The 114,570-nt window shown below is 65.4% G+C and carries 103 protein-coding genes, 2 tRNA genes and 1 pseudogene (2 of these 106 only partly in view); 50 read left to right on the forward strand and 56 right to left on the reverse strand.

Annotated elements, in window-relative coordinates; translation table 11 throughout:
- The 9 genes from rsfS to FFI87_RS11955 all read left to right on the forward strand — a co-directional run.
- Nucleotides 1-154, forward strand: the 3' end of a protein-coding gene (gene rsfS / locus FFI87_RS11915) for a ribosome silencing factor (protein ID WP_105786950.1). 287 nt of this gene lie to the left of the window's left edge; the window shows 154 of its 441 coding nt (coding positions 288-441); the start codon falls outside the window, past its left edge; the stop codon is at nt 152-154.
- A 19-nt stretch (nt 155-173) separates the two neighbouring features.
- On the forward strand, nt 174-644 hold the full coding sequence (gene rlmH / locus FFI87_RS11920) for a 23S rRNA (pseudouridine(1915)-N(3))-methyltransferase RlmH (RefSeq protein ID WP_006761054.1): 471 nt from the start codon (nt 174-176) through the stop codon (nt 642-644).
- Between the two features lie 50 nt (nt 645-694).
- Nucleotides 695-1,327, forward strand: coding sequence for a Maf family protein (locus FFI87_RS11925; RefSeq protein ID WP_012364349.1), 633 nt, complete (start codon nt 695-697; stop codon nt 1,325-1,327).
- An 8-nt stretch (nt 1,328-1,335) separates the two neighbouring features.
- Nucleotides 1,336-2,805, forward strand: a complete 1,470-nt coding sequence (gene rng, locus FFI87_RS11930; protein ID WP_006752221.1) for a ribonuclease G — start codon at nt 1,336-1,338, stop codon at nt 2,803-2,805.
- A gap of 121 nt (nt 2,806-2,926) precedes the next feature.
- Nucleotides 2,927-3,262, forward strand: coding sequence for a YggL family protein (locus FFI87_RS11935; protein ID WP_006752222.1), 336 nt, complete (start codon nt 2,927-2,929; stop codon nt 3,260-3,262).
- Between the two features lie 460 nt (nt 3,263-3,722).
- Nucleotides 3,723-4,901 (forward strand): collagen-like triple helix repeat-containing protein, encoded by a 1,179-nt coding sequence (locus FFI87_RS11940; protein ID WP_138847391.1) that lies wholly within the window; start codon nt 3,723-3,725, stop codon nt 4,899-4,901.
- A 269-nt stretch (nt 4,902-5,170) separates the two neighbouring features.
- Nucleotides 5,171-6,136, forward strand: coding sequence for a PRC-barrel domain-containing protein (locus FFI87_RS11945; protein WP_138847390.1), 966 nt, complete (start codon nt 5,171-5,173; stop codon nt 6,134-6,136).
- A complete protein-coding gene (locus FFI87_RS11950) occupies nt 6,133-7,392 on the forward strand; it encodes an MFS transporter (protein ID WP_105830725.1) in 1,260 nt (419 codons plus the stop codon). Before FFI87_RS11945 ends, FFI87_RS11950 begins: the two co-directional genes overlap by 4 nt.
- A 25-nt stretch (nt 7,393-7,417) precedes the next feature.
- Nucleotides 7,418-7,984 (forward strand): FUSC family protein, encoded by a 567-nt coding sequence (locus tag FFI87_RS11955; protein WP_011657529.1) that lies wholly within the window; start codon nt 7,418-7,420, stop codon nt 7,982-7,984.
- 53 nt (nt 7,985-8,037) lie between these two features.
- On the opposite strand, the gene FFI87_RS11960 is transcribed toward FFI87_RS11955, so the two are convergent.
- Nucleotides 8,038-8,418, reverse strand: a complete 381-nt coding sequence (locus tag FFI87_RS11960) for an RcnB family protein (protein WP_006752228.1) — start codon at nt 8,416-8,418, stop codon at nt 8,038-8,040.
- Between the two features lie 96 nt (nt 8,419-8,514).
- A complete protein-coding gene (msbA, locus tag FFI87_RS11965) occupies nt 8,515-10,266 on the reverse strand; it encodes a lipid A export permease/ATP-binding protein MsbA (RefSeq protein WP_006752229.1) in 1,752 nt (583 codons plus the stop codon).
- 223 nt (nt 10,267-10,489) lie between these two features.
- On the opposite strand from msbA, the gene FFI87_RS11970 reads away from it, so the two are divergent.
- The 3 genes from FFI87_RS11970 (at nt 10,490) to FFI87_RS11980 (ending at nt 13,646) form a co-directional block, all read left to right on the forward strand.
- Nucleotides 10,490-11,242 carry a glycosyltransferase family 2 protein gene (locus tag FFI87_RS11970; protein ID WP_012364356.1) on the forward strand — a complete coding sequence of 251 codons (753 nt, stop codon included), beginning with the start codon at nt 10,490-10,492 and terminating at the stop codon, nt 11,240-11,242.
- A gap of 144 nt (nt 11,243-11,386) precedes the next feature.
- Nucleotides 11,387-12,229, forward strand: coding sequence for a glycosyltransferase family 2 protein (locus FFI87_RS11975; RefSeq protein ID WP_138847389.1), 843 nt, complete (start codon nt 11,387-11,389; stop codon nt 12,227-12,229).
- A 136-nt stretch (nt 12,230-12,365) separates the two neighbouring features.
- Nucleotides 12,366-13,646: an O-antigen ligase family protein gene (locus FFI87_RS11980; protein ID WP_138847388.1), complete on the forward strand. Its 1,281-nt coding sequence runs from the start codon at nt 12,366-12,368 to the stop codon at nt 13,644-13,646.
- Between the two features lie 174 nt (nt 13,647-13,820).
- On the opposite strand, the gene FFI87_RS11985 is transcribed toward FFI87_RS11980, so the two are convergent.
- The 3 genes from FFI87_RS11985 to dnaE all read right to left on the reverse strand — a co-directional run bounded on the left by FFI87_RS11985 (nt 13,821) and on the right by dnaE (nt 20,287).
- A complete protein-coding gene (locus tag FFI87_RS11985) occupies nt 13,821-14,999 on the reverse strand; it encodes a glycosyltransferase family 9 protein (RefSeq protein WP_138847387.1) in 1,179 nt (392 codons plus the stop codon).
- Nucleotides 15,000-15,337: 338 nt separating this feature from the next.
- Entirely contained in the window at nt 15,338-16,432 is a 1,095-nt protein-coding gene (locus tag FFI87_RS11990; protein WP_138847386.1) for a glycosyltransferase family 9 protein, read from the reverse strand.
- A gap of 321 nt (nt 16,433-16,753) precedes the next feature.
- A complete protein-coding gene (dnaE, locus tag FFI87_RS11995; protein WP_041489839.1) occupies nt 16,754-20,287 on the reverse strand; it encodes a DNA polymerase III subunit alpha in 3,534 nt (1,177 codons plus the stop codon).
- 222 nt (nt 20,288-20,509) lie between these two features.
- On the opposite strand from dnaE, the gene FFI87_RS12000 reads away from it, so the two are divergent.
- Together FFI87_RS12000 and gluQRS are read left to right on the forward strand one after the other, a co-directional pair.
- Entirely contained in the window at nt 20,510-21,364 is an 855-nt protein-coding gene (locus FFI87_RS12000) for a sulfurtransferase (protein ID WP_138847385.1), read from the forward strand.
- A 22-nt stretch (nt 21,365-21,386) separates the two neighbouring features.
- Nucleotides 21,387-22,271 carry a tRNA glutamyl-Q(34) synthetase GluQRS gene (gluQRS, locus tag FFI87_RS12005; RefSeq protein WP_138847384.1) on the forward strand — a complete coding sequence of 295 codons (885 nt, stop codon included), beginning with the start codon at nt 21,387-21,389 and terminating at the stop codon, nt 22,269-22,271.
- 78 nt (nt 22,272-22,349) lie between these two features.
- On the opposite strand, the gene FFI87_RS12010 is transcribed toward gluQRS, so the two are convergent.
- The 4 genes from FFI87_RS12010 to purT all read right to left on the reverse strand — a co-directional run bounded on the left by FFI87_RS12010 (nt 22,350) and on the right by purT (nt 26,240).
- Nucleotides 22,350-23,885: a DEAD/DEAH box helicase gene (locus FFI87_RS12010; RefSeq protein ID WP_138847383.1), complete on the reverse strand. Its 1,536-nt coding sequence runs from the start codon at nt 23,883-23,885 to the stop codon at nt 22,350-22,352.
- A 444-nt stretch (nt 23,886-24,329) separates the two neighbouring features.
- Nucleotides 24,330-24,713 (reverse strand): MliC family protein, encoded by a 384-nt coding sequence (locus tag FFI87_RS12020; RefSeq protein ID WP_006753765.1) that lies wholly within the window; start codon nt 24,711-24,713, stop codon nt 24,330-24,332.
- 99 nt (nt 24,714-24,812) lie between these two features.
- Nucleotides 24,813-25,007: a DUF6726 family protein gene (locus FFI87_RS12025; protein WP_138847382.1), complete on the reverse strand. Its 195-nt coding sequence runs from the start codon at nt 25,005-25,007 to the stop codon at nt 24,813-24,815.
- 18 nt (nt 25,008-25,025) lie between these two features.
- Nucleotides 25,026-26,240, reverse strand: a complete 1,215-nt coding sequence (purT, locus tag FFI87_RS12030) for a formate-dependent phosphoribosylglycinamide formyltransferase (protein ID WP_006753763.1) — start codon at nt 26,238-26,240, stop codon at nt 25,026-25,028.
- A 216-nt stretch (nt 26,241-26,456) separates the two neighbouring features.
- Between purT and FFI87_RS12035 the strand changes: the two genes are divergently transcribed.
- Nucleotides 26,457-27,002, forward strand: coding sequence for an META domain-containing protein (locus tag FFI87_RS12035; protein ID WP_006753762.1), 546 nt, complete (start codon nt 26,457-26,459; stop codon nt 27,000-27,002).
- A 179-nt stretch (nt 27,003-27,181) separates the two neighbouring features.
- A complete protein-coding gene (locus FFI87_RS12040) occupies nt 27,182-32,068 on the forward strand; it encodes a DNA translocase FtsK (RefSeq protein WP_138847381.1) in 4,887 nt (1,628 codons plus the stop codon).
- A 100-nt stretch (nt 32,069-32,168) separates the two neighbouring features.
- Here FFI87_RS12040 and FFI87_RS12045 read toward each other — a convergent pair whose 3' ends face one another.
- Nucleotides 32,169-33,416 (reverse strand): lactonase family protein, encoded by a 1,248-nt coding sequence (locus tag FFI87_RS12045; protein ID WP_006754755.1) that lies wholly within the window; start codon nt 33,414-33,416, stop codon nt 32,169-32,171.
- 166 nt (nt 33,417-33,582) lie between these two features.
- Between FFI87_RS12045 and FFI87_RS12055 the strand changes: the two genes are divergently transcribed.
- The gene (locus FFI87_RS12055; RefSeq protein WP_012364369.1) at nt 33,583-35,412 is read left to right on the forward strand and encodes a glycoside hydrolase family 15 protein; all 1,830 of its coding nucleotides are present in this window, start codon (nt 33,583-33,585) and stop codon (nt 35,410-35,412) included.
- A 211-nt stretch (nt 35,413-35,623) separates the two neighbouring features.
- Complete coding sequence (locus tag FFI87_RS12060) at nt 35,624-37,105, forward strand: polyhydroxyalkanoate depolymerase (RefSeq protein WP_012364370.1); 1,482 nt, start codon at nt 35,624-35,626, stop codon at nt 37,103-37,105.
- A gap of 103 nt (nt 37,106-37,208) precedes the next feature.
- Here FFI87_RS12060 and FFI87_RS12065 read toward each other — a convergent pair whose 3' ends face one another.
- A complete protein-coding gene (locus tag FFI87_RS12065; RefSeq protein WP_011657546.1) occupies nt 37,209-37,841 on the reverse strand; it encodes a TetR family transcriptional regulator in 633 nt (210 codons plus the stop codon).
- A 155-nt stretch (nt 37,842-37,996) separates the two neighbouring features.
- On the opposite strand from FFI87_RS12065, the gene rsxB reads away from it, so the two are divergent.
- Nucleotides 37,997-39,022: an electron transport complex subunit RsxB gene (gene rsxB / locus FFI87_RS12070; RefSeq protein WP_186381725.1), complete on the forward strand. Its 1,026-nt coding sequence runs from the start codon at nt 37,997-37,999 to the stop codon at nt 39,020-39,022.
- A complete protein-coding gene (gene nth, locus FFI87_RS12075) occupies nt 39,019-39,663 on the forward strand; it encodes an endonuclease III (RefSeq protein ID WP_138847380.1) in 645 nt (214 codons plus the stop codon). The genes rsxB and nth overlap by 4 nt, the downstream gene beginning before the upstream one ends.
- Before the next feature lie 78 nt (nt 39,664-39,741).
- Here the strand turns inward: nth and FFI87_RS12080 are convergent, their stop codons facing one another.
- Complete coding sequence (locus FFI87_RS12080) at nt 39,742-40,671, reverse strand: DMT family transporter (RefSeq protein WP_012364374.1); 930 nt, start codon at nt 40,669-40,671, stop codon at nt 39,742-39,744.
- Nucleotides 40,672-40,930: 259 nt separating this feature from the next.
- On the opposite strand from FFI87_RS12080, the gene FFI87_RS12085 reads away from it, so the two are divergent.
- Nucleotides 40,931-41,398, forward strand: a complete 468-nt coding sequence (locus FFI87_RS12085) for a DUF1841 family protein (RefSeq protein WP_390886344.1) — start codon at nt 40,931-40,933, stop codon at nt 41,396-41,398.
- Nucleotides 41,399-41,470: 72 nt separating this feature from the next.
- Here the strand turns inward: FFI87_RS12085 and FFI87_RS12090 are convergent, their stop codons facing one another.
- Together FFI87_RS12090 and FFI87_RS12095 are read right to left on the reverse strand one after the other, a co-directional pair.
- A complete protein-coding gene (locus FFI87_RS12090) occupies nt 41,471-41,830 on the reverse strand; it encodes a c-type cytochrome (RefSeq protein WP_126228269.1) in 360 nt (119 codons plus the stop codon).
- Between the two features lie 40 nt (nt 41,831-41,870).
- Nucleotides 41,871-42,230 carry a c-type cytochrome gene (locus FFI87_RS12095; protein ID WP_006754446.1) on the reverse strand — a complete coding sequence of 120 codons (360 nt, stop codon included), beginning with the start codon at nt 42,228-42,230 and terminating at the stop codon, nt 41,871-41,873.
- A gap of 244 nt (nt 42,231-42,474) precedes the next feature.
- Between FFI87_RS12095 and FFI87_RS12100 the strand changes: the two genes are divergently transcribed.
- The 5 genes from FFI87_RS12100 (at nt 42,475) to FFI87_RS12120 (ending at nt 47,604) form a co-directional block, all read left to right on the forward strand.
- Nucleotides 42,475-43,317: an AAA family ATPase gene (locus tag FFI87_RS12100; protein ID WP_012364377.1), complete on the forward strand. Its 843-nt coding sequence runs from the start codon at nt 42,475-42,477 to the stop codon at nt 43,315-43,317.
- Between the two features lie 21 nt (nt 43,318-43,338).
- Nucleotides 43,339-44,514: a vWA domain-containing protein gene (locus FFI87_RS12105; RefSeq protein WP_138847379.1), complete on the forward strand. Its 1,176-nt coding sequence runs from the start codon at nt 43,339-43,341 to the stop codon at nt 44,512-44,514.
- Between the two features lie 56 nt (nt 44,515-44,570).
- Nucleotides 44,571-45,782: a benzoate/H(+) symporter BenE family transporter gene (locus FFI87_RS12110; RefSeq protein WP_006761213.1), complete on the forward strand. Its 1,212-nt coding sequence runs from the start codon at nt 44,571-44,573 to the stop codon at nt 45,780-45,782.
- A 167-nt stretch (nt 45,783-45,949) separates the two neighbouring features.
- On the forward strand, nt 45,950-46,903 hold the full coding sequence (gene tal, locus FFI87_RS12115; RefSeq protein ID WP_012364379.1) for a transaldolase: 954 nt from the start codon (nt 45,950-45,952) through the stop codon (nt 46,901-46,903).
- A 245-nt stretch (nt 46,904-47,148) separates the two neighbouring features.
- Nucleotides 47,149-47,604 carry a VOC family protein gene (locus FFI87_RS12120; RefSeq protein WP_138847378.1) on the forward strand — a complete coding sequence of 152 codons (456 nt, stop codon included), beginning with the start codon at nt 47,149-47,151 and terminating at the stop codon, nt 47,602-47,604.
- Between the two features lie 83 nt (nt 47,605-47,687).
- On the opposite strand, the gene mctP is transcribed toward FFI87_RS12120, so the two are convergent.
- The 3 genes from mctP to FFI87_RS12135 form a co-directional block, all read right to left on the reverse strand.
- Nucleotides 47,688-49,238, reverse strand: a complete 1,551-nt coding sequence (mctP, locus tag FFI87_RS12125) for a monocarboxylate uptake permease MctP (protein WP_012364381.1) — start codon at nt 49,236-49,238, stop codon at nt 47,688-47,690.
- Nucleotides 49,235-49,477, reverse strand: coding sequence for a DUF3311 domain-containing protein (locus tag FFI87_RS12130; protein ID WP_006754439.1), 243 nt, complete (start codon nt 49,475-49,477; stop codon nt 49,235-49,237). The genes mctP and FFI87_RS12130 overlap by 4 nt, the downstream gene beginning before the upstream one ends.
- Before the next feature lie 198 nt (nt 49,478-49,675).
- A complete protein-coding gene (locus tag FFI87_RS12135) occupies nt 49,676-50,593 on the reverse strand; it encodes a spermidine synthase (RefSeq protein WP_138847377.1) in 918 nt (305 codons plus the stop codon).
- Nucleotides 50,594-50,738: 145 nt separating this feature from the next.
- Here FFI87_RS12135 and FFI87_RS12140 point away from each other — a divergent pair, with 145 nt between their 5' ends.
- The 3 genes from FFI87_RS12140 to FFI87_RS12150 all read left to right on the forward strand — a co-directional run bounded on the left by FFI87_RS12140 (nt 50,739) and on the right by FFI87_RS12150 (nt 51,980).
- Complete coding sequence (locus FFI87_RS12140; RefSeq protein ID WP_138847376.1) at nt 50,739-50,993, forward strand: hypothetical protein; 255 nt, start codon at nt 50,739-50,741, stop codon at nt 50,991-50,993.
- Nucleotides 50,994-51,297: 304 nt separating this feature from the next.
- Complete coding sequence (locus FFI87_RS12145; protein WP_175739552.1) at nt 51,298-51,660, forward strand: type II toxin-antitoxin system RelE/ParE family toxin; 363 nt, start codon at nt 51,298-51,300, stop codon at nt 51,658-51,660.
- A complete protein-coding gene (locus FFI87_RS12150; protein WP_138847374.1) occupies nt 51,657-51,980 on the forward strand; it encodes a helix-turn-helix domain-containing protein in 324 nt (107 codons plus the stop codon). Before FFI87_RS12145 ends, FFI87_RS12150 begins: the two co-directional genes overlap by 4 nt.
- A 55-nt stretch (nt 51,981-52,035) precedes the next feature.
- On the opposite strand, the gene FFI87_RS12155 is transcribed toward FFI87_RS12150, so the two are convergent.
- The 12 genes and pseudogenes from FFI87_RS12155 to htpG all read right to left on the reverse strand — a co-directional run bounded on the left by FFI87_RS12155 (nt 52,036) and on the right by htpG (nt 63,957).
- The gene (locus tag FFI87_RS12155) at nt 52,036-52,461 is read right to left on the reverse strand and encodes a DNA-deoxyinosine glycosylase (RefSeq protein WP_261378228.1); all 426 of its coding nucleotides are present in this window, start codon (nt 52,459-52,461) and stop codon (nt 52,036-52,038) included.
- 98 nt (nt 52,462-52,559) lie between these two features.
- The gene (locus FFI87_RS12160; protein ID WP_222430035.1) at nt 52,560-53,285 is read right to left on the reverse strand and encodes a hypothetical protein; all 726 of its coding nucleotides are present in this window, start codon (nt 53,283-53,285) and stop codon (nt 52,560-52,562) included.
- A 344-nt stretch (nt 53,286-53,629) separates the two neighbouring features.
- Nucleotides 53,630-55,531 carry an endonuclease NucS domain-containing protein gene (locus tag FFI87_RS12165; protein WP_186381700.1) on the reverse strand — a complete coding sequence of 634 codons (1,902 nt, stop codon included), beginning with the start codon at nt 55,529-55,531 and terminating at the stop codon, nt 53,630-53,632.
- 378 nt (nt 55,532-55,909) lie between these two features.
- Nucleotides 55,910-56,890: a restriction endonuclease gene (locus tag FFI87_RS12170; protein WP_261378229.1), complete on the reverse strand. Its 981-nt coding sequence runs from the start codon at nt 56,888-56,890 to the stop codon at nt 55,910-55,912.
- A 144-nt stretch (nt 56,891-57,034) separates the two neighbouring features.
- Nucleotides 57,035-57,628, reverse strand: coding sequence for a tyrosine-type recombinase/integrase (locus tag FFI87_RS12175; protein WP_138847371.1), 594 nt, complete (start codon nt 57,626-57,628; stop codon nt 57,035-57,037).
- Between the two features lie 192 nt (nt 57,629-57,820).
- Nucleotides 57,821-59,158, reverse strand: a complete 1,338-nt coding sequence (locus FFI87_RS12180; RefSeq protein ID WP_138847370.1) for a hypothetical protein — start codon at nt 59,156-59,158, stop codon at nt 57,821-57,823.
- A gap of 486 nt (nt 59,159-59,644) precedes the next feature.
- A complete protein-coding gene (locus FFI87_RS12185) occupies nt 59,645-60,052 on the reverse strand; it encodes a hypothetical protein (RefSeq protein ID WP_138847369.1) in 408 nt (135 codons plus the stop codon).
- Between the two features lie 40 nt (nt 60,053-60,092).
- Entirely contained in the window at nt 60,093-60,635 is a 543-nt protein-coding gene (locus FFI87_RS12190) for a DNA-deoxyinosine glycosylase (RefSeq protein WP_138847368.1), read from the reverse strand.
- Nucleotides 60,604-61,191, reverse strand: coding sequence for a hypothetical protein (locus FFI87_RS12195; protein WP_138847367.1), 588 nt, complete (start codon nt 61,189-61,191; stop codon nt 60,604-60,606). Before FFI87_RS12195 ends, FFI87_RS12190 begins: the two co-directional genes overlap by 32 nt.
- A 167-nt stretch (nt 61,192-61,358) precedes the next feature.
- Nucleotides 61,359-61,517, reverse strand: a pseudogene (locus tag FFI87_RS12200) (DNA-deoxyinosine glycosylase); the annotation flags it as partial.
- Nucleotides 61,469-62,050 carry a chorismate--pyruvate lyase family protein gene (locus tag FFI87_RS12205; protein WP_138848469.1) on the reverse strand — a complete coding sequence of 194 codons (582 nt, stop codon included), beginning with the start codon at nt 62,048-62,050 and terminating at the stop codon, nt 61,469-61,471. The gene FFI87_RS12205 and the pseudogene FFI87_RS12200, both read right to left, overlap by 49 nt.
- Nucleotides 62,051-62,058: 8 nt before the next feature.
- Nucleotides 62,059-63,957 (reverse strand): molecular chaperone HtpG, encoded by a 1,899-nt coding sequence (gene htpG / locus FFI87_RS12210; protein ID WP_012364385.1) that lies wholly within the window; start codon nt 63,955-63,957, stop codon nt 62,059-62,061.
- 271 nt (nt 63,958-64,228) lie between these two features.
- On the opposite strand from htpG, the gene FFI87_RS12215 reads away from it, so the two are divergent.
- A complete protein-coding gene (locus tag FFI87_RS12215; RefSeq protein WP_138847366.1) occupies nt 64,229-64,450 on the forward strand; it encodes a hypothetical protein in 222 nt (73 codons plus the stop codon).
- The gene (locus FFI87_RS12220; RefSeq protein ID WP_138847365.1) at nt 64,438-64,836 is read left to right on the forward strand and encodes a hypothetical protein; all 399 of its coding nucleotides are present in this window, start codon (nt 64,438-64,440) and stop codon (nt 64,834-64,836) included. Before FFI87_RS12215 ends, FFI87_RS12220 begins: the two co-directional genes overlap by 13 nt.
- Nucleotides 64,837-64,949: 113 nt before the next feature.
- Here the strand turns inward: FFI87_RS12220 and FFI87_RS12225 are convergent, their stop codons facing one another.
- Nucleotides 64,950-66,416, reverse strand: a complete 1,467-nt coding sequence (locus FFI87_RS12225; RefSeq protein ID WP_138847364.1) for a PLP-dependent aminotransferase family protein — start codon at nt 66,414-66,416, stop codon at nt 64,950-64,952.
- A 231-nt stretch (nt 66,417-66,647) separates the two neighbouring features.
- Between FFI87_RS12225 and FFI87_RS12230 the strand changes: the two genes are divergently transcribed.
- The 7 genes from FFI87_RS12230 (at nt 66,648) to FFI87_RS12265 (ending at nt 75,049) form a co-directional block, all read left to right on the forward strand.
- Nucleotides 66,648-67,340: a VOC family protein gene (locus FFI87_RS12230; RefSeq protein WP_138847363.1), complete on the forward strand. Its 693-nt coding sequence runs from the start codon at nt 66,648-66,650 to the stop codon at nt 67,338-67,340.
- 64 nt (nt 67,341-67,404) lie between these two features.
- On the forward strand, nt 67,405-68,313 hold the full coding sequence (locus FFI87_RS12235; protein WP_138847362.1) for a DMT family transporter: 909 nt from the start codon (nt 67,405-67,407) through the stop codon (nt 68,311-68,313).
- 151 nt (nt 68,314-68,464) lie between these two features.
- Nucleotides 68,465-69,658 (forward strand): PLP-dependent aminotransferase family protein, encoded by a 1,194-nt coding sequence (locus FFI87_RS12240; RefSeq protein ID WP_138847361.1) that lies wholly within the window; start codon nt 68,465-68,467, stop codon nt 69,656-69,658.
- Between the two features lie 43 nt (nt 69,659-69,701).
- Nucleotides 69,702-70,160 carry a RidA family protein gene (locus tag FFI87_RS12245; RefSeq protein WP_006478174.1) on the forward strand — a complete coding sequence of 153 codons (459 nt, stop codon included), beginning with the start codon at nt 69,702-69,704 and terminating at the stop codon, nt 70,158-70,160.
- Between the two features lie 22 nt (nt 70,161-70,182).
- Nucleotides 70,183-71,064, forward strand: a complete 882-nt coding sequence (locus FFI87_RS12250) for a PhzF family phenazine biosynthesis protein (protein WP_138847360.1) — start codon at nt 70,183-70,185, stop codon at nt 71,062-71,064.
- A 228-nt stretch (nt 71,065-71,292) separates the two neighbouring features.
- A complete protein-coding gene (locus tag FFI87_RS12260; RefSeq protein WP_138847359.1) occupies nt 71,293-73,632 on the forward strand; it encodes an EAL domain-containing protein in 2,340 nt (779 codons plus the stop codon).
- 208 nt (nt 73,633-73,840) lie between these two features.
- Nucleotides 73,841-75,049, forward strand: coding sequence for a chromate transporter (locus FFI87_RS12265; RefSeq protein WP_138847358.1), 1,209 nt, complete (start codon nt 73,841-73,843; stop codon nt 75,047-75,049).
- Nucleotides 75,050-75,094: 45 nt separating this feature from the next.
- Here FFI87_RS12265 and FFI87_RS12270 read toward each other — a convergent pair whose 3' ends face one another.
- The gene (locus tag FFI87_RS12270) at nt 75,095-75,541 is read right to left on the reverse strand and encodes a multidrug/biocide efflux PACE transporter (protein WP_138847357.1); all 447 of its coding nucleotides are present in this window, start codon (nt 75,539-75,541) and stop codon (nt 75,095-75,097) included.
- A gap of 112 nt (nt 75,542-75,653) precedes the next feature.
- Here FFI87_RS12270 and FFI87_RS12275 point away from each other — a divergent pair, with 112 nt between their 5' ends.
- On the forward strand, nt 75,654-76,538 hold the full coding sequence (locus FFI87_RS12275) for a LysR family transcriptional regulator (RefSeq protein WP_138847356.1): 885 nt from the start codon (nt 75,654-75,656) through the stop codon (nt 76,536-76,538).
- Nucleotides 76,539-76,593: 55 nt separating this feature from the next.
- Here the strand turns inward: FFI87_RS12275 and FFI87_RS12280 are convergent, their stop codons facing one another.
- The 5 genes from FFI87_RS12280 to FFI87_RS12300 form a co-directional block, all read right to left on the reverse strand.
- Nucleotides 76,594-77,052 carry a CopD family protein gene (locus FFI87_RS12280; protein WP_012364396.1) on the reverse strand — a complete coding sequence of 153 codons (459 nt, stop codon included), beginning with the start codon at nt 77,050-77,052 and terminating at the stop codon, nt 76,594-76,596.
- Between the two features lie 245 nt (nt 77,053-77,297).
- Nucleotides 77,298-79,619, reverse strand: a complete 2,322-nt coding sequence (gene parC / locus FFI87_RS12285; protein WP_012364397.1) for a DNA topoisomerase IV subunit A — start codon at nt 79,617-79,619, stop codon at nt 77,298-77,300.
- Between the two features lie 61 nt (nt 79,620-79,680).
- Nucleotides 79,681-81,663, reverse strand: a complete 1,983-nt coding sequence (locus FFI87_RS12290) for a DNA topoisomerase IV subunit B (protein WP_138847355.1) — start codon at nt 81,661-81,663, stop codon at nt 79,681-79,683.
- Nucleotides 81,664-81,928: 265 nt separating this feature from the next.
- Nucleotides 81,929-83,914, reverse strand: coding sequence for an ATP-binding cassette domain-containing protein (locus FFI87_RS12295; RefSeq protein ID WP_175741639.1), 1,986 nt, complete (start codon nt 83,912-83,914; stop codon nt 81,929-81,931).
- Between the two features lie 197 nt (nt 83,915-84,111).
- Nucleotides 84,112-84,516 (reverse strand): DUF4399 domain-containing protein, encoded by a 405-nt coding sequence (locus FFI87_RS12300; RefSeq protein WP_138847354.1) that lies wholly within the window; start codon nt 84,514-84,516, stop codon nt 84,112-84,114.
- A gap of 197 nt (nt 84,517-84,713) precedes the next feature.
- Between FFI87_RS12300 and FFI87_RS12305 the strand changes: the two genes are divergently transcribed.
- From FFI87_RS12305 to FFI87_RS12320, 4 genes are all read left to right on the forward strand, one after another.
- Complete coding sequence (locus FFI87_RS12305; RefSeq protein WP_012364402.1) at nt 84,714-84,896, forward strand: rubredoxin; 183 nt, start codon at nt 84,714-84,716, stop codon at nt 84,894-84,896.
- Between the two features lie 166 nt (nt 84,897-85,062).
- Nucleotides 85,063-85,137 (forward strand) — tRNA-Arg (locus tag FFI87_RS12310).
- A gap of 634 nt (nt 85,138-85,771) precedes the next feature.
- Nucleotides 85,772-87,700: a hypothetical protein gene (locus FFI87_RS12315; RefSeq protein ID WP_138847353.1), complete on the forward strand. Its 1,929-nt coding sequence runs from the start codon at nt 85,772-85,774 to the stop codon at nt 87,698-87,700.
- Nucleotides 87,701-88,009: 309 nt separating this feature from the next.
- Nucleotides 88,010-88,086: transfer RNA gene (locus FFI87_RS12320), tRNA-Met, on the forward strand.
- Between the two features lie 293 nt (nt 88,087-88,379).
- Here the strand turns inward: FFI87_RS12320 and FFI87_RS12325 are convergent.
- From FFI87_RS12325 to FFI87_RS12375, 11 genes are all read right to left on the reverse strand, one after another.
- The gene (locus FFI87_RS12325; protein ID WP_138847352.1) at nt 88,380-90,701 is read right to left on the reverse strand and encodes a DUF7024 domain-containing protein; all 2,322 of its coding nucleotides are present in this window, start codon (nt 90,699-90,701) and stop codon (nt 88,380-88,382) included.
- 33 nt (nt 90,702-90,734) lie between these two features.
- Complete coding sequence (locus FFI87_RS12330) at nt 90,735-91,706, reverse strand: glycosyltransferase family 2 protein (RefSeq protein ID WP_105785299.1); 972 nt, start codon at nt 91,704-91,706, stop codon at nt 90,735-90,737.
- Nucleotides 91,703-92,104, reverse strand: coding sequence for a GtrA family protein (locus FFI87_RS12335; protein WP_012364406.1), 402 nt, complete (start codon nt 92,102-92,104; stop codon nt 91,703-91,705). Before FFI87_RS12335 ends, FFI87_RS12330 begins: the two co-directional genes overlap by 4 nt.
- Nucleotides 92,091-93,008: a transketolase family protein gene (locus FFI87_RS12340; RefSeq protein WP_138847351.1), complete on the reverse strand. Its 918-nt coding sequence runs from the start codon at nt 93,006-93,008 to the stop codon at nt 92,091-92,093. The genes FFI87_RS12335 and FFI87_RS12340 overlap by 14 nt, the downstream gene beginning before the upstream one ends.
- Nucleotides 93,005-93,811, reverse strand: coding sequence for a transketolase (locus FFI87_RS12345; protein WP_138847350.1), 807 nt, complete (start codon nt 93,809-93,811; stop codon nt 93,005-93,007). The genes FFI87_RS12340 and FFI87_RS12345 overlap by 4 nt, the downstream gene beginning before the upstream one ends.
- Complete coding sequence (locus FFI87_RS12350) at nt 93,808-94,863, reverse strand: NAD-dependent epimerase/dehydratase family protein (RefSeq protein ID WP_138847349.1); 1,056 nt, start codon at nt 94,861-94,863, stop codon at nt 93,808-93,810. Before FFI87_RS12350 ends, FFI87_RS12345 begins: the two co-directional genes overlap by 4 nt.
- A gap of 5 nt (nt 94,864-94,868) precedes the next feature.
- On the reverse strand, nt 94,869-96,188 hold the full coding sequence (gene rfbH, locus FFI87_RS12355; protein WP_138847348.1) for a lipopolysaccharide biosynthesis protein RfbH: 1,320 nt from the start codon (nt 96,186-96,188) through the stop codon (nt 94,869-94,871).
- 15 nt (nt 96,189-96,203) lie between these two features.
- The gene (gene rfbG, locus FFI87_RS12360) at nt 96,204-97,289 is read right to left on the reverse strand and encodes a CDP-glucose 4,6-dehydratase (RefSeq protein WP_244100820.1); all 1,086 of its coding nucleotides are present in this window, start codon (nt 97,287-97,289) and stop codon (nt 96,204-96,206) included.
- Complete coding sequence (gene rfbF / locus FFI87_RS12365) at nt 97,271-98,044, reverse strand: glucose-1-phosphate cytidylyltransferase (RefSeq protein ID WP_012364412.1); 774 nt, start codon at nt 98,042-98,044, stop codon at nt 97,271-97,273. Before rfbF ends, rfbG begins: the two co-directional genes overlap by 19 nt.
- A 614-nt stretch (nt 98,045-98,658) precedes the next feature.
- On the reverse strand, nt 98,659-99,837 hold the full coding sequence (locus FFI87_RS12370; protein WP_244108073.1) for a right-handed parallel beta-helix repeat-containing protein: 1,179 nt from the start codon (nt 99,835-99,837) through the stop codon (nt 98,659-98,661).
- Nucleotides 99,838-100,301: 464 nt separating this feature from the next.
- Nucleotides 100,302-101,042 (reverse strand): SDR family NAD(P)-dependent oxidoreductase, encoded by a 741-nt coding sequence (locus FFI87_RS12375; protein WP_012364414.1) that lies wholly within the window; start codon nt 101,040-101,042, stop codon nt 100,302-100,304.
- Between the two features lie 115 nt (nt 101,043-101,157).
- On the opposite strand from FFI87_RS12375, the gene FFI87_RS12380 reads away from it, so the two are divergent.
- Complete coding sequence (locus tag FFI87_RS12380) at nt 101,158-101,772, forward strand: TetR/AcrR family transcriptional regulator (protein WP_012364415.1); 615 nt, start codon at nt 101,158-101,160, stop codon at nt 101,770-101,772.
- A gap of 79 nt (nt 101,773-101,851) precedes the next feature.
- Here FFI87_RS12380 and eco read toward each other — a convergent pair whose 3' ends face one another.
- Complete coding sequence (gene eco / locus FFI87_RS12385) at nt 101,852-102,352, reverse strand: serine protease inhibitor ecotin (RefSeq protein ID WP_138847346.1); 501 nt, start codon at nt 102,350-102,352, stop codon at nt 101,852-101,854.
- Between the two features lie 144 nt (nt 102,353-102,496).
- Between eco and FFI87_RS12390 the strand changes: the two genes are divergently transcribed.
- A complete protein-coding gene (locus FFI87_RS12390; RefSeq protein ID WP_138847345.1) occupies nt 102,497-102,826 on the forward strand; it encodes a hypothetical protein in 330 nt (109 codons plus the stop codon).
- A 211-nt stretch (nt 102,827-103,037) separates the two neighbouring features.
- Here FFI87_RS12390 and FFI87_RS12395 read toward each other — a convergent pair whose 3' ends face one another.
- On the reverse strand, nt 103,038-103,439 hold the full coding sequence (locus FFI87_RS12395) for a hypothetical protein (RefSeq protein ID WP_012364418.1): 402 nt from the start codon (nt 103,437-103,439) through the stop codon (nt 103,038-103,040).
- 117 nt (nt 103,440-103,556) lie between these two features.
- Between FFI87_RS12395 and FFI87_RS12400 the strand changes: the two genes are divergently transcribed.
- Nucleotides 103,557-103,937, forward strand: coding sequence for a DUF5594 family protein (locus tag FFI87_RS12400; protein WP_012364419.1), 381 nt, complete (start codon nt 103,557-103,559; stop codon nt 103,935-103,937).
- 190 nt (nt 103,938-104,127) lie between these two features.
- A complete protein-coding gene (locus FFI87_RS12405; protein ID WP_011657612.1) occupies nt 104,128-105,495 on the forward strand; it encodes an MFS transporter in 1,368 nt (455 codons plus the stop codon).
- Between the two features lie 25 nt (nt 105,496-105,520).
- Here FFI87_RS12405 and FFI87_RS12410 read toward each other — a convergent pair whose 3' ends face one another.
- The 3 genes from FFI87_RS12410 to FFI87_RS12420 all read right to left on the reverse strand — a co-directional run bounded on the left by FFI87_RS12410 (nt 105,521) and on the right by FFI87_RS12420 (nt 107,864).
- Complete coding sequence (locus tag FFI87_RS12410; protein WP_138847344.1) at nt 105,521-106,102, reverse strand: AAA family ATPase; 582 nt, start codon at nt 106,100-106,102, stop codon at nt 105,521-105,523.
- Nucleotides 106,095-107,516, reverse strand: coding sequence for an alpha,alpha-trehalose-phosphate synthase (UDP-forming) (gene otsA / locus FFI87_RS12415; RefSeq protein ID WP_138847343.1), 1,422 nt, complete (start codon nt 107,514-107,516; stop codon nt 106,095-106,097). Before otsA ends, FFI87_RS12410 begins: the two co-directional genes overlap by 8 nt.
- A 150-nt stretch (nt 107,517-107,666) precedes the next feature.
- Nucleotides 107,667-107,864, reverse strand: a complete 198-nt coding sequence (locus FFI87_RS12420) for a hypothetical protein (RefSeq protein ID WP_006755290.1) — start codon at nt 107,862-107,864, stop codon at nt 107,667-107,669.
- A 287-nt stretch (nt 107,865-108,151) separates the two neighbouring features.
- Here FFI87_RS12420 and FFI87_RS12425 point away from each other — a divergent pair, with 287 nt between their 5' ends.
- Both FFI87_RS12425 and FFI87_RS12430 read left to right on the forward strand, forming a co-directional pair.
- Nucleotides 108,152-108,703 (forward strand): hypothetical protein, encoded by a 552-nt coding sequence (locus FFI87_RS12425; RefSeq protein WP_041489845.1) that lies wholly within the window; start codon nt 108,152-108,154, stop codon nt 108,701-108,703.
- Nucleotides 108,700-109,194: a hypothetical protein gene (locus FFI87_RS12430; RefSeq protein ID WP_012364423.1), complete on the forward strand. Its 495-nt coding sequence runs from the start codon at nt 108,700-108,702 to the stop codon at nt 109,192-109,194. The genes FFI87_RS12425 and FFI87_RS12430 overlap by 4 nt, the downstream gene beginning before the upstream one ends.
- Nucleotides 109,195-109,267: 73 nt before the next feature.
- On the opposite strand, the gene FFI87_RS12435 is transcribed toward FFI87_RS12430, so the two are convergent.
- Together FFI87_RS12435 and FFI87_RS12440 are read right to left on the reverse strand one after the other, a co-directional pair.
- On the reverse strand, nt 109,268-110,605 hold the full coding sequence (locus tag FFI87_RS12435) for an AAA-associated domain-containing protein (RefSeq protein ID WP_006755837.1): 1,338 nt from the start codon (nt 110,603-110,605) through the stop codon (nt 109,268-109,270).
- 22 nt (nt 110,606-110,627) lie between these two features.
- Nucleotides 110,628-112,385: an ABC transporter permease gene (locus FFI87_RS12440; protein WP_011657618.1), complete on the reverse strand. Its 1,758-nt coding sequence runs from the start codon at nt 112,383-112,385 to the stop codon at nt 110,628-110,630.
- Nucleotides 112,386-112,885: 500 nt separating this feature from the next.
- On the opposite strand from FFI87_RS12440, the gene FFI87_RS12445 reads away from it, so the two are divergent.
- Nucleotides 112,886-113,152: a hypothetical protein gene (locus FFI87_RS12445; protein WP_011657619.1), complete on the forward strand. Its 267-nt coding sequence runs from the start codon at nt 112,886-112,888 to the stop codon at nt 113,150-113,152.
- A gap of 34 nt (nt 113,153-113,186) precedes the next feature.
- Here FFI87_RS12445 and FFI87_RS12450 read toward each other — a convergent pair whose 3' ends face one another.
- Entirely contained in the window at nt 113,187-114,503 is a 1,317-nt protein-coding gene (locus FFI87_RS12450) for an ATP-binding protein (RefSeq protein WP_012364425.1), read from the reverse strand.
- Nucleotides 114,487-114,570, reverse strand: partial view of a response regulator gene (locus FFI87_RS12455; protein ID WP_012364426.1) — the 3' end only. Its footprint extends 642 nt past the window's final position; the window shows 84 of its 726 coding nt (coding positions 643-726); the start codon falls outside the window, past its right edge; its stop codon occupies nt 114,487-114,489. The genes FFI87_RS12450 and FFI87_RS12455 overlap by 17 nt, the downstream gene beginning before the upstream one ends.

The following is a 114,570-nucleotide window of genomic DNA, read 5'->3' on the forward strand; positions in this document are numbered from 1 at the left end:
GTATTACAACCTCGAGGAAATCTGGGGCGACAAGCCCGTGCGGATGAAGCTCGGCGGCGGCAAGGACGGTTTCGCGACGGCCAGCGAAGGCGAGGACGAAGACGAAGAAGCGCCCGCACGCCCGGCGCGCAAGACGGCGGCCCGCCGCCGCTGAGCCGCAGCGAGTCGTCCCGATGAAGCTTTTCATCCTCGCGGTCGGCCACAAGATGCCCGGCTGGATCGCGTCCGGCTTCGACGAATACACGAAGCGGATGCCGCCCGAGCTGCGCATCGAGCTGCGCGAGATCAAGCCCGAACTGCGTTCGGGCGGCCGCAGCGCGGAAAGCGTGATGGCGGCCGAGCGGCAGAAGATCGAGGCCGCGCTGCCGAAGGGCGCGCGCATCGTCGCGCTCGACGAGCGCGGCCGCGACTGGACCACCATGCAGCTCGCGCAGGCACTGCCCGCCTGGCAGCAGGACGGCCGTGACGTCGCGTTCGTGATCGGCGGCGCCGACGGGCTCGATCCGGAACTGAAAGCGCGCGCCGACGTGCTGCTGCGCATCTCGAGCATGACGCTGCCGCACGGGATGGTACGCGTGCTGCTTGCCGAACAGCTTTACCGGGCGTGGAGCATCACGCAGAATCATCCCTATCATCGCGCATGACGTGCCGTCCTCGGACGCGCGCCGCGCGCGCTCACCGAGATAACGACACCATGCCGTCCAGCACGTCCTCCGCCCTTTTCCCGCTCCTTTACCTCGCTTCACAAAGCCCACGCCGCCAGGAATTGCTGCAGCAGATCGGCGTGCGCTTCGAGCTGCTGCTGCCGCGCGCCGACGAGGACGCCGAGGCGCTCGAAGTCGAACTGCCCGGCGAAGCCCCCGACGCGTACGTGCGGCGCGTCACCGTCGCGAAGGCCGAGGCCGCGCGTGCACGCCTCGTCGCGAGCGGCAAGCCGGCCGCGCCGGTGCTCGTCGCCGATACGACGGTGACGATCGACGGCGCGATCCTCGGCAAGCCGGCCGATGCCGACGACGCGCTCGCGATGCTCACCCGCCTCGCGGGCCGCGAACACGAGGTGCTGACCGCGGTTGCCGTGATTGGCGCCGACGGCGAACTGCTGCCGCCCGCGCTGTCGCGCTCGTCGGTGCGCTTTTCGGCTGCACCGCGCGACGCCTTCGCGCGCTACGTCGAAACCGGCGAGCCGTTCGGCAAGGCGGGCGCGTATGCGATCCAGGGGCGCGCCGCCGAATTCATCGAGCGAATCGACGGTTCCCATTCGGGTATCATGGGTCTGCCCCTTTTTGAGACTGCCGCGTTGCTCCGCACCGCGCGCGTCGCCTTCTGAATCCCACCATGAACGAAGAAATCCTGATCAACCTCACGCCCCAGGAAACACGGGTCGCACTCGTCCAGCAAGGCGCGGTGCAGGAGCTTCACGTCGAGCGCACGCTGTCGCGCGGGCGGGTCGGCAACATCTACCTCGGCAAGGTCGTGCGCGTGCTGCCCGGCATGCAGTCGGCGTTCATCGACATCGGCCTGGAGCGCGCGGCGTTCCTGCACGTCGCGGACATCTGGCATCCGCGCCTCGCCGGCGAGCCGCAGTCGGGCGCGCCGCACCAGCCGATCGAGAAGATCGTGTTCGAAGGCCAGACGCTGATGGTCCAGGTGATCAAGGATCCGATCGGCACGAAGGGCGCGCGACTGTCGACGCAGGTCAGCATCGCGGGCCGCACGCTCGTGTATCTGCCGCAGGAGCCGCACATCGGCATCTCGCAGAAGATCGAGAGCGAAGCCGAGCGCGAGGCCGTGCGCGCACGCCTGACCGCCGTGATCCCGCCGGACGAGAAAGGCGGCTACATCGTGCGCACGATCGCCGAGGATGCGACCTCCGAGGAGCTGGCCGGCGACGTCACGTACCTGCGCAAGACCTGGGCGACGATCGTCGCGCAGGCGCAGCGGCTGCCGGCCACGAGCCTGCTGTACCAGGATCTCGACCTCGCGCAGCGCGTGCTGCGCGATTTCTCGAACGACGACACGACGCGCATCCAGGTCGATTCGCGCGAGACGTACCAGCGCCTCGCGGAATTCGCGGACGAGTTCACGCCGGCGGTGAGTCCGAAGCTGCATCACTACACCGGCGAGCGGCCGCTGTTCGACCTGTACAACATCGAGACGGAGATCCAGCGCGCGCTGTCGCGCCGCGTCGACCTGAAGTCGGGCGGCTACCTGATGATCGACCAGACCGAGGCGATGACGACGATCGACGTGAACACCGGCGGCTACGTCGGCGCACGCAACTTCGACGACACGATCTTCAAGACCAACCTCGAGGCCGCGCACACGATCGCGCGGCAATTGCGGCTGCGCAATCTCGGCGGGATCATCATCATCGACTTCATCGACATGGAGAACGCCGAGCATCGCGACGCGGTGCTGTCGGAGCTGAAGAAGGCACTGTCGCGCGACCGCACGCGCGTGACGGTCAACGGCTTCTCGCAGCTCGGGCTCGTCGAGATGACGCGCAAGCGCACGCGCGAATCGCTCGCGCACGTGCTGTGCGAGCCGTGCCCGACCTGCCAGGGCAAGGGCCAGGTGAAGACGTCGCGCACCGTGTGCTACGACATCCTGCGCGAGATCCTGCGCGAGTCGCGCCAGTTCAATCCGCGCGAATTCCGCGTGATCGCCGCGCAGCAGGTGATCGACCTGTTCCTCGACGAGGAGTCCCAGCATCTCGCGATGCTGATCGACTTCATCGGCAAGCCGGTGTCGCTGCAGGTCGAGTCGAACCTGAGCCAGGAGCAGTACGATATCGTGCTGATGTGACGCGCTGCCTGCCCGCCGCCGGCTTTGCCGCGCGGCGCCCCGACGCGGCCGCCCGGGCCGCTTGCGCATGCCGCGCCAGCGCCCGCCGCCGCCCTTTTTCTTTTCACGTACATCACACACCATGAGCCAACGCCACAACCGCCGCCAGCGCAAGAAACTCCACATCGCCGAATTCCAGGAACTCGCGTTCAACGCGACCGCGCAATACCGCAACGAGCTGTCCGACCTCGAGCGCGGCCAGTTGATCGATTCGTTCATCGATTTCGTCGAAGCGAACGGGCTGCTCACCGTCGCGTCCGCCGACGAAGGGATCGGCGCGTACGTGATCTCCGGCGCGCCGCGCGGCACGACCACCGACGCCGACCGCGAGAGCGTGCGTGCATGGCTGGCCGCACGGCCGGAGCTGACCGACGTCCAGGTCAGCGAATTCAGCGACGCGTGGTATCCGGACGCCTGACGCGCCGCTTGCTTCACCCGTCGCGCGGCGCCCGCGCCTGCCCCCGTCCGGGCGGACCGGGCCGGCGCCGCCGCTCCACCCGCACGTCTCCTCCCTTCCGCCCTTCTCCTCGCCTACCCATCACACGACGCGCCCCGTGTCGATCGTGATTAGCCCGATTCCGGCAGTGAATCGGACGCTTACTTCAATTTAACGATCATTAAAGGACGGCTCGCGCAGACGGTCCTACTCTGATCGTACGAATCCGGTGATTTCCGGCACGATCGGCAAGCAAGACGAAAGAATGCAAACGACTCGTCCTGCAAGCGCTCCGGATTCCGATTCAGGCGAAGACGCGACACGGCGACAGGTCAATCAGGGAGACAACAACGACGCGCCCGCCGCTTCACTTCCGCAGCGACCGCACGTCGGCGCACACGAAGGCCGCCTGATCCATTTCCATAATCGAGACGAGGAAGACATGAACGCGCCCACCACCCATCAAGCAGGACTCCGAATGATCATGATCGCGGCAGGCGTTGCGGCGCTGATGTCGCTGTCCGCGTGCGGCGGCTCCGGCTCGCTGAGCAAGGGCACCGGCGGCTCCGGGTCGGGGTCCGGCGACACGACGGCGTCGACCGGCGGCACCGCCAACGGTACGAGCGGCACGTCGGCGTCGAACGGTGGAACCGGCGGAACCGGCAGCACCGACGGCACCGGCAACGGTGCAAGCGGCACGTCGGCCAACGGCGTCGGCCAGACGCTCGCGGCGTCGAGCAACATCGTGACGGCCGGCGGCGGCGCCATCTCGGGCGTCGGCACGGCGATCGGGTCCCAAACGCTGCCCGGCACGAACCCCGCGACCACGCAGGGGCTCGGCGCCGTCGTGCAGGATGTCGGCGCGGCCGTCACGACGCTCGGCACCGGCCTCGGCTCGGGCCTCGGCCAGCTCGGCGCGTCGTCGAATCCGGTCGGCACGACGGTCGCGAGCACGGGCGGCGTGGTCACGGATCTCGGCCTGGCCGTCGCCGCGACGGGCGGTGTCGTGTCGAGCCTGGGGGCCAGCGGTTCCGCACTGGCGCCGCTTGCGCCCGTCACCTCACCCGTCGGCGGTGCCGTGACGATGCTCGGCAACACGATCGCGGGCGGCGGCGCGACGCTCGGCACGCAGCTGTCGACCGGCCCGGTCGCGCAGGTGACGGGCGCGGCCAGCTCGGCGATCACGCCGATCACGACGACGGTCGGCTCGCTCACGCAGACGGCCGCCGCCAGCACGCCGCTCGGCGCGCCGCTGACGAACCTCGTCACGACCGTCGGCAGCGGCGTCGCGAACGCCGGCACGACGATCGCGAAGACGGGCAACAATCCGGTCACGACGGGCGTCGGCAACGTCGTGACCGCGACCGGCAACACGGTCGCCACCGCCGGCACGGCGCTGCTGGGCGGCGGCGCGGCCGCGACGAATCCGCTCGCACCGGTGACGGGGCTCCTGTCGACCGGCGCACTCGGCGGCACGACGAGCGGCAGCAAACCGGCCGGTACGCTCACGTCGGCGGTCGGCGGCCTGACGGGCGGCAGCGGCACCGGCGTGCTGTCGAATACCGGCGGCGGCCTGCTCGCGCCGGTCACGACGACGCTGGGCACGCTGGTCAAAAAGTAACGTCACGCCGGCAGCCCCCTGCGGCGCCCGTACCGTCGTCGACGGTCGGGCGCCGCGTGCGTTATGGCCCCTCTACGCATCCGATGCCGCCCGCCCCGCGTTCGATCGCTACCCTTTCCCCGCCATTCCGCGCCCGATCCTGCGCAGAAATCGGTCCTGAAAGGAAGACACGTTAAACTCTCACCTCGCGAGGTGCGCCGCCCGCACCCGCCATCCATCGCCAGCCGCGCGCCTGGAGGCCCGGCCCCCGACCCATGGAGTGAGTGTCAATGAGCGGCGGACTCCCGTTTCCCGCATCCCGAATGTCGTTCCCGTCGTCGACGGTCTTCCTGGTGCTCGCAGCCGCCCTGCTGTCCGGCTGCGGTCTGCTGCCGACCCAGAATCCGCCCGCGCCGATCAGCGAGGCGCTCATCGAGCCCGTCGGGGAAACCGCCGGCGAGCCGCTGACGATGCCGCCCGTGCCTGCGCCGACGCACCCAGAGGAACCGGAAGCGCCGAAAAAGCCGCACCGCGAGGTGCCGCGGCCGAAGCCGGTGCAACGTGCCGAACCGCCGGCCCCGCCGCCTCCGCCGCCGCCCCCGCTCGTCGCGACCCGCCCGCTCGACCGCACCCAGATCCATGCGCTGCTCGACAGCGAAGTCGCGCGCCGCAACGGCAAGGTGATCGGCCGCGCGGTCGACATGGTGATCGACGCGAGCGGCAAGCCGCGCGAGATGATCGTCAACCTGCAGGGTTTCATGGGCATCGGCGACCGCAAGGTCATCTTCCCGTGGAACGTGTTCCGCTTCACGCCGGGCGGCAAGCAGGAGCCGATCGTGCTCGACGTGCCGTCGGGCGACCTGCCGCCTGCCGCGAGGCCGAAGGCCGTGCCGCTGTCGGGTTCGGCCGCGGCGTCGCCCGCCACGCGACTGCCGCTGCTCGACAGCGACGTCGAGCGCCCGAACGGCACGAAGATCGGGCGCGTCGTCGACGTGCTGATCGACCGCGCCGCGCAGCCGCAGGCCGTCGTGCTCGACCTCGGCGGCCTCGTCAATACCGACCGCCGTTCGATCGCCGCGAGCTGGGGCGCGCTGCGCTTCGTCACGCGTGACAAGGCACTGCGCCCGCAGCTCGATCTCAACGACGCACAGATCAAGGCGGCGCCGCCCTACGCGGCCGACAAGCCGATCGTCGCGGTCTACCCGCCCGTTGCCCCGGCACCGGCGCAGGCTTCCTCTGCGAGTGCGACCCGATGACGATCAAGCATTCCGTCACCGTACGTAGTCTGCGGTCCCTCGACTGGCTCAACTTTTTCGTTGCAAACGTTCAAACCGGGTTCGGTCCGTTCATCGCGTCCTACCTCGCGTCGCACAAGTGGACGCAGGGCGAGATCGGCATGGTGCTGTCGATCGGCACGATCAGCGCGATGGTCAGCCAGGTGCCGGGCGGCGCCGCCGTCGACGCGCTGAAGAACAAGAAAGGCGCGGCCGCGTGGGCGATCGTGGCCATCATCCTGTCCGCGGTGCTGCTCGCGTCGAGCCCGACGATCGTGCCGGTGATCGCGGCCGAAGTGTTCCACGGCTTCGCGAGCTGCATGCTCGTGCCGGCGATGGCCGCGATCTCGTTCTCGCTGGTCGGCCGCGCCGATCTCGGCGACCGGCTCGGCCGCAACGCGCGCTGGGCGTCGATCGGCAGCGCGGTCGCGGCTGGCCTGATGGGGCTCACCGGCGAGTATTTCTCCGCGCGTGCGGTGTTCTGGCTGACCGCGGTGCTGGCGTTGCCCGCGCTGTTCGCGCTCGCGATGATCCAGCCGACGCACGAAGTGATTCCACAGTCGTCGAAGCCCGACGATCACGACGAAGGCGAGCATCGCGAGACGCTGCTCGAGCTGCTGCGCGATCGCCGGATGCTGATCTTCGCGTCGTGCGTCGTGCTGTTCCACCTGTCGAACGCGGCGATGCTCAACCTCGCGGCCGGCGAAGTCACGGCCGGGATGGGCGAGAACGTGCAGCTCGTGATCGCCGCGTGCATCATCGTGCCGCAGGCGATCGTCGCGATGCTGTCGCCATGGGTCGGCCGCTCGTCGCAACGCTGGGGTCGAAGGCCGATCCTGCTGCTCGGCTTCTCCGCGCTACCAGTGCGCGCGCTGCTGTTCGCCGGCGTGAGCAGCCCGTACCTGCTCGTGCCGGTGCAGATGCTCGACGGCATCAGCGCGGCCGTGTTCGGCGTGATGCTGCCGCTGATCGCGGCCGACGTCGCGGGCGGCAAGGGCCGCTACAACCTGTGCATCGGGCTATTTGGACTTGCGGCGGGCATCGGCGCGACGCTCAGCACGGCCGTCGCCGGCTATGTCGCCGATCACTTCGGCAACACGACCAGCTTCTTCGGGCTCGCCGCGGCCGGCGCGCTCGCGGCGCTGCTGGTGTGGCTCGCGATGCCCGAAACGCGCGTCGACAACGGCGACGTGACCGCCGGCGAGCCGGCCGACGCGTCGCCCGAACAGGCGCACTGACGCCCCCGCTTCCTAGCACGACACGATGGATACGATCAGGACACTCAACGAAGCCCGCCAGCAGATCCAGCAGTCGATCTTCGATCTGTTCAAGGGGCTGACCTTCGGCGAACGGCTCACGCAGGGCGCGCTGATGGCGCTGCAGGCGGTCTGCGGCGCGTGCCTCGCATACACGATCGGCCGCGCGCTGCACACCGAACAGGCCGTCTGGGCGGCGGTCACCGCGATCGCCGTCACGCAGCACAACTACTCGGACACGATGTCGCTGTCGCGCGACCAGTTCATCGGCGCGATGATCGGCGGCCTGCTCGGCTTCGCGGGCGCGGCGCTCGGCGGCGACCGCCTCGTCGCCTATGCGCTCGCGGTCGCGCTCACCATCGTCAGCTGCTGGTGCCTGAACGTCGGCAGCGCCGCGCGGCTCGGCGGCGTGACCGCGACGATCGTGCTGCTGTTTCCGGGCAACGGCCCGCTATGGGACATTCCGCTGATGCGGCTCGGAGAAGTGGCGCTCGGCACCGTGTGCGCGCTGGCCGTGTGCTGGGCGATGTCGCTGATCGAGCGACGCTGGTTCCGCCGGGCGGCGGCAAAGTGACGCGGCGCCGGGCAACGCGCCCGGCAGCCGGATGAACGATCGGGAAAGAAACGTTACGGACCGACCCGCAGCACGATGCCCGAACCGATCTGCACGAGCAGGTAGTCGCCGCCGACGCCGACCCACTGATAGCCGCGCGGCGGCGCACTCAGGTGATAGCCGCGCCAGTCCTCGACCACGTACTGGCGATCGCGGAATTCGCCGGGAAGCCGGTCGCCCTTGTGCCACTCGCGATGCGGCTGGTCGGCCCAGCGCGGCGGCACGTCGTCCTCGTGGCGCATCTGGCCGGGCGGCATGTGCTTCGGGCCATGCCCGCGGTGCATGCCATGATTGCCGTGGTTGTCGTCGTTGCCATGACCCTGCGCCATGGCCGCGGGTGCCGCGAAACCCGCCACGATCAGCGCGGCCAGCATCGTCCCGTGCATCTTCTTCATTGTTCTTCCCTCCGAGTTGTCACGTCGAACCGGAAACAACGGTGCCTGCCCGATCAAGACTAGCACACCGACGTGACCCGGCGACGTGACCCGGCGTCACGCCGCCTGCTGCTGGTACTGGATCCGGTGGAGGTGCGCGTACAGCCCGCCGTGGCGCAGCAGTTCTTCGTGGCTGCCCTCTTCGACGATCTTGCCGGCTTCGAGCACGAGGATCCGGTCCGCACGCTCGATCGTCGACAGCCGGTGCGCGATCACGAGCGTCGTGCGCCCTTCCATCAGCCGCTCGAGCGCGGCCTGCACGTGGCGTTCGGATTCCGAATCGAGCGCGGAGGTCGCCTCGTCGAGGATCAGGATCGGTGCGTCCTTGTAGATCGCGCGCGCGATCGCGAGCCGCTGCCGCTGGCCGCCCGACAGACGCATCCCGTTGCCGCCGACCAGCGTGTCGAGCCCGTCGGGCATCGCGGCGACCGCGTCGGCCAGGTTCGCCGCCTCGAGTGCCGCCTGCACGCGTGCGCGATCGGGCGTCTGGCCGTACGCGACGTTCGCGGCGATCGTGTCGTTGAACAGCACGACGTCCTGGCTGACCATCGCCATCTGGCCGCGCAGCGCGTGGAGGTCGTAGTCGGCCACCGGCACGCCGTCGACCAGGATCGCGCCGCCCGTGGGATCGAAGAAGCGCGGCAGCAGGTTCACGAGGGTCGTCTTGCCGCTGCCCGACGGCCCCGCGAGCGCGATCATTTCGCCCGGCGCGACCTTGAACGAAATGCGGTCGAGCGTCGGCCGCTCGGAGGCGCCGTAGTCGAACGACACGCCGCGGAACTCGATCTCGCCGCGCGCATGCGGCAGCGCACGGCCGCCGCCCTGCGGCTCGCCCGGCTCGTCGATCAGCCCGAAGATCAGCTCGGCGGCCGTCATCCCGCGCTGCAGCGGCTGGTTCACGTCGATCAGGTGCTTGAGCGGCGAAATCACCAGCAGCATCGACGTGACGAACGCGACGAAGCCGCCGACCGTCGTCTGATCGTTGGTCGACTGCACGACCGCGATCGTGATCACGACCGCGAGCGCGATCGACGCGAGGAACTGCGTCAACGGTTGCGCGAGCCCGCCCGAGATCGTCATGCGCATCGCGTAGCCGCGCAGGCGCTTGCTCATCGCGGTGAAGCGGTCCATCTCGTACGTCTCGCCGTTGTGCACCTTGACGACCTTGTAGCCGCCGACCGTCTCCTCGACGATGTACGACAGCTCGTTGGTCAGCGTCTGGTGCTCGCGGTTCAGGCGGCGCAGGCGGCGGTTGATCTTGCTGACGAGCCAGCCGATGCCCGGCAGGATCACCGCGACGATCAGCGTGAGCCGCCAGTTCAGGTAGAACAGGTAGCCGAGCAGGAACATCACGGTCAGCGAGTCGCGCACGAGCGTGACCATCACGCCGGTCAGCACCGCCAGGATCTGGTTGACCTCGAACACGATCGCGTTGATCACCGTGCTCGCCGTCTCGCGCTGGAAGAACGACGCGCCCGTGTGCAGCATCCGCTGGAACATTTCGAGCCGCAGCTGCAGCAGGATGCGGTTCGATACGTAGTTGAGCAGGTAATTCGATGCGTACTGCGACACGCCGCGCACGAGCGCAAGGCCGATCACGGCCATCGGCACGTACCATTTCGCGCGGTCGCTGCCGTGCGAGCCGAAGCCGTGGTCGAGCAGCGGCTTGAGCAGCGCCGGAATTCCGGCTTCGGTGGCCGCGACGACGCCCATCGTGACAACGGCGAGCACCACGATGCCGATCAGCGGCCGGATGTACGGCCACAGGCGCTTGAGAACCGTGAACGGCGACGTGCCCGTGCCGTCCATCGGTTTGCGAAGAGTGTTCTGGGTTTCCAAGGCAATCCTTCTTGAGCCGCGACGCGGCGCCCGGGGCATGGCTGCCCGGGATTCGCCCAGTCCGGCGGTTGCCGAAAAAGGCCCAACATTATAGCTGTACCGCCCGCGCCGGCACGGCCGTTGCCGAAGCGGCCGCCGGCCGGTGCGCGGGTATACTGCCGCTCACCGTTTTCTCCGCCTTTTCGACGATTTCATGGCAGAACCCACCCTCGGCGTCGCCCTCATCGCCCTCAACGCGGCCGCGCGGCTCGCGCAGTGCCTCGACGCGCTGACCTTCGCCGACCACATCGTCGTGATCGACGGCGGCAGCACCGACGATACCGTCGCGATCGCCCGTGCACATGGCGCCCGCGTGATCGTCGAGCGCGACTGGCCGGGCTTCGGCCCGCAGAAGAACCGCGCGCTCGCCGCGCTCGACACCGACTGGATCCTGTCGCTCGACACCGACGAGGTGGTCAGCCCCGAACTCGCGCAGTCGATCCGTGCGGCCATCCGCGCGCCGGCCGCGCAAGTCTACGCGCTCGACCGGCTGTCGAGCTTCTGCGGCCAGTGGATCCGCCACAGCGGCTGGTATCCGGACTGGGTGCCGCGCCTGTTCCGGCGCGGCGCCGCACGCTTCTCCGACGACCTGGTGCACGAACGGCTCGTGTTCGACACGCCCGCGCAGCGGCTGGCGGGCAAGCTGATGCACTATTCGTACGAGGATTTCGAAACCGTCGTGCGCAAGCTCGATGCGTATTCGACGGCCGGCGCGCGCCAGCGCCGCGCGGCCGGCCAGCGCGGCGGCTTCGGCAAGGCGCTCGCGCGCGGCGCATGGGCGTTCGTGCGGACCTACGTGCTGCGGCGCGGGTTTCTCGACGGCCGCGCGGGCTTCATGATCGCCGTGTTCAACGCGGAAACGGTGTACTACCGCTTCCTGAAGCTCGGCCACGAGCCGGCCCGCTGAGCGCGGGCCGCCCGCCCCACCCCGACGACGCCGGCATGCGGCCGGCCCGGCGTTACAATGCCGGGCTGCCCGCATGCGATGCGCGCCCCAAGCGCGGCGCCGCGCCATGCGCCGCCGCCACGACGACCACCGAATCCGACCGCCATGTTCTCCATCATCATCCCGACCTGGAACAACCTGCCGTACCTCAAGCTCGTCGTCGACAGCCTGCGCCGTCATTCGGCGTACGACCACCAGATCATCGTGCACGTGAACGACGGCTCGGACGGCACGCTCGACTGGGTGCGCGGCGAAGGCATCGAGCACACCGCGTCGCCGACCAACATCGGCATCTGCCACGCGGTGAACCTAGCCGCCGCGCGCGCGACGCGCGACTACGTCGTCTACATGAACGACGACATGTACTGCTGCCCCGGCTGGGATGCGGCGCTCGTGCGGCGCATCGAGCAGATGCCGACCGACCTGTTCATGCTGTCCGGCACGATGGTCGAACCGGTCGACACGCGCAACCCGTGCGTCGTGGTCAGCAATTTCGGCCGCGACGCCGAGCAGTTCGACGCGGCCGGCCTCGTCGCGGCCACGCCGCGGCTCGCGCGCGCGGACTGGCTCGGCTCGACCTGGCCGCCGACGCTCGTGCACCGCGCCTGGTGGAACCGCATCGGCGGCTACAGCAGCGAGCTCTCGCCGGGGATGAGCAGCGACAACGACTTCTCGATGAAATTCTGGGACGCCGGCTGCCGGATCTTCCTCGGCGTCGGCGACAGCCTCGTCTATCACTTCCAGCAGAAGAGCACCGGCAAGATCGTCAAGAACGACGGCCGCCGCCAGTTCCTCAACAAATGGGGCATGACGCAGGCCACGTTCGACCGCTATTACCTGCATCGCGGCGAGCCGGCCGGCTCTCGGATCGCGCTCGACACGCCGACTGTCGACGGGCGCCTCAAGCGCGCGCTGCTGCGCTCGCGGATCAAGCGCGCATTCAGCTGATCCGGCCCCGGAAACCCCGCGGAAACGCGCGCCGCTTCGCGTATACTGCGCGCTTCGTCCCGGGCGCTGCCGCCGCGGGACGCGCGGCGCGCAGCACGGTGCCCGCATGCCGCATTCGTCCATTCGACAGGTTCCGATGCTTTCGTTTTCCGCTCCCGCCACGCGGCGCCTGACCGCCGCCCGCGCCTTCGCCGTCATCGCGCTCTGCATGGTGCCCGTCTCGACCGCGCTGACCAACGTGTTCTGCGGGCTGTTCGCCGCCGCGCTCGTGATCTCCCCCGAATTCTGGCGCGACCTGCGCTCGTTCATCACCGACCCGGCGGCGCTCGCCGCGCTGCTGATCCTCGCGGCGCTGACCGCGAGCGTCACCTATACCGTCGCGCCGCATCCGAAGGCGTGGAACTGGATCGGCAAGTACGACAAGCTGCTGCTGCTGCCGTTTGCGGTGCTCGCGTTCCGCCATTCGAACTGGGCGCCGATCGTGCGGCGCGCGTGGTTCGGCACGCTGTGCGTGATCCTGTTGCTGTCGACCACCAACTATCTCGGACTGACCGCGATCGGGCCCGCGCATGCGAGCGATCTGCCGCTGTCGCGCGCGTGGGTGTTCAAGAACCACATCGCGGCCGGCATGTTCGGCACGCTGCTGTTCTATCAGGCCGCCGACCTCGCGCTGTCGGCCCGTACCGCGCTGTCGCGCGCCGCGTATGGCGCCGTCGCCGCCTGGTCGTTGATCAACGTGTTCGTGATGCTGCAGGGGCGCACCGGGCAGGTCATCGCGCTGCTGCTGATCCTCGTCGTCGCGGTGCGTTTCGTGTTGCTGCTGCGCCGCCAGTCGGCACTGCGCGCAACCCTCGCCGCCGGAACGCTGGTGCTGGCCGGCGTCGCGCTGGTGGCTGCCGCGTGCACGATGCACAACGGCCGCCTCGTGAAGGTCGTCACGGAAGTCCAGCAGTATCGGCAGACCGATGCGGCCACGTCGACCGGGCTGCGTCTCGAGTGGTACAAGAAGGGGCTCGAGCTGTATCGCATGCGCCCCGTGATCGGCTATGGCGCGGGCGGTCTCGAATTCGAGTTCCAGAAGCTCACGGCAGGCAAGACGGCCGCCGAAGGCCAGCTCACGTCGAACCCGCATAACGAATACCTGCTGATGGCCGTGCAGCTCGGCACGCTCGGGGTCCTGCTGTTCGTGAACCTGATCGTGCAGATTGCACGCGGCAGCCGCGCGCTCGACCCGCGTTCGCAGCACTTGCTGCTCGCATGGCTCGCGATCTTCGCGATCGGCAGCCTCGCGAATTCGCTGCTGCTCGATTTCGCCGAAGGCCACCTGCTGGTGCTGCTCGCCGGCATCCTGCTCGGCTGCGCCGAGCGCGGCGAAGCGCTGCCGCGCGAGACGTCGGCGATCCGGCGCAGCGCGTAACGCAGCACGCGCGTGGCTGGTGTGCTGGCGAGCGGCGCATGTTGCCGCTCAGCTCGGCTCGTCTTCAATGGCGGCGCACGCCGCCGCCCGATGCGCGGCCGCAAGCCTTCGATGCGTGGCGCCGCGGTGCCACGCTCTACCCTTCAAATCAGGAAAACGTCTGGGGTTCGCGCGTCAGTCCGAGCGCGCGCGATGCAGCCGCGACGTGTCGATGACCGCATCGGCGGCGTTCGGCGGATTCAGCCCGAGCATCTCGGCCGCCGCCATCTTCACACGCTGCGTGCCGAGATTGACGAGGCAGTCGCTGTGGCTGTCCACATGGCGCTCGCAACCCTCCTGCCGGCACGGCACGCAATCGCCCTCACCCTGCAGCAGCCATACGTTGCCGTGCCGCGCGGACCCGCGCAGTGCCCATGGGTTTTCGGTCGGCGGCCAATGCTGCGGCCACGGCCCCCAGCGCACCGGGTCGGACGGACCGAACAGCGCGATCGTGTCGACGCCCGTCGCGGCCGCGACGTGCGTCGCGCCCGTATCGGGCCCGATGAACAGCCGCGCGCGCCGCACGAGTTCCGCGCTTTCGCCGAACGTGAGGCGGCCCACCAGGTTCAGCACGTCGCCGCCCGCCCCGGCCGCGACCTGTTCCGCGTACTCGCGCTCGCGATCGGCCGGGCCGCCCGACAGCGCGATCGCGAAGCCCTGCGCGCGCAGCCATTCGATCATTTCGATCCAGCCTTCGAGCCGCCATTGCTTGTAGCGAAACATCGGATACGGATGCAGCACGACGAGCGGCTTGCCGTCGCGGATGGCCGGCGACTCCGCGAGCCACGCGTCGAAACGCGCGCGCCGCGCGGGATCGTCGCCGATCCCCGGCGCGACGACCTCGGACACCGGCTCGATGCCGATCACCGGCGCGAGCGCGAGCGTGCTGACGACCGTATGCGCGGACTCGTGGTGATTGATCGCGATGCCGTTCAGCATCATCCGCGTGAGCCACGTGACGCGGTTCGGATCGACGAGGCCGACGCGCTTGCGCCCGGCGAACCAGCTATAGAAGCGCGGCCGGTCGGAGCTCAGTGCCGCGCACGCGAGATCGTAGCGGCGCCACATCGACAGCGCGTCGCGCAGCCGCTCCCGGAACCCGGCGCGCTGCGCGACGACGATCACGCGCCGCACGTCGGGGTTGTGCTCCAGCACGCCCTCGGTGCCGCGAAACACCAGCATGTCGATTTGCGCGTCGGGCCAGCGCGCCTTCAGCGAACGCACGAGCGGCGTCGTCAGCAGCACGTCGCCGATACGGCGCGGTGCTGCGACGAGGATGGTTCTGGGCGGGCGGGCGGAAGAAAACAGGGACACGACGATCGTTCCGTCTAGCAGGCTGGACAAGGCTCGCAATGTACAGGATTTTGCGGCGGCAGGCGTGGCGTCGGGCAGCGGGCTTCGAGCGGGGGCGGCACGTTCGGGCGGCGGGTGGTAGCCGGTGCTGCCGTTTCTGGCGACGCGGTAACGGCGGGTGGCGGGTGGCGAGCATGGGCGGCACGTTCGGGCGGCGGGTGGTAGCCGGTGCTGCCGTTTCTGGCGACGCGGTAACGGCGCGCCGCGCGCGGCGGTACCTGCGGCCACCGCGTCCCGTTGCGCCCCCGTTTGCTCCCGTTTCCTGCCGCTAGCCTGCCCCCGGCTCAGCGCCGGGCGCGCTACGAAACGATCGCACCGACCTCGGGCACGGCTAGCGTGACGTCCGGAAGCGGCAGCGCGCCGCCCGTCGCGTCGTCGGCCTGCCCTGCCTTCTCCAACAGATGCAGCACCGCGCGCTCTACCGCGTCGACGCCGATCGCGTCGACCGTCGCGCCGGCCCGCAGGATCATGTGCGGCACGCCGAGCGGATGCCAGCGCCGGTATTTCTCGGGACGGTCCTCGAACAGCGCGGCCACCGGCACGCCGAGCGCCGACGCGAGATGCACGGGCGCGCTGTCGGCCGACACGATCGCGTCGAGCAGGCTCGCGGCGGCCACCAGTTCGGCCACCGACGACGGCGCGACATGCCGGGCGTTCACATCCCGCCACGCGTCGCCGTCGGCGCCGGCGCCGGCCGACACCGCGGGATCGCGGAACACGATCACGTCGGCGAACGGTGCGAGCCGCCTGCCGAGATCGCACCACCGATCGGCCGGCCAGCGCCGCTCCGTCGCCTTGTTCGAGACGAACAGCCCGACGCGCGGCTTCGCGCGGGCCCCGAGCAGCCGATACCAGGTATCCAGCAGCGCGCGGTCCGGATGGACGGACAGCGCGAGACCGTCGAGATCGGTGCGGCCGAGTTCGGGCACGAGGCGGAATCCCGACAGCGCTTCATGGCACATCGGCCGCGACGCGACGTGTTCGGGCTTGCGATCGTCGAATTCGGAATCGGCATCGTGCCAGCGGCAATCCTTCACGCCGAGCTGCCGTGCCAACTGGATGCTGCTGCGATGCATGCCGCCGTTCGGCACGACCACGAGGTCGAACCGCAGGCGGCGCAGCCGACGCACGAGCCGCAGCCGGTCGAAGAACGCACGCATCCGCCCGGGGCGGTCGTTGCGCTCGCACTGACGGCTGTACACATACGTATGGACCGTGTGCACGTCTGGGTTGCCGTCCAGCGCGCTCGCGTTGTAGCGGTTCGCGACCACGTGCAGTTCCGCGTCCGGCCAGCGGCGTTTCAGCGCGCCGAGGAAAGCGGTCGTGCACAGCATGTCGCCCAGAAAATCAATCCGGATCACGATGATCCGCCGCTTCGGTGTCTCGTTGGCCATTGTTATCGCGTAACTGTCGATTTCTTATCGTCGCGCACCGACCGGCATCCTGACGTCCAGCGCCGTGCCGGCCTCCTCGCGTGGTCGCTCACGGCACCGCGCCGCATCGTGTGCGGCGCGCAACCGCCCCCGTTTTCAAGCGCGTATGTCGCCCGCCGGCCGCAGGATGGACCGCGGCCGGCGGCGAATCTGCATCGCGCGCGACGGATTGTATAGCGTCCTGATGACAGCCCCAAGCACCTGCCAAAATGAAAACGGCCCGCCGCACCGCACGAAGGCGATGCGACGGGCCGCGCAACCCGACCATCCGGCGGGACGCGCTCAGTACGTGATTTCGACGACGCTGCCGTCGAACGTCGCGCGCAGCTCCGCGAGCAGCGTGTCGCTCGGCTTCACGCGCCACGCGTCGCCGAGACGCATTTCGCCCTGCGCGCGCGCGTTGCTGTAGTGCACCTGCACCGCGAGCCCGTTCGGCAACGGTGCCTGCGGACGACGGCCGCCGTCGCGCCCGCCGCCACGCGGCACGGGCGCCTCGAATGCGGGGGCGGCCGCCGAATCGTCCTTCGACACATGCGGTTCGAGCACGCGGCGCAGCGCCGCCGCATCCGCATTGCCGTTCATCGTGAGCCGCACCGCCTGCGCGTAGCGGCTGCGCGCACGCTCGAGGTCCATCACCGTATCGGCCGTGAAGCGCAGACCGCCGGTGAACGCGTCGTTGCGCGCCTGCCCCTGCACGATCAGCAGTTCGTCTTCCTTGAACAGCGCCTTGTTCGCCTCGAACTGCTCGTTGAAGATCGTGATCTCGCACTGGCCCGAACCGTCGTCGAGCAACGCGATCAGCATCTTGCCGCGCTGGGTCATCTGCGTGCGCAGCGACGCGATGATGCCCGCGACGAGCTTGTCGCGCCCCTCCTTCAGATCGCCGATCTTCTGCCTCACGAACCGGCGCACTTCGTCGCGATACGCGTCGAACAGGTGGCCGGACAGGTAGAAGCCGAGCGCGCCCTTCTCTTCCTGCAGGCGGCGCTTGTCGTCCCACGCGGGCTCGTCGACGAGCGCATGCGCGTGCGGCGACTCGGCGCCCATGTCGAACAGGCCGGCCTGCATCGCGTTCGCCGCGGCCTGCTCGGCCGCTTCCATCGCGAGCGGCACCGACGCGAGCATCTGCGCGCGGTTCGCGTTCAGCGAATCGAATGCGCCGGCGCGGATCAGCGCCTCGACCGTGCGGCGATTGACGACGCGCCGGTCGATCCGCTCGCAGAAGTCGAACAGGTCGGTGAACGGCTTTTCCTCGCGCGCGCGCAGGATTTCCTCGATCGCGTTCTGGCCGCTGCCCTTCACCGCGCCCAGGCCGTAGCGGATCGTGCGCGAGCGCTTGCCGTCGGCTTCGCCGACCGGCTCGAAGCGGTAATGCGACTGGTTGATGTCCGGCGGCAGCACGACGAGGTTGTTCACGACGCAATCGTCGAACAGGATCTTCACCTTGTCGGTGTCGTCCATCGCGAGCGTCATGTTGGCCGCCATGAATTCGGCCGGATGGTGCGCCTTCAGCCACGCGGTGTAATACGCGAGCAATGCATAGGCCGCCGCGTGCGACTTGTTGAAGCCGTAGCCCGCGAACTTCTCCATCAAGTCGAAGATCTCGTCGGACTTCTCGCGCGTGAGGCCGTTCTTCGCCGCACCCTCGGCGAAGATCTCGCGGTGCTTGACCATCTCCTCGGGCTTCTTCTTGCCCATCGCGCGACGCAGCAAGTCGGCGCCGCCGAGCGAATAGCCGCCGATGATCTGCGCCATCTGCATCACCTGCTCCTGATAGACCATGATGCCGTAGGTCTCTTTCAGGACGGGTTCGACGCGCGGATCCGGATACTCGACCTTCTCGCGGCCGTGCTTACGTGCGCAAAAGCTCGGGATCAGGTCCATCGGGCCCGGACGGTACAACGACACGAGCGCGATGATGTCCTCGAAGCGGTCGGGCTGCGCGTCCTTCAGCATGCCCTGCATCCCGCGGCTTTCCAGCTGGAACACGGCGACCGTGTTGGCCTTCTTCAGGATCTGGAACGATGCAGGATCGTCGAGCGGCACCTGCGCGAGCGACCAGTCGGCCTTCGACGCATCGAGGCGGCGGATGTAGCGCTCGGCCCAGTCGAGGATCGTCAGCGTCGTGAGACCCAGAAAGTCGAACTTCACGAGGCCGACGGCTTCGACGTCGTCCTTGTCGTACTGGCTGACGACGCCGCCGTCGTCGCCCTGCGTGTACAGCGGGCAGAAATCGGTCAGCTTGCCGGGCGCGATCAGCACGCCGCCCGCGTGCATCCCGACGTTACGCGTCAGGCCCTCGACGCGCTGCGCGAGGTCGAGCAGCTGGTGCACTTCGTCCTCGTGGTCGTAGCGCTCCTGCAGTTGCGGCTCTTCCTTCATCGCGTCGGCGATCGTCACGTGCTTGCCCGGCTTGAACGGGATCAGCTTCGCGACGCCGTCGGTGAACATGTAGCCGAGATCGAGCACGCGGCCGATGTCGCGCACGGCCGCCTTCGCGGCCATCGTGCCGAAGGTGGCGATCTGCGACACGGCGTCCGCGCCATATTTTTCCTTCACGTACTGGATCACGCGATCGCGGCCGTGCTGGCAGAAGTCGATGTCGAAGTCGGGCATCGACACGCGTTCCGGATTCAGGAATCGCTCGAACAGCAGGTTGTAGCGCAGCGGATCCAGATCGGTGATGCCGAGCGCGTATGCGACCAGCGAGCCGGCGCCCGAGCCGCGGCCCGGGCCGACCGGCACGCCGTTGTTCTTCGCCCAGTTGATGAAGTCGGCAACGATCAGGAAGTAGCCCGGGAAGCCCATCTTCGTGATGGTCCCGCACTCGAATTCGAGCCGCTTGTAGTACGTGTCGCGCTGCGCGTCACGCTCGGCCGTATCCGGAAACAGCTGTTCGAGGCGCTTCTCGAGCCCTTCCTTCGACAGTTGGACCAGGTAGTCGTCGAGCGACATGCCGTCCGGCGTCGGGAACAGCGGCAGCTTCGGCTTGCCGAGCTCGAGCTTCAGGTTGCAGCGCTTCGCGATCTCGACCGTGTTCGCGACCGCCGAGGGAAGATCGGCGAACAGCGCGACCATCTCGTCCTGCGTGCGGAAGTACTGATCGGTCGTGAAGCGTTTCTGGCGCCGCGGATTCGCGAGCATGTCGCCTTCCGAGATGCACACGCGCGCTTCGTGCGCGGTGAAATCATCGTCGGTCATGAACTGCGTCGGATGCGTCGCGACGACCGGCAGACCGAGCGACGCGGCGAGCGTCGCGGCCTGCTGGATGTACGCCTCGGCGCCCGGCTGGCCGTAACGCTGCAGCTCGATGTAGAAGCCGCCCGGGAACACCTTCGCCCAGCGCTCGGCATGACGGCGCGCGGCTTCCTCGTTGCCGGCCGCGAACGCGAGCCCGATATCGCCCTGCTGCGCGCCCGACAGCGCGAGCAGCCCTTGCGACAGTTCGCCGTCGAGCCAGCTCGCGTCGAGCTCCGCGCGGCCGCGGTACTGGTTCGTGAGCCATGCCTTCGACAGCAGCTCGCACAGGTTCAGGTAGCCGACCTTGTCCTTCACCAGCAGCAGCAGGCGCGACGGTTTGTCGCGATCGTCCGGATTGGTGATCCAGACGTCGCAGCCGGCGATCGGCTTGATGCCCTTGCCGCGGGCTTCCTGGTAGAAACGGACGAGGCCGAATGCGTTGCCGAGATCGGTGAGGGCGAGCGCGCCCTGGCCGTCCGCGGCCGCCGCCTTGACGATGTCGTCGAGACGCACGATGCCGTCGGCAATCGAGAATTCGGAGTGAACGCGAAGATGGACGAAGCGGGGATCTGACATGGGCGTTATTGTAGCCGCGTCGTCGCGCAGGCTGCCCAAAAAATCCCCTCGCCCGGCCGTTCGGCCGATGCATGCGATGCTGGCCGAACGCTCAGGTGCCGGCGCATGCGCAGTTTGCGGGATAATACGGGTTTTCGAATCTTCGCCCCGGCTTCGCACCCTTTTTTGCGGGGCCGCCGTGCGCCCCGCCGCACGGCCGCGGCCGTTTCCCGTCGGACCATCATGACCATCGTCAACCTCGCCGCCTACCACTTCGTGTCGATCGACGCGACCGAGCAATGGCGCCCCCTCGTCACCGCCCGCTGCAACGAACTCGGCCTGCGCGGCACGATCCTGCTCGCGCCGGAAGGCATCAACCTGTTCATCGCCGGCCCGCGCGAAGCGACCGACGCGTTCATCGACTACATCCGCCACGATCCGCTGTTCGAAGGCAAGTTCGCGACGCTGCAGTTCAAGGAGAGCCTGTCCGACTCGCAGCCGTTCCGCCGGATGCTCGTGCGCCTGAAGCGCGAGATCATCACGATGAAGAAGCCCGCGATCAAGCCCGAGCTCGGCCGCGCGCCGTCGGTCGACGCGCGCACGCTGAAGGCGTGGCTCGACCGCGGCCACGACGACGCCGGCCGTCCGGTCGTGATGCTCGACACGCGCAATGCGTTCGAAGTGGACGTCGGCACGTTCGACGGCGCGCTCGACTACCGGATCGACAAGTTCAGCGAGTTCCCGGAAGTGATCGACGCGAACCGCGCCGATCTCGAGGGCCGGACGGTCGTGTCGTTCTGCACCGGCGGGATCCGCTGCGAGAAGGCGGCGATCCACATGAAGGAAATCGGCATCGACAACGTGTACCAGCTCGAGGGTGGGATCCTGAAGTATTTCGAGGAAGTCGGCGGCGCGCACTATCACGGCGACTGCTTCGTGTTCGACTACCGCACCGCGCTGAACCCGCAACTGCAGCCGACCGAGAACGTCACGTGCTTCGCGTGCCGCGCGGTCGTCACGCCAGAAGCGCAACAATCGCCGAGTTACGTGCCCGGCAAGTCGTGCCCGGCCTGCACGCAGGCAGCCAGCGCCGCGTAAGCGCGCGTTGCGCCGTGCCCCGATGAACGGCTACCGCGGCCGCTTCGCGCCGTCGCCCACCGGCCCGCTGCATTTCGGCTCGCTGGTCGGTGCGCTTGCGAGCTGGCTCGACGCGCGCGCGCACGGTGGCGCGTGGCTCGTGCGCATCGAGGACATCGACCGCCCGCGCACGGTGCCCGGTGCCGCCGACGACATCCTCGCAACGCTCGCGCATTTCGGCATGACGCCCGACGAGCCGCCCGTCTGGCAAAGCACGCGCGATGCCGAGTATGCGGCCGCGCTCGAACGGCTGGTCGCCGCCGGGCGCGTCTATCCGTGCGGCTGCACGCGCAAGGAAATCGCCGATTCGCTGCGCGCCGCGCACGAGCGCCACACGACGCTCGCGTATCCGGGCACCTGCCGCACCGGCCTGCACGGCAAGCCCGCGCGTGCGTGGCGCCTGCGCGTGCCGGACGGCGACGATGCGAACGTCACGTTCGACGACCGCTGGCAGCACACGCAAACGCAGAACCTCGCGACCGAAGTCGGCGATTTCGTGCTGAAGCGCGCGGACGGACAATGGGCGTATCAGCTCGCGGTCGTGGTCGACGATGCGGACGCCGGCATCACGCACGTCGTGCGCGGCGCCGACCTGCTCGATTCGACCGCACGCCAGATCTATCTGCAGCGCTGTCTCGGCGTGCCGACACCCGCCTATCTGCATGTGCCCGTCGTCGTCGATGCGAACGGCGAAAAGCTCAGCAAGCAGACGGGCGCGCTCGCGCTCGAACGCGACGATCCGCTGCCGGCGCTGCGGGCCGCCGCCGCGCATCTCGGCCTGGCGGTCGACTGCGATCCGTCGGGCGATACGATGGATGCGTTCTACGCGGCCGCGACCGACGCGTGGGCGCGTCGCTTCGCCCAATAAAAACGGGCACATGCTCATCGCATGCACCCGTTTCCGCGGCAGCGCTCGCGCGCCGCATCAACCGCTTGAACCGCCCGCTTACGCCGACGGCTTGCGCGGCATCCCGAAGCCGCCGAGCAGCGCGGCGACCTGACGCTTCGGCCCCTTCTTCTCGTGCTGCTGCGCGGACTGCGTCTCTTCCGGCTGCGTCGCCGGCACCGACGGTTCGTAGGGCTTCAGGAAGAAATCGTCGACCGGCGCCTCGTGGCGACGATGATGGCCGCTACGCTCGGACCCGCCCGAACGACGCGCCGACGCACCGCGATGCTCGTCGCGCTCGCGTCGGCCGCCGCGTTCACCGCCGCGTTCGCCGCCGCGCTCGTCGTGACGATGACGCGACGGCTTGTCGAGCGCGAGCGTCTGCACCTCGAGCGGACGCTTGATCAGCTTTTCGATATCGGCCAGCTGCTTGCGCTCGTTCGGGCTGCACAGCGACAGCGCGTCGCCCGTCGCGCCCGCGCGGCCCGTGCGGCCGATCCGGTGCACGTAGTCTTCCGCGTTGAACGGCAGGTCGAAGTTGATCACGGCCGGCAGTTCGGCGATGTCGAGACCGCGCGCGGCCACGTCGGTCGCGACCAGCGCCTCGATCTCGCCGCGCTTGAACGCGTCGAGCGCCTGCATCCGCTCGAGCTGCGACTTGTCGCCGTGGATCGCCGACGCGACCACGCCGTCGCGCTCGAGATTGCGCGCCAGCCGGCTCGCGCCGATCTTGCTGTTGCAGAACACGAGCACCTGCTTGAGCCCGCGATCGCGCAACAGCTGCACGACGGCTCCGTGCTTGTCGCCTTCGGCGACGTCGTAGACGATCTGCGTGACGTTCGCGTTGGTCGAGTTGCTGCGCGCGACCTCGATCGTCTGCGGGTTGCGCAGGTAGGTCGATGCGAGCTTCTTGATTTCGGGCGAGAAGGTGGCCGAGAACAGCAGCGTCTGGCGTTCCTTCGGCAGCAGGTTCAGGATGCGCTGCAGGTCGGGCAGGAAGCCCATGTCGAGCATCCGGTCGGCTTCGTCGAGCACGAGGATCTGGACCTGACCGAGGTTCGCCGTCTTTTGCTGCACGTGGTCGAGCAGGCGGCCCGGCGTCGCGATCAGGATCTCGACGCCGCGGCGCAGCTCGGCCATCTGCGGATTCATGTCGACGCCGCCGAACACGACCGCGCTGCGCAGCGACGTGTGCTTCGCATACGCGTGCACGTTCGCGGCGACCTGGTCGGCGAGTTCGCGGGTCGGCGTGAGGATCAGCGCGCGCACGGGGTGGCGCGCAGGGGACGCGCTCGTGCTGGCCTGCGGCAGCAGCCGCTGGATGATCGGCAGCGAGAAGCTCGCGGTCTTGCCGGTACCCGTTTGCGCGGCGCCCATGACGTCGCGCCCGGCGAGCACGACGGGAATGGCCTGCGCCTGGATCGGCGTCGGCGTCGTATAACCCTGCTCCGCAATGGCTTTCAGGATATCGGCGGCAAGGCCGAATTGATCGAAGGTTGCGTCGACTGGCTTGGCGACAGAATCGGACATGGTGGCGTTTCGCTCAAAAGGCGCGGCGGGGACATCGTGCGTCAGGCCCGCCGGGCCTGCGCTCATCACAATTCGGAAGTAGACGGAGCCGCGGCGCGCCGCGCGGCGCCGCTCTGGCGCTCGGGACCGGTTCGATTCGAACAACGGGCACCACAGGCCGTGCGGACTCCGTTCGGCGCGAATGCCGGCGGAAAGGGCCGTATTGTAGCACTGCGCGGCCATCTGTCCGTGACAACACAGCGAACGGCCATGGGCGGCGGTTCGCGGCGTGCGCCGGGAGGCCGGGCGCGGGCGATGTGGCGGGCGATCGGGCTATCCCGATCGGCCGATGGTTGCCATTCGGGGCCGGATCGCGGTCGTGTTGATCGGGAAAATCAGTGGGCAGCCGGCGAGGCCGGGGGCCGCCCGAGCTGCCGTCCGGTTCAGGAAGCGCCCCGGGCGGCCGAGCCGGGCGAGCCGGTCGCAGCGAGATCGGTTCAACCGCATCGCGTATCCGATCGCGCGCGGCACTCAGCCCTTCTTCTTTTTCTTCTTCTCGACCTGCATGCAGTCGCCCAGCAGCGGTGCCGCATTCTGGTCGGCGATCTCGTCGCGCAGCGTCCCTTCCCTGCCCTTCGTCCACCACGTATAGCGTCCGGCCTGGTAGCGCGCGCCCGACGCCGATACGGTATCGACGAACAGCAACTGCTGCCCGTTGACCGGCACCAGCGCGAAGCTCTGGCCGTTGGCCGCGCGCCAGTACGACACGCGTACCGGCTGCTTCAGGTTCGCGCACTGATAGATGGTCTGCTCGCGCGCATCGGCGTCGATCTCCTCGACGGTCAGTTGCGCGGCATGCGCGACGGAAACGGCGGAGCCGGCCAGCGCGAGCGCGGCGAAGGTTTGGCGAATCATGCAGATCCTTTCACGAGACGGGTGGAAGCGCGCCCTCGCGGCGCGCGCGGTTATCGTTGGTGATGGGTCGAGGGGCCGAGAGGACGAGGGCTCGGCCGCTCAGGGATCGATGACGTCGGCGCACGCGTCGGTCGGCGCGGCCGCGACATGGCCGACGAGCGGCACGATCTTCAACCCCGCCGATGCGATCCGGCACGGTGCGGCCGCGACGCCGCACCCCGCGAGACTCGCGACCAGCGCCAGCGCGGCGCCCAGCCTGCCGATTCGTCCGATCCACCGCCATGTCGATGCCATCGCGCGCGCCTCGTCTAGTCAGCGCGCCGACACGGGCCGCACGGCCGCCGCGGCACGCTTCGCGCGTTCGCGGGCTTCGTCGACGCTCGCGCCGGTCGCGAGGGCGACACCCATGCGCCGCTTCGCAAAGCTTTCCGGCTTGCCGAACAGGCGCAGGTCGGCGCCCGGCACGGCGAGCGCGTCGCGCACGCCCTCGAACGCGATGCCGCGCTCGTCGAGCCCCCCGTAGATCACCGCCGACGCGGCCGGCGAACCGAGCGTCGGATCGACCGGCAGCCCGAGAATCGCGCGCGCGTGCAGCTCGAACTCCGACTGGCGCTGCGACGCGAGCGTGACGAGGCCGGTGTCGTGCGGCCGCGGGCTCACCTCGGAGAACCAGACGTCGTCGCCGCGCACGAACAGCTCGACGCCGAACAATCCGCGCCCGCCGAGCGCCTCGGTCACCTTGTGCGCGATCTCGCGCGACTTTTCCAGCGCGAGCGCGCTCATCGGCTGCGGCTGCCACGATTCGACGTAGTCGCCCGCCACCTGCACGTGGCCGACCGGCTCGCAGAAGTAGGTGCGCGTCTCGAGCGTCGCCGGATCGATCGCGCGCACCGTCAGCTGCGTGATCTCGTATTCGAAATCGATGAAGCCCTCGACGATCACGCGGCCGTGGTTCACGCGGCCGCCCGCCATCGCGTAATCCCACGCGGGCTTCACGTCGGCTTCGGTCCGCACGACCGACTGCCCCTTGCCCGACGACGACATCACGGGCTTCACGACGCACGGCATGCCGATCTTCGCGACGGCCGCGCTGAATGCGTCGAACGAATCCGCGAAAGCGTACGGCGACGTCGCGAGCCCGAGCTCCTCGGCCGCGAGCCGGCGGATGCCTTCGCGGTTCATCGTGAGCTGCGTCGCGCGCGCGGTGGGGATCACCTCGGCCAGGCCGGCGGCCTCGATCGCGGCGAGCGCGTCGGTCGCGATCGCCTCGATCTCCGGCACGATCAGGTGCGGACGCTCGGCCTCGACGACCGCGCGCAGCGCAGCGGCGTCGGTCATGTCGATCACGTGCGCGCGATGCGCGACCTGGTGGCCCGGCGCGTCCGGATAGCGGTCGACCGCGACGACTTCGACGCCGAGCCGCTGCAACGCGATGATGACTTCCTTGCCGAGTTCGCCCGCGCCGAGCAGCATGACGCGCGTGGCCGAGGGAGAAAGCGGCGTACCGAGCCGCTGACCGATCTGCATGTGATTTCCCGCTGGTTCTGTTGGAGGACGAAAACGGCTTCGATGTTAACACGCGCACCCGCGCCCGTTTGGCCGGTTTCGTCGCGCCGCTGCCCCGCCGCGCGCGGCCCTCAGGCGGGATGCGAACGTTTTCATGCGCGAAGTGTCGGCTCGCCTCGTGCGGGGCGGGTGCGTTACTCTTACGCCTTGTTCAGAATCCGATGAGGAACGAGGCTCATGTCCCACTTGTCCGCCGCCGCACGCGCACGCACCGGTCTGCTTCGCCCGTTGCGAGCGCCGCTCTGCGCGTTGACGCTTGCCACGCTTCTCGCCGCCTGCGCGATGCCGACCCACCCCGATTCCGCCGCCCCCGCACCCGACCCGTACAACCCGGCCGCCGTCCAGCTGCTCGACGACACGAGCTGGGAGCTCACGAGCTGGCTGAACGCCGACGGCACGTCGCGCACGATTCCGCACGGCGACAACGGCGAGCCGATCAAGCTCGCGCTGTCCACCGAATCGGGTGTGCGGCGCGCCAGCGGCTTTTCGGGCTGCAACCGTTACATGGGCACCTATGCGCTCAAGAACGGCCTGCTGAGCTTCGGACCGCTCGCCGGCACGCGCATGGCGTGCCCGAACGCGCTCGGCGGCCAGCTCGAGCACGCTTACCTCGATGCGCTCGCGCACATCGAAAAGACCGGCGTGCAGATGCGCGAGCCGCAGCAACTGCAGATCGTGACCGAAGCCGGCGCGACGCTGACCTTCACGCGCCGGAGCCCCTGATGCAGCGCGCGGGCGAAGGCCGGCCGGCCGCCTTCGCCACGCGCGGAACCCGGACGCATACGTCCCGCGGCGTGGAAGCGCACCGCTGCCTTCATGCTGCATTAGAGTCCTGTTCGTCGGCCGGTTAAACTCGGCGGGTCGCGCACCGCGCTCCCGCCCTCTTCCTGTTTCATCAAAGCATGCACACGGTTGTCTTCGGCTGGTTCGGCATCTCCGCCGTCTGGTTCCTCCTTCTCTTCTGGCGTCTCGTTCAGGCGATGCTGCCCGGTGGCGGCGGCCTCGCCGGCCGCGGCTCGATTCGTCTGTGGCTGGGCTTCGCGGCCGTGTTCGTCGCGAGCTGCGCACTGACGAGCCCGTTGTCGGGCCCCGACACGAATGCGCTCGGCCACGCGTTCTCGAACGGCTTCGCGCACGTGCTCGGCCCGATCGGCACGCCGGTCGCGATGGTCGTGCTGTTCTTCGCGGGCCTGCCGTGGCTGACCGGCATCGGCTGGCGGCAGTTCGCCGCGTGGGTCGACACGTCGTTCGGCGTCAAGCTCGCGCGCGACGTCGACGACGACGATGTGCGCGGCGTCGCCGATCTGCCGCGCAGCGCGCTGCACCGTGACGACGACCTCGTGCAGCCGACGACCGCCCATACCGTCAACTCGATGGCGCCACGGCAGAACGGCCGGTATTCGCGCCCGACGGTGTGGAAACCCGATCCGCAGGCGCGGCCGACGCCGCGCAGCAAGCCAGCGCCGCGTCCGCTCGCGGAGCCGGTCGCGCCGTCGGGCTGGCTGAAGCCGACGCCGGCCAGCCGGATGCCGGCACCGCCCGCACTGGGCGCGGCGAGCGCAATGCCGCCCCCGACGACCGGCAGCACCGCCAGCCTCGCGCGCGCCGCCGCGAACGCACAAGTCCCGCGCCCCAGTCCGGCCCCGCTGCCGGCCGGGTTCGAGCCCGTTCGGCCGCAACCGACCGCCGCGCGACCGGCCACGGCCGCGCTGAAGCAGCCGGCCGCACCGCGCACCGCGGTCACGCCGCGTCCGGTCGGCGCGCCGCCGCGCACGCCGGCGCGACCGGTGACGGGCGCCGGCGCCGGTGCCGGCGGCCAGTCGCAGGATGCTGCGCGCCGCCGCCCCACACCACCGGCGCCGGCACGCGCGCCGCTCTATGCTTGGGTGCAACAGCCCGCGGAGCCGATCACGCCCGCGCCGAGCGTTCACGACACGCTGCGCTCCATCGAAGCCAGCACCGCGCAGTGGGCGGCGCTGGATGGCGTGCGCCCGACCGATGCGTCGCCGGCGACGGCCGCCGGAGCGACCGTGGCGACCGTGGCGACCGTGGCCGGCACGGTTGCTGCCGCGGGCAGCGTGGCCGCGGTGGCATCCTCGGCATCGGCTGCATCGATGACATCGACCGCATTGACCGGATCGATAGCATCGATGACATCGACGGCCGTACCGGCTGGCGTCGTTCAAGATGTGCGTCAGTTCGCACCTCACGACGCAGGCCGTCCGGATGCGCACGAAGCTGCGTCGGCATACGACGACAACGCACCGATCGTGCTGGATGCGTTCATGCCGGCCGAGCCGACCGTGCGCGCGCCTGCTGTTGATGCGGTTGATGCTATTGATACCGGCACCTCGACGTTCAGTGACGCCGCGCGACATGCCATGTCGGATTCCGCCGTCGACGCCGATGCGCCGACGCGTCATGCGGACGGCGAGCATCGGCATGATGTCGATGCCCCTGCCGCGCCGGCATTCGTTGCGCCGGTCGACTTTGCGCCGTGGGAAGACATCGTCAGCTCACCGGTTTCCGGACTCGGCGAATCACACCAGAGCCCGGTTGCCACGCCGCTGTCGGCCACGCGTGAGCCGTTGGCGGCACATGCGGCTGTCGAAGCGCCTGCGGCCGCCGTTACACCGACGGCAAACGATACGCGTTGCACCGTCGATGCGAAGGACACGGCCATGGCCGCCGGGATCGTCGGCCACTTCCGGCCGCAATCCGCGCCTGCTGCCGATACCGGCGTATCGGTCGAGGCGAAACAACACGCACACGCAAACCTGAACGACGTGAAGCCCGTCCAGCAGGTCGCGCCCAGCGCTCCCCTCCCCGCTTCGTCGATCGCGGCAACGCCGATGCGCACGCCCGCCGACGCAATGCCCGTCGCGGCAGCGACGACGGCGCCCTTTGCCGCGTCGAATGCCGCGCTGGCCGACACCGTTACGGGAACGGTCTGGAAGGCTCCGGAAAAGCCCACTGGCGAAACCGCGCCCTTGCCCGCAGACACGCAACGCGCAACACCTGCGTCTGCTGCGCCGACCTTTGCAAGCATTGAACCTGCTTCCGTCGATTCCGCTGCGCCCGCGTCGTGGTCGAAACCGCTGTCCGCTGAACCCTTCGCTGCCGCGCCGACAGCCCCGGTAGCCGGCACGCCGTCGCACATCGGCACCACGTCCGGTTCCGCAGTGCCGGCACCGGCGAACACGTCGAACAGCACGCCGCTCGCCGCCACGCCTTCGTTTGCCGGCATGACGAACACGGCCTCCGGTTCGCTGTCGCAACCGGGCGCGTCGGTCGCGGCGTCCGTCCCGACGTCCGCAGCGGGCGCTTCCAGCCCGACCACGGCGCCGTCTTCCGTATCCGCACCGTTCGCAGCGGCCGCGCCCTCTGCAACCTCTGCAACCTCTGCAACCTCTGCAACCTCTGCAACCTCTGCAACCTCTGCAATCTCTGCGACGCCCGCGACGGGCGCCTCGGGCATGCTCGCCGCGCCACCTGCCGCGACAGCGCCGACCGTGACGGCCTCCCCTGCACCTGCATCGACCGGCGCGTCCTTCAACGCAGCCGCCTCGCAACCGACGCCAAGCACGCCGGTGTCGCCTGCCGCCGCGTCGGGTAGCACATTTACCGCAACGTCGAGCGCGTCGGCCACGCCTTCGGCAGCACCGTCGAGCCGCATGCCCGACGCTTCGGCGATCGGTCAACCGTCCGTGTCGACTGCCACAGCGCAGACGGCAACCGGCAGCACCGCGCCCGTCGCTGCTGCTGACGTTGCCGCCTTCCCGGCATCGTCTTCCGGCACGCTCGCTCCGACGCCCCCGATCGCGGCCGCTTCGCCCACCGCCTTCGGCGGCACGCCTGCCTCGCCAAGCGGCGCGTTTGTCTCCGTCGCCGCAACCCCGACCGCGACGGCACCGGCCACGCCCCCGACTTCCGCGAGCCCGTCGGCGTCGACATTGCCGATCGCCTCCGTTCGGGGCGCGTCCTCCATCGACGCATCGACACCGACGCCACCGATCGCGCCCACCCCGGCGCCGCAGGCGCAGCCGTTCGCCGCCCCGCCGGCTCCTGCTGCTGCGCCGTCGAGCTGGGCGATGCCCGGCGCCGGCGCGACGCCCACGTCGACCGGCACCGCGATTCCGGCCGGCACAATCGCGCCGCTCCCGCCCGCAACGCTTCCCGCGGCCACCCTGCCGACTGCAGCCGAACCCGCCGCACTCGCAGAACCGAGCGCCCCGGCCCCGGACGCGCCCGCCGCACCCGAACGCCCGCCGCGTCCGAACGCATTCGAATTCCACGCGCCCGCGTCGTTCAACGTCGAACTGCCGACGCTCGATCTTCTCGAGCCCGCTTCCTTCGACGTCGAACCGATCACCGAGGAACATCTCGCGCAGACGGCCCAGGTGATCGAACAGCGCCTGCAGGAGTTCAAGGTGCCGGTGACGGTGGTCGGCGCATCGGCGGGCCCGGTGATCACCCGCTTCGAGATCGAACCCGCGCTCGGCGTGCGCGGCAGCCAGATCGTCGGCCTGATGAAGGACCTGTCGCGTGGCCTCGGCCTCACGTCGATCCGCGTCGTCGAGACGATTCCCGGCAAGACCTGCATGGGCCTCGAACTGCCGAACGCGAAACGCCAGATGATCCGCCTGTCGGAAATCCTCGAATCGCGCCAGTACCAGCACTCGACGTCGCAGCTGACGATCGCGATGGGCAAGGACATCACCGGCCACCCGGTCGTCACCGATCTCGCGAAGGCGCCGCACATGCTGGTCGCCGGCACGACGGGCTCCGGCAAGTCGGTCGCGATCAACGCGATGATCCTGTCGCTGCTGTACAAGGCGACGCCCGAGGACGTGCGGCTGATCATGATCGACCCGAAGATGCTCGAGCTGTCGGTCTACGAAGGCATCCCGCACCTGCTCGCGCCGGTCGTCACGGACATGAAGCTCGCGGCGAACGCGCTGAACTGGTGCGTCGGCGAAATGGAGAAGCGCTACCGGCTGATGTCGGCTGTCGGCGTGCGCAACCTCGCCGGCTTCAACCAGAAGATCCGCGACGCGGAAGCGAAGGAAAAGAAGATCGGCAACCCGTTCTCGCTGACGCCCGAAGATCCCGAGCCGCTGTCGAAGCTGCCGCTGATCGTCGTCGTGATCGACGAGCTGGCCGACCTGATGATGGTCGCCGGCAAGAAGATCGAGGAGCTGATCGCCCGTCTCGCGCAAAAGGCGCGCGCGGCCGGCATCCACCTGATCCTCGCGACGCAGCGCCCGTCCGTCGACGTGATCACCGGCCTCATCAAGGCCAACATTCCGACGCGCGTCGCGTTCCAGGTGTCGTCGAAGATCGACTCGCGCACGATCCTCGACCAGATGGGCGCCGAATCGCTGCTCGGCCAGGGCGACATGCTGTTCCTGCCGCCGGGCACCGGCTACCCACAGCGCGTGCACGGCGCGTTCGTCGCCGACGAGGAAGTGCACCGGATCGTCGAATATCTGAAGCAGTTCGGCGAGCCGCAGTACGAGGAAGGGATTCTCGACGGCCCGGCTGCCGACGGTGCGACGCAGGACTTGTTCGGCGACGCGCCGGATGCGGAAGCCGATCCGCTGTACGACGAAGCGGTCGCGTTCGTCGTGCGCACGCGGCGCGCGTCGATCTCGTCGGTGCAGCGCCAGCTGCGCATCGGCTACAACCGTGCCGCGCGCCTCGTCGAGCAGATGGAAGCGGCCGGACTCGTGTCGGCGATGGGCATCAACGGCAGCCGCGAGGTGCTCGTGCCGGCCGCTGCCGACTGAGCATGGCGGCCGCATGGCCGCCGTCGATCGATCCGGGCGCCCCGCGCAAGCGGCCGCCCGAAACGGAAAGGGCGCTGCCTCGGCAGCGCCGTTCGTGCATTTACTGCGCCACCGGCACCAGCTTGAAGTCGACCGGGCTGCCGAGCGCCACCTTCTGCGGATTCGCGCCGAGTTGCCCCGTTTCGACATCGCGGCTGAACACGTAGAACGTGTCGCTGTCCTGGTTGCCGACGATCAGCCACTTGCCGGTCGGATCGATCAGGAATTCACGCGGCGTCTTGCCGAGGCTCGACTGGCGGCCGACGGTCTTCAGTCGTCCATCCGTCCGGTTCACCGCATAGATCACGATCTCGTTCACGTCGCCGCGGTTGGTCACATACAGGAAGCGGCCGTCCGGAGACAGATGGATCGCGCCGCCGCCGACCTTGCCCTTGAAGCCCGGCACCGTCATCGGCAGCGTCTGGACCGGCGTCAGCTTGCCGTCGTGGTAGCCGAACACCTCGACCGATGCATTGAGTTCGCTCGTCACGTACGCGAACCGCCCATCGGCGCCGAACACCATGTGACGCGGGCCGGAGCCGGCCTTCACGGGCGTGTAGCGCGTGTCGGTCGGGCTGATCAGCCCGCGGCTGCCGTCCACCGTGTAGCGGTAGCCATAGAGCTTGTCCGCGCCGAGATCCTGCACGAACAGGTAGCGACCATCGGGCGAGAACACCGTCGAGTGCACGTGCGCGCCGTCCTGGCGGCCCTTCACGGGCCCCGTGCCTTCGTGGTGCACCGTCAGCACGGCCGAGCCGACCGAGCCGCCGTCGCGGGTCGGGAACACCGCGAAGCTGCCGCCGGGATCTGCCGCGACCGAGTAGTTGGCCGTGACGAGGTACTTGCCGTCCGGCGACAGCGCGAGATAGCACGGGTCGTTCCCTTCCGACGACACGCGGTCGATGAATGTGAGCGCACCCGTTTTCGGATCGAAGCCGAACGCGCTGATGCCGCCGCGCTGCGTGGCCGGTCCGTTGTCGCCGGGCAGTTCGTTGACCGCGTAGACGGTGCGACCGTCGCGGCTTGGCAACAGATAGGACGGATTTACCGTCTTCGCCGACGACACGGGCGCGACGCTGCCCGTTTTCGTATCGAAGCGGTACACATAGATGCCGTCGCTGCCGTGCCCCGTATAGGTGCCGACGAGCAGGTGGAAGGCGCCGTCGGCCGGTGCCGGCGATTGTTGTGCAAAGCTGGAGGTCGCGGACAAGGAAAGCACGAGCGCGAAACCTTTCATCCAGTGAGCGAGCCTAAGCGGGAACCCTCGTGTCGAAGCGCGTGCGTCATGCTCGCGTAAACGGTTGGGCATTGAATCCTCCTTGCATCGAGTCGCTTCAAGTGTTGAGATAGGACGAAACGCCGGCCGTTCATGCGCTCCGCCGCCCGGCCGAGTATACGGGGCGCGACGCCGACACGTGAAGCCCGGGCGCCGCAGCCTGCATTGTGAACTCGAATAACCCAAGGACCGCTTGCCCATGCCCGCCTTGATCGAAGACTACGCCCTCGTCGGCGACGGACACACCGCCGCGCTGATTTCGAAAGACGGCTCCGTCGACTGGCTGTGCTGGCCCCGCTTCGATTCGGGCGCCTGCTTCGCGGCGCTGGTCGGCACCCCCGAGCACGGCCGCTGGCTGCTCGCGCCCGCCGCCGATGCCGCGATCACGCACACGTCACGCCGCTACCGCGGCGACACGCTGATTCTCGAAACCGACTACGAAAGCGCCGACGGCGCCGTCACCGTGATCGACTTCATGCCGCCCGGCAACGGCTGGTCGGAACTCGTGCGGATCGTCGTCGGCCGGCACGGCACGATGAAGATGCGCATGGAGCTGGTGTTGCGCTTCGACTACGGTTTCTCGATCCCGTGGGTCACGCAGCTGTCACGCGAGAACGGGATGAAAGCAATCGCCGGACCCGATACGGTCGTGCTGCGCACGCCGGTCGAGCTCACCGGCAAGAACCTGCACACGCTCGCCGAATTCACGGTGAGCGCCGACGAGCGCATCCCGTTCTCGCTCGGCTACGCGGCGTCCCACCTGCGTCTGCCGCCCGCGCGCGACCCGCTGTCGATGCTCGCGCGCACCGAGAACTACTGGCTCGAATGGTCGGGGCGCTGCCAGGTGCAGGGCCGCTACGCGGCCGCCGTGCGCCGCTCGCTGATCACGCTGAAGGCACTCGCGTACGAACCGACCGGCGGCATCGTCGCGGCGCCCACCACGTCGCTGCCCGAGAAGATCGGCGGCAACCGCAACTGGGACTATCGCTACTGCTGGCTGCGCGACGCGACGATCACGCTGCTCGCGCTGATGCGCGGCGGCTACTACGACGAGGCGCGCGCGTGGCGCACGTGGCTCGGCCGCGTGATGGCCGGCTCGCCCGAGCAGATCCAGATCATGTACGGGATCGCCGGCGAGCGCCGGCTGCCGGAAATGGAGCTCGACTGGCTGCCCGGCTATCAGGATTCGAAACCGGTGCGCATCGGCAACGGCGCCGCGAACCAGCTGCAGCTCGACGTGTTCGGCGAGGTGATGGCCGCGCTGCACCTCGCGCGCGTGGGCGGCCTGCAGGCCGACGACACGGTCTGGTCCGTGCAATGCGCGCTGCTCGACCATCTCGAGAAGATCTGGGAGGAGCCGGATGAAGGCATCTGGGAAACGCGCGGCGGACGCCGCCATTTCACGTTCTCGAAGGTGATGGCGTGGGTCGCGTTCGACCGCGCGATCAAGTCGGCGGAGATGTTCCGGCTGCCCGGCTCGCTCGATCGCTGGCGCGCGCTGCGCGACCGGATCCACGCTGATGTATGCGACAACGCATGGCATGAAGGCAAACAGTCGTTTGCACAAAGCTACGGCAGCGACGAGCTCGACGCGAGCGTGCTGCTGATGCCGCTGCTCGGCTTCTTGCCGCCGGAAGACCCGCGCATCGTCGGCACCGTCGACGCGATCGAGCGGGAATTGCTGCACGACGGGCTCGTGATGCGCTACCGCACGACCGAATACGACGACGGCCTGCCGCCCGGCGAAGGCACGTTTCTCGCGTGCAGCTTCTGGCTGGTCGACAATTACGCGCTGCTCGGCCGGATCGACGACGCACACCGGCTGTTCAGCCGGCTGCTCGCGCTGTCCAACGACCTCGGGCTGCTTGCCGAGGAATACGATCCGGTCGAAGGCCGGCTCGTCGGCAATTTCCCGCAAGCGTTTTCGCACGTCGCGTTGGTGCATACCGCGATGAACCTCATGCACCACGAAGAGGCAATGGCGCGCGCGGCAGGCCAGCCCGCCCCGGCCGTCGCGACAGGGCGCTGACCGGCGGCGGCGCGGCTTCTTCAGAGATCGTTAATTCGCAAAAATTTGATGAAAAATCGGGGAAATGTTGCATTGCAACATTCATCGTTGTCCGATATGATCAACTCGATTGTCCGGCTGCACTGCAATATGGCCGGTCGCTGACCCACACGGCACGCCGCGACGCACCACACCGCCCCTGCGCACCGTCCCCCAAGCGGGAGTAGTCTGCATGCTTTACCAACTGCACGAATTCCAGCGGGCCATGTTGAGCCCGCTCACGGCCTGGGCCCAGGCCGCCTCCAAGTCGTTCGCCAATCCGTCCAGCCCGTTCTCGCTGATGCCCGGCGCGACGCGGATGGCGGCCGCTTACGAGCTGATGTACCGGCTCGGCAAGGATTACGAAAAGCCCGAGTTCAACCTGCACCAGATCGTCAAGGACGGCCACAACATCCCGATCGTCGAGCAGACGATCATCGAGAAGCCGTTCTGCCGGCTGCTGCGCTTCAAGCGCTATTCGGACGACGCCGACGCCGTCACGCAACTGAAGGACGAGCCGGTCGTGCTGGTCTGCGCGCCGCTGTCGGGCCACCATTCGACGCTGCTGCGCGATACCGTGCGCACGCTGCTGCAGGATCACAAGGTGTACATCACCGACTGGATCGACGCGCGGATGGTGCCGGTCGAGGTCGGCCCGTTCCACCTGCACGACTACGTCGCGTACATCCAGGAATTCATCCGTCACATCGGCGCGCGCAACCTGCACGTGATCTCCGTGTGCCAGCCGACGGTGCCGGTGCTCGCGGCGATCTCGCTGATGGCGAGCCGCGGCGAGGACACCCCGCTCACGATGACGATGATGGGCGGCCCGATCGACGCGCGCCGCAGCCCGACGTCGGTGAACTCGCTCGCGACGCAGCACTCGACCTCGTGGTTCGAAAACAACGTGATCCACACGGTGCCCGCGAATTATCCGGGCGAAGGCCGCCACGTGTATCCGGGCTTCCTGCAGCACACGGGCTTCGTCGCGATGAACCCGGAACGCCACGCGCAATCGCACTGGGACTTCTACCAGAGCCTGCTGCGCGGCGACGAGGAAGACGCCGAAGCGCATCGCCAGTTCTACGACGAATACAACGCGGTGCTCGACATGGCCGCCGAGTACTACCTCGAGACGATCCGCGTCGTGTTCCAGGAATTCCGGCTCGCGGAGGGCACGTGGGATGTCGAAGGCGAGCGCGTGCGCCCGCAGGACATCAAGCACACCGCGCTGATGACGATCGAGGGTGAGCTCGACGATATCTCGGGCAGCGGCCAGACGCACGTCGCGCACGAGCTGTGCACGGGCATCCCGCAGGACGATCGCCGCAGCCTGACCGCGGAGAAGTGCGGTCACTACGGGATCTTCTCGGGCCGCCGCTGGCGCACGATCATCTACCCGCAACTGCGCGACTTCATCCGCGAGCATGCGCCGGAACCGAAGAACGGCATGGCGAAGACGCCCACCGATGCACCGGTCACGACGACGCTCGCCGCCGTGCCGTCCAGCAAGCAGCCCGAAACGACGCGCGCCACCGTCGCGAAACGCGTGCGCGCGAAGGCACCGGCCGCGACGGTTGCTCCCGCCCGGACGGCAGCCGCGAAGGCCGCGCCCGCCGCGAAAAGCGCGGGCAGCACGCGGGCGAAATCCCTTCGCGCGCGCAAGGCCGCCTGACACGCCGCATTCCGACGCAAAAACGCCGCCGTGGCTTGTATGCACGGCGGCGTTTTCTTATGCAGCGGGCGACTGCGACTGGGCCGCGCATCCGCGCATCGGCTCAGCGTCGCAGCAGATACGCGAGCAGCACCTCGGTGTTCATCCTGACCATCTCCGCACGTTCGTCGGCGTCGCTGAAGTCGCGTCCGAGCGTCGCGGCGAGCGTGAAGCGGTTCGACACGATGTAGTAGCCGAGCCCCGACAACGTCACGTAGAAGTGCAGCGGATCGACGTCGCCGCGGAACAGCCCGGCCTTCTGGCCGCGCATCAGCACGTTGCCGAGCTTCGCGACGATCGGCGACATCATCTCGCGGATCCGCGTCGACTTGTGCAGGTAGCGCGCTTCGTGCAGGTTCTCGTTGTTGATGAGCCGCAGCAGCTCAGGATGATCGCGGTAGTAATCCCAGATGAAATGCGCGAGCCGCGTGACGGCTTCGACGGGCGCGACGCCATCGAGATCCAGCACGCGCTCCGCCTCGGTCAGCGCGGAGAACGCGTGCTCGAGCACGGCCGTAAACAGCTGCTCCTTGCTGCCGAAGTAGTAATAGAGCATGCGCTCGTTGGTTTCGGCCCGGCGTGCGATCTGATCGACGCGTGCGCCGAACAGCCCTCCACTCGCGAACTCTTCGGCTGCCGCCATCAGGATGCGACGGCGCGTACCTTCAGGATCTCTTTTGATTTTTGGCTGATTCATGTGGCGTTTTGCTATGTGAGCCGCGTGATCCGGACCGGCACCCCCACCGCCTCGGCGCCGGCCGCCCTGGAACGGGCGCACCACGTGCGGCCGCCCTCCTGCTGAGCCCCTGCAAAAAAGCGGTTCGATTATGCGCACAGACGGCGTCCAGCGCAATGCGGGAAATCGGCGATAATCAAGGTTTGGCAAACCTTTCCGGCCGCGCCACACGCGGCCGAGAGCCATTCGGCGCCACAGCGCCCGTTGTCACCGTGACTGATTCCAAGACCCTCGCGGATCGCATCGAAGATCTGCTTCCCCAGACGCAATGCACGAAGTGCGGCTATAACGGCTGCCGTCCGTACGCCGACGCGATCGCCGCCGGCGACGCGAACTACAACCAGTGCCCGCCCGGCGGCGCCGAAGGCATCGCGCGCCTCGCGAGACTGCTCGGCAAGCCCGTGATCCCGCTGAACCCCGTCAATGGCACCGAGCATCCGCGCGCGGTCGCGTTCATCGACGAAAGCCTGTGCATCGGCTGCACGCTGTGCATGCAGGCATGCCCGGTCGACGCGATCGTCGGCGCGCCGAAACAGATGCACACGATCGTCGAATCGCTGTGCACGGGCTGCGACCTCTGCGTGCCGCCCTGCCCGGTCGACTGCATCGCGATGGTTCCCGTGACCGGCGAGCGCACCGGCTGGGACGCGTGGTCGCAGCAACAGGCGGACGCCGCGCGCGAGCGCCACGACCGCCGGCTCGCGCGCCAGCGCCGCGAACGCGAGGCCGCCGAAGCGCGCGCCGCCGCCCGCCGCGCGGCCAGCGCCGGTGCGGCCAAGGCGGCGCCGGCCGCGGCCGAACCCGACCAACAACCTGATGCACCGGGCGCAGCCCCGGCCGACGACGCCGACGCGAAGAAACGCGCGATCATCGCCGCCGCGCTCGAACGCGCGCGCAAGAAGAAGGAAGAGCTGTCCGAGCAAGGCACCGGGCCCAGGAACACCGAAGGCGTGAGCGCGGCCGTGCAAGCGCAGATCGACGCGGCCGAAGCCCGCCGCAAGCGGCTCGCCGAGCAGCAGGCGCAGCGCGACGCGCAAGCCGCGGCAGCCGGCGACGAAAAAGACTACGAAAGCGACAACGACGATCCAGACAACAACGACGACCGGACCAGCCCGTCCGCGCCGCCCAAGAACCGTCCATGAACGCCACCAAACGACGCGCGATCTACGAAACGCTGCAAAGCCTCAATCCGCATCCGACCACCGAGCTCGAATACACGACGCCGTTCGAGTTGCTGATCGCGGTGATGCTGTCCGCGCAGGCGACCGACGTGTCGGTCAACAAGGCGATGCGCAAGATGTTTCCGCTCGCGAACACCCCGCGACAAATCGTCGCGCTCGGTGAAGAAGGCGTCGCCGACTACATCAAGACGATCGGCCTGTACCGCACCAAGGCGAAGAACGTGGTCGCCGCGTGCAAGATCCTGCTCGAGCGCTACGACGGCGAGGTGCCGGCCGATCGCGAAGCGCTCGAGAGCCTGCCGGGCGTCGGCCGCAAGACCGCGAACGTCGTCCTGAACACCGCGTTCGGCCAGCCGACGATCGCGGTCGACACGCATATCTTCCGCGTCGCGAACCGCACGGGGCTTGCGCCCGGCAAGGACGTGCGGGCCGTCGAGGCCGCGCTCGAGAAGTTCACGCCGAAGGAATTCCTGCAGGATGCGCATCACTGGCTGATCCTGCACGGGCGCTACGTGTGCAAGGCCCGCAAGCCCGAATGCTGGCACTGCGCGATCGAGCCGCTGTGCGAATTCCGGCCGAAGACGCCGCCGCCGAACGACTGAGCGCGAGCCGCGGCCGACGGCCCGCGCGCATTGCAACCGGCCGGCCCGTTGCAGCGCCGACGGCCTTCCCCTTTCCTGCTATGCGTTGGACGTCGCCGTCGCGTCGTCGGCCGCCGCGCCTCCCGCGCGCACGAGCGCCAGCACGGCCGCGAGGATCGCGACGCCGCCGGCCCACTGCAGCGGCGACAGCGCCTCGCCGAACAGCAGCGCCGCGAGCGCGACCGTCACCACCGGTTCGAGCGTCGACAGCATCGACGTACGCGCGGCGCCCAGCCGCTCGAGCCCGGCGAAGAACGCGAGCATCGCGGCGACCGTCGACACCAGCGCGATCGCGAGCATCGACGCCCAGCCGGCGGTGGTCGCCGGCCAGCGCGGCGGCGCGCCGAACGCCGCGGTCCGCACGATCGCGATCGCGACGAGCGTCGCGGTCGCCGACAGGCAGATGATCGCGGTGGTCGCGAGCGGATCGACGCCGCGCGTCGCCTTCGTGCCGCCGACGATGTACAGCGAATAGATCACCGCGGACGCCAGCGCGAGCGCGATACCGAGCGGCTCGCCGTGGCCGCCGCCGACCATCAGCGCGGAGCCCGCGACACAGAGCACGAGCGCGACCGCCTTCGCGCGCGTCAGGCGCTCGCCGAGCCACCACGCGGCGAGCAGCGTGACGAAGGCCGGATACAGGTACAGCAGCAAGGCGACGAGGCTCGCCTGCGCATGTTGGAGCGCGCTGAAATAGCAGAACGACTGTCCGACGTAGCCGAGCGCGCCCATCGCCACGAGCGGTACGAGCGTGCGGCCGCGCGGCCATGCGACGCGGCGGTGCCGGGCGATCGCGGCGAGGATCGCGCCGCCGATCGCGAAGCGCACGATCAGCAGCCCGAGCACGTCGACGCCGGCCGCATACGCATAGCGGCCGAAGATCGCCATCGCGCCGAATGCGGCGGCGGACAGCGCGACATAGAGCGCGCCCTGCAGCGCGGGGGACGATGAGCGGGCGGTGGCGGACATGTTGAGCGGGTTGAGCGGGGCAAGCGCGACGACGGGAATCGTCGGAGTGTAGCGGCGCGGCGCCCGGCAGCCTAGCCCGCGCTTACCCGTTGCGCCGCGCGGCGGCCCGCGCAGGCTGGCTCCCGCCTATGCCCGCCTATGCCCGCCTACGCCCGCCCACGCCACCCACGGACCGCCACGGTCGCGCCCCGCCCCCCAGCCCCCCCGCCCATCGCCGTCAGCACCGTGCGCCGACCCGGCGTACAATGCGCGACGCGGCATGACCCCGCCCGAATCACGACGTTTCCCCACCATGTTCAATCCGAGTCGCGACGAAGTCCGTCGCTTTTTCACCGAGACCTGGCGCAAGCAGCGCGCCGGCGAGATCCTGACGCCGCTGGAAGCGATGGCAGCCGACTGGATCGTCGAGCACCCCGAATACCACGCCGACCTCGCGGACGCCGACGGCGCCACCGCGCGCGACTATACGCCCGAGGAAGGCCGCACGAACCCGTTCCTGCACCTGTCGATGCACCTCGCGATCAGCGAGCAGCTGTCGATCGACCAGCCGCCCGGCATCCGCGCCGCGCACGACAAGCTGGCCGCGAAGCTCGACTCGACGCACGAAGCGCAGCACGTGATCATGGAATGTCTCGGCGAGACGATCTGGGAAGCGCAGCGCACCGGCACGCCGCCCGATACGGACGCGTACCTGCAGCGCATCCTGCGCCGCGCGTCGCGCGACTGAGCGCCGCGAACAAAAAAATACCCCGCCATGGCGGGGTATTTCGGCTGCACGGACCGGCAAGGCCCGGCGCGCTTACTTCTTGAAGACCAGATCGGTCTCTTTCAGCGACTCGATGTAGGCCGCGATGTCCTTCATGTCGCTGACCGACAGGTTCTGGACCTGCGCCTGCATGATCGCGTTGTTGCGACCGAGCAGCGGGTTCGTCAGCCCCATCTGGTACTGCCGCATCGACCACACGAGGTAATCGGCGTGCTGGCCCGCGAGGCGCGGATACTCGGCGTTGATCGGCTTGTTCAGTTGCGCGCCGTGGCAGGCCGCGCAGTTGTGCGACTCGACCAGTTCCTTGCCCTTCGCGATGTCCGCCGCGTGCGCGGTACCGATCGCGAGGCCGGCCACCAGTGCAACCGCCGCCGTCTTGAATGCGTTGTTCATGAATGCTCCTGTCCCGCCGGTCAGATCGGCGGCGCGCGCTTTACTTGTAGGGATTGTCCTTCGTGTCGGCCTTCTGGGCGGCGTAGTAGGCCGCCAGATCCGCGATGTCCTGGTCCGTCAGCGAACCGGCGATCGCGTTCATCGACGGGAAGTGACGATCCTTCTTGCGGTAAGCCTTCAGCGCGTTCTCGAGGTATTGCTGGTTCTGGCCGCCAAGGACGGGCACCCGGTAGACCTCCGGGTACGCCGCGCGGTAATCCTGGATGCCGTGGCAACCGATGCACATGGCGGCCTTGCCCGCCCCGTCCTTCGGGTTGCCGACCACACCGGCCGCCTGCGCGCTGCCCGCGAGCGCCACGAGCGCCGCGACAACGACGTGTTTGCCGACGAATTTGTTCATAGCTCTTGTAACCTAGCTTGAGGGGAAACTGGCGCCGAAGCGGCAACGGCCCGCGCCGTTTTGCTTATCGGATCGCCACGCAGGCCAAAAAAAACGGCCAGATTGTACCGCGTCGGCGGGGAACGCGTCCACCAGGCGCCCCGGCCCGCCCCGCCGCAGCTCCGCAACGATACGCGCCGCCGGCCCGACTGGACAGCCCTTCTGACTTATACTGGGTTTTTTTGCGATTAAGAAGAGCGCCACCATGCGTTTCGAAGGATCCTCGCACTACGTCGCCACCGACGACCTGAAACTCGCGGTCAACGCCGCGCTGACGCTGCAACGCCCGCTGCTGATCAAGGGCGAGCCCGGCACCGGCAAGACGATGCTCGCCGAGGAAGTGGCGGCCGCGCTCGACATGCCGCTGTTGCAGTGGCACATCAAGTCGACGACGAAGGCGCAGCAGGGCCTGTACGAATACGACGCGGTATCGCGGCTGCGCGACTCGCAGCTCGGCGACGAGCGCGTGAAGGACATCTCGAACTACATCGTGAAGGGCGTGCTGTGGCAGGCGTTCGACGCCGAGCGCCCGAGCGTGCTGCTGATCGACGAGATCGACAAGGCCGACATCGAATTCCCGAACGACCTGCTGCGCGAGCTCGACCGGATGGAATTCCACGTGTACGAGACGCGCGAGACCGTGCGCGCGAAGCACCGCCCGCTCGTGATCATCACGTCCAACAACGAGAAGGAGCTGCCCGACGCGTTCCTGCGCCGCTGCTTCTTCCACTACATCCAGTTCCCCGACGCGTCGACGATGCAGAAGATCGTCGCGGTCCACTTCCCGAACATCCGCGAGGAGCTGCTGCGCGCGGCGCTCGAGAGCTTCTTCGAATTGCGCACCGTCTCGGGGCTGAAGAAGAAGCCGTCGACGTCCGAGCTGCTCGACTGGCTGAAGCTGCTGCTCGCCGAGAACATCCCGGCCGACGCGCTGCGCGGCGTCGACGCGAAGCAGATCGTGCCGCCGCTCGCGGGCGCGCTGCTGAAGAACGAGCAGGATCTGAGCCTGCTCGAGCGGCTCGTCTACATGAACCGGCACAACCGGTAACCCACCCGCGAAGGCCCGGCCATGCTGCTCAATTTCTTCTACGCGCTGCGCGCAGCCAAGCTGCCCGTCTCGGTGAAGGAATACCTGACGCTGCTCGAATCGCTGAAGGCCGGGCTGATCTCGCCGTCGATCGACACGTTCTACTTCCTCGCGCGCATGACGCTCGTCAAGGACGAGCAGTACTTCGACAAGTTCGACCAGGCGTTCGGCGCGTATTTCCATGGTGTATCCGCGTTGCCGTCCGACGCGTTCGACCTGCCGCTCGACTGGCTCGAGAAGCGCCTCGAACGCGAGCTGTCGCCGGAGGAAAAGGCGCAGATCGACGCAATGGGCGGGCTCGACAAGCTGATGGAGCGCCTGAAGGAGCTGCTCGACGAGCAGAAGGAACGCCACGAAGGCGGCAACAAGTGGATCGGCACGGGCGGCACGTCGCCGTTCGGGCACGGCGGCTACAACCCCGAGGGCATGCGCATCGGCGGCCCGTCGAACGGCAACCGCACGGCGGTCAAGGTGTGGGAGGCGCGCGCGTACCGCGACTACGACGATTCGGTCGAGATCGGCACGCGCAACATCAAGGTCGCGCTGCGGCGCCTGCGCCGCTTCGCACGCGAAGGCGCGGCCGAGGAGCTCGACCTGCCCGGCACGATCCGCAGCACGGCCGCGAATGCCGGCTGGCTCGACCTGCGGATGGTGCCCGAGCGCCACAACAACGTGAAGGTGCTGATGCTGCTCGACGTCGGCGGCTCGATGGACGACCACATCAAGCGCACCGAGGAGCTGTTCTCCGCCGCGAAGGCCGAGTTCAAGCACCTGGAGTTCTACTACTTCCACAACTGCGTGTACGACCACCTGTGGAAGAACAACCGCCGCCGTCATTCGGAGCGCACCGCGACGTGGGACGTGCTGCACAAGTTCACGCCCGACTACAAGCTGATCTTCGTCGGCGACGCGACGATGAGCCCGTACGAAGTGCTGCAGCCCGGCGGCTCGGTCGAATACAACAACCCGGAAGCCGGCGCCGTCTGGCTGCGCCGCCTCGCCGACCAGTTCCCCCACCATGCATGGCTGAACCCCGAGCCCGAGCGGCTATGGGAATACCGGCAATCGGTCGCGATGATCCGCGACCTGCTCGGCCAGCGCATGTATCCGCTCACGCTCGCGGGCCTCGAAACCGCGATGCGTGCGCTCAGCAAGTAACGAACCCAACCCGCAGACACGAAGGCCGCTCCGAGCGGCCCTCCCCCGGAGATAGCATGAACCCTTCGCCCACCGCGAGCGCAGCGCGCGCCGGCGGCCGCCGCTTTTTCACCGATACGTCCGTCTCCGCGCTCGTCGCCGGCTTCGTCGCGATGATGACGGGCTACACGAGCTCGCTCGTGCTGATGTTCCAGGCCGGTCGCGCCGCGCACCTGAGCGATGCGCAGATCTCGTCGTGGATCTGGGCGCTGTCGATCGGCATGGCGCTGACGACGATCGGGCTGTCGCTGCGCTTTCGCGCGCCCGTCGTGGTCGCATGGTCGACACCCGGCGCCGCGCTGCTGATCGCGTCGCTGCCCGGCGTGCCGTATCCCGAGGCGATCGGCGCGTTCGTCGTGTGCGCGCTGCTGCTGACCGCGGTCGGCGTGAGCGGGCTGTTCGACACGCTGATGCGGCGCATTCCGGCCGGCATCGCGGCCGCGCTGCTCGCGGGCATCCTGTTCGAGATCGGCATCGAGATCTTCCGCGCCGCGCAGTTCCAGACCGCGCTCGTGCTCGCGATGTTCTTCACGTACCTGATCGTCAAGCGGCTCGCGCCGCGCTACGCGATCGTCACGACGCTGATCGTCGGCACCGCGGTGGCGGGCGGCCTCGGCCTGCTCGACTTCAGCCGCTTCCACATCGCGCTCGCGCAGCCCGTGTTCACGATGCCCGCGTTCTCGCTCGCGTCGATCGTCAGCATCGGCATTCCGCTGTTCGTCGTCGCGATGGCGTCGCAGAACGTGCCGGGCATCGCGGTGCTGCGTGCGGACGGCTACTCGACACCATCGTCGCCGCTGATCGCGACTACCGGCCTCGCATCGCTGCTGCTCGCGCCGTTCGGCTCGCACGGCGTGAACCTCGCGGCGATCACCGCGGCGATCTGCACCGGCCCCGAAGCGCACGAGGAGCACGCGAAGCGCTACACGGCCGCCGTGTGGTGCGGCACGTTCTACCTGATCGCCGGGATCTTCGGCGCGACGATCGCCGCGCTCTTCGCGGCGCTGCCGAAGGCGCTCGTCGTGTCGGTCGCCGCGCTCGCGCTGTTCGGGTCGATCATGAGCGGGCTCGCGAACGCGATGCAGGACGTGAAGCAGCGCGAAGCCGCGCTCGTCACGTTCATGGTCACCGCGTCGGGACTCACGCTGCTGTCGATCGGCTCGGCGTTCTGGGGGCTCGTCGCGGGGATCGTCACGCAGGTGATCCTGAACGCGCGGCGTCCCGCGTAGCGCCGCACGGCGGGGCCCGCCCTGCAAACGGCACGCCAAAACGTGCGCGACACGAATCGGGCCTAAAATGATGAATCGGAGGCGGCGCCCGGCGCCGCTTCGCTTCGCCGCCGCGCTCGCGCGGCCCGTGAGAACCCCGGCGCCCCGCGCCCTCCTCCCGAATCGCCATGACTACCGCACTCGACCAGCTGAAGCAGTACACGACCGTCGTCGCCGACACGGGCGATTTCCAGCAGCTTGCGCAATACAAGCCGCAGGACGCGACCACGAACCCGTCGCTGATCCTGAAGGCCGTCCAGAAGGACGCGTACAAACCGATCCTCGAGAAAACCGTCCGCGATCACCGCGACGAACCCGCCGATTTCATCATCGACCGCCTGCTGATCGCATTCGGCACCGAGATCCTGAAGCTGATCCCGGGTCGCGTGTCGACCGAGGTCGACGCGCGCCTGTCGTTCGACACGCAGCGCTCGATCGACAAGGGTCGCGAACTCATCAAGCTGTACGAAGACGCCGGCATCGGCCGCGAGCGCATCCTGATCAAGCTCGCGTCGACGTGGGAAGGCATCCGCGCGGCCGAAGTGCTGCAGAAGGAAGGGATCAAGTGCAACATGACCCTGCTTTTCTCGCTCGTGCAGGCCGCCGCGAGCGCGGAAGCCGGCGCGCAGCTGATCTCGCCGTTCGTCGGCCGTATCTACGACTGGTACAAGAAGCAGGCCGGCGCCGACTGGGACGAGGCGAAGAACGGCGGCGCGAACGATCCGGGCGTGCAGTCGGTGCGCCGCATCTACACGTACTACAAGACGTTCGGCTACAACACCGAAGTGATGGGCGCGAGCTTCCGCACGACGAGCCAGATCACCGAGCTCGCGGGCTGCGACCTGCTGACGATCAGCCCCGACTTGCTGCAGAAGCTGCAGGACAGCAACGACACGGTCGAGCGCAAGCTGTCGCCGGACGCGCTGCACGACAAGCCGACGGAGCGCGTCGCGATCGACGAGGCCTCGTTCCGCTTCCAGCTGAACGACGAAGCAATGGCGACGGAAAAGCTGTCCGAAGGCATCCGCGTGTTCGCCGCCGACGCGGTGAAGCTCGAAAAGCTGATCGACTCGCTGCGCTGATCCGCACCGCGCATAACTGCTGTCAGTTGAACTGTCAGCAACGCTGACAACAGCCGTCAGCAAGCGCCGCGAACGGCCGCGAACCTCGTATTCGCGGCCGTTTTATTTTTCATTCCATCGTCAAGCGCGCGCACTACAATCCACGTCACGAGTGCGCCGGCCGCATCCCGACGCGCTCTTCCCGGTCAATCGCCGAAGTACCCGGGCCGGCCCCGACATGCCAGCCCGGTCAACAGGAGACAACGATGCAAGTCCAACCGTACCTGACGTTCTACGGCCGCGCGGAAGAAGCCCTTCAGTTCTACGAAAAGGCGCTCGGCGCGAAGACGATGTTCAAGATGCATTTCAAGGATGCGCCGCCGAATCCCGATTACCCGATGACGCCGGAAATGGCCGACAAGGTGATGCATGCGAGCTTCACGATCGGCGACTCGATGATCATGTGCTCGGATGGCGACTGCAGCCAGCCGGGCGGCGGCACGCACGCCGGCTATTCGCTGTCGCTGAACCCGGCGACGGTCGAGGAAGGCCAGAAGCTGTTCAATGCGCTCGCCGACGGTGGCGAAGTGACGATGCCGTTCGGCAAGACGTTCTGGGCGCTCGGCTTCGGGATGGCGAAGGATCGTTTCGGCGTGCACTGGATGGTCAACGTCGAGGATCTGTCGCAGCGCGAGGATCTCGCGAAACGCGCGCACGGCTGACGCCAGCGAAAACGCCCGCCACTTCGCAGTGACGGGCGTCGTTGTTGCGGCGCGATGCGCGGCCCGCGGCCGCGCCACCCGTATCAGCTCTCGACCACGTCGAGATAATCCTCCGGCCGCGTGCGGTCCTCCGCATGCGCCATGCCCATCACGCGCACCAGCACGCTCACCGCCACCGACACCACCAGGTTCACGATCAGCGACCACACGGCCGCGTAGCCGGGAATCGCGAGACCGAACAGATGGATCGTGAAGATCGATCCGGCCAGCTTCAGCGAGATCGCCATCCACGTGCCGCACACGATGCCTGCCGCCCAGCCGGCCAGCAGGCCGCGATGGTCGAGCATGCGCGTGTACAGGCCGAGCACGATCGCCGGCAGCGTCTGGATGATCCAGATCCCGCCGAGCAGCTGCAGCTGGATCGCATACGTCAGCGGCAAGCCGAGGATGAACGCGACCGCACCGACCTTCACGATCAGCGACACGAGCTTCGCGACGTGCGTCTCCTGCGCGTGCGTCATGTTGCGGTTCACGAACTCGCGGTGGATGTTGCGCGTGTACAGGTTCGAGGCCGCGATCGACATGATCGCCGCCGGCACCAGCGCGCCGATGCCGATCGCCGCGAACGCGACGCCGACGAACCACGACGGGAAATACTCGAGGAACAGCGCGGGCACCGCGAAGTTCGGGCCGAACGCCTTGAAGTACGGCGCGTACTGCGGCATGTCCTTCACGCCCGCCGCGAGCGCCATGTAGCCGAGCAGCGCGAGCAGGCCGAGCACGAACGAGTACGCGGGCAGCATCGCCATGTTGCGGCGGATCGAGTTGCCCGACGACGACGACAGGATCGCCGTGACCGAGTGCGGATACAGGAACAGCGCGAGCGCGGAACCGATCGCGAGCGTCGCGTACGCGCTGTAGCCGTTCAGGCTCGTCGCGTCAGGGGCCTTCAGCAGCAGCTTGGCCGGCGGCACCGACGCGAAGATGTGTCCGAAGCCGCCGAGCTTCGCGGGGATCACGATGACCGCTGCCGCGATCGTGATGTAGATCAGGACGTCCTTCACGATCGCGATCATCGCGGGCGCGCGCAACCCCGACGTGTACGTGTACGCGGCGAGGATCGCGAACGCGATGATCAGCGGCAGGTCGCCGACGAAGCCGGTCGTGTCGAAACCGAGCGCGCCGATCACGACTTCGATGCCGACGAGCTGCAGCGCGATGTACGGCATCGTCGCGAGGATGCCCGTCACCGCGATCGCGAGCGCGAGCATCCGGCTGCCGTAGCGTGCGTTCACGAAGTCGGCGGCCGTCACGTAGCCGTGGCGCTTCGCGATGCTCCACAGCTTCGGGAAGACGACGAACGCGAACGGATAGATCAGGATCGTGTAGGGCAGCGCGAAGAAGCCCATCGCACCGGCGCCGAACACCAGCGCGGGCACCGCGACGAACGTATAGGCCGTGTAGAGGTCGCCGCCGAGCAGGAACCACGTGACGATCGTGCCGAAGCGGCGGCCGCCCAGGCCCCATTCGTCGAGATGGGCGAGATCGCCGCGCCGCCAGTTCGCGGCCAGGAAACCGATGATCGTGACGCCGATGAACAGCAGCACGAAGACGAAGGTTGCGCCGAGGTTCATTGCGCACCTCCCTGCGGGCCGCTCGCCTTCCACGCGTTCTTGGTCTTGAAATAGACGAACGCGGTAATCACCGCGCTAATGAAGACCCACAGCAGCTGGTACCAGTAGAAAAACGGAAAGCCGAACCATTGCGGCTCGATCTTGCTGTACGACGGTACCCAGACCATCGCGATCAGCGGCAGCACCAGCAGCCAGAGCCAGCGCTTGGCGGCCCGATTGGCGTCGGCATCGTGAGCCATGACGTCTCCTCTTGTTTCCCGGTTATCGATCTTGTTGAGCGGGTACGGCGCCGGGAGGAGCGGCGAAACGGGTAGGCTGCGGCTCCCCTGGCTTCGCGCCAGTATAGGAGCCGCGAGCACGCGGTCAAGCAGGGGCGAACCCGAGGTGATCCGCCCCCAGTCGTGCGGTTGCACCGACATGCGGCCGGTGCACGAGCGTCAGATCGCGAACGAGGATTCGCGTGCGCCGGTCGTTTCTTTCAAAGCTTTCAGCCACTTGCGCGCGGGCAGCTTCAGCGTGTCCTCGATCAGCTTCGCGCGCGCTTCCAGCTGCGCGAACGACACGTCGAGCACGGGGCCCGAGAACGCGATCGCGATGCGGTTGCCGTCGTGCACTTCCGGCAGCGCGATCACGCGATGGTCGAACGCCGCGTTCAGGTGCTTCATGTTGCGCACGAAGCTCGGATGGTCGCCGAACAGGTTGATCGTCGCGATGCCCGCATCGGCGAGGCAGCCGCGCACCGCGCGGTAGAACGCGACGCTATCGAGCACCGGGCCGCGCGCGGTCGCGTCGTACAGGTCGATCTGCAGCGCGCCCGTCGTGCCGCGGTTGGCCGGATCGTTGACGAAGTCCCATGCGTCGGCTTCGTGCACGACGAGGCGTTCGTCGTCGGGCGGCAGCGCGAACATCGTGCGCGCCGCGACGATCACGGCCGGGTTCAGTTCGACGGCCTCGACCTTCGCGTGCGGCAGGAAGCGGTGCGAGAACTTGGTCAGCGCGCCGGTGCCGAGCCCGAGCTGGACGATCCGCTCGGGCGTTTCGAGGAACAGCAGCCATGCCATCATCTGCTGCGCGTATTCGAGCTCGATGTGCAGCGGCTTCGAGATCCGCATCGCGCCCTGCACCCATTCGGTGCCGAAGTGCAGGAAGCGCACGCCGCGCTCTTCCGAGAACGTGACGGGCGCGAAGCGCGGCTTGCGCGGCGCTTCGAGCACGGGCACGTCGTCGTGTTCGTCGATTTCCGGGCGGCGCTTCATGCGCGGCGGCTGGAGCTTCTCGGAGCCGTTGTAGGCGGACGCCTTGCGTTGCTTGAACGCGCGCGCCTCAGCGGACGCGCGCTTGATGAGTCGGGACATGATTGAATCTCGCAGGGTGATGCTGGGTGATGCCGGATGAGCGGACGAGAGGATAGCATTGGTGGGTGGGGGTCGGCCGCAAGGCAAGCGCAGGACGTGCCGAACGGTGACGATCCTTGGACTACCACTCACGACAGGGCGTCATATGACCTCGAACGACAAAAAAATCTGGTTTCCGGCCAAGCGCTACGGATGGGGATGGGGTTTGCCGGTCGCGTGGCAAGGTTGGGTCGTGTTGCTGCTGTTCGCGATCGGGATCGGCGTCACTGCATGGCTTCTGCCGCCGAAACGGTCGCCGCTTGCGTACGGCACCTGCATCGTTGTGTTGGTCGCGCTGCTGACTGCCGTTTGCTGGATCAAGGGCGAGAAGCCCCGGTGGAGATGGGGGAAGGACGAGTGATTACGAGGCGCGATACGTATCCGGAATAACCACCCTCGCTCCACCATCGATACGCAGCGACCGCGCTCTATCGAACGGCTGAATTGTCCCAAGCCTCCACGCAACGCAAGAATGTGAAGCAACGGTCGCGGGCCGGCATATCGCGCATGCGCGCTCGCCGTCGACACAACCAACCCAAGCGCTGAACCGACCTTGCCTGTCGTGTTCACCACCCGACTGCCCCGCTCCTGACGCCGCACACGAACGGCTGCATCGTTTCCCGCGCGCACCTTGAAAATATACCCAAATAGGGATAAATTCATCAATGGACCCGTACACCAAACCGCTCTACTGGCTCGGCTCAGCGCGCAAGGACCTGAAAGCCATGCCCGAAGCCGTGCAGGACACGTTCGGCTATGCACTGTATCTGGCCCAGACGGGACGCAAGCACGATCAGGCCAAGCCATTGAGAGGATTCGGATCGGCCGGCGTGCTCGAGATCGTGGAATCGGAAGACAACGGCACGTACCGCGCCGTATACACAGTGAAACTCGGCAACAGCGTCTACGTGCTGCACTGCTTTCAGAAGAAATCATCGAGCGGCATCGCGACACCCAAGCCGGACGGCGATCTGGTCCGCGAACGTCTGAAAGCGGCCGAGGCTCACGCAAAAGGAGAAAGGCGATGATCGAAATCGAACAGGGCAGCACGAACGTCTACGCTGACCTGGGCATGCGCGATGCCGACGAAATGCGAGTGAAGGCTCAACTCGCCGCGAAGATCGCGGAGATCATCAAGGCGCGCAAATGGACGCAGCAGCACGCGGCCCGGCTGCTCGGCATGACGCAGCCGAAACTGTCGAACATGCTGCGCGGGCAGTTTCGCGGCGTCAGCGAAACGAAGATGCTCGAATGTCTGGCGAAGCTCGGACGCGACGTGCAAATTGTCGTCGGACCGGATCGTCAGTCGGACGTCGAAGGGCATATCGAAGTCGTATTCGCCGCCTGACGATCACGCCCTGCCAACGCCTTCGCAGCGCTGGCCGTGAGTGCCGCTTGGCCGCTCAGCGAGCAATGTGCCGCCACTGCTCCAGCTTCTGCTCGAACGACAGCATCGCATTCGCCGGGCTCGACGAAGGCAGCACCAGCGTTTCATACCCGGCCTGCCCGATCACGTCGGCAAAGCGCCCCGCCGTCTTCCCGTTGAAACAGACCTTCTTCAGCAACGGCGCATGCTCGCGCAACGACGCAAAGTCGTTCGGCTTCGCATTCCGGATCGCCGAATCGAGACTGCCTTGCCGATGGCATGCATCGAGGACATCCCAGATGCCGATGCCATGCGAAAGCACACGTTCGAGCCGCGCGTCGTACGCAAGCTCGTGCAGCCCGGGCTCGCCGAGCACCGCACCGAGCAACCGCCAGAACTGATTAGTGTTTTGGTCAATTTGACACCTGCGAGGTTCTGCCCGGCCCGTCGCCTCGCTCCACAAATCCTGTAGCTCCCACCGTCGCCGCTCAGGCAACGCAACCCCATCGTGGTCACACGTAATTGGCGTGCCCTTGCCCGGAGCCAAAAATCTAGCCTGAGCTATCCGCCGCTACCAACATCATCCGATTGATCCGCGGAACCAACGTCATTGAATACGAATTGCGTCTCCCCGAGCGTGACCACGGTTGGAATGCCGCGCTTCAGGAGTTCCATGCCCAAATCAGCCGGCATTGCGGTACCGTCCGGCTTTAGTGAAGCGTAAACGTCTAGGCCACCGTAAAAGCACAAACGCATAGCGTAGAGGCCGAACCGATCCTCTTCTGTTACCTGATAAAAGAAGACCCCCGGGTTTTCCCCAAACTTCGGCTTGCCATCAAGCTCAATCTCCATCTTCCGCTTTACAAGTCCTGCAAACGCCCTAGCGTTCTTCTCCTCTGGATAGAGGTAGCCCAAATGCACACGAACCTCCCCCCTAAAAGACATGCCGAAGTGATGCGTGTGCAAACCGCGAACAATGTACTCGAAGCAACGACGTAGTCTTTCAGCATCAGGCGTCCCCCAAATCACGTCGATGAACTTGTTTGGTTCGACCTCAACTACAAACACGTGCTTCTTCTTGACGAACACCTCTTCAAGTAAACGATTCGCACTACGGCGAACTGCTTTGTTAACCTTGCCGAACTTGTGTCGATAGCCAATCGAATTATTTCCAATAATCCCGGCAAGGCTGACCATCAAGAACTCGTCATCGTGCGACTTCGCCGAATTATGCAGATCGCATGACGGCACCGTGATTAGGTTGTGCCGGTAAAGCTCACCATCCATGTCTTTGCCTTCCGGGAACAAACAGCGCGGAGGCACATGTTCACGAGAGGTGGGGGGCCTTTCACACATGTAGCAACAATCCATGACGATAATCTCTCACAATATGGTTCCGATAGCGCGCCACGCCACAATACACCAAGGCTTGCCGAGCCAATAGGGTCGACAATCACCGAACGTGCCATTGAATACATGTTCCACTAGGTATGGCTTCTTGCGCTTCTACGCATTGCATCGACCAGATTTAATATGCGATCGAATTCTTGATGTTTTGGTCAATTTGACACCCAAACAAGCGGCTAGCCGTCACTCACGGTCCTGCCGCATGCCCCCTGTACGTTACCGGGCTATCCGGCCACCTTTAGCCAAGCATCGGCATGCCGTAGATACAGTTGACCAACACCCAGCCCCAGCCCTTTGCCTTGGGTTACGAAGCAATCCCCGCACATACAGGCCCACGCTCCACCGGCGCTCTGAACGGCGCCGTCAACCATGTACTTTTCTTCAGAAAGCGGGCAACTGCATATATCGCATTCCTCTGGAGGATTTCCAAAGAACTGCTGCTCTTGAAGACCACGCGTCAAATCGGCCATACCATCCAAAATCAATTCCGTCGAACTCGAATCGAATATTCCATTGCTTTCTCTTGGCGCAATCTTTCCGACAATCACATTCACCAGCTTCGCATTCTTTTCAAAATACTCGTTGGCCAAACCGATGAAATGGACTTCATCGGCACTTCGCCACCGATCATCGCGGAATGAAAAGAACTTTCTTTCCTTAATTTCGAAACGAAAAGATCGATAGCTAGCACCAAAATCCTCAACGATGTCAGCATCACGCGACTCGTATCCTCCCCATGTCATCGTCATCAGCAAGCCATCTAAACGGCCATCGTAATACTTGTTCAGCAATTGCTTAAACGTCAGAGCCGAGCCGTTTGCTTGCAATGCCCCGAAGTACATACGACTAGGCTCTGGATTATGGACGATAACATGGTACGTCGGGAGGAAAAGAAGTCCCTCTTCGCGTGTCGCAACTAAATACGGGGTGAAGATCCCAGTGGCAGGATTGAAAATTGACACCTTAATATCCGCTTCCGGGAATTCGCGCTCAATGTCCTCTAACGCACGAAGGACATGGCTTTTCCAAGCAGGATTCTGATCAAGGCATCTTGCAATATCAGTTCGTGCCGCGGCCATATGTGCACGATTCGCGACATTGAGTGTTCTTTTAAACCGCTGGCCTGTCGCCCCATCTTCTCCTCGCACTTCCGAAATGATGTCGTCATCAGTGAGCAAGGTATTGCGCTCAAACATGCCATAGCGACGCACCACTTCCACATTGCACTGGTCTCCATCGAGATACTTCGAAAATTTAGCGGGATACCCAATCTCGTAATGATCATTGTCCGGGCGAGGCTCAAGGGCCGAGACCGATTCGTTCAAGTACTGAAGCGCTTCCTCATCGTCCATACCGCCCAGCACGTTATCCGCCTCTTCCAACGCGCTGGCGTCACGTTTCAAAATAGCCATATATTGACTCGCCGACAACGCATGCATCGCGAAATAGGCTATGTACCCGTATGTGGGTAGCACCTCAGCACCCGGTCTCACGCTTAGTCCCTGCATAGTCGCGATCTGCATCAGCGACGCGCGCATCTTCGCCTGATGTTCCGAATGAATAGGCTTTGGAGGCCGCAAAACGATAACAATATAATCGACAATACCCTTGGCTTGACAACAAGCATCTATAGACGCAAGCCCTTTTTTCAACCCATCTTCATCTGAATACCAATTCACATCGTGCCAAGGCGCGATGAATCGGCCTTGCGACATCGGCAAGACCGGGACACGAGTTACGCTAATATCATCCACCTCATCTACGTGTATCTGGAGGCCAGTGACAGACATTGCCGTATCCGTCGCAAAGCGAGAAAACGGAACAGTCAGCTCTTTCCACTCCGTAGATGCCACAAACACTCGAATCTCGTCGTCACGTGCACCGAAATGTTGTTTAACTCCCTCAACATACTTGTGAATTTCGTGGATCGCATCACGTGCTGCGGCGTTACTTCGCTTTAATTCAATAAGCACATGATGACCATCGCGATCTCTAGCATATAGATCTATATAGCTCCTCGTACCCAACAAATTGGGGATATATTGTTCTTTGTTCAGGAGAGTTAATCCGGATTCGAGCACCGAAACATCCCTAGCAATCAGATCACGAAGTTCTGATTCACTCATTGTCCTTCCCGTCATAGAAGTCATCACCCGATCTACACGTTGTCAACAGTATGCCAGCCCGACAAGAAAGATTGCTCATGAGACCGACGTCAATAGATCAGACGGCCTGTGTGAGGCGGGATCCGGCTCGGAGCATCACAGCAACAATACAGATGTAGCACAGAATAGGATGATTCGTCTTGTGCCGGGCAGTTGCGACTCTTCTGTTGTTCTCGTGCTTCGATTCGTTTCCTGTCGACCGAAGTCATTCATATGCAGATGTACTCTTGATGTTTTGGCTAATTTGACATCACAAAGCGACCGCGCAACCGCTCACGTCAACCCCGTCGCCGCTTTAACTGTCGCCCTCCGAAAGCAAATTTTCAAAAAACTTGTCCATCAAAGAGTATCGGCATAAAGAACGTTGAGTGGCGAGGGCTCAGGTGACCAAATACCGGAGGTCGTTTTGACGTATGACTGGCACAGCGATACGATTTTTTGCTCTGCCCCGAACTTGAGTGTCGATCGTTGTACTTCCGTCAAAGTTTCAATAGCTGAAGAACAAAAACCGGAAGTCGATAGATACAACCCGCCGTCAACCTCTTCATTCACAATGACGTTCAAAAAATCGCTGACAGCCCCCGTTCCAACTCGGGTTCCACATCGCCAGTGCTTCACCTCGACATAGTATGTGTGCTCTTTTGCAGCGATCCTGCACGTAAGGATGAGGTCTTTGCCGCCGTCCTTGCTGCCCGGCGTCAGTTCAATGCCAAATCCCAGTCCTTCGAAGGCTTCAGCGAGCAGGCGCTCCATCTCTCGCCACTCGATCTCATCGAGAGTCCTCGGATCGAGTGCGATCATATTGATCAATTCACGACTGAAGCCTCTTCTAATGATGTCGACCTGCGACAACTCCATCGCCGGTACGTCCTCGGCCCGGCGTAGCCAGGAACGGAGTCCGTCTAAATCGAGCAACTCCAGGCCCACCGGCGCACTCGCGCGCACTCTTTCGCGCGCGGTGTAAGTGAACCGCGCATTTGTGACCAGCATTGCACGAGGTATCCCACGGCTCGCCGTTGTACCAAGGAGCCTTCGGACAACATCCGTACCGACAGCGCTCTGCTGGTAGTGCTTGTATTCGATCGCGATTTCGTCTGATCCCCGTACCCCTTTCGCCTCTCGACGAGCGATATAGTCAAATCCCTCGTCGGCGCGACCACTGGTAGACTCGATTGCATAGCCTTCCTCTCGAAGCAACGGCTGCAAGATCTGCCCCAGGACGCGCTCGGCGTCTTGCGGGCGTAGCGCGTTTGGTCCAGTGGCTTCTAGCTGACGAATTGAAATTCGAAGATTTTGGCGCTCGTCTTCTGTCATTGTCATAAGCTGGCTCGGGCTCGCGGCGTTTCCGCTTTTCCGTACATGAAAGATGGTCAAAGTGTTGGTCGAAGCAGCCGCATAGCAAACCAACGTTCGGCACTCAACCGACGATATCATCGACCAATCGAATTAGTGGAAGCACAAAAATCACATGATATCTGCACTGATCTGTTTCAGTCTGACCGGATTGTCTTCGACATAGCGAGCCGTCATCGCAATCGACGCATGGCCCATCAATGTCGATACGGCCTTGATGTCCACCCCCTTCTCAATCAAGACCGTCGCAAACGTGCGACGACCCGAATGGCTCGATGCGCCCTGCAATCGTGCCTTAGAGTACATGCGCTGGAAAAGCTGTTGCAGCGTGTTCGGCGTGAACTGACCATCCTTCTGCGAACGGAACAGCGGCGCATCGTAGTTGAACAGGATGCCTTCGACGCTTCGTCGTTCATCGAGATAGTCCCGAATCGCATCGGCAACCTTCGGGTTCGTCAGATAGGCGTGGCGCTGTTTCTTGCCCTTCGTCATCGAACCATCGAGGTCGATTTCGTCCAGCAGTTTCCCACCGTCATCGAGCACATGCCGAATGCGAAGCGATGCCATCTCTTTCGCACGCAGCCCGAGTCCGAACGAACAATAGAGAACCGCGACGTTTCGCGTCGCATGGGCTTCCTTCTTCACTAAGTTGACGACACGACGGAACTCCGAATCGGAGAGCACTTTCGCCTGCCCCTCTCGCATCGAACACCTCAAAATGTTTAAAAATTTCGCTATCCGAACAATTTATAAACATTATATCCAGCCTCGATGGGATCGAACACTGGCAGGCTGGCTTCAGGGTTTGGAATGTTTACTTCTTGTATTTCCTAAACATTCTCGAACGGCAGTTCAAAAAAAGTTTCCCGCCGATCCGCTCACAAGGACAGCGACGACTCAATGCACCGGATGGATCGTTTCCCACAACGTCACGGCCCCAATAACAACGGAAATAATAGTCAAAGCTATAATTGATCTCTGGATCTTTATATTCGTTATAGTTTGAGATAGATCGCTACTGACCGAAAGAAGCGACTGCAAAAGATTTGCTTCACGAAGCAATTGCTGCGCGCGGCTACGTTGCCCCGATCGAAGCGCATTCAACAGGTAGAATTTTTGTCCGCGCTTGGCACTTTCCACATTCTCAAAATTCAAAACATCGAAGCAAAAATCTGAATCAGATTGCGCAAAATCGTCGGCGTCGTGTGCAGACGTAACAATGTCATAGAACTTCGTGCGGACGAGATGTCGAAGTCGCTTCAGGTCTCTAACTGTTCGATGTGAATGATCGATGGCCGACTGATCTCTCAATTCTGACAACTGTTCATGGTAACCATCCAGTAGACAGGACAACGCCCATCGCACCGCAAGTTGCGCAATTTTTTCGTGCGTCCGATACGCAATAGTCCAATTTGATTCCGGCTCTCGATACATCGCATTGATGGGAAAGGCATTCTTGCGAGAGCAAGCAAACGTGAGACGCATACTTGCATCATCCCAAGACCGAGATAGGAAGAGCCTCACGTTCGGCCACTCGTCAGACCGCCACGCATCAAAAAAATTATTCAACCCTATACCATCAAATGCTGCATGATACCGAGTTGCCTCACTCGAAAATTCCGTCTTTTCCGTTACAAATAAAATTGCAGATGGAAGTGGCTTCCCTCGTATTCCCGACGAAAATATTCCCGGAAGACTCTCTCGCACCCATCGAGCACAAGCATCCTCCTGTACATCAATGCACAACGCAACCGCATTACGCTGTTGATTCATTGGATTATGAATTGTTCTCGAGAATTTTATATCCCCTCCAAACAAAACATACGATATGATATTCCACCAACGAAAGCTCGAATGAGTTTCAACGTGGGTGGCATAAGAGTGGTGAAGTGGTTTATTAATCCTTGCCGCGAACTCATCATCCAGAATGAAACTCATCACCATCGCGGTGATACTTGGCGTCAAGGTCATTAATGTTGGGAATGCCGCGCGTACCCCTACTGGCAGATCGGCGGTGCGCTCTTGCATCAAATAATGCTTAGCACCCTTTGCCCCAACCAACCCCAAATTGATCGATCCAGCACTGCGGCCTTGTCGAACCTCATTCGCCCACTTCAACAGATCGTCAGACCGCGTTCTACCATGCTCCCACCCTAACCCTCTAATCCCCTTGAGTAGCCCGTTGATCTGCGAAGGCGTATACAGCTCCACTATCGTAATGACTGGAATCTGCACGACTTCATCGTCAGGAAGGCGAACGCGATCATTCTGTGCTTGATCACTGCTCCTCCAATCATCACCCTCCCCGTCTTGGATGAATTGGCGGCAATGACCAAGCCGTTGCCAAACTGACCATTTAGAAAATATTCTACGAACCCGTTCTCTGACAGTCCCGATACCATTCGACTCCCGGATGTCCTTCGATGACGATTTCATCTCATATGGTCCGATTCTTGATTCGCTTTATTGTGCCCCATATTTTTTCCAAGCGGTACAGGGTACGGTATCGGAAAGAGAGGCGTGAGCCAAGCCGCCCGGGTCGCCGCCAGGGACGGGCGGGCGGCTGGCTGGACTGGTCAACTCAGGCCGTTGCCAGACGCCGCCCTGGATGGTCCGTCCCGAGGTGTACATTTTTGCAGTCGCCCCCTCAGATAGCTGTTCGTTTTGTTAGAAGCACTATCCTCACCAGTGGCGGCAAAAATGTACACCCCGCAGGCGGGCTCATGCCTGCCCGATTTCCTCGACTGCTGCCCGAACCTGTGGCGATTTCGAAAGCTCGCTGACTTTGTCGTGGTCCACGATAAAACGAGGGTTTCTCTTCTTGCGTTCGCGTTTGATCTTGAGGCCGAACTCGCCCAAGACCTTATTGAACACCCTCAACCGATCCTCTTCGAACACGTCCGGCATGAAGCTCGTTTCGAGATACATGTTCATCTTCTCCATATGTGCGCGAACGTAGTTCGAAACACTAGCGAGCTGCTCCAGACTGACCTCCGTTGCATTGGCGGACGTCTCAGCCCTGAAGCGCGATGTCGCATCCCGGTACGGGCGCGAATCGCGCTTTTGCATCGATTTGGCCTCTGCAAAATCACGCACAAGCGCCCGTTGACGATCAACACGACGATACACCTCAGCGATATCAATGCCCGATGCTCGTCGAGATTTCGGACTAGGTCACACTCACCGGCCCGAAATCCGCCCCGGGCGCTTGTTCATTCGAGAACAGCCAACGACGAAGCTCCCGCCACGCCGATAGCTTTGTCGAGTACGGAAGCGCGGCATACGCTGGACTGCTCGATGGAAGCCCGACAATTTGATATCGCTCCGCATGCACACCGAGTGCACGTAAACCTATCGCCTTGGCCTTCCCGCCGTTGAACGCAATCACTTCGAGCTCAGGCAGCGTATCGATCAACGCGATAAGGTCATTGCTCGCATGGTCGCGAATACTGCTATCGAGACTACCGGTACGTCGAGCCTCGGCGACAACGTCCCACAGGCCGATGTGGCATTCCAGCAGCGTGCGAAGCCGATCGGCATAGTTCATATCGACTACGTTCTGCCCGACCACATCGCCGACGAGCAACCAGAACCGATTTTGCTTGTGTGCGTAGTATTGGTTGTGCGCGAGCGATACTTCGCCAGGCAAGCTGCCGAGAATCAGCACGCGCGTGTTGAGGTCAACGACCGGAGGGAAGCAACGTTTCATCATCGCGATTCGCCTCTTCGTTTACAACACCGTGGATTGCCGACCTGACTTTTTGCGAACGTGCCGAATCCGTCTCCATAACCTGTCCTTGCCGAACGGTTCGGCTGATGCCGTTGCGCAGATGCGCAATGAAGTATCGTGCAGATCGATCCGGTTTGATGGGTAGCTGCGTAAGATAGTCGTCGATCCGGCCATTGTCGAAACCTCCTGACTGCAACTGACTACGCAACGCGTCGATCTCATCCTGAGCGAGCATGGGGCCACCAGGAAACAGATCGAGTCGACGAACGACCTTTTGCACCTCGCCAAGCATCCGAAAACGCAGACGCAGCTTTTCTTCGAGATCGGATTCCTTCGATCCCAGTTGCTCCATCAGCTGACTCAGCATCTCAAGCGACACCTGTTCGTCCCGGCTGGTATTCGTCAGGATTTCGACCTCGCTTTGCAGGGCGAGCCGCTGCTTCTTCAAGTCGTTGACCTGCGCCTCCACGTCACGCAGGCGTTGTATCAGGATCGGCATATCGCCACCTGCCTCGATAGCGTTTAACAGATTCGCCATCTTGGTCTGCGCCTCCTCAAGCATTGCATTGCTTGCGGACAATCTGGCTTTTTTTCGGAACGAGCGTTGTCCGCCGACGTGTCCCCGAGGACGTGAGATAGATCCAGTTCACGGGTGAATTCGATAAACTCCGCTTCCAAGTTTCGAATGTTGTACGATCCAATCTTGCGCGGATGCGCGTAGTACTGCGCGGCATCGAGCGACGCCTCGCCTGGAAAGCTGCCGAGAATCATCGTGTGCGTATTCGGCCCGACGACCGGCGGAAAACCTTGCAGCATCACGCGGCTCCGCGCGGCCCGTCGCCATGCGCATCGAGATGGCGCCACAGCGCGGGCAGCATGCACTCGGTGACCATCAACGGCTTGCCGAGCCGCTGGAACACCGAGCGCCGCGCGACGAACGCGTGCGGCGCCCGCGCACCCTGCAACGCATGGCTTGCGAGCGCATACAGCGGATGACCGGCGATCACGCGCCGGCTGACGAGCGCCGAGCGCTCGACCTGCGGATCGCTGTACAGCAGCTCCGCGAGCGGCCGCGTGCGCAACCGCCGCATCGCCTGCCATACCCCCTTGCTGGCCGCGAGCGGCGCGATGCTGTGCGCGGCGACGTACGGCGTGCCGTCGACCGACAGGATCACCTCGCGCACCCACATCGGCGCGCGCGGCGCACTGTCGAGCGCGTCGGGCTCGTCGAACCACGGACAGTCGACGGCCTCTCGCGTCACGCGCACGCTCACGCGGCCGAGCCGCGCGAGATGCGCGGTCAGCGAACCGCCGCGCGTCAGCCAGTCGCGCTGGTCGAGCGTGCAGCCGGGCCGGGGCGTTGCGCGCCAGCCCGCCTGTGCGCCGTCGAATCGAATCCGCTTGCTCACGCAGCGCGCGACAGCAGCAGCGCGTTGGTCCGCTTCACGAAGCTCGCCGGATCGTCGAGCATCCCGCCTTCGGCCAGCAATGCCTGGTCGAACAGCAGATGGCACCAGTCGCCGAAATTGGCGCTGTCGGCGTTCAGCTGCTTCACGAGCGCGTGCTCCGGGTTGATCTCGAGGATCGGCTGCATCGCCGGCGCGTTCTGACCGGCCGCCTTCAGCATCCGCTGCAGGTAGCCGCTCATGTCGTTGTCGTCCGCAACGAGGCACGACGGCGAATCGGTCAGGCGGAACGTGACGCGCACTTCCTTCACCTTGTCGCCGAGCGCTTCCTTCATCTTCTCGACGACCGGCTTGATCGCCTCGCCCGCCTGCTCCTGCGCCTTCTTTTCCTCGTCGTTCAGCTCGCCGAGATCGAGATCGCCGCGGGCGACGCTCGCGAGCGGCTTGCCGTCGAATTCATGCAGGAACGACAGCATCCATTCGTCGACGCGATCGGTCAGCAGCAGCACCTCGACACCCTTCTTGCGGAACACTTCCAGATGCGGGCTGTTCTTCGCGGCCTGCCACGTATCGGCGGTCACGTAGTAGATCTTGCTCTGCTCCGGCTTCATGCGCGACACGTAGTCGGCGAGCGACACGTCCTGCGCGTCCGTGTCGCCGTGCGTCGACGCGAAGCGCAGCAGCTTCGCGATGCGCTCGCGGTTCGCGTGATCCTCGCCGAGGCCTTCCTTCAGCACCTGGCCGAACGCGCTCCAGAACGTCTTGTACTTCTCCTTGCCGGCATCCTCTTCCGCGTTCGCGAGCTCCTCGAGCATCGACAGCGCGCGCTTCGTCACGCCTTCGCGGATCGCCTTCACGTCGCGGCTTTCCTGCAGGATTTCACGCGACACGTTCAGCGGCAGGTCGGCCGAATCGACCACGCCCTTCACGAAGCGCAGGTATTGCGGCAGCAGCTGCTCGGCGTCGTCCATGATGAACACGCGCTTCACGTACAGCTTCAGACCGCCGCGGTAGTCGCGGTTCCAAAGATCGAACGGCGCGTGCGCCGGCACGAACAGCAGCTGCGTGTATTCGCTGCGGCCTTCGACGCGGTTGTGCGTCCACGTGAGCGGATCCTGGTGGTCGTGCGCGACGTGCTGGTAGAACTGCGTGTACTGCTCGTCGGTGATGTCGCTCTTCGAACGCGTCCACAGCGCGCTCGCCTGGTTGACGGTCTCGTCCTCGTCCTTCAGGACCATCTCGCCCTTTTCCTGATCCCACTCTTCCTTCTGCATCAGGATCGGCAGCGCGATGTGATCGGAATACTTCTGGATGATCGACTTCAGGCGGTGCGACGACAGCAGCTCGTCCTCGCCTTCGCGCAGGTGCAGCGTGATCGTCGTGCCGCGCTGCGCGCGCTCGATCGCGTCGATCGTGAAGTCGCCCTCGCCCGCGCTTTCCCAGCGCACGGCTTCGTTCGCCGGCAGGCCGGCGCGGCGCGTCTCGACGGTGATCTTGTCCGCGACGATGAAGCCCGAGTAGAAGCCGACGCCGAACTGGCCGATCAGCGCCGCGTCCTTCTGCTGGTCGCCGGACAGCTTCGTGAAGAATTCCTTGGTGCCCGAGCGCGCGATCGTGCCGAGGTTCGCGATCGCCTCGTCGCGGCTCATGCCGATGCCGTTGTCGTCGATCGTGATCGTGCGGGCGGCCTTGTCGAAGCCGATGCGGATGCGCAGGTTCGGATCGTTCTCGTACAGCGCGTTGTCCGCGAGCGCTTCGAAACGCAGCTTGTCGGCCGCGTCGGACGCGTTCGACACCAGTTCGCGCAGGAAGATTTCCTTGTTGCTGTAGAGCGAATGAATCATCAGGTGGAGGAGTTGCTTGACCTCTGCCTGAAAGCTCATCGTTTCGTGTGCCATGAATAGATTTCCTCTGACTTGAACTTGATGGGGCCCCCGCCCATGGCCATGCCGGACGGGTTTGCGCGCTCATTTGGGGATGAATGATTCGATTTCAAGAGATCTCGGCCGGTGCCGGCAAGCCGATGGCACACGCCGCATGCGCGGCTGACGTAGCCGGTGCCGATCCGCAGAGATTCGAACGCGTCCGATGTTTCCGCGGATGGAAATTTGCTCAAATGCCATACGCGCCCCGGGTCTGGCCGCCCGGCAACAGAGTTCGACAACAGACATGTTACGCACACTGAATCCCAGTATAGGTACGTTGCGCCCAGGGCAAGTTTTGAAATACCGGAAGGCGGCGATGCGCAAAGTCATCACGGGCTGGAAGCCAATGACTACAGCAAATGTTGGTCGCCTGTACAACACGAAAGCACCCGACACATACGCGAAAAAGCTCGACCATGCGCTTGCGACGATTCAGCAGGTCAAGGAGCCGGTATGCACGCCGTGAGAATTGCCCAGGGATTGAGTCTCGTTACCGCGCTGCTGGCAAGTGTTGCACAGGCCGGCAACCAGCCGCTTACAGGAGCGTTCGTCGGTCACGGCCGGCAATGCGATGGCCAACTTCGTGTGGCCGAAAAAACGATCGAATGGCACACGCCTTTCGCCAATTGTACGAAGCGCCCCTATCGAGTGATTGAAAGCGATCTGACTGCGACCACGCCGAAAATCGCCTTCTTGCTAGAGGGACGAGCCTGTGGTTTCGGCGTGATATCGCTGACTTTCGATCCGGCTTACCCCGATTACTGGATCGCAAAGGGTTACAGAAACCTGGATGGCTACAAGCGCGATAGCGCGGATGCGTTAAGTTGCAGCATGGTGCGCCTGAAGCAGTAACGCGCGACTTGCGGCGTAGCGGCAAAGCAACCCGAATCCACTCGAAGCGTGCTCCAGCCATGGAGTGATCCCTTTGAAGCACATCCCCACCCCGTCGGCGCGCGCGGCGGGACTTATCCCCCCGTTCCGCGCCTCGACACCGCCCCCAGATACTCGCCGAGAAATGGCGCCAGCGCCGGATCGCCGCAGTTCGCGACGTTGAAGCGCGTCCAGGTGGACGGCGACTGCTGCGGCGAGAACAGGCTCCCCGGCGTCAGCAGGAAGCCTTCTTCGTGCGCGGCGGCCGCGAGCGCGTCCGAATCGACGCCCGTGTCGGCCCACAGGAACATCCCGGCCGCCGGCATCGCGAACAGCCGCAGCCCGGTGCGCTCGAGCATCCGCGCGGTCTTGTCGCGCACGCCGTCGAGCCGCGCGCGCAAGCGCTCGACGTGGCGCCGGTAATGCCCTTCGGTCAGGATTTTGTAGAGCACGCGCTCGTTGAGCTCCGGCGTCGTCATCCCGACCAGCATCTTCTGGTCGGTGATCGCCTTCGCGATCTCCGGCGCGCAGGCGACATAGCCGACCCGCAAATTCGCCGCGAGCGTCTTCGAATAGCTGCCGAGGTAGATCACGCGCTTCAGCTGGTCGAGGCTCGCGAGTCGCGTCGCCGGGTAGCTCGGCGGGCACAGGTCGCCGTACACGTCATCCTCGACGACGAGAAAGTCGTACGCCTCCGCGAGCTTCAGGATCCGGAACGCCTGCGCGGCCGACAGCGACGTGCCGGTCGGGTTCTGCAGCACCGAATTGATCACGAGCATCTTCGGCCGCCACATCTGCACGAGCGTTTCCAGCGTGTCGAGATCGGGGCCGTCGGGCGTATAAGGCATGCCGACGAGCTGCGCGCCCTGCGACGCGAAGCGGCCGAACATCTGGAACCATGCGGGATCGCCGACGATCACCGCGTCGCCCGGCTGCACGTAGATGCGCGAGATCAGGTCGATCGCCTGCGTGATGCCCGACACCATCACGAGCTGCTCGGGCTTCGCGCCGATCTCGACTTCCGCGAGCCGCGTCTGCAGTTGCTGGCGCAGCGGCAAAAAGCCCTGCGGCGTGCCGAAGCCGAGCATCTGGGCGCCGGACTGGCGCCCGAGCGCGCGCAGCGAGCCGGTGATCAGCTCGCCGTCGAGCCAGCGGCCCGGCAGGTAGCCGAGACCCGGCCCCTTTTCCGGGCTGGCGGTATGCAGCATGTTGCGCAGCAGCCAGACGACGTCGATCGTGTTGTGCACCGGCGCGGCTTCCGCCACGCGCGCCACGTTGTCGACCGGCTGCGGACCGACGGCCGTGCGCTCGCGCACGTAGAAACCGGAGCCGCGCCGCGAATCGAGATACCCCTGCGCGACGAGCCGCTCGTACGCCTCGACGACGGTGAAACGCGACACGCTCTTGTCGAGCGCGAGCTTGCGGATCGACGGCATGCGCATGCCGGGCCGGAACACGCGCTCGTCGATGCGGCGCCGCGCCCACTGGACAAGCTGGTCGACGAGCGTGAGCGTGGCCGTATCGTGCGGCGCGGGAATCTGGGCGAGAGGGACGGTGGACACGGGGCTGGCAACTCCAACTGTACCGAAGGCTATCGCGCCGATTGTACCGTTACTGTGCCGGTGCGGACGATTACAGTTGACCTCGAATGGCGACGTGCGGCCGCCGTTCCGGCCCGCCCGCACGCGGTGCCGCACCGCCCGGCGCGCGGCGCGGCACAGCACGGCCCGGTGCACCGGCCGGTCGCGCCCCCGTCCGCCCACCATGACACTTTCGCTTCCCGACCGACGTTCATGCCAGCCCGTTCCCTGACCCTCGACCATCTCGTGATCGCCGCGCGCACGCTCGATGAAGGCGTGCGCCATGTCACCGACGCGCTCGGCATCGAACCGGCCGGCGGCGGCCGCCATCCGCTGATGCGCACCCATAACGCGCTGTTCGGCGCGTGGGGCGGGCTGTACCTCGAAGTGATCGCGATCGATCCCGACGCACCGGCCATCGGCGACGACGCCACGCCGCCGCGCGCACGGCTGTTCGGCCTCGACGACCCGGCGATGCACGCCCGGCTCGCGCAGGGGCCGTTTCTCGCGCACTGGGTCGCGCGTGTCGACCGCCCGCGCCAGCTCGCGCTGTGGCAGAGCCAGTACCCGGCGCGCATCGCGCCCGTCGTCGCGATGCGCCGCGGCGACCTGAGCTGGGGCCTCACGGTGCCTGACGACGGCGCGTTCCCCGCATGGCAAGGCGCCGGCGACGGCCTCGTGCCGTCGCTGATCCAGTGGGACAGCCCGCGTCATCCGGCCGAATCGCTGCCGGACAACGGCGTCGCGCTGAAGTCGCTCAAGGGCGTCCACCCGCGTGCGGACACGATCCGCGAGCAGCTCGACTGGCTCGGCGTCGGCCATCTGCTCGACGTCGAAACCGGCGACGGCCCGCCCGCGCTCGTCGCGGAATTCGACACGCCGCAAGGCGCCCGCACGCTGCGCTGAGCGCCGGCCGCCCCCTCGATTACACGAACCCCGCCAAACCCGGCAATACGGAGACACCCAGTACATGAATTCGCGCGAAACCCGGGGCATGCTGCTCGGCCTCATCGGCGTGATGATCTTCAGCCTGACGCTGCCGATGACGCGTATCGTCGTCTCCGAACTCAATCCGCTGCTCAACGGGCTCGGCCGCGCGCTCGCCGCGTCGGTGCCGGCCGGCCTGCTGCTGTGGTGGCGCCGCGAACGGCTGCCGACGCGCGCGCAACTGAAAAGCCTGGCCGTCGTATCAGCCGGCGTGATCATCGCGTATCCGGTGTTCTCCGCGTGGGCGATGAAAACCGTGCCGGCGTCGCACGGCGCGGTCGTCAACGGCCTGCAGCCGCTGTTCGTCGCGCTGTACGCGGCGTGGCTGTCGCACGAGCGCCCGTCGAAGGCGTTCTGGGCCAGCGCGCTGGCGGGCAGCGCGCTCGTGATCGCGTTCGCGCTCCGCGACGGCGGCGGCACCGTGCAGGCCGGCGACGCGCTGATGCTCGTCGCGGTCGGCATCGGCGCGCTGGGCTATGCGGAAGGCGCGCGCCTCGCGCGCCAGATCGGCGGCTGGCAGGTGATCTGCTGGGCGCTCGTCGTGTCCGCGCCGTTCCTCGTGCTGCCGGTCGGCTGGCTCGCATGGACGCAGCACGTCTCGCATCCGGCCCCGCTTGCGTTGCGGACGTGGCTCGCATTCGGCTACGTGACCCTTTTTTCGCAATTCATCGGCTTTTTCGCGTGGTATGCGGGTCTCGCGATGGGCGGGATCGCGCGCGTCGGCCAGGTGCAGCTGCTGCAGATATTCTTCACGATCGCCTTCTCCGCGCTGCTGTTCGGCGAGACGGTGACGCCGTCCACGTGGCTGTTCGCGGCCGCCGTGATCGCGACCGTGATGCTCGGCCGGCGCTCGGCCGTGGCCACGGCGCCGCGTGCTGCTCGCGCCGGTTGATGAGGTGCGCCATAATGTTTGTTTTGCCAGAACGGTTTTGCCCACCCGGCCGCGACGGCCCGATCGTGCTCCCGCATGCCTACCCGGCCGCGTCGACGCAATCTGCCCGATCGACCTTTCTTGACTGACCCGATATCCGAACGAGGAGACTATGAATCCGACCGACCTGCATCCGCCGCATTGGCAGCTTTCCGAACGCGCCCGCAAGCTGACGAGCTCCGCGATCCGCGAGATCCTGAAGGTCACGGAACGCCCCGAGGTCATCTCGTTCGCAGGCGGCCTGCCGGCTCCGGCGACGTTCCCGGCCGAACGCATGCGCGCCGCGGCCGACCGCGTGCTGCGCGATGCGCCCGCCGCCGCACTGCAGTACAGCGCGACCGAAGGCTACCTGCCGCTGCGCGAATGGATCGCCGAGCGCTACAGCGTGCGCGTGTCGCAGGTGCTGATCACGACCGGCTCGCAGCAGGCGCTCGACCTGCTCGGCAAGGCGCTGATCGATCCGAACAGCCCGATCCTCGTCGAAACCCCGACCTACCTCGGCGCGCTGCAATCGTTCTCGCTGTACGAGCCGCGCTACGTGCAGGTGCCGACCGACGAGCAGGGCCTGTTGCCCGAAGGCCTCACGCCCGAGCTGACCCAAGGTGCGCGCCTGCTGTACGCGCAGCCGAACTTCCAGAACCCGACCGGCCGCCGCCTGCCCGTCGAGCGCCGCCGCGCGCTCGCCGCGTTCGCGCAGTCGAGCCCGTTCCCGGTGCTGGAAGACGACCCGTACGGCGCGCTGAACTACCAGGGCGAGCCGCTGCCGACGATGCTGTCGATGGCGCCGGACCACATCGTGCACCTCGGCACGTTCTCGAAGGTGCTCGCGCCGGGCCTGCGGATCGGCTACATCATTGCCCCCGAAGAACTCCACTTCAAGCTCGTGCAGGCCAAGCAGGCCACCGACCTGCACACGCCGACGCTCACGCAGCGCATCGCGCACGAAGTGATCAAGGACGGCTTCCTCGACGAGCACATCCCGACGATCCGCCAGCTGTACGGCGCGCAATGCGAAGCGATGCTCGCGTCGCTGGCACGCCACATGCCGGAAGGCGTCACGTGGAACCGTCCGGAAGGCGGGATGTTCATCTGGGTGAACCTGCCCGCGCAGATCGACAGCATGAAGCTGCTCGCCACGGCCGTGGACAACCACGTCGCCTTCGTGCCGGGCGCGCCGTTCTTCGCGGACGATGCTCAACAGAACACGCTGCGCCTGTCGTTCGTGACGGTGCCGCCCGAGAAGATCGAGGAAGGCGTCGCGCGGCTCGGCAAGCTGCTGCGCGAGCGCCTCTGCGAGCGCCTCTGATCCCGCTTTTTCCTGTCACGACTCTCTACGAGGAATCGAACGCATGGCTAACGTCTACGACAAACTGAAGTCGCTCGGCATCGAGCTCCCGACCGCCGGCGCACCGGCCGCCGCCTACGTGATGAGCGCGCAAAGCGGCAACACGGTCTACCTGTCGGGCCACATCGCGAAAAAGGACGGCAAGGTCTGGGCCGGCAAGCTCGGCGCGGATCTGCAGACGGAAGACGGCAAGGCGGCCGCCCGCTCGATCGCGATCGACCTGCTCGCGACGCTGCACGCGCACACCGGCGACCTGAACAAGGTCACGCGCATCGTGAAGCTGATGAGCCTCGTCAACTCGACGCTCGACTTCACCGAACAGCACGTCGTCACGAACGGTGCGTCGGAACTGATCGCGGAAGTGTTCGGCGACGCGGGCAAGCACGCGCGCTCGGCGTTCGGCGTCGCGCAGATTCCGCTCGGCGCATGCGTCGAGATCGAGCTGATCGCCGAAGTCGCGTAACTCACGTCACGCAATCGTCACGATGACTAGCCGCCGCGTCCGTTTCAAGCAGGTCGACGTATTCACGTCGGTACCGTTCAAGGGCAACCCGCTTGCGGTCGTGTTCGACGCCGATTCGCTCGGCGACGACGACATGCTCGCAATCGCCCGCTGGACGAACCTGTCGGAAACGACGTTCGTGTGCACGCCGACCGATCCGGAGGCCGATTACCGCGTCCGGATCTTCACGCCGGGCGGCGAACTGCCGTTCGCCGGCCACCCGACGCTCGGCACCGCGCACGCGTTCCTGGAAAGCGGCGCGCGACCGCGCACGCCGGGCGTGCTGATCCAGCAATGCGGCGTCGGCCGGGTCGAACTGCGCGAACAGGCCGGCGGCTGGGCATTTGCCGCGCCGCCGGCACGGTTCACGCCGCTCGACCGGGCCGACTATCCGGTGCTGGCGGCCGCGTTGCGCAGCAATGCGATCGATCCGGACGCCGAACCGTGCGCGGTCGACAACGGCGCGCCGTGGCTCGTCGTGCGGCTCACGTCGGCCGACGCCTGCATCGGCCTCGCGCCCGATCCGGCCGCGCTCGGCGCCCTCATCCACCGCTACGGCGCGCACGGCCTCGCGGCCTACGCGCCGCACCCCGACGACGGCCCCGCGACGTTCGAAATCCGCTGCCTGATGACGGGCGACGGTTTCGGCACCGGCGAGGATCCCGCCACCGGCAGCGCAAACGCCGCGCTGGCCGAGCTGCTGAGCCGCCAGCAGCGCCGCCCCGGCACGTCGTATACGGCCCGCCAGGGCACGGCGATCGGCCGCGACGGCCGCATTGCCGTTCGCTATGACGACGACGGCACGATCTGGATCGGCGGCAACGTCGTGACGGTCGTGGACGGCACGTTCCAGATGCCCGCCTGACGTTTCGTCGTTTCGCCACGTGCGATGGCGCCACAGCGGCCGACGCCCTGAGGTTGCCCGGCTATCGCAAAAACGTTCCAGCCAGTAATATCGGGCCTAATCCGTCGCTTCGGCGGGTCTGTCCATGGTTGCGCATCCCGCGAACGAACAGACGCCGGGGCGACCCCCAACCATAGCCGGCCATCCCGACGAGGATGGCGCAAGCGAGCAGGACGCCGCCCTTCTTCAATGAGCTCCGCCCGGTCCAACCACACGCCGCCGACCCGGCCGCTGCGCGCGCCGCGCAAATCGCGCCGGCGTGCGCTGTTCGCGATCCCGTTGCTCGGGATGCTGGCGCTTGCGCTGCTGTGGGCGGTGATCATCGCGCGACTGTCGGTCGAAAAGGACAGCGCGTACAAGGAAGCGGCGGCATCCGCGGCGATCCTGTCGTCCGCGCTCGAGCAGCACACCGTCAAGGCGATCCACCAGGTCGACCAGATCACCCGCTTCGTCAAGTTCGAGTTCGAGAAATCGCCCGCGCACTTCAATCTCGCGAGCGCGGTCGAAAAAGGCGTCGTGCCGAGCGACACGCTGATCCAGGTCTCGCTCGTGAACGCGAAGGGTATCCTGTTCGCGAACACGGCCGACATCCATCCGCAGCCGATCAACCTGTCGGATCGCGAGCACTTCAAGGTCCATCTCGCGCACAACGACGACCGCCTGTACATCAGCAAGCCGGTGTTCGGCCGCGTGTCGAGCCACTGGACGCTGCAGATGACGCGGCGCCTGAACAACCCGGACGGCAGCTTCGCGGGCATCGTCGTGGTGTCGGAAGACCCGAGCTACTTCACGAACGACTTCTACAACAACGCGGCAATCGGCAAGGAAGGCGTGATCTCCGTGGTGTCCGACACGGGCGCCGTGCTCGCGCGGCGCACCGGCTCGGTCAGCAACGCACCGGGTGCGTTCTCCGCGTCGGGCGTGTACCCGATCGCCGAGCGCGTGACGGGCACGATCATCGACCCGATCGACGGCGTGACGCGCATCGTGTCGTACCGCCACCTCGACGGCTACCCGCTCGCGGTGATGGTCGGGCTGTCGCAGAGCGAGGAATTCGCGGACTACTCCCACACGCGCAACGTCTACCTGCTGATGACGAGCTTCATCACGCTCGCGATGCTCGCGTTCTTCAGCGTCGCGACGGGGCTGATCGGCAAGCTGCTGGGGCGCGAGCGCGAGATGACCCAGCTCGCCGAATACGACCTGCTCACCGGCCTCGCGAACCGCTACGCGACGCTGCGCGGGCTGCGCAACGACGTGTCGATGCCGGCCAGCCTGTCGCGGCTCGGCCTGCTGTTCATCGACCTCGACAACTTCAAGACCGTCAACGACACGCTCGGCCACAACGCCGGCGACATCGTGCTGCAGATGACCGCGTCGCGCCTGTCGGATGCAGTCGGCGACGAAGGCTCGCTCGCGCGGATCGGCGGCGACGAGTTCGTGGTCGTGATGAAGGGCGACGACATCGAACGGCGCGCGGTGCGGCTCGCGGAGGCGATCATCCGGATGTTCGGCGAGCCGTTCGACGTGCGCGGCAGTTCGTTCGTGCTGCACGCCAGCATCGGCATCGCGCTGCACAGCGTCGCGAACGAAAGCGAGATCGACCTGCTGAAGAAGGCCGACCTCGCGATGTACAGCGCAAAGGACGCCGGCAAGAACTGCTATCAGTTCTACGCGCCGCACCTGTCGCACCGCGCGGACCACCTGATGCGCTGGGAACAGCAGTTGCGCGTCGCGCTCGCCGAAGGGCAGCTGTTCCTCGCCTACCAGCCGAAGATCGACCTGACGCACCGCACGATCACCGGCTTCGAGGCGCTCGCACGCTGGGACCACCCCGAGCACGGGATCATCTCCGCGAACGAATTCATTTCGATCGCCGAATCGACGGGCCTGATCGTGCCGATCGGCGACTTCGTGATCCGCACCGCGTGCGAGCAGATCGCGCGCTGGCGCGACGACGGCCACGACACGCTGACGCTCGCGATCAACATCTCGCCGGTGCAGTTCTGGCGCGGCGACCTGATCGAGACGATTTCCCAGGCGCTGCAGGACACCGGCATCGACGCGAACCGGCTCGAGATCGAGATCACCGAGACCGCGATGATGGAATACCCGGAGCTCGTGTCCGAGAAGATCGTCGCGCTGAAGAAGCTCGGCATCCGGATCGCGCTCGACGATTTCGGCACCGGCTATTCGTCGCTGTCGTACCTGCACCGCTTCTCCGTCGACACGCTGAAGGTCGACCGCTCGTTCGTGCAGGCCATCCCGAACGATCGCAGCGTGTGCGTGATGGTGTCGTCGATCGTGCATCTGGCGCGCTCGCTCGGCCTGACGGTCGTCGTCGAAGGCACCGAGACCGAGGAGCAGATCGCGTGGCTGTCCGCGCTCGGCGAGATCGAGGCGCAGGGCTTCCTGTTCTCGCGCCCCGTGCCGGCCGACGCGATTCCCGCGCTGATCGCACGCTTCGGCGTGCGCGGCGCCCGGCCGGACGTCCTCACGCACCGCGCGACCGGCAGCACGGGCGCCTGAGCACGCCCCACGCGCGGCATCTGCGCGGCACCTGTTACGCGGCCCACCGATCGTTTCGGCTTCCGATCCGATTGTTTAGTCCATTTACTAGCGTTTTCGCGCATGGCAGTGTCACGATGCGCGGCGGACAATCGGGAGGGCCATCGTGTCGGCGGGCCGCCGGCACGTTTTCAAGCGCGAGACCAGGCCCAGCGCCAACAGCATAGTCATGACAACCGTCGAAGTCGAAGCGGCCGAACGTGTCGAACAGGCACAGGCCTCCCTATGGACCTTGTTCAAGGTCATCGCCGGCATTTCCGCCGTGTCGTGGGGCGGGCTGTCGATGATGGCGCAGCTCGAACGCCACTACGTCGACCGGTTGCAGCGCATCGAGCCGCACGTGTTCGCCGATTTCATCGCCCTCGCGTGGCTCGTGCCGGGCCCGGTCGGCTGCAATGTCGCGGTGCAGGTCGGCCAGACGCTGCACGGGCGCATCGGCGCGTGGATCGCCGGCATCGCAAGCGTGCTGCCGTTCTTCCTGCTGATGACGCTGTTCGCGATCTTCTACCGCACGCCGATCGTGCGCTCGCTCGCCGCGCCGATGCTGATCAATCACTTCGGGATGGTGCTCGCCGCGCTGATCGGCGTCACGTGGATCAAGCAATTGCGTACGCTCGCGCGCACGCGGCTCGAACAGTTGATTGCCGCGCTATCGACGATTCTGCTCGCTTTCGCGCATAGTCCGGCCGCGTTCGTCGGGATTCTCTTCGCCGCGTTTGCAGCCGGCTGGCTGACCGGGCCGCCGCAAGACGACGCGGTCGACTTCACGCTATCGAAGCGCGACCGCAACCTGCTCGTGCTGCTCGCCATCCTCGTCGCGCTGTTCGCGCTGCCGCTGTCCGGCGACTACCAGATGACGCTGCTGTGGCCGCGCCTCGCCGGCGCCGGGATGACGCTGTTCGGCGGCGGCTTCTCCGCGCTGCCCGTGCTCAAGACGCTGTTCGTGTCGCCGGCGACCGGCATCTCGGATCACGACTTCACGCTCGCGTTTGCGCTGTCGCCCGTGTCGCCCGGCCCGCTGCTGAACGTCGTGCCGTTTCTCGGCTACCTGACCGACGGCTGGACCGGCGCGCTGCTCGCGACCGCCGCGCTGTTCATTCCGTCGGGATGTCTCGTCGTGTTCGCGCAGAACCATCTGTTCCGGCTCAAGCGCCACTCACGCTTCGAGCACGGGATGCGCCTGATGCGCGCGGCGACGACGGGCTTTCTGGTCGTCGCCGTCGTGAAGATCCTGCATCGCGAGCCGGCCGATCCCGTCTACTGGCTCACGGGCGCCTTTGCGATGCTGTGCTTCGCGCGCTTCAAGCTGCCCGTGTATGCCGTCTACGGCGCGGTCGCGATTGCGTGCGGCGCATGGCTGTGGGCCGTCGCGCATTGACGGCCGGCTGCGATTGCCGCCACCGCCCGCCCCGCCGCTTGCCGCTCAGCCTGCCTGCACCGCGATGCGGCGCGCAACCCAGCGCGCCCGCAGCGCGTCGTACGCGAAGTTGAAGCAGAACGTGTAAGGCAGGAAGAACAGCACGATGCCGAGGTCGAGCAGCAGCGCCTCGACGAGGCTCACATCCAGCCACCACGCGGCGACCGGCACCACCATCGCGACGAGGCCGAGCTCGAACGCGACTGCATGCGCGACCCGCATTCCCAGCGTGCGCGTGAGGCCGGCCCGCCGCTCGAAGCGGTCGAACAGCGTGTTGAACGTCATGTTCCAGGCCATCGCGATCAGCGACACCATCACCGTCAGCACGCCGACGTGCGACACCGGCATGTCGAGCAGCCACGCGCCGATCGGCGCGCACAGCGCGATCGCCACCAGCTCGAACGTCAGCGCGTGAACGAGGCGTTCCGTCACCGTTTTGTTCATCTGTTTCATGTTCCCTCCGATTCGTTGGTCCAGCTCATGTCGGCCATTCTGATCGGCAGGACCGTATGAATCCAGTTTGATATCATCGGTTTTACCGATACAACGCGATGAGATCCGTCACATGCGCCACGCGCCCGAAGCGCTGCTCGCCTTCGCCGAAGCCGCACTGCTCGGCTCGTTCACGGCCGCCGCGCGCAAGCTGGGCAAGCGCCAGTCGACGGTGTCCGAAGCGATCGCGAACCTCGAGATCGATCTGGGCGTGCAGCTGTTCGACCGCTCGACGCGCACGCCGACGCTGACCGATGCCGGCCGCGCGCTGCTGCCGCAGGTGCAGCGCACGCTGGAAGCCGGCGCGGCGATCGACCGCACCGCCGCGCGGCTCGCGCAGGGCGAGGAAGCGCGGCTCACGCTCGTCGTGTCCGATACGTACCAGTCGAAGCGTTACGAGGAAACCTTGATGGCGCTCGAGCGGCGTTTTCCGGCGCTCGAACTCGAATGCCAGATCGCCGAGCACGAGGACGTGCTCGACCTGATCCAGCAGGGCCGCGCGCAGCTCGGGCTGATGGCCGCGCGCACCGTCTACCCGCCCGATATCGGCGCGGCGACGGTGGCGGAGGAATCCGAGATCGGCCTGTTCGTCGGGCGCACGCACGCGCTGGCCGCCTACGGCGACGCCGAAGTGCCGCATGCGGCGCTGCGCGACGCGCGCGAGCTGCGCCTGAACACCTACGTGAAACCGGAGGATCGCGGCGCCGACGACCGGATCGTCGTCGGCACGCAGCGCTGGCTCGCGCCGAGCTATCTGATGCTGCTGGAGATGGCGGTGCTGGGGTTCGGCTGGGCCGAGCTGCCGCGCTGGATGGTCGAGCACTTCGCGCGCGACCGGCTGTGCGAGCTGCGCGCGCGCGGCTGGCCGCGCCGCGTGCGGGTCGATGCGGTGTGGTCGCGCAACCGGCCGCTCGGCCCGGCCGGCGCGTGGCTGCTCGACGCGATGCTGGCCGCGTAGCGGCACGCGGCACCGCGCCGGCGGCAAGCGCCGAACGGCGCCGCGGAATCGGAGGTCAGAAGCCGCGCGACAGCACGGCGGCGCCGATCGTCACGACGCCGAGCACGAGATTGACGATGACGAGCAGGCGCACCGCGTTCACCGCGCGCGCGCCATCGGGCCAGTTCTGCGCCTGCACCGCGCGGCGGATACGCGGGAACAGCGCGAAACGGATGTGGCCGAAGATCAGCATCATCACGACGCCCAGCCCCGCCATCGCATGCAGCGTCCACGTCGCGTGCGCGCCGCCGAATGCCATCAGCAGGAACCCGCCGGACAGCAGGATCACGATCACCGAGCCCGACACCCAGTTGAAGAAGCGGCCGAACACGCCTTCGATCAGCGGCAGCCGGAGCTGCGGCGTCAGGTCGGACAGCGCCGGGCGCAGGCAGAAATTCGCGAAGACCATCCCGCCCACCCACACGGCGACGGCCAGCAGGTGAAGAAACAGCGCGACGGCAACAGCGTGGGACATGGCGACAATCCTGATAGGGGTTGGGTGCAACGAACAGCCGCGTCACGCGCGGTCTCGAGCGACGTTCGACCGGCGTCCCGGCGCTCGGTTCAGACCCCGGGCGGCATTTCACACTATTTTGCAAATTCCGCGTGACGCCGCCACTGTCGCTTACGTGAATACGCCGCCCAAAAGAACAGGCCGCACGCCCGCCGAAGCGGAGGTGCGGCCTGCGATGCCGGTCCAGCCGGCGCGCGGAGGCGGCGTCAGCCGAGCAGCGGACGCAGTTCGTTGACGACCTTGAGCTTCGTCTCCGGCGTGCGGCCCTTGCGTGCGCGCTTGCCGATGTGCGGCGCGAGCCCCGCGTACGACAGCGTCTCGTCCTGCGCCTTGCCGCCGCGCCCGGTGCCGATCAGCACGACGCCGGCCGGGTCGATCGCGAGCGCCTGCACGAGCGTTTCCTTGTCGTCGAGCGCCATCAGGATCACGCCGCGGCCGCCGCCGGACAGCGTCTTCATCTCGTCCATCCCGAACACCAGCAGCCGGCCGCCGCTCGACAGGCACGCGACCTGCGTCGCGTTCGGCAGCACCGGCATCGGCGCGAGCGGCACCGCGCCCGTATCGATGGTCATGAACGCCTTGCCGGCCTTCACGCGGCTCACCATGTCGCCGACCTTCGCGAGGAAGCCAAACCCATTGCTCGATGCGAGCAGCAGTTGCTGGTCGACCGGCGCCGCGAAGTAGTGCATCAGGTGCGAGCCCGATTCGAGCTCGATCAGCGAGGTCACCGGCACACCGTCGCCGCGGCCGCCCGGCAGCACCGACACGTCGACCGAGTACACGCGGCCGCTGCTGCCCCACGCGATCAGGCGGTCGGGCGTGCGGCACTGGAACGCCGCGTACAGGTGGTCGCCCGCCTTGAACGTGAAGCCGGCCGGGTCGAGCCCGTGACCCTTCAGCGCGCGCACCCAGCCCTTCTGCGACACGACGACCGTCACCGGCTCGTCCACCACCTTCGCTTCGAACGTCGCGCGCTTTTCCTGCTGGATCAGCGTGCGGCGATCGTCGCCGTACTGCTTCGCGTCGGTCTCGATCTCCTTGATCATCAGCCGCTTCATCGCGCTTTCGTTCGCGAGCAGCTCCTCGAGCTTCGCCTTCTCGTCGCGCAGCGTCTCGAGTTCCTTCTCGATCTTGATCTTCTCGAGCCGCGCGAGCTGACGCAGCCGGATTTCGAGGATGTCTTCCGCCTGGCGGTCGGTGAGGCCGAACGCGCTCATCAGCGCGGCCTTCGGCTCGTCCGCCTCGCGGATGATGCGGATCACCTCGTCGATGTTCAGGAAGACGATCATCCGCCCTTCGAGGATGTGGATGCGATCGTCGACCTTCGCGAGACGATGGCGGCACCGGCGCGTCATCGTCAGCTGGCGGAACTTCACCCATTCGTCGAGGATCGTCAGCAGCCCCTTCTGGCCCGGCCGGCCGTCGGCGCCGATCATCACGAGGTTCAGCGTCGCGTTCGACTCGAGGCTCGTGTATGCGAGCAGCGTGTTCACGAATTCAGTCTGATCGATCGTGCGCGACTTCGGCTCGAACACGAGCCGCACCGCCGCTTCCTTGCCCGACTCGTCGCGCACCGCGTCGAGCAGGTCGAGCATCGCCTTCTTCGTGTTGAGCTGTTCGGGCGTGAGCGTCTTCTTGCCGAGCTTGAGCTTCGGGTTGGTCAGCTCTTCGATTTCCTCGAGCACCTTCTGGCCCGACGTGCTCGGCGGCAGCTCGGTGACGACGAGTTGCCACTGGCCGCGCGCGAGATCCTCGATCTTCCAGCGCGCGCGCACCTTCAGGCTGCCGCGGCCGGTTTCATAGGCCGCCGCGATCTCGGTGTCGCTCGAGATGATCTGGCCGCCGCCCGGGAAGTCCGGGCCGGGAATCAGGTTCATCAGCTCCGCGTGCGTGAGCTTCGGATTGCGGATCAATGCGACCGCCGCCGCCGCGACCTCGCGCAGGTTGTGCGACGGGATTTCGGTGGCGAGGCCGACCGCGATGCCCGATGCGCCGTTCAGCAGCACGAACGGCATGCGGCTCGGCAGCGTCTTCGGTTCCTCGAACGAGCCGTCGTAGTTCGGCATGAAGTCGACCGTGCCCTGGTCGATCTCGTCGAGCAGCAGCTTCGAGATCGGCGTGAGCCGCGCTTCGGTGTATCGCATCGCCGCCGCGCCGTCGCCGTCGCGCGAGCCGAAGTTGCCCTGCCCGTCGATCAGCGGATAGCGCAGCGAGAAATCCTGCGCGAGACGCACGAGCGCGTCGTACGCCGACTGGTCGCCATGCGGGTGGTATTTACCGAGCACGTCGCCGACCACGCGCGCCGACTTCACCGGCTTCGCGTCGGGGCCGAGGCCCATTTCGTTCATCGCGAACAGGATCCGGCGCTGCACCGGCTTCTGGCCGTCGCACACGTCGGGCAGCGCGCGGCTCTTCACGACGCTGACCGCGTAGCTGAGGTACGCCTGCTCCGCGTAATTGCCGAGCGTCAGCGCATCGGCGTCCGGTGCGTCGGACCCGGCGAAGAGATCGGAAGTATTGTCGTCCATCTGAATTCCGTATTCGTAAATGGCGTGAGGCCGGGCCGGGCGTCATGCCCGGCCGCGCGGGTTAGATGTCCGCTTCGACGTCGTTGCCCTTTTCCTCGAGCCAGCCGCGCCGCGCGGCTGCCTCGCCCTTGCCCATCAGCATCGTCATCCGCGCGACGGTCGACTCGTAGTCGAGCTCGCCGAGCTTCACCGGCATCAGGCGGCGCGTGTCGGGGTTCATCGTCGTGTCCCACAGCTGCTCCGCGCTCATTTCGCCGAGCCCCTTGAAGCGGCTGATGCTCCATTGCGTTTCACGCACGCCGTCCTTGCGCAGCTTGTCGAGCGTCGCCTCGAGTTCGCCTTCGTCGAGCGCGTAGAGCTTCTGCGCGGGCTTCTTGCCGCGCGCGGGCGCATCGACGCGGAACAGCGGCGGCCGCGCGACATGCACGTGGCCGCGTTCGATCAGCTGCGGGAAGTGCTTGAAGAACAGCGTGAGCAGCAGCACCTGGATGTGCGAGCCGTCGACGTCCGCGTCCGACAGGATGCAGATCTTGCCGTAGCGCAGGTTCGACAGGTCGACGGTTTCGTCCGGGCTGTGCGGATCGACGCCGATCGCCACCGAGATGTCGTGCACCTCGTTGTTCGCGAACAGGCGGTCGCGCTCGGTTTCCCAGGTGTTCAGCACCTTGCCGCGCAGCGGCAGGATCGCCTGGTATTCCTTGTCGCGGCCCATCTTTGCGGAACCGCCCGCGGAGTCGCCCTCGACGAGGAACAGCTCGTTGCGCGCGATATCTTCCGTCTCGCAATCGGTCAGCTTGCCGGGCAGCACCGCGACGCCCGAGCTCTTGCGCTTCTCGACCTTCTGGCCCGCGCGCGTGCGCGCCTGCGCCTGCTTGATCACGAGTTCGGCGAGCTTCTTGCCGTGCTCGACGTGCTGGTTCAGCCACAGCTCGAGCGCCGGCCGCGAGAACGACGACACGAGCTTCACCGCGTCGCGGCTGTTCAGGCGTTCCTTGATCTGCCCCTGGAACTGCGGGTCGAGCACCTTCGCCGACAGCACGAACGACACGCGCGCGAACACGTCTTCCGCGAGCAGCTTCACGCCCTTCGGCTGCAGGTTGTGCAGTTCGACGAAGCTTTTCACCGCCTGGTAGAGACCGTCGCGCAGGCCCGACTCGTGCGTGCCGCCGGCCGGCGTCGGGATCAGGTTCACGTACGACTCGCGCACGAGCGAACCTTCCTCGCTCCATGCGACGACCCACGACGCGCCCTCGCCTTCGGCGAAGGTTTCGTCGGTCGAACGCGCATCGGCGAAGCGCTCGCCCTCGAACAGCGGGATCAGCAGCTCGCTGCCGTTCATCTCGTCGAGCAGGTAGCCGCGCAGGCCGTCCTCGTATTTCCACGTCTGGCGTTCGCCGGTCTTCTCGTTGACGAGCACGACCTCGACGCCCGGCAGCAGCACGGCCTTCGAGCGCAGCAGGCGCTGCAGCTCGCCGAGCGGCAAGTTCGGCGAATCGAAGTACTTCGGATTCGGCCACACCTGCACGCGCGTGCCGGACTTCTTCTCGCCGCGCCCCGCGCCTTGCGCCGTGAGCGGCTTCACGACATCGCCGTCGGCGAAGCCGAGTTCGGCGATCTTGCCGTCGCGCCAGACCGTCACGTCGAGGCGCGTCGCCAGTGCGTTCGTCACCGACACGCCGACGCCGTGCAGGCCGCCCGAGAACGTGTACGCGCCGCCGGCGGCCTTGTCGAACTTGCCGCCCGCGTGCAGGCGCGTGAACACGATCTCGACGACCGGCACGCCTTCCTCGGGGTGCATGCCGAACGGGATGCCGCGGCCGTCGTCTTCGACCGATACCGACTGGTCGGCGTGCAGCGTGACCGTGATCTGCTTGCCGTGGCCGCCGAGCGCCTCGTCGGACGCGTTGTCGATGACTTCCTGAATGATGTGCAGCGGATTTTCGGTACGGGTGTACATGCCGGGCCGCTGCTTGACCGGCTCGAGACCCTTGAGCACCTTGATCGATGCTTCGCTATAGGCCGCGCTGGGCTTCTTCGTTGACATAGGCGCTGAATTTCGTCATTCATCGGGACGTTGTCCACACCTGGTGTGGATAACGTCGTGGACAAAACGTTGAGTTCCGTAAAAAAGCGAATCGAAACAACGCTGTGCTTGGACTGCTTCGAAAGCGGGCGCGCGGCATGCGCTGCGCGACCCGGGACGCGCAGTATTTTACTGGTTCCGCGTGGCGCGCCATCGCAAGATCGTCGCGCGGTGCGGGCGGCGATACGACGCGCCCGCCCGCGACACGCGGCGCGCCGTGCGTGCGTCAGACCGGTTTGCGCTTCGCCTCGAGCGTCTCCCACCGCTCGAGCGCGGCGAGCAGTTCGTCGTCGATCGCCGCGAACCGCTCGGTCAGGCGCGTGCCTTCCTGCGGATCCTTCGCGAAGATTGCGCCGTCCTCGAGCTGCGCGTTGATCGTCTTCTGTTCTTCCTCGAGCGCCGCGATCTTCTGCGGCAGCGCATCGAGCTCGCGCTGCTCGTTGAACGACAGCTTGACCGTGCGCTGCGCGTTACGGCCGGCCGCGCTTTTCGCCGGGTCTTCCTTGACCGGCGCTGCTTCCTTCACCGCGCGCTTCGCCGCTTCCTGCTGCGCGAGCTGCTGCGAACGCTCGCTCTGGATCTGCCAGTCGGTGAAGCCGCCGACGTATTCGCGCCACTTGCCGTCGCCCTCGGCCGCGATCACCGACGTCACGACGTTGTCGAGGAACGCGCGATCGTGGCTCACGAGCAGCACCGTGCCGTCATAGTCGGCCAGCAGCTCTTCGAGCAGTTCGAGCGTCGGGATGTCGAGATCGTTGGTCGGTTCGTCGAGCACCAGCACGTTGGCCGGACGCGCGAACAGGCGCGCGAGCAGCAACCGGTTGCGCTCGCCGCCGGACAGCGACTTCACCGGCGAGCGCGCGCGTTCCGGCGCGAACAGGAAGTCGCCGAGATAGCTCATCACGTGCTTGCGCACGCCGCCGATCTCGACCCATTCGCTACCGGGGCTGATCGTATCGGCCAGGCTCTTGTCCTGGTCGAGCTGCGCGCGCATCTGGTCGAAATACGCGACCTGCAGGTTCGTGCCCGTGCGCACCGTGCCCGCGTCGGGCTTCAGCTCGCCGAGGATCAGCTTGAGCAGCGTGGTCTTGCCGGCGCCGTTCGGGCCGACGAAACCGATCTTGTCGCCGCGCATGACCGACGTCGAGAACGTGTCGACCACCGTTCGATCGCCGTAGCGCTTCGTCACGTCCGTCAGTTCCGCGACGATCTTGCCCGACTTCTCGCCCTGCGCGACGTCGAGCTTCACGTTGCCCTGCGAATTGCGGCGCTCCGCGCGCTCGTTGCGCATCTGCACGAGCCGCGCGATGCGCCCGACGCTGCGCGTACGGCGCGCCTCGACGCCCTTGCGGATCCACACTTCTTCCTGCGCGAGCAGCTTGTCGAACTTCTCGTTTTCCACGCGCTCGACTTCGAGTTGCTGCGCCTTGCGCGTCTGGTACGCGGAGAAATTGCCCGGATACGACAGCAGCCCGCCGCGATCGAGTTCGACGATGCGTGTCGCGACGCGGTCGAGGAACGCGCGATCGTGGGTGATGAACAGCAGGCCCGCGCGCTGCGAGACCAACAGTTCTTCCAGCCAGCGGATGCCGTCGAAGTCGAGGTGGTTGGTCGGTTCGTCGAGCAGCAGCACGTCGGGCTGCAGCACCAGCGCGCGCGCCAGCGCGACGCGCTTCTGCATCCCGCCCGACAGCGCGTCGACGCTGGCGTCGCCGTCCGTCAGGCCGATCTGCGCGAGCGTCATCGACACGCGCGTGCGCCAGTTCCACGCGTCGTGCATGTCGAGCGACGACTGCAGCGCGTTCATCCGCGCGAGCAGCGCATCGTGCTCGGCGCCTTCGGGTGTCTCGGCGAGGCGGTGCGCGATCGAATCGTATTCTTCGAGCACTTCGCGCGTGTGCGTGAGCCCCGATGCCACGGCCTCGAACACCGTCGCGCCGGGTTCGAATTCGGGCTCCTGCGGCACGTAGACGGTCACCAGCTCCTGCTGGCGCGTGATCAGCCCGTCATCGGGCTTCGCGAGCCCGGCGACGATCTTCAGCAGCGACGACTTGCCTGCGCCGTTGCGGCCGATCAGGCCGACGCGTTCGCCGGCTTCCAGCGAGAAGTCCGCGTGATCGAGCAACGCGACGTGACCGAACGCGAGTTGCGCGCCGGTAATGGAATAAAGCGACATGGGGAGACGGCGAAGAGAGAAATCGGAAGCGCCCATTGTACCGGGGGCGGAGGCCTGCGCCGGGATGGCCTGACGGACTATGCCGGTGCGCGGTGCTTTTCGTGCTGTGACTGCTTGCAGGCGCGCGCTCGGCGGACGGCGCCGGCGTGGCGCGTTTCGGCGCCCCGCGGGGCCGGCGCGGCGGGCATCCCGTCGTAGCTTCCCGGCCGGGCGCCCGCAGGCGGGAGGTGCGATTACTTCACGTTGACCGTGATCGTCGAGCTCAGCTCGGGACCATACGAACGGTGTGCGCCGTCGCCGAGCTGCAGCGTCAGCGTGTGCTGGCCGGGCGGCAGCTTCACGTCGGTTTCGGTCTGGGCCTTGCCGAAGTGCAGCGAATGTTCGGAGGCGGGAATCACGTCGCCCTTCGGCACCGGCTTCCCGTCGATCAGCAGGTGATGGTGGCCCGTGTCCGGCGTCATGTCGCCGGCCGGCTTGAGCGCCATCCCTTCGAGGCCGAACTGCACGTGCACGGGGCTCGACACCGTCGCGCCATCCTTCGGCTCGACGAAAAACACGCGCGCCTCGGCACGCGCGAGCGTCGACACGGCCAGTGCCGCGACACATACCGCACCTGCGATCCATTTCTTGTTGAGCATCGTTTCCTCCTTCAGATTGAAAGGCTCACGAAGCATACACTGCGTGCCCGGCCCGTGCGATGACTGCCGTTGTTCGCGATGCGTACGTTTAAAAGGACGTTGCGCAGGTGTTCGGCGAAATTACGGTACCATTGCGCCTTTCGTCCGTTGGCCGTGCCGCGGACGGCATGACCGACTTTCTTCATCCCGAACGCGCTATGAGCGAAGTAATCGAATACCAGAGCTGGGTCTGCCTGATTTGCGGGTGGGTCTATAACGAAGCGGAAGGGCTGCCCGACGAGGGGATCCCCGCCGGCACCCGTTTCGCCGACATTCCTGCCGACTGGCGGTGCCCGCTGTGCGACGTGGGCAAGGAAGATTTCGTCGTCGTCGATTTCTGATTCCGGTTTCGTGTATCCGGTTTTCGGTTTCCGGACGCACTGAGCACGCGCGCCGCGCATCGGCACGCATTCCGTCCGCCGATGCGCCGCGCGTTTGCTATACTCTGCGCGCTGTCCACATCGCCGTCCCGGTCGCGTTTTTGCACGCGATATCGCGGACTCGGCTCTCCCCGTAGTTCAATGGATAGAACAAGCGCCTCCTAAGCGCTAGATACAGGTTCGATTCCTGTCGGGGGGACCAGAGAGCCTCCATAGTTTCACCAGCTTCGCCACAAGAACCCCGTCACGCTTGGCTGTGCGGGGTTTTTTGTTGCAACCCTCCATCAGCGACCACCGTTGGAAATAACTGCCGCTGCCCGGCGACCTCTTGTCAGGTTGTCGTTCAGCAACCTCGCCGTTCTCCCGCCCCAGACAATCTAGTGATCGGCAAGCGCTGCTCCCCGCCCTCTCCCATCGGCGGCGATTTTCACGACTTCATACGACATCCAAGGAAAAATACGACAGCTCTCAATGTTCAATTTTCCGGTTCGAGTGAATCCGAAATCGTTGCATAACTTATCGCACGCAAGACGCGCCCGCATAAGCAAAACCTTGGCACCGTCGATGTTGACGAGCAACGATGGGCATCGTTTTACGAAAAATCCGGTGTCTCGGAACCGGGGCTGCCCGTGCCGACTGGATCATGAGGCCGCATTAAGTTCAGCCGCGGAGATCGCGTAGAATGCTCCGTCATTTAAGCGCTTCTGCCCGGCATGGATACTACTCGTATCGAAACGCGTTCAGTTGCATGGCGCGCATGCGCCAGTGAGTCCGTGTCGTGGCTCTACTGCGCGTTTCTGGCTTTTGCGTCCGGTGCGGCTGTCCTGGCGTGGCTCGTGGCAGCGTTGTATGCGCCGCATGTCGAAGGGAAGGCAGTCGATGCCTCCATGCTGCTACCGCTCTATCGATCGCTGTTATCGCCCAAGCCGGTCGAGCGCTTTACCTTTCTGTTGCTTGCATTGTCGTTGCCCATCGGTGCATTCCTGGGTGCACTTACGGTCCGAAGCAATTCTGTGCGGTCAATGCCAGCAATACTGTTTCGGGCGATCCCCTTCGGCGTAGCCGGGGCATTCTGCGTGCCATTCGCGCGGTTCGGGTTTGATGTGTCGCTACTGACAGGACGGACTCCGACAGGCGTGTATCCGTTGCTGATGTTTTGCGGCCTGGTTGCGGTTACCGCACTCGCGTGTGCTACACAAACGAAGGTGCTGACTTATCGCACCTATAGATCGTCGCGCGTCATCTCATGGTCGCTGTTCGTTGCGAGTGCCGTGCTTCAGTTGCTCGCCTGGAGAATAGTCAGCGAGAACTCGATGACGGAAGGGACGACGTGGTCGACAAGTATGGATGCGGTCATATATTCCGTGAGCCAGGTGGTCGGTGGTCGAACGCTTCTTGCCGATCTCCCGTCGCAGTACGGACTCTTCCCGGAATTCATCGCACCCGCCCTCCGATTTTTTGGTTTATCGATTTTCTCTTTCTCGGTGCTGTTCGGGGTCATGCAGCTAGCCTCGCTTGGCGCGGTATTTTACGTCGCACAGCGTGCACTTCGGCATCCATTGTTCAAGATCGCGTTCGGCGTCGCGCTTGTGATGGTTACCTATGAGACGTGTTTGTTCCTGGTTGGCATTCCAGAACAGTACTTCCAATATTGGCCTGTACGGTTTTTTTGGCCGGCACTCTCTGTATTGGCCTTCCACTTTTATGCCCGAAAACCGAGCCGGTGCCGCGCCGCGTTAATGTCGTTGATTGGCGCGATCGCTAGTCTGTGGAATGCCGATTCGGGTGTAATGGTGGAGATCGCCTTTGGCGCATTCCTGGTGGCAAAATGGGCCGCGCTGTTGTCGCGAGACAGATCCAGCTCGTGTCTGGAGCGCCGCGAGATCGTGTTGAAGCTGTTGCTACATGTTGGGGTATTTGCGATAGCGATAGCGACTGCAGCGGTTTACCTGTCGACAAAGGCAGATCGATCTCTACAGTGGACGTGGCTCTTCGAATACCAAAAGCTATTCTATGGGCTGGGCTTCATGATGCTGCCGCTACCATTGAGGGCAAGTCCGTGGATCGCAATTCTCGGCGTGTATCTGATGGGGATCTTGGTGGCCGCATCGACATGGCGGAAATCACCCCGAAATCGCGCTGCCGATCTGCTGCTCTACGCGAGCCTCATCGGAATAGGCCTGTTTGTCTACTACGAGGGCAGATCTCATATCCTGAATCTCGTCACGGTATCGTGGCCGGCGCTGCTGACCGCGTCACTAATGGCAGATCGGGTTGTTCGAGCCACGGCAGCCGGGATACTGCACCGGGGATTTGTAGCGCCTGCGGCCGTCACGGGAGGAGTTGTCCTGCTTTGCTGTTTGGCTTTCGTTCGGGGGATTCCAACGCTCGCGGATTCTACCAAGGCGGCGATCGATGAATGGTCAGTTCCAGCATCGCCGGTCGTTAGCAATGAAATCGCATTTATTTCGTCGAATACGAGAAAGGGTGAGACGTGCGTCATCTTGTCTAAACGACAAGGACTTTATTATGCATCCCGTCGCCTGGTCTCCCCGCTGATTGGTCCCGGCATTGCGGAAACGCTTACTGTTTCAGATCGAGACTCGATGATCGCGCAGATGAGGAAAGGAAAATTTGATTGTGTGTTCGTTGGCGTGGGTAAGAGCGCACCAGAGCTCGACGTCGATCTTCTTCGTGCGTTGTCATCTTATCGCGTCGTGAGGTCAAACTCGCTCCAAACGATGGTTCAACTGTCGCCGAATTGATTTGGATAATTGGCAGTTTAAATAATCATGAGCTGCCTCCGGGCGGTTTTTTCACGTCTTCGGCCCGAGCTTGCGGGCTTTCCTTTTTCCTTGAGCCGCCTGGAGACGAACTACCGAAGCGCTCCATCCCGACGGTGCTCCGGCTGTTACCCAAAGTGTTACCTGGCTAGCAAACAACGTGACACCCTCGTCTTCGAGCGTGCAGCCAACGGAGGCGAGCGGCCCAGCCGCGCGACGCACGTTCGCTCGATTTCGACGAGACGCGCTGAAAGTTTGACGCACTGCAACAGTCCGGGGTACACTTCGCGCCGCGGGGTGGAGCAGTCTGGCAGCTCGTCGGGCTCATAACCCGAAGGTCATAGGTTCAAATCCTATCCCCGCAACCAACATCGAAGCCCGCTCTGCGAAAGCAAGCGGGCTTTTTGCTTACCGGGCTGATCACGGTGCGGAGAGCTGATTTCGCCCAGCCCATGCTCAGCGCAACCAAAGTCAGCCAAAGTCGGCCAGCCCCGTGATCGCGGCGATCGAGAGATAGTATCTGGGCGTTCTTTCGGGGGTCTTTTCACGAGCCCCCCGGTGCTTGTCCAGTCATACGGACATGAATTCTGTCGGAGACTAGGCAAGCGCCCAGCCGCCTCAAGATTCCCAACGCGCCGCCGCTCTGGCCCATCGCCAGGCATCACCCGGCGCCGTATCGCCGGGATTCCATTTCGGCCGTTTCGCCCTCGCCGGTCGTTATCCAGAATTTCGCTATGCCGACGCCAAGCAGTCGGCCATCGCCAACCCCACCGCTTTGCTGCGGAGAATGCGGCGATGCCGGTCGAATCCGGATCGTCCGCGCAGCAGTCGGGTTGTCGAAGCGCAACGCGAATTCGCGAATCCCGTCACCTGGAATCACGGTCTGTACCTGTTGGCCAACCATGATGCTCGACGGTTGCCCAACGTTCGGACCGTATCCCAGCATGCGAATATGCAGCGTGAAGTGTGCCGGAAGTGGCTGAACGAAGCTCAGTTCCACCTCGGGGAACACATTGGCATCCGACCAACGCCCCCAGTGTTCTGGCGCCGACAGACCGCGAAGATTCTCGATGAACATCGGTACGCTCGTCGTCGCGAGGTCGAAGCCTTCGCTGAGTGTGTTGTTGTTCCGCGGCCCCAATTTGTCGACGACATAGCCGGCCCGTTCCATGATCTGATGCGCGGTCATTCCGGACAGATCCACGTCGCTCTTTTCAGCCGATTGCCTTGGAAGAGCGAAAAAAGCCTGATCGCCAGTCAGGCTGACAATCGGCGCCATACCAAGATTTCGGGTAAGTTCCGCCTCGATGGCAGCACCGTGGTCGGCATAACCGCGCCGGTCGATATAGATACCGTTGAAGCCGATCCGCTTGATCACTTCAATCTGCCGCGCGACGGATTCAAGCGCGAGGGAGCGAAAGAACAGATCGCCATCGCGCCCCTTCATGCCGCCGAAGCTCCACCTGAGCGCGCTGGTATGCAGAAAGGGCCGCGCCAGATCATAGGACTCGAGACGGTTGAGCATCGGTCCTTCGGGAAATGCGACGTACGGCAACTGATAGATCGCGCTTCCGGCCGGCACCCGCTGTTCGATCGCATGCACGAAACGCTCATCACTATTGAATTCAGCCCTGTTCTTTTCAAGGCGGGTCAGCGAGGGGGCCGTTGCCTGGTCCCAAAGCGCAAACGTGCACAACGCCAAACAGAAGGTCGCGGCCCGGAGAGAACCACGTTCACCGACGATCAGATATCGCTGGATCAGCAGCAACACCGCGGCAATCGACGTAAAGGCGATAAATACGCTGACGCGGTTCCACGCGCGAATCATCGGGCTGATGAGCAGACTGAATACGCCGGAAAATCCACCAACCGTGCAGAACAACACGAGCACAATCGTGAGACTTGCAAGGATTTGCAGGGGGCCTTCCGGAACGCGCCGCCGCGTCGGCGCGACCACGAGAATCACGAGACTCAGCAAGCCTGCGCTGCCGATGATGCCAAGCGATGCAAAGGCGTTTTCGTTGACGAGCGGAAACGTTGTCGAGTAGTCCGCCGTGAGCTTCGCGAATGGCTTGAAGCGATGATCCGGCCGCGGCAACAGAAGCTGGTCGATCTTGAGACCGTATAGCTCCGCTTCGCTCGGCGAGCGCTGCGCCGCTTCCTGATTGACACCGTGCTGCATCCGGTAAATCAGGTTCGGACTGACATTGGCCACGATGCCGAACGATACGATCGCCACGGCCACGATCGCAGGCAAGGTCGCCGTGATCGCTTTCTGCTGAACCCCTCGCACGATGCCGGCTGTCAGCAGGCAAAGAACGCCAAAGAACGCGTAATACACGCCGAAGCATGAAAGCGCGAGAAGGATCAACGCGTCGAACAGCGTTCTCTTCGCGGCACCTCGCTGCAGGCTGAAAGGCATTTCTCCGTCCCAGATCCGCTTGGCGAACCAGACGAACGTCGGGGCGGCAAAGTACCAGGTATAGAAGAGATGATGAAGTCGCAGGAAGTGGAACGGGAGCAGCGTAAAGATGAATCCCCCCGCGAAACTCAGTGCCCTCGAGATCTGAAACTTCCGCAGCGCCCAGTACGCCACGATTGCATTGAGCGGAAATCCAATCAGATAGTAGAGGTCGAGCGCGGTCGCGGGATTGCCAAAGGTCCGACCGAGAATCTTGAGCACGAGCATACTGCCCGAGTCTGGAATCGGATAGTCATACAGGTTCGCGCCGAACGGCGCGCCTAGCAGTTGAGTGCTGAGGAACCAGTGACTCCTGACCGCAAGCTGTATCAACGACAGCGTGAAAATGCCATCGCTTCCGTAGATGAGCGGGAGATGAATGCCGAGATAGGCCGCACCCGATAGCTGCCAGCCGGCGACCAGAGAAACCGCCATCAGCGCGCCAGGAAATGTCCATTGGGGCAGCACACGCTTTTCAGACGATTGCATGTAGGAAATTCGGTCGGAAGGTCGGTCGTTCATGCAGCTGGCTCAGCAGGTTATCAGGACTGTCGGTCAATTCGGTCGCGGGGCCACTTGGGCCTCGACGGCGGTCCCGCCTGAATTGATCCGCTCGCGTTCGACCACCAACGGTCTCTTTTGCGCATAGGTGAGAATCGCGCCGACATACTCGCCCAGCAGCCCAATGAAGAACAGCTGTACCGATGCAAAGAAAAACAGACCGATCAGCATCGGAGCACTGCCGATCGTGAAGCTGCTCCAGAACACCAGCTTCAGGACGAAATACATGAACGACACGAAAAGGCTCAGGCCCGAAAGAAAGAACCCGGCGATCGTGGCAAGTCGCAACGGCACCTTCGAATGCGAGGTAATACCCAGCATTGCGATATCGTAGAGCGTATAGAAGTTGTTCTTCGAAATGCCCCGTTTGCGGCGCGGCTGGACGTATGGAATCTGTTTGATCTCGAACCCGATCTCGCATACGAGTCCGCGAAAGTAAGGATACGGATCATCGATCTGTCGCAGGATCTCGATGACCTTGCGGTCGTAAAGCCCGAACCCCGTAAAGTTCTGAATCAGCGTGACGTTGGCGATCTGCGTGACCAGGCGATAGTACATCCTGCGCAGTGCAAAAAAGAGCGCCGATTCTTTCGATTCGGGTTTTACGCCGACCACGACAGGGGCGCCGGCGAGCCAGTGCTTCACGAACTCACGCATCAGATCGGGCGGGTCCTGCAAGTCGGCGACCAGCAGAATGACGGCATCGCCCTTTGCTTGCAACAGACCATGCATCGGCGATCGGATATGTCCAAAGTTCCGTGCATTAACGATCACGCCGACCGCCGGATCCTCCGCGGCGATCGTTCGCAGGATAGCGACCGTCGAATCCGTCGATGCGTTGTCGATGAAAAGATGGTCGTAGGTCACCTCGGGAATCGTCGAGAACACGCGACGAGTCTCTTCGTAGACGGCCCGAACGTTTTCCTCTTCATTGAAACAAGGCGTGACAACGGTTATATGCTTCATGGCAGATTGAAAACAAAGCGGCGATTCAGGATAAACGCAATGACGCTGAGCGGAAGCAGCGTCAGAGCATTCGCAATGTAGATGTTTGCGTCGAGGCCGAGCAGCAAGCGGACTCCGCCGAGATTCAACAGGTAGATCACACAGTAGACGCCGACGAATCGCCAGAAGCGCGACCGCGGCGCTCCGTCGAAGACGAGCCGTCCGACGCTTTGGAAGTTGAAAAGCACACCGCCGACGGTCGCGAGCCCGATAGCGACGGGGTACGCGAGACCCGCGTAAGTCAGGAGCGCAAATAACGAATAGCCGACCAATGTGTTCAGCCCGCCGACCGCCAGAAAACGCAATAGCTGGACAAGCGTCCTTGTCAAAGGCTCACGGTCGGAATCAGACGCCTGCATCGAGTGCCTTTTTTATTTGCTCTGTGACGGCATCCGGCGAAAGGCCATGGCTTTCCATCAGATAGGCATAGTTGCCACACAACGTACTGAACCTGTCTTGAATGCCCACACGCACGAACGCCCCGACAAAACTGCCCATCAGCGTCTCCGCGACGGCGCCACCGAGTCCACCGTAAATCGAATGCTCTTCAAACGTCACGATCGCTTGCCTGCCCGCCGCGAGCCTGCGGATCGAATCGACAGGAAAGGGTTTGATGCAGGGCACGGAGACGATGTCCGCGCCACCGATAGCAGCAGCGACCTTCTGAGCCAGCTTCACGCCCGAACCTGTCGCAATGAAAAGGCTCGAGTGCGCTTCGTTCGTCAACGGGACGGCATCGCCATCGCACCACGAGTCGAGCGGTCCGGCGTGCACATCGCCAAGATCCGCCTTGCCCATTCTCAGATAGGCGGGCGTCTGTCTGGTCGAGATGTCCTGCATGCATGCCGTCAATTCGAACCGGTCGGCAGGAGAATAGATCGACAATTGCGGGATCGCGCGAAGCGCAGCGATGTCCTCCGTACTTTGGTGGCTCGTACCCAGTTGTGCGTAGACGACGCCGGCGCCATCGCCGATGAACGTCACCGGCAGATTTTCATAGCAGACATCGATCTTGATCTGTTCCAGGACGCGAATGGGCACGAATGCGGCGAGCCCGTAGACGATGGGTTTGAATCCAGCCTTGGCGAGACCCGCTGCCACCCCCACCATATTCTGCTCGGCAATCCCGCAATTGATGTACTGATCGGGACATGCTTTGCGAAATGCATCGAAGAGCGCATAGCCGTGATCGCCGGTCAGCAGAAGAACCTTGGGATCTTGCCGCGCCGCACCCACGATGGCATCGGAAAACGCATCCCTCATCGCTTCTCTCCAAGCTCGGCAATCGCGACTTCGTACGTTTGCGCCGTGAGCCGCGTGTAATGCCAGATATTTTCGTGCTCCATGAACGAAACACCCTTGCCTTTGACCGTGCGAGCCACCATCGCTTTCGGGCGCCCGTCGTTTCGGGTCTTCAGTGTCTGATACGCTTGATCGATCGCGGTTTCGTCGTGACCATCGACAGAGATGGCATCGAAACCGAATGCTTCGAACTTGGCACGGATGTCGCCGAGTCCGATCACCTCGTCTGTCGTGCCCATGGCCTGAAATCCATTCACATCGACGATGACGATCAGGTTGTCGAGCTTGAACTGAGCCGCAAAGAGCGCCGCTTCCCAGATCGCTCCTTCATTCAGTTCGCCGTCTCCAACGAGCGCATAGCACTTCTGATCGGTGCCGTTTCGCTTCGCAGCCAACGCAAGACCGACCCCCACGGAAAGACCGTGTCCGAGCGACCCTGCCGTGGTTTCGATGCCGGGCACGTGCGCGTCGGCGAGCCCCTTCAGGCGCGTGCCGTTGCCAAAGTAATGGGCAATTTCATCATCGGAGAGCCACCCGATTTCATTCAGACAAGCGTACTGAGCCATCACACCGTGGCCCTTGCTCAGCACCATGTAATCGCGACCGGGAGAACGCGGGTTACTTTGCTCGTAGCGCAGGTGTTTGCGGTACAGAACGGCCAGCAGTTCAACGATGGAAAATGCACAACCGATATGGACGGTCGATCCTGCGAACGCCATATCGAGAATGGTCTTGCGAATCCGGGACGATTCGAATGTCTTCATGCCGTGGCCGTGTTTCGATTCCAGTTGATCGTCTTGGTAAGGGCCGCCTCTAACGGCGTGTACTCCTCCACGCGAAGCGAATGACGCGCGAGCGAGGTCGAGGGTACATAGCGTGGCGCCGGACCCGGCGCAGGCGCCATATCGGGCACGGTAGCCTCGCGTGCGTCGCAGAGCGTCTCCACCATGCGAGCAAGTTCGAGAATCGACACGGCGCGTTCGGAGCCCACGTTATAGGCGCGCCCCGTCACGCCGCCGTGCAGCATGCGCAGAAGCCAGATACAGGCATCGGCGATGTACAGATAGCTGCGTAGAGGCCGGCCATCGCCCTTGATGACAATGCGCTGCCCCGCCAGCGCATCACGGATGAAATTACCGGCGGCAAATGGACCGTCTGCCGGGATACCGGGGCCGACGAGCGCATAGATTCGCGCAATGGAAACACTGATGTCATGCTGCTCGCCGTAGGCCGACGCGAGCCATTCAGCCGACCTCTTCGCGTGTCCATACGCTGCTTGTGTGTCGAGCGTGTCAGGCGCGCCGCAATAGCTCTCGGGCGTCCGCTCCAGCGTCGCCGGCTGCTGCCCGTAAATGGCGCCGCTCGATGTCAGCAGGAAGCGTGTCGCACCATTCGAACGGGCGAGATCCAGCACCCGACGTGTCCCGGTTACATTCGCATCGAACACCCGCAAACCATCGCGAGCCTTTGCGATATCAGCGACGTCGGTCGCCGCATGAATGCAAAGATCGATCGCTCCCATCGTGCCTGCCGTCGCGTCGAAATCGATCACGTCGCCTTCGTGCAATTCCACGCCGGGGACTGCATAAAGATGCGGTGCAAACGCACGCGCTTTCTCGGGGTTACGGCTCAGCACGACAACGTCGATCCCGCTACCGAGTATCCGGTTGGCGTGCTGTACCGCTTCCAGCAACCAGGATCCGATGAAACCCGTGCCACCCGTGACGAACAGTCGCGCCCCACGGAAAGCCGACCAGACATCCGCCGTATGCTGGATGACCAGATCGAGATCTTCTCGTGGGTACGGCTTCCGCATTGATGTCACCCCTGGAAATTGACGCCGACGAACGTCTCGATTTTCTCGACGATGAAGTCGAGCATTTCGTGGCTCAGCCCTGGGTATACGCCGACCCAGAATGTCTGGTTCATCACGATGTCAGTATTCATCAGGTCGCCGCTCACGCGATATTCCCGGCCAACCATATAAGGCTGACGCGTGAGGTTGCCGGCAAACAGCAGGCGGGTGCCGATCTTGTTCTGGTCGAGGTAAGTCAGCAAGTCGACGCGCGAGAACTCCGCCTCGGGCTTCAGTGTGATCGGAAAGCCGAACCATGACGGATCGGCGTTCGGTGTCGCATGCGGCAGGATCAGATGTTCCGCGCAAGTCTGCAAACGCTCGTGCAGATAGCGAAAATTCTCGCGGCGCGCCTGGACGAATCCATCCAGTCGGTCCATTTGCGCGAGTGCGCATGCCGCCTGCATGTCGGTGATCTTCAGGTTATAGCCGAGATGGGAATAGGTGTACTTGTGGTCGTAGCCTTCCGGAAGTGTGCCGAGCTTCCAGCAAAAGCGCTTGCCGCACGTGTTGTCCTTGCCGGGCGCGCAATAGCAGTCGCGCCCCCAGTCACGGAACGATTCGGCGATGAGTTTCAATTCGGGGTTATTGGTGAACACGGCACCACCCTCGCCCATCGTGATGTGATGGGCCGGGTAGAAACTGAGCGTGCCGATATCGCCGAAGGTGCCGACCAGTTGGCCATTGTAAGTGGCGCCAAGCGCGTCGCAGCAGTCCTCGATCAGCCACAGGTTGTACTTCCTGCACAGCGCGGTGATCGCTTCGAGGTTGTACGGGTTGCCGAGCGTATGGGCGAGCATGATCGCCTTGGTTTTCGGCGAGATGGCCGCCTCGATCTTCGTCGCGTCGATGTTGTAGGTACCCAGTTCGACGTCAACGAATACCGGAACCGCACCGAATTGAAGAATCGGATTGACCGTAGTCGGAAAACCCGCTGCGACACCGATTACTTCGTCGCCCTGACGAATGGCGCGATCGCCAAGTTTCGGTGATGTCAGCGTCGAGAATGCCACCAGATTGGCCGACGAACCGGAGTTCACGGTAATCAGGTAATCGACGCCGAGATACGCAGCGAGCTTTTTTTCGAATGCTTCGTTGAATCGTCCCGTCGTCAACCAGCCGTCGAGAGAGGCCTCGACCATGAGCTCCATTTCATGTGCCCCAATCACCTTGCCCGACGGGGGCACGGCTGTCTGGCAAGGCTCGAAGGCCGGGGGTCGAGTCGCGAGTTCGCCATACTGCTTGACGAGCTCGATGATCTGCATGCGGATTTGATCTTTGTTCATTGGGGCGATAAATAACTATGACCGGGAGTAGTCGGCAATCTGGGCGAGCGTCAGCGCTCTTACGTCTTCGTGCTCGTGCGCCGCCCTGTACCAATCGACGATCTTGTCCAAGGTGAAATCGAGGTCCCAACGGGGATGCCATCCCAGCCGGGCACGTGCTTTCGAACAGTCGAGCTTGAGGTAGGTGGCTTCGTGCGGATGATCGCCGCCATCGAGCTGCCAGCGTGCGCCGTCACCCCACCGGGCAGTCAGCCGCTCGACAATCGCCTGCACGGGTTGGGCATCGATATCGTTGGGCCCAAAATTCCACGCGCCGGCGTAACGCGGCCCTTCGACGTACAGTTTCTCGGCAAGCAGCAGATAGCCGCAAAGCGGTTCCAGCACGTGCTGCCACGGGCGAATCGCGCGAGGATTGCGGATGTTGACGATTTCGCCGGCGCTGATCGCCTTGATGATGTCCGGAATGAGGCGGTCCGATGCCCAGTCGCCTCCGCCGATCACATTACCGGCACGCGCGCTCGCAATGGCAACGCGATGTGTATCGTAGGCGGCTTCGTTGAAAAACGAACTGCGATATGCAGCGGTAACGAGTTCCGCGCATCCTTTGCTGCTGCTATACGGGTCGTAGCCGCCCATCGCTTCGTTCTCGCGGTAGCCCCACTCCCATTCGCGATTTTCGTAGCATTTGTCGGTCGTCACGATCACAACCGACCGGACACTGCGTACTTGACGGATCGCGTCCAGCACATGCACGGTGCCCATTACGTTGGCTTCGTAGGTTTCCACCGGATTCGAATACGACGTCCGAACGAGCGATTGCGCCGCCATGTGGATCACGATTTCCGGGCCGGCACGGCGCAGCGCGTCGAGCAACTGTCCGCGATCGCGAATATCGCCGATCACCGACTCGATGCCCTCTTCCACTCGTGCGAGCGAAAACAGGTTTGGCGTGGTGTCGGGCGCGAGCGCATAACCGGTGACCTCCGCGCCGAGCGAACGGAGCCACAGCGTCAACCAGCTCCCCTTGAAACCCGTATGGCCAGTCAGAAAGACACGTTTTCCGGACCAGAACGACGGTGTGATCATGACCACACCTTCCATGGCGCCTCATTGGTCTGCCAAAGTTTTTCGAGGAGCAATTTGTCCCTCAACGTATCCATCGGCTGCCAGAATCCTTCGTGCTCGTACGCTGCAAGGTCGCCCCGCTCGGCGAGTTGCTCGAGCGGCTCCTGTTCCCACACGCACGCATCGCCGGAAATCAGATCGATCACCTTCGGCGACAGCACGAAGAAGCCGCCATTGATCATCCCGCCGTCGCCTTTCGGTTTTTCCTTGAACGACGTGACCTTGTTGTCGTGAATATCCAGCGCGCCAAAGCGGCCGGGTGGAAACGCGGCCACGAGCGTGGCGAGCGTGTTGCTCTTCCGGTGGTATTCGACGAGTTGGGTAATATTGACGTCACTCAGGCCGTCGCCATACGTGAAACAGAATGCTTCCTCGTCCTGGACGAAATTCTTCACGCGACGAAGACGCCCACCCGTCATGGTCGATTCGCCGGTATCAACCAGTGTGACCTTCCAGGGTTCGGAATATTGCTGATGCACCTGCATGTCATTGGTCCGCATATCGAAAGTGACATCGGACGTATGCAGGAAGTAATTCGCAAAATACTCCTTGATCATGTAGCCCTTGTACCCGCAGCAGATCACGAAGTCATTCACGCCATAAGCGGAATAAATCTTCATGATGTGCCAGAGGATCGGTTTGCCGCCGATTTCGATCATCGGCTTCGGGCGGTTGACCGTGTCCTCCGAAATGCGCGTCCCCAGTCCACCCGCAAGAATGACTGCTTTCATCAAAATCCTGTGTTGAACGTCGAGCGGCTAGCTGCCTTGCCCGGAGTGGTGATGACGGCGGATCCCGTGCTCAGCCAGCATGATGAGCCGGATAGTCATCGCGACTCGCGTATTGATGTAGCGACCCGACAATTTGGAGGAGTTGTTTCACTTCGTTTGTCAACCAAAATGTTTGCGCAGGGTGGTTAGCAACCTTGCCGGACGCGTCGGAGTGCAAAGGTTGCACGACCACGCAAAGCATACGGCTGGCAGATGTCAGGAGTGTCGCGTCGCTGCTGCAACGCCGGTTGCGTCGGAAGCAATCAAGCGCGGCGGAAGATCGAAGACCGTCTCGCGGACACGAATCCACCTTTCCGAGTCGACGCGGGTCGGCGAACGATCCACACTCCGGGGGCAATCACGCAACTAATCTCAAATTACACCAGATTCCCGCTCGGAACGAAAGTAGTCGCAACCCAAATCAAGCGCGGGAGCGACTCTGGAGGCTGCGGTCTGTCACCATTTCTCTCACGCCCCTGTGTCGCGCACCCGTTCCAATTACTGAATGCACGATTCTCTCTGGAACCGGCGTTTCCCGCAGCGCTCACGCGCGTGCGCGGGGGCGCAACAGCGCCTCACCGCATCAACCCCGTCCTGACCTTCGGCATCAAACTCACATTCACCCCCGTCACGGCAAACGTCCCCGTCGACGACGCCCCGGCCGGCGGCGCCAGCACACTGCCATCCCCGAGCCGATTCGCATCGACGACGATCCGCTCCACGGCGCACCCGTTCGTCAACAGCCCGACCGGCAACCCGGCGATGGACGAAAACGTATTGCCCGTCACACTGAACGAACACACGTTCCCATACGCCCGGAACCCCGCATAGCCGGATCCCGACACACGGTTATCCGTCACCGCGACGCCCGACACCGTTCCCGTCCATGTATCCAGCTCGATCGCGCCCTGTTGCGTCGGCTGCAAGCCATTGTTCACGTTCGAGTTCTGGATGTTGGTCACGGTATTGCCGGCGATGACGACGTTCGACGACCCATAAGTCTTCCAGCTGTCTTCCTGCGCGACCAGGATACCCGCCGCCTTCTCGACGCCATCGACCGTGTTGTTCGAGATCGTCACGCCCTGCCCGCCGACAACGGTAATGCCGCGCCCCCATGCATTACCCGACACAGAATTGTGGTCGATCAGCACGTTGCTGCTGAGCCGGCCGTCGCCGAGATAACTGACCACGGCGATCAGATCGTCGCCGGTGCCCGTCACCGTATTGTTCTGCACCAGCACGTTGGTCGCCCCGTAGGTCGTATGGATGCCGTCGGCCAGCGTCGCCCGCACGGTATTGCCGACGATCGCGATCCCGCTGCCGCCGAACACGAAAATCCCCGCGCTCGCGCCCCCTTGGACCGTCACGCCGAGCACCTGAACGTCCGCGCCCGTCACCTCGACCTTGGTCGACTCGGGCGTCGTGAGCCGCGTCGTGCCGGTGCCGGCGAGCGTCACGCCGACAAGCGTCGAACCGGCGCCGCGCATCACAATCGTCTGGTCGGCCGGATTCGTGGCGGCGAGCGTCGCGCCATATCCGGAGATCACCGCCTGCGGCACGGTCACGGCAAGCGAATGCCCGACGACGTAGCGGCCCGGCGCGATCACCAGGCGCTGGCCGGCCTGCAGGCTGTCGAATGCTTTCTGCAACGCGTCGGCCTGATCGCTGCCGTCGGCGGCCGGGGAGACCGTCACATCGGCGACGAGAACCGGTTTGGAGCCGCTGGACGGCTGAAGCGTCGCGCCGGGAGTGATGCCGGTCGCCCCGGCGGTCGAGCCAGAGCTTCCGGAATTCGTCGATGAAGTCGATGCGCCGGATGCGGCGCCGGCAGATGTCGATGTACCCGCAACGGTTTGCGGTGCCGCCGCAGCGTTGTCATCACCACCACCACCGCCGCATGCGGCAAGACAAAGGCAGAGAGCGGCAAGCATCGCCTGATCGACTGTACGCATACGATGTTCCGCTAGCCCAGGTTGGCGTCATCGTAAGTACGCCAGCGCACTTTGTAAATGAATTCCGCGCGAAGGTACCGTTCGCAGTCCTCCGTCATTCATCGCGGCTGACGCGCATCCTACATTGCATAGAATCCCGAACCTTCCTCATCACGCGGGCGTCGATGCTGATTCGGGTGCGCGCGACCGCGAGATCGCGCGCGCGGCATCGGTGCAGCGGTTGCCGGCAGCACACGATCAAATCAAATTACATCGCACTTCTACGTTTATGCATTCGCACCGCCATCGATTGTCAACCCGGTACCGTTAATCGATCGTCCTTCCGGCCCGACGACGAACGCGACGAGTGCCGCGACGTCCTCCGCCTTGCCGTACTGCGGAATCGCCATCCGCGAACGTTGCGCACCGGCATGCTCACCGTCGGCCGGATTCATGTCCGTATCGGTCGACCCCGGATGCACGAGATTGACCGTGATGCCGCGCGCACCGAGATCGCGCGCGAGCCCCTGCGTCCAGCCGATCAGCGCGGCCTTGCTCGCCGCATAGAGGCTCATCCCCGCGTCGGGCACGCGCGTCGCGAGGCAACTGCCGGTCGACACGATGCGCCCGCCCTCCCCGAGATGCCGCGCAGCCGCCTGCGACGCGACGATCACCGCGCGCACGTTGACGTTCAGCGTCGCGTCGATATCGTCGAGCGTGAGGTCGTCCAGCGCGGCCGCGCGGAAGATGCCCGCGTTGTTGACGAGGATGTCGAGGCCGCCGAGCGTCTGCGCGGCATGATCGACCGCGCCGCGCACGGCCACCGGATCGGCGCTGTCGGCCTGGATCGCGACGGCCCGGCGGCCGAGCGCCTCGATGTCGGCAACGACGGCCCGCGCCCGCTCCGCCGATTTCTCGTAAGTGATCGCGACGTCCGCGCCATCGGCCGCCAGCCGTTTCGCAATGGCCGCGCCGATGCCGCGACTGCCGCCCGTGACGAGTGCGCGCTTGCCCTGAAGTCGATTCATGAAAGCTCCTGTGGTCATTTATGTAACGACCGACACAGAATGTGGCAGGTTGCGCGACGCTGTCAATTGAATTATTTTATCGATCGATACAGATATCGACGAAGGAACGAATGTCATGGCTGAACGGGGCCGACCGAGAAGCTTCGACAAGGAAGCGGCGCTGGATCGCGCGATGGAGGTGTTCTGGCGCCTCGGCTACGAGGGTGCGTCGATGACGGACCTGACGGCCGCGATGGGCATCGCGTCGCCGAGCCTGTACGCGGCGTTCGGCAGCAAGGAGGCGTTGTTCCGGCAGGCGATCGAGCACTATCGGGAAACGGAGGGCCGCGAGATCTGGGACGGCGTCGAACAGGCCCGCAGCGCACACGACGCGATCGAGAACTACCTGATGCAGACCGCGCGCGTGTTCACGCGCCGGTCGAAGCCGGCCGGCTGCCTGATCGTCTTGTCGGCGCTGCATCCGGCCGAGCGCTCGGACACGGTCCGGCAAACACTGATCGCCATGCGCGAGCAGACGGTCGCCGCGTTACGCGCGCGGCTCGGCGAAGGCGTTGCAGCGGGCGAGATCTTCGCGCACGCGGATCTCGACGCGATCGCGCGCTACTACGTGACGGTGCAACAGGGGATGTCGATTCAGGCGCGCGACGGCGCGAGCCGTCGCGATCTGGAAGCGGTCGCGCAAGCCGCGCTGGCCGCATGGCCGGCGCTCGCGGGCGCACGCGCCGGCTGACGGCGGGCGCCGGAAAGAAACCCGCGAAACCGCGCGCGGCCGGCCGGCGACGAGCGCCCGGCATGGCCGCGCGGGTACCTTACCGTGTCACGGCGTGCTGCACGTCCTTCGACGCATGCCACACGCGGTAGCGCACGTCGAAGCCGTCCGGCACGTACACGACGAGCGGCAGGCGGCTGTTGTAGCGCAGCAGTTGGCCGTCGCTACGCACCTGCACGAACCGCTGTTGCGGCGCCTGGCCCGGGCACGCCATCAGCGTCGACGCCGGCCCCTTCACGTCGGTCAGCCGATAGTACGTATAGCCCCAGCCCTTCACGTCCTCGGCGGTCAGCTCACCGCCGAACCATTGCTGGTTGCAGTCGGTCTGCAGCGTCTTGCCGATCATCAGTTCGACACGCGCATCGCCTTCGTTCTCGAGCGCGGGCAGCGCGATCACCGCGCGCTGCTGGCCGGCCGCCGGCTGCGGGAACATCTTGATCGACTCGGCCGGCACGGCGGGCGCCGATGCGGGCCCGGCCGCGCAGGCGGCGGTGGTCGTCACGCAAAAGGCGGCCAGGATGGCCCGGATCGCGAATTTCATCGATGTGCTCCTGATAAACAAAATAGGCCCCGGATGCTAACACTTTCGTCGCAAGACCTTACGGGGCTGTAATTTGACGACACAATTGCAAACAGCCGGCAATCCCCGCGCGCGGTACTTATAGGGGAACCCACGGAGAACATCATGCTGAAGCTCATTGCTGCCGCCGGCGTCGCCACGCTGCTGGCCGGTTGCGTCGTCGGCCCCGACGCCGGATACGGCTACGGACAGCCCTACTATTCCGATCCCGGCTACGCGTACGGGCCGGCCTACGGCGCGGCGCCGGTCTATGGCACGGTCAACATATGGGGCGGCGGCGGTGGCGGGCGCGACTGGGATCGCGGCCACCGCGACTACCGCCGCTGGGATCGCGATCGCGGTGACCATGGCGGCTGGGGACGCGGCGGCGGACGCCGCGGCGACTGGAACGAAGGCGCAGGCGGCGGCCGCGGTGAGGGCGGCCATCGCCACTGATTCGGCCGATCCAGCGGATGCAATTGCAACCGTTTGTATCCGCAGCGGTCCCGCACGGGCGCTGCGTGGACGGATAAAAAGCTGCCGAAACCGGCTCCCCCGACATGACAAAGGCCCTCGCATCACGCGAGGGCCTTTCCTTTTGTCATCCTGCGTACCGGCGATTCAGTCGGCGCCGATCATGCGGCGCCGATCCCGGTCACGCGTCCGATCACCAGCCGGCCGGCTGCGCATAGCCGCCCGACACCGGCGCGCCGCACACATACGCGCGCTGATAGCGGTCGTAGCAATAGTTCGGGCCGCCGTCCTGGTACTGCGCCTGCTGGTAGCTCGGATAAGCCGGCTGCTGGTAGGCCGGCGCCTGGTAGTACGTCGGCGGCTGATAGGCCGGTGCCTGATACACGGGCGCCTGGTACGCGACGGGCGGATTCATCGCGGACGTCACGATCGCGCCGAGCACCGCGCCGCCGATCAGCGCGCCGATGACGGCGCCGCCGTCGCGGCCATGCGCGGACGCCGGGCCCGCAACGGCGAGCGAACCGGCGAGGACACATACAGCGGCAATTTTTTTCATGATGGACTCCCACGCGAAGTGGTACTGGATGCGATGCATTGTGGCGGCGCGCGGTCGTAATAGATGCAGCAAGTGGTAACGCGCCATTACGGGTATCACGCACACCGAAACGCGGTACGACCGTGCTACGATTTTCGGCCCACAGGAGACGCGTTCATGCAGCCCGAAACCGCCCGCCGTTTCGATACCGAATTCGCGCCGCGCATTGCGCGGGCGATCGCCGCCTTCTTCGCCGATCACGTCCAGGCCGACGTCGCCCCGTACGGCGGCCACGGACAACCGACGCGCGTGCGGATCCGCAGCGCGCCGCACGAGCACGTGAGCGGCTTCGTGCATCCGCTGAACCTCGAGCTGACCTGGGACACCGACGAGATCGAGCGGCTGATGGAGCCGGACGGTCCGCAGCGCTTCGAGCACTACCTGGCCGCGCTGCCGAAGAAACTGGGCGCGTGGCAGAGCGCGCGTGACATCGATCTCGCGTCGCGCACGCAGGCCGACCCGCTCGTGCGGCTCGGCGGCCTCGATTTCGAAGGCTGAATGCGCGTGCCGGCCGGTGGCTGGCGGTCCCACGTGCGTCGGCGTCGCGCGATGCGGCCCGGTGATACACTCGACCGGTCCGGCGCCGCCAGGCCGACCGGGCCACTCACACCGCCGCCTCCACCCGCGAGCATGGTTGCGCACACAACCGGTGCCCGGGCGCGCGGACAACCACGCTTTCGCTCCCGTCATGAACGCCGATACCGGCCTGCCACTTCCGCAACGCTACTGGGCGATCGTCTGCGTCGCACTGGGCATCACGCTCGCCGTGCTCGACGGCGCCATCGCGAACGTCGCGCTGCCGACGATCGCTCGCGACCTGCACGCGTCCGATGCCGCATCGATCTGGATCGTCAACGCGTATCAGCTCGCGGTCACGATCACGCTGCTGCCGCTCGCGTCGCTCGGCGAGCGCGTCGGCTATCGCCGCATCTATATCGCGGGGCTGGCGCTCTTCACCGCGGCGTCGCTCGGCTGCGCGCTCGCCGGCTCGCTGCCGATGCTGGCCGTGATGCGTGTGATCCAGGGGTTCGGCGCGGCCGGCATCATGAGCGTCAATGCGGCGCTGGTGCGGATGATCTACCCGTCGTCGATGCTCGGGCGCGGGCTGTCGATCAACGCGATGGTGGTCGCGCTGTCGTCGGCGATCGGGCCGACGGTCGCGTCCGCGATCCTGTCGTTTGCGTCGTGGCCGTGGCTGTTCGCGGTCAACGTGCCGATCGGCATCGCCGCGGTACTCGGCAGCGTGCGCGCGCTGCCGGCCAACCCGCTGCACGACGCGCCGTACGATTTCGCGAGCGCGCTGATGAACGCCTGCGTGTTCGGGCTGCTGATCACGGCCGTCGACGGGCTCGGCCACGGCGAACGCCACGCTTACGTCGCGGCAGAGCTGGCCGTCGCGTTCGTCGTCGGCTACTTCTTCGTGAAGCGCCAGTTGTCGCAGCCGGCACCGTTGCTGCCGGTCGATCTGATGCGCATCCCGATGTTCGCGCTGTCGATCTATACGTCGATGGCGTCGTTCACGTCGCAGATGCTCGCATTCGTCGCGCTGCCGTTCTGGCTGCAGAATTCGCTCGGCTTCTCGCAGGTCGAAACCGGCCTCTACATGACGCCGTGGCCGCTCGTGATCGTGTTCGCCGCGCCGCTCGCGGGCGTGCTGTCGGACCGCTACTCGGCCGGCATCCTCGGCGGAATCGGGCTCGCGCTGTTCGCGGCCGGCCTGTTGTCGCTCGCGACGATCGGCGCGCACCCGGGCACGGTCGACATCGTGTGGCGGATGGCGCTGTGCGGCGCGGGCTTCGGGCTGTTCCAGTCGCCGAACAACCGCGCGATGCTGTCGTCGGCGCCGCGCGAGCGCAGCGGCGGCGCGGGCGGGATGCTGAGCACGGCGCGACTGACCGGCCAGACCCTCGGCGCCGCGCTCGTCGCGCTGATTTTCGGGCTCGCGCCCGACCACGGTCCGACGATCGCGCTGTATGTCGCCACGGGGTTCGCGGCGATCGCCGCGGTAGTCAGCATGCTGCGCATCACGTCGCCACGCCCGGACGCGGCGACCTGACGCCGCCGTGCGCCGCGTGCGCGCGTCATGCGGCGTCGAGCGCGTCCATCACGAAGCGCACGCGCGCCTTCACGCTCACCCGCGGCAGTTCGATCAGCCGATACCCGTACGCGGTATAGCAGTCGACCATCGCGTCGTAGGTCCGCACGGCCTCGGCGAAATCCTGCCGCCGTTCGGCGTCCTGCGCGTAGATCTCGGGCCATGGCGGCGCGATGAATACGCGCCGGTGATAGCGAAAGCGCCGCGCCGCGGCCTCCGCATGCGCGGGCACGGCGAGCCCCGTCAGCCGCAGATAGCCGATCACGTCCGGCACGCCGCGATCGAAGAACACGGGCCCGCGCGTATCGTGCGCGAGACGGTACGAGCGCATCTCCCAGTTCAGCATCTGCTCGGCGAACGCGGCCCGGTCGCGCCACGGCAGCGCCGGGCCGTCGATCGCCATCTGGTCGCGGATCACGCCGCGCCCGGCCTCGTGCGAGCGCGCGAAACCGGTGCGTTCGAGCGCATCGAGCAACGTGCTCTTGCCCGAGCCCGGGCCGCCCGTGACGACGAAGAAGCGGGCGGACGCGTGGTCCGCCGCGCCGCCCTCCTCCACGCGTTCAGACATGCGCGGCCCGCCGGCCTGCGCGCTGCGTCACCGACGCGGCCGCCGCGACGCTGCGCAGGTCGGCGACGAACGTGTCGCGCCAGACCGACAGGTTGTTCGCGCGCAGCCGCGCGAGGTTCTCTTCATGTCGCGACTGACGCTCCGCGAGCGGCATCGACAGCGCGCGCTCGAGCGCGTCGGCCATCTGCGACAGGTCGTACGGATTGACAAGCAGCGCACCGGTCAGCTCGGCCGCCGCACCGGCGAACTCCGACAGCACGAGCACGCCCGGATCGGCCGGGTCCTGCGACGCGACGTATTCCTTCGCGACCAGATTCATCCCGTCGCGCAGCGGCGTCACGTAGCCGACCTGCGACATCCGGAAGAACGCCATCAGCAGATTGCGCTCGTATTTGCGGTTCAGGTACTGGATCGGCGTCCAGTCGAGTTGCGAGAAGCGGCCGTTGATGCGGCCGGCCTCGCCTTCGAGCGTTTCGCGAATGTTCTGGTAGGTCTTCACGTCGGAACGCGTCGGCGGCGCGATCTGCACGAGCGATACACGCCCCTGCCAGCCCGGCGCGTTGGCGAGCATCCGCTCGAACGACTGGAAGCGCTCGACGAGCCCCTTCGAATAGTCGAGCCGGTCGACGCTCATCACGAGCTTGCGGCCGCCGAGCGCATCACGCAGCATCTTCACCGGCTTGCGCGAGCCGTAATGGACGGCCGCCTCCGCAATCGCATCCGGATGCACGCCGATCGGATAGGCGGCAACCTTCACGACACGGCCGTGCGCGTGCAGCATCCCGTCGTCGCTCGCCGCACCGATGCCGCGCCGCTCGATGTAGTCGGTGAACGCCTGCCTGTCGGCATCGGTCTGGAAACCCGCGATGTCGTACGCGCACATGAACTTCACGAGTTCCTCGTGCGGCGGCACGACGCGCAGCATGTCGGGCGACGGAAACGGAATGTGCAGGAAGAAGCCGATCGGGTTCTTCACGCCGAGCTCGCGCAGGCAATGCGCGAACGGCAGCAGGTGATAGTCGTGCACCCAGATCAGGTCGTCGGGCCGCAGCAGCGCGGCGAGCTGCTTCGCCAGCATCGCGTTCACGCGCAGATAGCCCGCGTACTCCTGCCGGTCGAAGCGTGTGAGATCGCTGCGGTAGTGGAACACCGGCCACAGCGTCGCGTTCGAAAAACCGCGGTAGTACTGATCGTAGTCGCGCCGGGTCAACCCGACCGTCGCATACGTGACGTTGCCGTCCCGCTGGATCGCGGGTGCGGCGTCGGGCGTACCGACGATCTCGCCGTTCCAGCCGAACCAGACACCGCCGGTGTCCTTCAACGCGTCCATCACGCCGACCGCGAGACCCCCTGCACTCGGGCGTGTGTCCTCGCCGGCGGCGACACGGTTCGATACCACGATCAATCTGCTCATGCGGCTTCCCCTCCTCGATTCGATTGGTTGGCGCGCGGCGCGCGCCAAGGCGGACGCGACGACCCTGAGGCAGTCGCGCGGCGATTCAGATGTGAGCGATGCAACAAAGAGCGCAATGAAATGCGGCGGCGGAATGCAACGGCGACAGGGTCAAGCGTCCTGTTCCTGGCCGAGGTCGCGTTGATAGTCGAGCCCTTCCGGGCGTGCGCCTCCCTGGTTGTGATCGCCGTCGGCCGGCGTCTCGCCGGGCGCGCCGGCAGGCGGTGCGGCCGGCGCGTCGGTCTGCGGACGCTGACGCTCGGCGCCCCCATCGGGCGGCCGGGGAGAAGATCGTTTCGAACGGCGCATGGCTGGGTGTCTCATAGGCAGCGCGGCTCGGAGCCGTCGTAGAAACATTCCATAACAAAACAGTCTAGGTGGCTTCCTCGCATACGAAGGTAACAATTACCTTCAATTTGTAACGTTTCGACCCCTCTCCAATCGTCTGTCCGACAATAACGCGGCGCGTACGCGCGCGTGCCGCCGGCCGCGATTTGTCAAAGCTTTGCAGTTTTCCTATGACAATTGCGAAACAATGACGCGGCAAGGGGGCGCGCATGCGTCGCCGCTCACCCAGACAGGACTTGCACTCAGGGATGAACACACGTTTCGAACCGCCGCGCCGGGCCATGACGGCGCGCATCGCGCTGGCCGCGCTCGCGACGGCCACGCTGCTGTCCGGCTGCAACTCGCTGTACAGCGAAGGCGCGACCGCCGGCGCCGGTATCGCGGGGGCCGCGATCGCCTCCAAGGTCACCAACAACGCCGCCGTCGCGACGGGCATCGGCCTCGGCGCCGTGGCCGGCGCGCGTGCCGGTGTCCAGTACTCGCAGCGCGTCGCACACCGTTACACGCAGGAACAGATCGCGAAGGCAGCGGCTCCGCTCGACGTCGGCGGCGTCGCGCCGTGGTCGACCCACCATTCGTTCCCGATCGAGGACGACGAACAGGGCCGCGTGACGGTCAGCCGGATGATCAGCGTCGGTCCGCTCGACTGCAAGGAAATCGTGTTCGCGGTCGACACGCCCGCGAAGGCCGACAAGGCCGCGCAGTCGGCGTTCTACGTCGCCACGATCTGCCGCGACGGCCCCGTATGGAAATGGGCGTCGGCGGAGCCGGCGACCGAACGCTGGGGCGCGCTGCAATGAGCGTCGCGATCCGTATCGCGACGATCGGCGCGCTGTGCGCGGCCAGCGCCGCGCTGTCGGGCTGCGGGTCGGTCGGCGCGGCCAGCGGCGCGCTGGCCGGCGCGGCGACGGGCCTCGTCACCGCGAATCCGGCCGTCGGCGTCGGTGTCGGCATTGCCGTGCAGGCTGCGACGGACGAAGCCGTCAACCGCACGATGAAGCAGCTCCATCAGAATCAGCAGGACGCGATCGCGAAGGCGGCCGGCAGCCTGGCCGTCGGCGAAGTCAAGCCGTGGAAGGTGAAGAACACGCTGCCGCTGGAAAACGGCGAAGGCGAGGTGCGCGTCACGCGTGCGTACTCGACGGCGCTGGCGCTGTGCAAGGAATTCGCGTTCTCGGTGAAGGACGGCGACAAGGCCGACTGGTATTTCGCAAATGCGTGCCAGCAAGGTACGCACTGGAAGTGGGCGTCGGCCGAACCGGCCGTCGACCGCTGGGGCAATTTGCAGTAACGATGCGATGCGCGGCGCTGGCCGAAAGCGCCGCGCAGGCGGATGCCGGGCCGCACGGCCCGGCCAGTTGGCCTTACGACTCGACGTCCTCGAGGCTGAAGATTTCGGTCTGGTCGTTGTACGAGAAGATCTCGCCGTAACGGCCCCAATCGATCACCGCATCGAGCGTTTCCTCGGCCGCGCCATCCGACAGAAAATCCTCCAGCTCCTGCTCGAAGCGCACGCGCGGCGCGCGATGGCCCGGGCGCTCGTTCAGCACCTTCTTGATCCGCGCGGCGAGCGGCACGTGCTTGAGCAAGTGATCCGCGAACATCAGCTTGCGCTCCTGCGTGCCGAACTCCGCGAACACGCGCCCCGGCGGCGTCAGGAACACGTCCCCTTCCCGCACGTCGGCGAAACCGAGGTACTGCAGCACTTCGGCGATCGGGAACAGGTCGTCCACTTCCAGATGCAGCGTGCGCGCGATTTCCGGCATGTCCGCGCGGCCGTGGTACGGCGCCATCGCGAGCGTCTCGATCAGGCCGGCCATCAGGTTGGTCGACACCTGCGGCAGCCAGCTGCCGAGTTCCAGCCCCTTCTTCGTCGCCTCGCCGGTCTGGCGCGCGGTCATCTTCGCGTAGATGTCGTCGACCAGTTTGCGAAAGGCCGGGTCGAGACGGTTGCGCGGATGCTTGAACGGCACCTTGATCTCGGCGATCACGCGGCCCGGGTTCGACGACAGCACCAGGATCCGATCGCACATGAACACCGCTTCCTCGATGTTGTGCGTGACGATCAGCACCGACTTGATCGGCATCCGGCCTTGCGTCCACAGGTCCAGCAGGTCGGTACGCAGCGTTTCGGCCGTCAGCACGTCGAGTGCGGAAAACGGCTCGTCCATCAGCAGGATCGTCGGATCGACGACGAGCGCGCGCGCGAAGCCCACGCGCTGGCGCATGCCGCCCGACAACTCGCGCGGATACGCGTTCTCGAAGCCGTCGAGACCGATCAGGTCGATCGCGGCGAGCGCGCGCTCGCGCCGCTCGCGTGCGCCGACGCCCAGCGCTTCCAGCCCGGCTTCCACGTTCTGCAACACGGTCAGCCACGGGAACAGCGCGAAGGTCTGGAACACCATCGCGACGCCTTCGGCCGGGCCGCGCAGCGGCTTGCCGAGATACGTCACTTCACCGCCGGTCGGCTCGATCAGCCCGGCGATGATCCGCAGCAGCGTCGACTTGCCCGACCCGGAACGGCCGAGCAGCCCGACGATCTCGCCTTCGCGCAGCGACAGGTTCGCGTCGTCGAGCACGAGCAATTCGCCCTGCGTCTTGTTGAAGCCGCGGCAGACGTGATCGACACGCAGGATTTCCTCGCCGAGGCGCGGCGGCTGGGACGTCTGGACGGGGGCGTTTACAGCATTCGGATTGTGCATCGCGTTTCGCTCTCAATCGGTCTCAGTCGAGCCGCAGCTTCGCTTCGGCGAAGGCATACAGCGGGCGCCACAGCAGGCGGTTGAACAGGGTAACGAACAGGGACATCACGGCGATGCCCAGGATGATCTTCGGGAAGTCGCCAGCGGCGGTGGTCTGCGCGATATACGCGCCGAGGCCGTGCGCCTCGATCTTGGTCGTGCCCCACTGCACCGCTTCCGACACGATGCTCGCGTTCCACGCGCCGCCCGACGCGGTGATCGCGCCGGTCACGTAGTACGGGAAGATGCCGGGCAGGATCGCCTGGCGCCACCACTGCCAGCCGCGAATCCGGAAGTTCGTCGCCGCTTCGCGATAGTCGTTCGGATAGGACGTCGCGCCGGCAATCACGTTGAACAGGATATACCACTGCGTGCCGAGCACGATCAGCGGCGACAGCCAGATGTCGGGGTTCAGGTGGAAGCGCGCGATCACGATCACGAACACCGGGAACAGCAGGTTGGCCGGGAACGCGGCGAGGAACTGCGCGAGCGGCTGCAGCTTCTCCGCCAGCCGCGGACGCAGCCCGATCAGCACGCCGATCGGCACCCAGATCACCGACGCGATCGTGATCAGCACGACCACGCGCAGCAGCGTGATGAGCCCGAGCACCAGCACGTGGCCGACGTCGGCCATCGTCACGCCGGTCGCGACGAAGCTGACGACGCGCCACACGATATAGGCCGTGCAGATCAGCACGAAACCCGACCATGCGATATCGACCGTGCGCGACGCCTTCTTCTCGACTTTCGGCAGCGTGAAGCGCATCGCGCCCGACAGCGGCAGGCGCAGCGGAATCCGCGCGGCCTTCGCGAAGAACCAGCCGGCCGGCACGAGCAGCTGATGGATCAGGCGCGTGCGGCGCACGAGGTCGAGCAGCCACGATTGCGGCGCATCGCCCGACGCGGTGTTCTCCATCCGGAACTTGTCGGCCCACGCGATCAGCGGGCGGAACAGGAACTGGTCGTACGCGAGGATCACGACGGTCATCGTGAGGATCACCCAGCCGATCGCGCCGAAGTTCTTGTCCGAGATCGCCTGCGCGAGATACGCGCCGATCCCCGGCAGCGTGATCGTCTGGTTGCCGACGGTGATGGCCTCCGACGCGACGACGAAGAACCAGCCGCCCGACATCGACATCATCATGTTCCAGATCAGCCCGGGCATCGAGAACGGCACCTCGAGCTTCCAGAAGCGCTGCCACGACGTCAGGTGGAAGCCGCGCGACACTTCGTCGAGATCGCGCGGGACCGTGCGCAGCGACTGGTAGAAGCTGAACGTCATGTTCCACGCCTGGCTCGTGAAGATCGCGAAGATCGCCGCGAGCTCGGCGCCGAGCACCCGGCTCGGGAACAGCGCGAGAAAGAACGTGACCGTAAACGAGATGAAGCCGAGCACCGGCACCGACTGCAGGATGTCGAGGATCGGAATCAGCACCATCCCCGCGCGGCGGCTTTTCGCGGCGAGCGTGCCGTAGATCAGCGTGAACGCGAGCGACGCGACCATCGCGGCGAGCATCCGCAGCGTCGTGCGCAGCGCGTATTCGGGCAGGTTCGACGGATCGAGCGAGATCTTCTGGGTCTGAAGGGTCCCGATCGGCGCCATCGTTTCATGAAAGCCGACGACCGCCATCGCGATCAGGCAGATAATCAGCGGGAATGCGATGAAGTCCCACCGGTTCGGCAGAACGCGCCATGCGGACGCGTTGGCGGTCCGGTTCGGATTGAAGAATCCGACGTCCATCAGGCGCCCTCCCCGGTAAGGCCGAACGAAGCCGGCAGACGATGTTGATTCATGGCAAAGCGCACGGGCGCGGTAATTCGACGCGGTAATTCGATGGATTCACGATCTCACGCCGGCGCGACGCGCCGTGCGTGCAAGCTGCGCCCCGGCGCGGCAAGCGGCCGCGACGGCACGACACTACACCAACCTGTATTTCAGGTACAACCGTCCGGGGCCAGTGTGGCGCCGCGCGACGCGTGGGCGGTGCGTGGATCGTGCCCGGCGCGCGGGCGGACGGCGGGCGCGCGGGGCGGTGCAGCCCGGCCGCAGTCGTGCGGCCGGCGTGCAGGCCCCGAATTATGCCGTGATCCGGGCCGGCCGGGAACCCGCCAGCCGCACACGGGCGCAAACCATGCCGGACGTCATCGGACGATCGCGGCGAAGCAGGTATGATCGGGGCTAGCCCCCGGGGTGTGCCGACCCGCGGCCCCGGGGATTGACCGACCAGCTGGAGGAAGGGAATGGCAGGAAATTTGGTGATCGTCTGCCGCGATCAGGACGCCGAGGCGTTCTACGAGCTGATGCAGGAATACGGGTCGTTCCAGACCCGGCTGTCGTCGACGGCATGGTACCTGAACATGAACGTCGTGCCCGAATCACTGCAGGAGGAAATCCTGGAGCGCCTCGGCCGCTATACGACCGTCTATATCTTCGAGGCCACGAGCGTGACCTACAACACCATCGACAGCAACGCCGCCGAGACGCTCGGCTCGCTGTTCGGCGAATGATGCCGCGCGGCGCCTGCCCGGCAGGCGCCGCTTCTTACGCAGCCTGTGCGTGAAGTTCGTCCTTCGGCACCGCGTCGAACGGGAACGTCATCGCCACGCGCAGGCCGCCCTCGGGACGGTTGCCGATCTCGCACGTCCCGCCCAGCCTCAGCACGAGCCGCTCGACGATCGCGAGCCCCAGCCCGCTGTGGCCGTTCCCGCCGCGCGCGGGGTCGAGCCGCACGAACGGCCGCGTAGCGGCCGCCAGGTCGCGCGGCGCAATCCCGCCGCCGCTGTCGCTGACCGACAGTACATACCCGGTCGGCGTGCGCGCCGTCTCGACCAGCACGGGCGGCGCGCCGTACGCATGTGCATTGTCCAGCAGGTTCGACAGGATCCGGTCGAGCGTCGCGGTCGGCAGGCGGAAGCCCGCGTCGGCCGTGAGGCGCGTCTGGACCGCCGGCGCGTTCGGTGCGACCGCGCGATAGCTGCGCGCGATCCGCTCGCAGGTCTGGTCGACCGGCACGGGCTCGCTGCGGTCCGCCCCGCCGTGCGCGAACGCGAGGAACTGGTCGACGATGTGCGACATCGAGTCGACATCGCGCACGACGCCGTCGCGCAGCCGCGCGTCGTCCATCATTTCGGCGCGCAGGCGCATCCGCGCGAGCGGCGTACGCAGGTCGTGCGCGACGCCAGCCAGCATCACCGCGCGGTCGCTGTCGGCCTGCGAAACCTGTTCCACCATCTGGTTGAAGCCGCGCGTGAGCTGGCGCAGCTCGCGCGGTCCGCGCTCGCGCAGCGGCGGCACCGGCTGGCCGCGGCCGAAGCGCGCGACCGCGCGCGCCAGCGAGCGCAGCGGCTGCTGCAACTGCCAGGCCGCGAACAGCGCGGCGATCACGCCGGCCGAGAAGATCGTGCCGAGCCACAGCAGCATCCGGTCGAGCGAGCGCGGCGGCCGCAGCGGCTGCACCGGCACCACGATCCAGTTAGGGTCGGTCGGCTCCTTGACCCACAGCACCGGCGGATGACCGGGCGCGCCGATCTCGACCTGGGTGCCGTGCGGCATCCGCTCGCTCACGTCGTCGCGAAAGCGCTTGAGCGGCGCCGGCAGGTTCGTGTCGGCCACCTTCGGCACGTCGGGACTGTCCGGCGCCACGAGCCGCACCCGCGACGGCAGCGGCTGATCGGGCGTGCGCTCGACGTGCTGGCGCACCGCGTCGACGAGGAACGCGGCCTCCTCGACCGCGTAGCGCGTCTGCATCTGGTTGCGCTCGATGCGCATCGCGAAGAACCACGCGAAGTGCGACAGGAGCAGCACGCCGATGACCAGCAGCGCGAGCCGCCCGAACAGTGAATCAATGGGCTTGCGCATGGGCCTCGCCGTCGGGCACGAACACGTAGCCGCGCCCGCGGACCGTCTGGATGAAGCGCGGCGCGGA

Origin of the sequence: Burkholderia sp. KBS0801 (genome assembly GCF_005937855.2) — a bacterium.
GTDB lineage: Bacteria > Pseudomonadota > Gammaproteobacteria > Burkholderiales > Burkholderiaceae > Burkholderia > Burkholderia ambifaria.

Coding starts and splice junctions, on each gene's coding strand:
- FFI87_RS12175 (WP_138847371.1), bottom strand. CDS start 57,628: ATGCGAGAGGGGCAGGCGAAAGTGCTCTCCGATTCGGAGTTCCGTCGT.
- FFI87_RS12230 (WP_138847363.1), top strand. CDS start 66,648: ATGCCAGCCCGTTCCCTGACCCTCGACCATCTCGTGATCGCCGCGCGC.
- FFI87_RS11950 (WP_105830725.1), top strand. CDS start 6,133: ATGACGATCAAGCATTCCGTCACCGTACGTAGTCTGCGGTCCCTCGAC.
- FFI87_RS12325 (WP_138847352.1), bottom strand. CDS start 90,701: ATGAACGACCGACCTTCCGACCGAATTTCCTACATGCAATCGTCTGAA.
- otsA (WP_138847343.1), bottom strand. CDS start 107,516: ATGAGCAGATTGATCGTGGTATCGAACCGTGTCGCCGCCGGCGAGGAC.
- FFI87_RS12245 (WP_006478174.1), top strand. CDS start 69,702: ATGGCTAACGTCTACGACAAACTGAAGTCGCTCGGCATCGAGCTCCCG.
- FFI87_RS12425 (WP_041489845.1), top strand. CDS start 108,152: ATGAACACACGTTTCGAACCGCCGCGCCGGGCCATGACGGCGCGCATC.
- FFI87_RS11990 (WP_138847386.1), bottom strand. CDS start 16,432: ATGGCCAACGAGACACCGAAGCGGCGGATCATCGTGATCCGGATTGAT.
- rng (WP_006752221.1), top strand. CDS start 1,336: ATGAACGAAGAAATCCTGATCAACCTCACGCCCCAGGAAACACGGGTC.
- FFI87_RS12445 (WP_011657619.1), top strand. CDS start 112,886: ATGGCAGGAAATTTGGTGATCGTCTGCCGCGATCAGGACGCCGAGGCG.
- FFI87_RS12290 (WP_138847355.1), bottom strand. CDS start 81,663: ATGTCAACGAAGAAGCCCAGCGCGGCCTATAGCGAAGCATCGATCAAG.
- dnaE (WP_041489839.1), bottom strand. CDS start 20,287: ATGTCAGATCCCCGCTTCGTCCATCTTCGCGTTCACTCCGAATTCTCG.
- FFI87_RS11975 (WP_138847389.1), top strand. CDS start 11,387: ATGTTCTCCATCATCATCCCGACCTGGAACAACCTGCCGTACCTCAAG.
- FFI87_RS12430 (WP_012364423.1), top strand. CDS start 108,700: ATGAGCGTCGCGATCCGTATCGCGACGATCGGCGCGCTGTGCGCGGCC.
- FFI87_RS12055 (WP_012364369.1), top strand. CDS start 33,583: ATGCCCGCCTTGATCGAAGACTACGCCCTCGTCGGCGACGGACACACC.
- FFI87_RS12145 (WP_175739552.1), top strand. CDS start 51,298: ATGGACCCGTACACCAAACCGCTCTACTGGCTCGGCTCAGCGCGCAAG.
- FFI87_RS12085 (WP_390886344.1), top strand. CDS start 40,931: ATGACCCCGCCCGAATCACGACGTTTCCCCACCATGTTCAATCCGAGT.
- FFI87_RS12165 (WP_186381700.1), bottom strand. CDS start 55,531: ATGAGTGAATCAGAACTTCGTGATCTGATTGCTAGGGATGTTTCGGTG.
- FFI87_RS11960 (WP_006752228.1), bottom strand. CDS start 8,418: ATGAAGAAGATGCACGGGACGATGCTGGCCGCGCTGATCGTGGCGGGT.
- FFI87_RS12190 (WP_138847368.1), bottom strand. CDS start 60,635: ATGATGAAACGTTGCTTCCCTCCGGTCGTTGACCTCAACACGCGCGTG.
- FFI87_RS12150 (WP_138847374.1), top strand. CDS start 51,657: ATGATCGAAATCGAACAGGGCAGCACGAACGTCTACGCTGACCTGGGC.
- FFI87_RS11940 (WP_138847391.1), top strand. CDS start 3,723: ATGAACGCGCCCACCACCCATCAAGCAGGACTCCGAATGATCATGATC.
- FFI87_RS12135 (WP_138847377.1), bottom strand. CDS start 50,593: ATGTCCCGACTCATCAAGCGCGCGTCCGCTGAGGCGCGCGCGTTCAAG.
- FFI87_RS12380 (WP_012364415.1), top strand. CDS start 101,158: ATGGCTGAACGGGGCCGACCGAGAAGCTTCGACAAGGAAGCGGCGCTG.
- FFI87_RS12440 (WP_011657618.1), bottom strand. CDS start 112,385: ATGGACGTCGGATTCTTCAATCCGAACCGGACCGCCAACGCGTCCGCA.
- FFI87_RS12275 (WP_138847356.1), top strand. CDS start 75,654: ATGCGCCACGCGCCCGAAGCGCTGCTCGCCTTCGCCGAAGCCGCACTG.
- FFI87_RS11980 (WP_138847388.1), top strand. CDS start 12,366: ATGCTTTCGTTTTCCGCTCCCGCCACGCGGCGCCTGACCGCCGCCCGC.
- FFI87_RS12330 (WP_105785299.1), bottom strand. CDS start 91,706: ATGAAGCATATAACCGTTGTCACGCCTTGTTTCAATGAAGAGGAAAAC.
- FFI87_RS12240 (WP_138847361.1), top strand. CDS start 68,465: ATGAATCCGACCGACCTGCATCCGCCGCATTGGCAGCTTTCCGAACGC.
- FFI87_RS12170 (WP_261378229.1), bottom strand. CDS start 56,890: ATGACAATGACAGAAGACGAGCGCCAAAATCTTCGAATTTCAATTCGT.
- FFI87_RS12280 (WP_012364396.1), bottom strand. CDS start 77,052: ATGTCCCACGCTGTTGCCGTCGCGCTGTTTCTTCACCTGCTGGCCGTC.
- FFI87_RS12040 (WP_138847381.1), top strand. CDS start 27,182: ATGCACACGGTTGTCTTCGGCTGGTTCGGCATCTCCGCCGTCTGGTTC.
- FFI87_RS12220 (WP_138847365.1), top strand. CDS start 64,438: ATGCACGCCGTGAGAATTGCCCAGGGATTGAGTCTCGTTACCGCGCTG.
- FFI87_RS12345 (WP_138847350.1), bottom strand. CDS start 93,811: ATGAAGACATTCGAATCGTCCCGGATTCGCAAGACCATTCTCGATATG.
- FFI87_RS12270 (WP_138847357.1), bottom strand. CDS start 75,541: ATGAAACAGATGAACAAAACGGTGACGGAACGCCTCGTTCACGCGCTG.
- FFI87_RS12350 (WP_138847349.1), bottom strand. CDS start 94,863: ATGCGGAAGCCGTACCCACGAGAAGATCTCGATCTGGTCATCCAGCAT.
- FFI87_RS12035 (WP_006753762.1), top strand. CDS start 26,457: ATGTCCCACTTGTCCGCCGCCGCACGCGCACGCACCGGTCTGCTTCGC.
- FFI87_RS12090 (WP_126228269.1), bottom strand. CDS start 41,830: ATGAACAACGCATTCAAGACGGCGGCGGTTGCACTGGTGGCCGGCCTC.
- FFI87_RS11945 (WP_138847390.1), top strand. CDS start 5,171: ATGAGCGGCGGACTCCCGTTTCCCGCATCCCGAATGTCGTTCCCGTCG.
- FFI87_RS12295 (WP_175741639.1), bottom strand. CDS start 83,914: ATGGGCGCTTCCGATTTCTCTCTTCGCCGTCTCCCCATGTCGCTTTAT.
- rfbH (WP_138847348.1), bottom strand. CDS start 96,188: ATGAACAAAGATCAAATCCGCATGCAGATCATCGAGCTCGTCAAGCAG.
- FFI87_RS12375 (WP_012364414.1), bottom strand. CDS start 101,042: ATGAATCGACTTCAGGGCAAGCGCGCACTCGTCACGGGCGGCAGTCGC.
- FFI87_RS12335 (WP_012364406.1), bottom strand. CDS start 92,104: ATGCAGGCGTCTGATTCCGACCGTGAGCCTTTGACAAGGACGCTTGTC.
- rsxB (WP_186381725.1), top strand. CDS start 37,997: ATGCGGGAAATCGGCGATAATCAAGGTTTGGCAAACCTTTCCGGCCGC.
- FFI87_RS12095 (WP_006754446.1), bottom strand. CDS start 42,230: ATGAACAAATTCGTCGGCAAACACGTCGTTGTCGCGGCGCTCGTGGCG.
- FFI87_RS12235 (WP_138847362.1), top strand. CDS start 67,405: ATGAATTCGCGCGAAACCCGGGGCATGCTGCTCGGCCTCATCGGCGTG.
- parC (WP_012364397.1), bottom strand. CDS start 79,619: ATGGACGACAATACTTCCGATCTCTTCGCCGGGTCCGACGCACCGGAC.
- FFI87_RS12100 (WP_012364377.1), top strand. CDS start 42,475: ATGCGTTTCGAAGGATCCTCGCACTACGTCGCCACCGACGACCTGAAA.
- msbA (WP_006752229.1), bottom strand. CDS start 10,266: ATGGACGGCACGGGCACGTCGCCGTTCACGGTTCTCAAGCGCCTGTGG.
- htpG (WP_012364385.1), bottom strand. CDS start 63,957: ATGGCACACGAAACGATGAGCTTTCAGGCAGAGGTCAAGCAACTCCTC.
- FFI87_RS12405 (WP_011657612.1), top strand. CDS start 104,128: ATGAACGCCGATACCGGCCTGCCACTTCCGCAACGCTACTGGGCGATC.
- FFI87_RS12420 (WP_006755290.1), bottom strand. CDS start 107,864: ATGCGCCGTTCGAAACGATCTTCTCCCCGGCCGCCCGATGGGGGCGCC.
- FFI87_RS12020 (WP_006753765.1), bottom strand. CDS start 24,713: ATGATTCGCCAAACCTTCGCCGCGCTCGCGCTGGCCGGCTCCGCCGTT.
- FFI87_RS12140 (WP_138847376.1), top strand. CDS start 50,739: ATGACCTCGAACGACAAAAAAATCTGGTTTCCGGCCAAGCGCTACGGA.
- FFI87_RS12195 (WP_138847367.1), bottom strand. CDS start 61,191: ATGGCGAATCTGTTAAACGCTATCGAGGCAGGTGGCGATATGCCGATC.
- FFI87_RS12000 (WP_138847385.1), top strand. CDS start 20,510: ATGACCATCGTCAACCTCGCCGCCTACCACTTCGTGTCGATCGACGCG.
- FFI87_RS12080 (WP_012364374.1), bottom strand. CDS start 40,671: ATGTCCGCCACCGCCCGCTCATCGTCCCCCGCGCTGCAGGGCGCGCTC.
- FFI87_RS12410 (WP_138847344.1), bottom strand. CDS start 106,102: ATGTCTGAACGCGTGGAGGAGGGCGGCGCGGCGGACCACGCGTCCGCC.
- FFI87_RS12390 (WP_138847345.1), top strand. CDS start 102,497: ATGCTGAAGCTCATTGCTGCCGCCGGCGTCGCCACGCTGCTGGCCGGT.
- FFI87_RS12260 (WP_138847359.1), top strand. CDS start 71,293: ATGAGCTCCGCCCGGTCCAACCACACGCCGCCGACCCGGCCGCTGCGC.
- FFI87_RS11925 (WP_012364349.1), top strand. CDS start 695: ATGCCGTCCAGCACGTCCTCCGCCCTTTTCCCGCTCCTTTACCTCGCT.
- FFI87_RS12265 (WP_138847358.1), top strand. CDS start 73,841: ATGACAACCGTCGAAGTCGAAGCGGCCGAACGTGTCGAACAGGCACAG.
- rfbG (WP_244100820.1), bottom strand. CDS start 97,289: ATGGAAGGTGTGGTCATGATCACACCGTCGTTCTGGTCCGGAAAACGT.
- mctP (WP_012364381.1), bottom strand. CDS start 49,238: ATGAACCTCGGCGCAACCTTCGTCTTCGTGCTGCTGTTCATCGGCGTC.
- FFI87_RS12435 (WP_006755837.1), bottom strand. CDS start 110,605: ATGCACAATCCGAATGCTGTAAACGCCCCCGTCCAGACGTCCCAGCCG.
- rlmH (WP_006761054.1), top strand. CDS start 174: ATGAAGCTTTTCATCCTCGCGGTCGGCCACAAGATGCCCGGCTGGATC.
- FFI87_RS12250 (WP_138847360.1), top strand. CDS start 70,183: ATGACTAGCCGCCGCGTCCGTTTCAAGCAGGTCGACGTATTCACGTCG.
- FFI87_RS11935 (WP_006752222.1), top strand. CDS start 2,927: ATGAGCCAACGCCACAACCGCCGCCAGCGCAAGAAACTCCACATCGCC.
- FFI87_RS12105 (WP_138847379.1), top strand. CDS start 43,339: ATGCTGCTCAATTTCTTCTACGCGCTGCGCGCAGCCAAGCTGCCCGTC.
- FFI87_RS12060 (WP_012364370.1), top strand. CDS start 35,624: ATGCTTTACCAACTGCACGAATTCCAGCGGGCCATGTTGAGCCCGCTC.
- gluQRS (WP_138847384.1), top strand. CDS start 21,387: ATGAACGGCTACCGCGGCCGCTTCGCGCCGTCGCCCACCGGCCCGCTG.
- FFI87_RS12130 (WP_006754439.1), bottom strand. CDS start 49,477: ATGGCTCACGATGCCGACGCCAATCGGGCCGCCAAGCGCTGGCTCTGG.
- FFI87_RS12215 (WP_138847366.1), top strand. CDS start 64,229: ATGTTACGCACACTGAATCCCAGTATAGGTACGTTGCGCCCAGGGCAA.
- FFI87_RS12340 (WP_138847351.1), bottom strand. CDS start 93,008: ATGAGGGATGCGTTTTCCGATGCCATCGTGGGTGCGGCGCGGCAAGAT.
- eco (WP_138847346.1), bottom strand. CDS start 102,352: ATGAAATTCGCGATCCGGGCCATCCTGGCCGCCTTTTGCGTGACGACC.
- FFI87_RS12010 (WP_138847383.1), bottom strand. CDS start 23,885: ATGAGCGCAGGCCCGGCGGGCCTGACGCACGATGTCCCCGCCGCGCCT.
- tal (WP_012364379.1), top strand. CDS start 45,950: ATGACTACCGCACTCGACCAGCTGAAGCAGTACACGACCGTCGTCGCC.
- FFI87_RS12450 (WP_012364425.1), bottom strand. CDS start 114,503: ATGCGCAAGCCCATTGATTCACTGTTCGGGCGGCTCGCGCTGCTGGTC.
- FFI87_RS11970 (WP_012364356.1), top strand. CDS start 10,490: ATGGCAGAACCCACCCTCGGCGTCGCCCTCATCGCCCTCAACGCGGCC.
- FFI87_RS12120 (WP_138847378.1), top strand. CDS start 47,149: ATGCAAGTCCAACCGTACCTGACGTTCTACGGCCGCGCGGAAGAAGCC.
- FFI87_RS12300 (WP_138847354.1), bottom strand. CDS start 84,516: ATGCTCAACAAGAAATGGATCGCAGGTGCGGTATGTGTCGCGGCACTG.
- FFI87_RS12400 (WP_012364419.1), top strand. CDS start 103,557: ATGCAGCCCGAAACCGCCCGCCGTTTCGATACCGAATTCGCGCCGCGC.
- FFI87_RS12045 (WP_006754755.1), bottom strand. CDS start 33,416: ATGCCCAACCGTTTACGCGAGCATGACGCACGCGCTTCGACACGAGGG.
- FFI87_RS12065 (WP_011657546.1), bottom strand. CDS start 37,841: ATGAATCAGCCAAAAATCAAAAGAGATCCTGAAGGTACGCGCCGTCGC.
- nth (WP_138847380.1), top strand. CDS start 39,019: ATGAACGCCACCAAACGACGCGCGATCTACGAAACGCTGCAAAGCCTC.
- FFI87_RS12025 (WP_138847382.1), bottom strand. CDS start 25,007: ATGGCATCGACATGGCGGTGGATCGGACGAATCGGCAGGCTGGGCGCC.
- FFI87_RS11955 (WP_011657529.1), top strand. CDS start 7,418: ATGGATACGATCAGGACACTCAACGAAGCCCGCCAGCAGATCCAGCAG.
- FFI87_RS12305 (WP_012364402.1), top strand. CDS start 84,714: ATGAGCGAAGTAATCGAATACCAGAGCTGGGTCTGCCTGATTTGCGGG.
- FFI87_RS12110 (WP_006761213.1), top strand. CDS start 44,571: ATGAACCCTTCGCCCACCGCGAGCGCAGCGCGCGCCGGCGGCCGCCGC.
- FFI87_RS12160 (WP_222430035.1), bottom strand. CDS start 53,285: ATGGATGGTGAGCTTTACCGGCACAACCTAATCACGGTGCCGTCATGC.
- rfbF (WP_012364412.1), bottom strand. CDS start 98,044: ATGAAAGCAGTCATTCTTGCGGGTGGACTGGGGACGCGCATTTCGGAG.
- FFI87_RS12395 (WP_012364418.1), bottom strand. CDS start 103,439: ATGCATCGCATCCAGTACCACTTCGCGTGGGAGTCCATCATGAAAAAA.
- purT (WP_006753763.1), bottom strand. CDS start 26,240: ATGCAGATCGGTCAGCGGCTCGGTACGCCGCTTTCTCCCTCGGCCACG.